Annotated in this window: 104 protein-coding genes, 11 tRNA genes, 2 other RNA genes, 1 pseudogene and 1 riboswitch (1 of these 119 cut by a window edge); of the genes and pseudogenes, 61 read left to right on the top strand and 57 right to left on the bottom strand. The window is 59.0% G+C overall.

Annotated elements, in window-relative coordinates; all coding sequences use genetic code 11:
- From galT to gpmA, 5 genes are all read left to right on the top strand, one after another.
- On the top strand, window positions 1-361 hold the 3' end of the coding sequence (gene galT, locus I6G83_RS13145) for a galactose-1-phosphate uridylyltransferase (RefSeq protein WP_054307078.1). The gene continues 689 nt to the left of window position 1, outside the view; only the last 361 of its 1,050 coding nucleotides appear in the window; its start codon lies off the left edge, out of view; its stop codon occupies window positions 359-361.
- Window positions 361-1,512, top strand: a complete 1,152-nt coding sequence (gene galK, locus I6G83_RS13140) for a galactokinase (RefSeq protein WP_054307079.1) — start codon at window positions 361-363, stop codon at window positions 1,510-1,512. The genes galT and galK overlap by 1 nt, the downstream gene beginning before the upstream one ends.
- Entirely contained in the window at window positions 1,506-2,552 is a 1,047-nt protein-coding gene (galM, locus tag I6G83_RS13135) for a galactose-1-epimerase (protein WP_054307080.1), read from the top strand. Before galK ends, galM begins: the two co-directional genes overlap by 7 nt.
- A 182-nt stretch (window positions 2,553-2,734) precedes the next feature.
- Window positions 2,735-3,079 carry a PsiF family protein gene (locus I6G83_RS13130; protein WP_054307081.1) on the top strand — a complete coding sequence of 115 codons (345 nt, stop codon included), beginning with the start codon at window positions 2,735-2,737 and terminating at the stop codon, window positions 3,077-3,079.
- A gap of 210 nt (window positions 3,080-3,289) precedes the next feature.
- Window positions 3,290-4,042: a 2,3-diphosphoglycerate-dependent phosphoglycerate mutase gene (gene gpmA / locus I6G83_RS13125; RefSeq protein ID WP_015671378.1), complete on the top strand. Its 753-nt coding sequence runs from the start codon at window positions 3,290-3,292 to the stop codon at window positions 4,040-4,042.
- Window positions 4,043-4,110: 68 nt separating this feature from the next.
- Here the strand turns inward: gpmA and aroG are convergent, their stop codons facing one another.
- The gene (gene aroG / locus I6G83_RS13120; protein WP_054307082.1) at window positions 4,111-5,166 is read right to left on the bottom strand and encodes a 3-deoxy-7-phosphoheptulonate synthase AroG; all 1,056 of its coding nucleotides are present in this window, start codon (window positions 5,164-5,166) and stop codon (window positions 4,111-4,113) included.
- A gap of 210 nt (window positions 5,167-5,376) precedes the next feature.
- Here aroG and I6G83_RS13115 point away from each other — a divergent pair, with 210 nt between their 5' ends.
- Genes I6G83_RS13115 through zitB form a run of 3 tightly spaced genes read left to right on the top strand, consistent with a single transcriptional unit; the run spans window position 5,377 to window position 10,129 of the window.
- Entirely contained in the window at window positions 5,377-5,976 is a 600-nt protein-coding gene (locus tag I6G83_RS13115; protein ID WP_054307083.1) for a response regulator transcription factor, read from the top strand.
- Window positions 5,973-9,146, top strand: coding sequence for a DUF4381 family protein (locus tag I6G83_RS13110; RefSeq protein WP_054307084.1), 3,174 nt, complete (start codon window positions 5,973-5,975; stop codon window positions 9,144-9,146). Before I6G83_RS13115 ends, I6G83_RS13110 begins: the two co-directional genes overlap by 4 nt.
- 26 nt (window positions 9,147-9,172) lie before the next feature.
- A complete protein-coding gene (gene zitB / locus I6G83_RS13105) occupies window positions 9,173-10,129 on the top strand; it encodes a CDF family zinc transporter ZitB (RefSeq protein ID WP_054307085.1) in 957 nt (318 codons plus the stop codon).
- 37 nt (window positions 10,130-10,166) lie between these two features.
- Here zitB and pnuC read toward each other — a convergent pair whose 3' ends face one another.
- From pnuC to sdhC, 29 genes are all read right to left on the bottom strand, one after another.
- On the bottom strand, window positions 10,167-10,892 hold the full coding sequence (gene pnuC, locus I6G83_RS13100; RefSeq protein ID WP_054307086.1) for a nicotinamide riboside transporter PnuC: 726 nt from the start codon (window positions 10,890-10,892) through the stop codon (window positions 10,167-10,169).
- Between the two features lie 26 nt (window positions 10,893-10,918).
- Window positions 10,919-11,980 carry a quinolinate synthase NadA gene (gene nadA, locus I6G83_RS13095; RefSeq protein WP_054307087.1) on the bottom strand — a complete coding sequence of 354 codons (1,062 nt, stop codon included), beginning with the start codon at window positions 11,978-11,980 and terminating at the stop codon, window positions 10,919-10,921.
- 233 nt (window positions 11,981-12,213) lie between these two features.
- Window positions 12,214-13,383 (bottom strand): cupin domain-containing protein, encoded by a 1,170-nt coding sequence (locus tag I6G83_RS13090; RefSeq protein ID WP_054307088.1) that lies wholly within the window; start codon window positions 13,381-13,383, stop codon window positions 12,214-12,216.
- Between the two features lie 731 nt (window positions 13,384-14,114).
- Window positions 14,115-14,239: non-coding RNA, RtT sRNA (locus tag I6G83_RS13085), on the bottom strand.
- A 47-nt stretch (window positions 14,240-14,286) separates the two neighbouring features.
- Window positions 14,287-14,362: transfer RNA gene (locus I6G83_RS13080), tRNA-Lys, on the bottom strand.
- Window positions 14,363-14,431: 69 nt separating this feature from the next.
- Window positions 14,432-14,507 (bottom strand) — tRNA-Lys (locus I6G83_RS13075).
- A 69-nt stretch (window positions 14,508-14,576) separates the two neighbouring features.
- Window positions 14,577-14,697, bottom strand: a non-coding RNA gene (locus tag I6G83_RS13070) — RtT sRNA.
- Between the two features lie 17 nt (window positions 14,698-14,714).
- Window positions 14,715-14,790, bottom strand: a tRNA-Lys gene (locus I6G83_RS13065).
- Window positions 14,791-14,794: 4 nt separating this feature from the next.
- Window positions 14,795-14,870 (bottom strand) — tRNA-Val (locus tag I6G83_RS13060).
- Window positions 14,871-14,903: 33 nt separating this feature from the next.
- A tRNA-Lys gene (locus I6G83_RS13055) sits at window positions 14,904-14,979 on the bottom strand.
- A 178-nt stretch (window positions 14,980-15,157) separates the two neighbouring features.
- Window positions 15,158-15,928 (bottom strand): cell division protein CpoB, encoded by a 771-nt coding sequence (cpoB, locus tag I6G83_RS13050; RefSeq protein ID WP_054305989.1) that lies wholly within the window; start codon window positions 15,926-15,928, stop codon window positions 15,158-15,160.
- Between the two features lie 9 nt (window positions 15,929-15,937).
- Entirely contained in the window at window positions 15,938-16,453 is a 516-nt protein-coding gene (pal, locus tag I6G83_RS13045; RefSeq protein WP_015671369.1) for a peptidoglycan-associated lipoprotein Pal, read from the bottom strand.
- A 44-nt stretch (window positions 16,454-16,497) separates the two neighbouring features.
- Complete coding sequence (tolB, locus tag I6G83_RS13040; RefSeq protein WP_015671368.1) at window positions 16,498-17,790, bottom strand: Tol-Pal system beta propeller repeat protein TolB; 1,293 nt, start codon at window positions 17,788-17,790, stop codon at window positions 16,498-16,500.
- A 132-nt stretch (window positions 17,791-17,922) separates the two neighbouring features.
- Window positions 17,923-19,053 (bottom strand): cell envelope integrity protein TolA, encoded by a 1,131-nt coding sequence (tolA, locus tag I6G83_RS13035; RefSeq protein ID WP_015671367.1) that lies wholly within the window; start codon window positions 19,051-19,053, stop codon window positions 17,923-17,925.
- A 78-nt stretch (window positions 19,054-19,131) separates the two neighbouring features.
- A complete protein-coding gene (gene tolR / locus I6G83_RS13030; RefSeq protein WP_015671366.1) occupies window positions 19,132-19,560 on the bottom strand; it encodes a colicin uptake protein TolR in 429 nt (142 codons plus the stop codon).
- Between the two features lie 12 nt (window positions 19,561-19,572).
- Window positions 19,573-20,256: a Tol-Pal system protein TolQ gene (tolQ, locus tag I6G83_RS13025; protein WP_015671365.1), complete on the bottom strand. Its 684-nt coding sequence runs from the start codon at window positions 20,254-20,256 to the stop codon at window positions 19,573-19,575.
- Window positions 20,253-20,657 (bottom strand): tol-pal system-associated acyl-CoA thioesterase, encoded by a 405-nt coding sequence (gene ybgC / locus I6G83_RS13020; RefSeq protein WP_041412013.1) that lies wholly within the window; start codon window positions 20,655-20,657, stop codon window positions 20,253-20,255. The genes tolQ and ybgC overlap by 4 nt, the downstream gene beginning before the upstream one ends.
- A gap of 130 nt (window positions 20,658-20,787) precedes the next feature.
- Window positions 20,788-21,084: a cyd operon protein YbgE gene (ybgE, locus tag I6G83_RS13015; protein WP_099050046.1), complete on the bottom strand. Its 297-nt coding sequence runs from the start codon at window positions 21,082-21,084 to the stop codon at window positions 20,788-20,790.
- Window positions 21,081-21,194 carry a cytochrome bd-I oxidase subunit CydX gene (gene cydX / locus I6G83_RS13010; protein WP_015671362.1) on the bottom strand — a complete coding sequence of 38 codons (114 nt, stop codon included), beginning with the start codon at window positions 21,192-21,194 and terminating at the stop codon, window positions 21,081-21,083. Before cydX ends, ybgE begins: the two co-directional genes overlap by 4 nt.
- A gap of 17 nt (window positions 21,195-21,211) precedes the next feature.
- A complete protein-coding gene (gene cydB / locus I6G83_RS13005; protein ID WP_054305988.1) occupies window positions 21,212-22,351 on the bottom strand; it encodes a cytochrome d ubiquinol oxidase subunit II in 1,140 nt (379 codons plus the stop codon).
- Between the two features lie 14 nt (window positions 22,352-22,365).
- Window positions 22,366-23,934 (bottom strand): cytochrome ubiquinol oxidase subunit I, encoded by a 1,569-nt coding sequence (cydA, locus tag I6G83_RS13000; protein ID WP_015671360.1) that lies wholly within the window; start codon window positions 23,932-23,934, stop codon window positions 22,366-22,368.
- Between the two features lie 670 nt (window positions 23,935-24,604).
- Entirely contained in the window at window positions 24,605-25,477 is an 873-nt protein-coding gene (gene sucD / locus I6G83_RS12995) for a succinate--CoA ligase subunit alpha (RefSeq protein WP_015671359.1), read from the bottom strand.
- Window positions 25,477-26,643, bottom strand: coding sequence for an ADP-forming succinate--CoA ligase subunit beta (gene sucC / locus I6G83_RS12990; protein WP_054305987.1), 1,167 nt, complete (start codon window positions 26,641-26,643; stop codon window positions 25,477-25,479). Before sucC ends, sucD begins: the two co-directional genes overlap by 1 nt.
- Window positions 26,644-26,762: 119 nt before the next feature.
- Window positions 26,763-27,977, bottom strand: coding sequence for a 2-oxoglutarate dehydrogenase complex dihydrolipoyllysine-residue succinyltransferase (gene odhB / locus I6G83_RS12985; RefSeq protein WP_015671357.1), 1,215 nt, complete (start codon window positions 27,975-27,977; stop codon window positions 26,763-26,765).
- 19 nt (window positions 27,978-27,996) lie between these two features.
- Window positions 27,997-30,804, bottom strand: coding sequence for a 2-oxoglutarate dehydrogenase E1 component (sucA, locus tag I6G83_RS12980; RefSeq protein WP_054305986.1), 2,808 nt, complete (start codon window positions 30,802-30,804; stop codon window positions 27,997-27,999).
- Window positions 30,805-31,086: 282 nt separating this feature from the next.
- Entirely contained in the window at window positions 31,087-31,803 is a 717-nt protein-coding gene (locus I6G83_RS12975) for a succinate dehydrogenase iron-sulfur subunit (protein WP_015671355.1), read from the bottom strand.
- A 17-nt stretch (window positions 31,804-31,820) separates the two neighbouring features.
- On the bottom strand, window positions 31,821-33,587 hold the full coding sequence (sdhA, locus tag I6G83_RS12970) for a succinate dehydrogenase flavoprotein subunit (RefSeq protein WP_054305985.1): 1,767 nt from the start codon (window positions 33,585-33,587) through the stop codon (window positions 31,821-31,823).
- A 3-nt stretch (window positions 33,588-33,590) separates the two neighbouring features.
- Window positions 33,591-33,938, bottom strand: coding sequence for a succinate dehydrogenase membrane anchor subunit (gene sdhD, locus I6G83_RS12965; protein ID WP_015671353.1), 348 nt, complete (start codon window positions 33,936-33,938; stop codon window positions 33,591-33,593).
- Window positions 33,932-34,321 (bottom strand): succinate dehydrogenase cytochrome b556 subunit, encoded by a 390-nt coding sequence (sdhC, locus tag I6G83_RS12960; RefSeq protein ID WP_054305984.1) that lies wholly within the window; start codon window positions 34,319-34,321, stop codon window positions 33,932-33,934. The genes sdhD and sdhC overlap by 7 nt, the downstream gene beginning before the upstream one ends.
- Before the next feature lie 693 nt (window positions 34,322-35,014).
- Here sdhC and I6G83_RS12955 point away from each other — a divergent pair.
- Window positions 35,015-36,301 (top strand): citrate synthase, encoded by a 1,287-nt coding sequence (locus I6G83_RS12955; protein WP_054305983.1) that lies wholly within the window; start codon window positions 35,015-35,017, stop codon window positions 36,299-36,301.
- A gap of 67 nt (window positions 36,302-36,368) precedes the next feature.
- Here the strand turns inward: I6G83_RS12955 and nei are convergent, their stop codons facing one another.
- The 11 genes from nei to I6G83_RS12900 all read right to left on the bottom strand — a co-directional run bounded on the left by nei (window position 36,369) and on the right by I6G83_RS12900 (window position 45,925).
- Window positions 36,369-37,160, bottom strand: coding sequence for an endonuclease VIII (gene nei, locus I6G83_RS12950; RefSeq protein WP_054305982.1), 792 nt, complete (start codon window positions 37,158-37,160; stop codon window positions 36,369-36,371).
- A 53-nt stretch (window positions 37,161-37,213) separates the two neighbouring features.
- A complete protein-coding gene (pcp, locus tag I6G83_RS12945) occupies window positions 37,214-37,861 on the bottom strand; it encodes a pyroglutamyl-peptidase I (protein ID WP_054305981.1) in 648 nt (215 codons plus the stop codon).
- Between the two features lie 8 nt (window positions 37,862-37,869).
- Window positions 37,870-38,877: a DUF979 domain-containing protein gene (locus I6G83_RS12940; protein WP_054305980.1), complete on the bottom strand. Its 1,008-nt coding sequence runs from the start codon at window positions 38,875-38,877 to the stop codon at window positions 37,870-37,872.
- On the bottom strand, window positions 38,874-39,605 hold the full coding sequence (locus tag I6G83_RS12935; protein ID WP_015671347.1) for a DUF969 domain-containing protein: 732 nt from the start codon (window positions 39,603-39,605) through the stop codon (window positions 38,874-38,876). The genes I6G83_RS12940 and I6G83_RS12935 overlap by 4 nt, the downstream gene beginning before the upstream one ends.
- Before the next feature lie 86 nt (window positions 39,606-39,691).
- The gene (pxpA, locus tag I6G83_RS12930; RefSeq protein ID WP_054305979.1) at window positions 39,692-40,429 is read right to left on the bottom strand and encodes a 5-oxoprolinase subunit PxpA; all 738 of its coding nucleotides are present in this window, start codon (window positions 40,427-40,429) and stop codon (window positions 39,692-39,694) included.
- Window positions 40,419-41,351: a 5-oxoprolinase subunit PxpC gene (gene pxpC / locus I6G83_RS12925; protein WP_054305978.1), complete on the bottom strand. Its 933-nt coding sequence runs from the start codon at window positions 41,349-41,351 to the stop codon at window positions 40,419-40,421. The genes pxpA and pxpC overlap by 11 nt, the downstream gene beginning before the upstream one ends.
- Window positions 41,345-42,001, bottom strand: coding sequence for a 5-oxoprolinase subunit PxpB (pxpB, locus tag I6G83_RS12920; RefSeq protein WP_171020786.1), 657 nt, complete (start codon window positions 41,999-42,001; stop codon window positions 41,345-41,347). Before pxpB ends, pxpC begins: the two co-directional genes overlap by 7 nt.
- 261 nt (window positions 42,002-42,262) lie before the next feature.
- Complete coding sequence (locus I6G83_RS12915; protein ID WP_054305976.1) at window positions 42,263-43,006, bottom strand: type 2 GTP cyclohydrolase I; 744 nt, start codon at window positions 43,004-43,006, stop codon at window positions 42,263-42,265.
- A 66-nt stretch (window positions 43,007-43,072) separates the two neighbouring features.
- On the bottom strand, window positions 43,073-44,053 hold the full coding sequence (locus I6G83_RS12910) for an MBL fold metallo-hydrolase (RefSeq protein ID WP_062779324.1): 981 nt from the start codon (window positions 44,051-44,053) through the stop codon (window positions 43,073-43,075).
- 23 nt (window positions 44,054-44,076) lie between these two features.
- Complete coding sequence (gene phrB / locus I6G83_RS12905) at window positions 44,077-45,507, bottom strand: deoxyribodipyrimidine photo-lyase (RefSeq protein ID WP_054305326.1); 1,431 nt, start codon at window positions 45,505-45,507, stop codon at window positions 44,077-44,079.
- A 211-nt stretch (window positions 45,508-45,718) separates the two neighbouring features.
- Entirely contained in the window at window positions 45,719-45,925 is a 207-nt protein-coding gene (locus tag I6G83_RS12900) for a YbfA family protein (RefSeq protein ID WP_054305327.1), read from the bottom strand.
- Window positions 45,926-46,329: 404 nt separating this feature from the next.
- Between I6G83_RS12900 and I6G83_RS12895 the strand changes: the two genes are divergently transcribed.
- From I6G83_RS12895 to kdpE, 6 genes are all read left to right on the top strand, one after another.
- Window positions 46,330-46,419, top strand: coding sequence for a K(+)-transporting ATPase subunit F (locus tag I6G83_RS12895; protein WP_041411734.1), 90 nt, complete (start codon window positions 46,330-46,332; stop codon window positions 46,417-46,419).
- On the top strand, window positions 46,419-48,107 hold the full coding sequence (gene kdpA / locus I6G83_RS12890) for a potassium-transporting ATPase subunit KdpA (RefSeq protein WP_054305328.1): 1,689 nt from the start codon (window positions 46,419-46,421) through the stop codon (window positions 48,105-48,107). Before I6G83_RS12895 ends, kdpA begins: the two co-directional genes overlap by 1 nt.
- 23 nt (window positions 48,108-48,130) lie before the next feature.
- Window positions 48,131-50,200 carry a potassium-transporting ATPase subunit KdpB gene (kdpB, locus tag I6G83_RS12885; RefSeq protein ID WP_054305329.1) on the top strand — a complete coding sequence of 690 codons (2,070 nt, stop codon included), beginning with the start codon at window positions 48,131-48,133 and terminating at the stop codon, window positions 50,198-50,200.
- An 18-nt stretch (window positions 50,201-50,218) separates the two neighbouring features.
- Complete coding sequence (gene kdpC, locus I6G83_RS12880; protein WP_054305330.1) at window positions 50,219-50,788, top strand: potassium-transporting ATPase subunit KdpC; 570 nt, start codon at window positions 50,219-50,221, stop codon at window positions 50,786-50,788.
- Between the two features lie 75 nt (window positions 50,789-50,863).
- A complete protein-coding gene (gene kdpD / locus I6G83_RS12875) occupies window positions 50,864-53,557 on the top strand; it encodes a two-component system sensor histidine kinase KdpD (RefSeq protein WP_054305331.1) in 2,694 nt (897 codons plus the stop codon).
- 12 nt (window positions 53,558-53,569) lie between these two features.
- Window positions 53,570-54,259, top strand: a complete 690-nt coding sequence (gene kdpE / locus I6G83_RS12870) for a two-component system response regulator KdpE (protein ID WP_041411733.1) — start codon at window positions 53,570-53,572, stop codon at window positions 54,257-54,259.
- An 11-nt stretch (window positions 54,260-54,270) separates the two neighbouring features.
- Here kdpE and I6G83_RS12865 read toward each other — a convergent pair whose 3' ends face one another.
- The 4 genes from I6G83_RS12865 to seqA form a co-directional block, all read right to left on the bottom strand.
- A complete protein-coding gene (locus I6G83_RS12865) occupies window positions 54,271-54,576 on the bottom strand; it encodes a DUF3861 domain-containing protein (protein ID WP_015671333.1) in 306 nt (101 codons plus the stop codon).
- Window positions 54,576-55,226, bottom strand: a complete 651-nt coding sequence (locus tag I6G83_RS12860; protein ID WP_054305334.1) for a PadR family transcriptional regulator — start codon at window positions 55,224-55,226, stop codon at window positions 54,576-54,578. The genes I6G83_RS12865 and I6G83_RS12860 overlap by 1 nt, the downstream gene beginning before the upstream one ends.
- A gap of 169 nt (window positions 55,227-55,395) precedes the next feature.
- Complete coding sequence (pgm, locus tag I6G83_RS12855; RefSeq protein WP_015671331.1) at window positions 55,396-57,039, bottom strand: phosphoglucomutase (alpha-D-glucose-1,6-bisphosphate-dependent); 1,644 nt, start codon at window positions 57,037-57,039, stop codon at window positions 55,396-55,398.
- Window positions 57,040-57,115: 76 nt separating this feature from the next.
- Window positions 57,116-57,649, bottom strand: a complete 534-nt coding sequence (seqA, locus tag I6G83_RS12850; protein WP_054305332.1) for a replication initiation negative regulator SeqA — start codon at window positions 57,647-57,649, stop codon at window positions 57,116-57,118.
- Between the two features lie 266 nt (window positions 57,650-57,915).
- Between seqA and ybfF the strand changes: the two genes are divergently transcribed.
- From ybfF to fur, 4 genes are all read left to right on the top strand, one after another.
- Window positions 57,916-58,698: an esterase gene (gene ybfF / locus I6G83_RS12845; protein WP_171020785.1), complete on the top strand. Its 783-nt coding sequence runs from the start codon at window positions 57,916-57,918 to the stop codon at window positions 58,696-58,698.
- A gap of 252 nt (window positions 58,699-58,950) precedes the next feature.
- Window positions 58,951-59,238: a LexA regulated protein gene (gene ybfE / locus I6G83_RS12840; protein ID WP_015671328.1), complete on the top strand. Its 288-nt coding sequence runs from the start codon at window positions 58,951-58,953 to the stop codon at window positions 59,236-59,238.
- A gap of 222 nt (window positions 59,239-59,460) precedes the next feature.
- Complete coding sequence (gene fldA / locus I6G83_RS12835) at window positions 59,461-60,000, top strand: flavodoxin FldA (RefSeq protein WP_015671327.1); 540 nt, start codon at window positions 59,461-59,463, stop codon at window positions 59,998-60,000.
- A gap of 314 nt (window positions 60,001-60,314) precedes the next feature.
- Complete coding sequence (gene fur, locus I6G83_RS12830; protein WP_015671326.1) at window positions 60,315-60,761, top strand: ferric iron uptake transcriptional regulator; 447 nt, start codon at window positions 60,315-60,317, stop codon at window positions 60,759-60,761.
- Between the two features lie 115 nt (window positions 60,762-60,876).
- Here fur and I6G83_RS12825 read toward each other — a convergent pair whose 3' ends face one another.
- From I6G83_RS12825 to nagE, 5 genes are all read right to left on the bottom strand, one after another.
- Window positions 60,877-63,540: a beta-N-acetylhexosaminidase gene (locus I6G83_RS12825; protein ID WP_054305333.1), complete on the bottom strand. Its 2,664-nt coding sequence runs from the start codon at window positions 63,538-63,540 to the stop codon at window positions 60,877-60,879.
- A 2-nt stretch (window positions 63,541-63,542) separates the two neighbouring features.
- Window positions 63,543-63,884, bottom strand: a complete 342-nt coding sequence (gene chiQ / locus I6G83_RS12820) for a ChiQ/YbfN family lipoprotein (RefSeq protein WP_407816042.1) — start codon at window positions 63,882-63,884, stop codon at window positions 63,543-63,545.
- A 45-nt stretch (window positions 63,885-63,929) separates the two neighbouring features.
- The gene (chiP, locus tag I6G83_RS12815) at window positions 63,930-65,375 is read right to left on the bottom strand and encodes a chitoporin ChiP (protein ID WP_054307828.1); all 1,446 of its coding nucleotides are present in this window, start codon (window positions 65,373-65,375) and stop codon (window positions 63,930-63,932) included.
- Between the two features lie 762 nt (window positions 65,376-66,137).
- The gene (gene glnS / locus I6G83_RS12810) at window positions 66,138-67,805 is read right to left on the bottom strand and encodes a glutamine--tRNA ligase (protein ID WP_015671322.1); all 1,668 of its coding nucleotides are present in this window, start codon (window positions 67,803-67,805) and stop codon (window positions 66,138-66,140) included.
- A gap of 254 nt (window positions 67,806-68,059) precedes the next feature.
- Window positions 68,060-70,090, bottom strand: a complete 2,031-nt coding sequence (nagE, locus tag I6G83_RS12805; protein ID WP_054307330.1) for an N-acetylglucosamine-specific PTS transporter subunit IIBC — start codon at window positions 70,088-70,090, stop codon at window positions 68,060-68,062.
- Window positions 70,091-70,424: 334 nt separating this feature from the next.
- Here nagE and nagB point away from each other — a divergent pair, with 334 nt between their 5' ends.
- The 12 genes and pseudogenes from nagB to I6G83_RS12745 all read left to right on the top strand — a co-directional run bounded on the left by nagB (window position 70,425) and on the right by I6G83_RS12745 (window position 78,456).
- Entirely contained in the window at window positions 70,425-71,225 is an 801-nt protein-coding gene (nagB, locus tag I6G83_RS12800) for a glucosamine-6-phosphate deaminase (protein WP_015671320.1), read from the top strand.
- Window positions 71,226-71,247: 22 nt separating this feature from the next.
- Window positions 71,248-72,387 carry an N-acetylglucosamine-6-phosphate deacetylase gene (gene nagA, locus I6G83_RS12795; RefSeq protein WP_015671319.1) on the top strand — a complete coding sequence of 380 codons (1,140 nt, stop codon included), beginning with the start codon at window positions 71,248-71,250 and terminating at the stop codon, window positions 72,385-72,387.
- A gap of 23 nt (window positions 72,388-72,410) precedes the next feature.
- Window positions 72,411-73,634 (top strand): DNA-binding transcriptional regulator NagC, encoded by a 1,224-nt coding sequence (nagC, locus tag I6G83_RS12790; RefSeq protein WP_015671318.1) that lies wholly within the window; start codon window positions 72,411-72,413, stop codon window positions 73,632-73,634.
- Window positions 73,635-73,692: 58 nt separating this feature from the next.
- Window positions 73,693-74,445, top strand: a complete 753-nt coding sequence (locus tag I6G83_RS12785; protein ID WP_015671317.1) for an HAD-IIA family hydrolase — start codon at window positions 73,693-73,695, stop codon at window positions 74,443-74,445.
- A 190-nt stretch (window positions 74,446-74,635) separates the two neighbouring features.
- Window positions 74,636-75,622 (top strand): annotated as a pseudogene (locus I6G83_RS12780) (chitinase); the annotation flags it as partial.
- Between the two features lie 343 nt (window positions 75,623-75,965).
- Entirely contained in the window at window positions 75,966-77,630 is a 1,665-nt protein-coding gene (gene asnB, locus I6G83_RS12775; RefSeq protein ID WP_015671315.1) for an asparagine synthase B, read from the top strand.
- 219 nt (window positions 77,631-77,849) lie between these two features.
- Window positions 77,850-77,926 (top strand) — tRNA-Met (locus tag I6G83_RS12770).
- An 8-nt stretch (window positions 77,927-77,934) separates the two neighbouring features.
- Window positions 77,935-78,019: transfer RNA gene (locus I6G83_RS12765), tRNA-Leu, on the top strand.
- A 28-nt stretch (window positions 78,020-78,047) separates the two neighbouring features.
- A tRNA-Gln gene (locus I6G83_RS12760) sits at window positions 78,048-78,122 on the top strand.
- A gap of 47 nt (window positions 78,123-78,169) precedes the next feature.
- A tRNA-Gln gene (locus I6G83_RS12755) sits at window positions 78,170-78,244 on the top strand.
- A 39-nt stretch (window positions 78,245-78,283) separates the two neighbouring features.
- A tRNA-Met gene (locus tag I6G83_RS12750) sits at window positions 78,284-78,360 on the top strand.
- 21 nt (window positions 78,361-78,381) lie between these two features.
- Window positions 78,382-78,456: transfer RNA gene (locus I6G83_RS12745), tRNA-Gln, on the top strand.
- A 121-nt stretch (window positions 78,457-78,577) separates the two neighbouring features.
- Here I6G83_RS12745 and ubiF read toward each other — a convergent pair.
- Window positions 78,578-79,759 carry a 3-demethoxyubiquinol 3-hydroxylase gene (gene ubiF, locus I6G83_RS12740; RefSeq protein ID WP_054307025.1) on the bottom strand — a complete coding sequence of 394 codons (1,182 nt, stop codon included), beginning with the start codon at window positions 79,757-79,759 and terminating at the stop codon, window positions 78,578-78,580.
- Between the two features lie 294 nt (window positions 79,760-80,053).
- Between ubiF and miaB the strand changes: the two genes are divergently transcribed.
- The 12 genes from miaB (at window position 80,054) to I6G83_RS12680 (ending at window position 91,614) form a co-directional block, all read left to right on the top strand.
- Window positions 80,054-81,478, top strand: a complete 1,425-nt coding sequence (gene miaB / locus I6G83_RS12735; RefSeq protein ID WP_054307024.1) for a tRNA (N6-isopentenyl adenosine(37)-C2)-methylthiotransferase MiaB — start codon at window positions 80,054-80,056, stop codon at window positions 81,476-81,478.
- Between the two features lie 328 nt (window positions 81,479-81,806).
- The gene (locus tag I6G83_RS12730) at window positions 81,807-82,862 is read left to right on the top strand and encodes a PhoH family protein (protein WP_015671312.1); all 1,056 of its coding nucleotides are present in this window, start codon (window positions 81,807-81,809) and stop codon (window positions 82,860-82,862) included.
- Complete coding sequence (gene ybeY, locus I6G83_RS12725; protein WP_054307023.1) at window positions 82,859-83,332, top strand: rRNA maturation RNase YbeY; 474 nt, start codon at window positions 82,859-82,861, stop codon at window positions 83,330-83,332. The genes I6G83_RS12730 and ybeY overlap by 4 nt, the downstream gene beginning before the upstream one ends.
- 83 nt (window positions 83,333-83,415) lie before the next feature.
- The gene (corC, locus tag I6G83_RS12720) at window positions 83,416-84,294 is read left to right on the top strand and encodes a CNNM family magnesium/cobalt transport protein CorC (protein ID WP_015671310.1); all 879 of its coding nucleotides are present in this window, start codon (window positions 83,416-83,418) and stop codon (window positions 84,292-84,294) included.
- Between the two features lie 7 nt (window positions 84,295-84,301).
- Window positions 84,302-85,831, top strand: coding sequence for an apolipoprotein N-acyltransferase (gene lnt / locus I6G83_RS12715; protein WP_015671309.1), 1,530 nt, complete (start codon window positions 84,302-84,304; stop codon window positions 85,829-85,831).
- 345 nt (window positions 85,832-86,176) lie between these two features.
- Window positions 86,177-87,073 (top strand): amino acid ABC transporter substrate-binding protein, encoded by an 897-nt coding sequence (locus I6G83_RS12710; protein WP_054307022.1) that lies wholly within the window; start codon window positions 86,177-86,179, stop codon window positions 87,071-87,073.
- A gap of 242 nt (window positions 87,074-87,315) precedes the next feature.
- Entirely contained in the window at window positions 87,316-88,056 is a 741-nt protein-coding gene (locus I6G83_RS12705) for an amino acid ABC transporter permease (protein WP_054307026.1), read from the top strand.
- Window positions 88,056-88,730, top strand: a complete 675-nt coding sequence (gene gltK / locus I6G83_RS12700; protein ID WP_015671306.1) for a glutamate/aspartate ABC transporter permease GltK — start codon at window positions 88,056-88,058, stop codon at window positions 88,728-88,730. The genes I6G83_RS12705 and gltK overlap by 1 nt, the downstream gene beginning before the upstream one ends.
- On the top strand, window positions 88,730-89,455 hold the full coding sequence (locus I6G83_RS12695; RefSeq protein WP_015671305.1) for an amino acid ABC transporter ATP-binding protein: 726 nt from the start codon (window positions 88,730-88,732) through the stop codon (window positions 89,453-89,455). Before gltK ends, I6G83_RS12695 begins: the two co-directional genes overlap by 1 nt.
- 100 nt (window positions 89,456-89,555) lie before the next feature.
- Window positions 89,556-90,512, top strand: a complete 957-nt coding sequence (gene rihA / locus I6G83_RS12690) for a pyrimidine-specific ribonucleoside hydrolase RihA (protein ID WP_054307021.1) — start codon at window positions 89,556-89,558, stop codon at window positions 90,510-90,512.
- A 143-nt stretch (window positions 90,513-90,655) separates the two neighbouring features.
- Window positions 90,656-91,198, top strand: coding sequence for a hypothetical protein (locus I6G83_RS12685; protein ID WP_054307020.1), 543 nt, complete (start codon window positions 90,656-90,658; stop codon window positions 91,196-91,198).
- Between the two features lie 5 nt (window positions 91,199-91,203).
- On the top strand, window positions 91,204-91,614 hold the full coding sequence (locus tag I6G83_RS12680) for a putative T6SS immunity periplasmic lipoprotein (protein ID WP_054307019.1): 411 nt from the start codon (window positions 91,204-91,206) through the stop codon (window positions 91,612-91,614).
- Between the two features lie 102 nt (window positions 91,615-91,716).
- Here I6G83_RS12680 and I6G83_RS12675 read toward each other — a convergent pair whose 3' ends face one another.
- Complete coding sequence (locus I6G83_RS12675; RefSeq protein ID WP_054307018.1) at window positions 91,717-92,433, bottom strand: phosphatase PAP2 family protein; 717 nt, start codon at window positions 92,431-92,433, stop codon at window positions 91,717-91,719.
- 200 nt (window positions 92,434-92,633) lie between these two features.
- Window positions 92,634-93,116: a zinc ribbon-containing protein gene (locus I6G83_RS12670; RefSeq protein ID WP_015671299.1), complete on the bottom strand. Its 483-nt coding sequence runs from the start codon at window positions 93,114-93,116 to the stop codon at window positions 92,634-92,636.
- 277 nt (window positions 93,117-93,393) lie between these two features.
- Here I6G83_RS12670 and leuS point away from each other — a divergent pair, with 277 nt between their 5' ends.
- The 12 genes from leuS (at window position 93,394) to lipB (ending at window position 105,774) form a co-directional block, all read left to right on the top strand.
- A complete protein-coding gene (leuS, locus tag I6G83_RS12665) occupies window positions 93,394-95,976 on the top strand; it encodes a leucine--tRNA ligase (protein ID WP_054307017.1) in 2,583 nt (860 codons plus the stop codon).
- 14 nt (window positions 95,977-95,990) lie between these two features.
- On the top strand, window positions 95,991-96,551 hold the full coding sequence (gene lptE / locus I6G83_RS12660; RefSeq protein ID WP_054307016.1) for an LPS assembly lipoprotein LptE: 561 nt from the start codon (window positions 95,991-95,993) through the stop codon (window positions 96,549-96,551).
- A complete protein-coding gene (gene holA, locus I6G83_RS12655) occupies window positions 96,548-97,582 on the top strand; it encodes a DNA polymerase III subunit delta (protein WP_054307015.1) in 1,035 nt (344 codons plus the stop codon). Before lptE ends, holA begins: the two co-directional genes overlap by 4 nt.
- Entirely contained in the window at window positions 97,572-98,234 is a 663-nt protein-coding gene (nadD, locus tag I6G83_RS12650; protein WP_054307014.1) for a nicotinate-nucleotide adenylyltransferase, read from the top strand. Before holA ends, nadD begins: the two co-directional genes overlap by 11 nt.
- 59 nt (window positions 98,235-98,293) lie before the next feature.
- Window positions 98,294-98,611 carry a ribosome silencing factor gene (gene rsfS, locus I6G83_RS12645; protein ID WP_015671294.1) on the top strand — a complete coding sequence of 106 codons (318 nt, stop codon included), beginning with the start codon at window positions 98,294-98,296 and terminating at the stop codon, window positions 98,609-98,611.
- A 3-nt stretch (window positions 98,612-98,614) separates the two neighbouring features.
- Window positions 98,615-99,085: a 23S rRNA (pseudouridine(1915)-N(3))-methyltransferase RlmH gene (gene rlmH / locus I6G83_RS12640; protein WP_015671293.1), complete on the top strand. Its 471-nt coding sequence runs from the start codon at window positions 98,615-98,617 to the stop codon at window positions 99,083-99,085.
- A gap of 39 nt (window positions 99,086-99,124) precedes the next feature.
- A complete protein-coding gene (gene mrdA / locus I6G83_RS12635; protein ID WP_061324768.1) occupies window positions 99,125-101,020 on the top strand; it encodes a peptidoglycan DD-transpeptidase MrdA in 1,896 nt (631 codons plus the stop codon).
- A 6-nt stretch (window positions 101,021-101,026) separates the two neighbouring features.
- The gene (gene mrdB, locus I6G83_RS12630; RefSeq protein ID WP_054305911.1) at window positions 101,027-102,139 is read left to right on the top strand and encodes a peptidoglycan glycosyltransferase MrdB; all 1,113 of its coding nucleotides are present in this window, start codon (window positions 101,027-101,029) and stop codon (window positions 102,137-102,139) included.
- Window positions 102,140-102,149: 10 nt separating this feature from the next.
- A complete protein-coding gene (gene rlpA / locus I6G83_RS12625) occupies window positions 102,150-103,220 on the top strand; it encodes an endolytic peptidoglycan transglycosylase RlpA (protein WP_054305912.1) in 1,071 nt (356 codons plus the stop codon).
- A gap of 173 nt (window positions 103,221-103,393) precedes the next feature.
- Window positions 103,394-104,605 carry a D-alanyl-D-alanine carboxypeptidase DacA gene (gene dacA, locus I6G83_RS12620; protein ID WP_015671289.1) on the top strand — a complete coding sequence of 404 codons (1,212 nt, stop codon included), beginning with the start codon at window positions 103,394-103,396 and terminating at the stop codon, window positions 104,603-104,605.
- A 102-nt stretch (window positions 104,606-104,707) separates the two neighbouring features.
- Window positions 104,708-104,974 (top strand): DUF493 family protein YbeD, encoded by a 267-nt coding sequence (gene ybeD, locus I6G83_RS12615; RefSeq protein ID WP_015671288.1) that lies wholly within the window; start codon window positions 104,708-104,710, stop codon window positions 104,972-104,974.
- A gap of 134 nt (window positions 104,975-105,108) precedes the next feature.
- Window positions 105,109-105,774, top strand: coding sequence for a lipoyl(octanoyl) transferase LipB (gene lipB, locus I6G83_RS12610; RefSeq protein WP_171020709.1), 666 nt, complete (start codon window positions 105,109-105,111; stop codon window positions 105,772-105,774).
- A 72-nt stretch (window positions 105,775-105,846) separates the two neighbouring features.
- On the opposite strand, the gene I6G83_RS12605 is transcribed toward lipB, so the two are convergent.
- Window positions 105,847-106,452, bottom strand: coding sequence for a putative adhesin (locus I6G83_RS12605; protein ID WP_138111370.1), 606 nt, complete (start codon window positions 106,450-106,452; stop codon window positions 105,847-105,849).
- A 319-nt stretch (window positions 106,453-106,771) separates the two neighbouring features.
- Here I6G83_RS12605 and lipA point away from each other — a divergent pair, with 319 nt between their 5' ends.
- The gene (gene lipA / locus I6G83_RS12600) at window positions 106,772-107,737 is read left to right on the top strand and encodes a lipoyl synthase (protein WP_054305915.1); all 966 of its coding nucleotides are present in this window, start codon (window positions 106,772-106,774) and stop codon (window positions 107,735-107,737) included.
- Window positions 107,738-107,830: 93 nt separating this feature from the next.
- On the opposite strand, the gene tatA is transcribed toward lipA, so the two are convergent.
- A complete protein-coding gene (tatA, locus tag I6G83_RS12595) occupies window positions 107,831-108,040 on the bottom strand; it encodes a Sec-independent protein translocase subunit TatA (protein WP_054305916.1) in 210 nt (69 codons plus the stop codon).
- Between the two features lie 201 nt (window positions 108,041-108,241).
- Window positions 108,242-108,318: riboswitch (Fluoride riboswitch) on the top strand.
- Window positions 108,319-108,394: 76 nt separating this feature from the next.
- Between tatA and crcB the strand changes: the two genes are divergently transcribed.
- From crcB to I6G83_RS12580, 3 genes are all read left to right on the top strand, one after another.
- Entirely contained in the window at window positions 108,395-108,778 is a 384-nt protein-coding gene (gene crcB / locus I6G83_RS12590) for a fluoride efflux transporter CrcB (RefSeq protein ID WP_054305917.1), read from the top strand.
- Window positions 108,779-109,068: 290 nt separating this feature from the next.
- The gene (locus I6G83_RS12585) at window positions 109,069-109,680 is read left to right on the top strand and encodes a TetR/AcrR family transcriptional regulator (protein WP_054305918.1); all 612 of its coding nucleotides are present in this window, start codon (window positions 109,069-109,071) and stop codon (window positions 109,678-109,680) included.
- On the top strand, window positions 109,673-110,863 hold the full coding sequence (locus tag I6G83_RS12580; RefSeq protein ID WP_054305919.1) for a Bcr/CflA family efflux MFS transporter: 1,191 nt from the start codon (window positions 109,673-109,675) through the stop codon (window positions 110,861-110,863). Before I6G83_RS12585 ends, I6G83_RS12580 begins: the two co-directional genes overlap by 8 nt.
- A gap of 62 nt (window positions 110,864-110,925) precedes the next feature.
- Here the strand turns inward: I6G83_RS12580 and cspE are convergent, their stop codons facing one another.
- Window positions 110,926-111,135, bottom strand: coding sequence for a transcription antiterminator/RNA stability regulator CspE (cspE, locus tag I6G83_RS12575; RefSeq protein ID WP_015671279.1), 210 nt, complete (start codon window positions 111,133-111,135; stop codon window positions 110,926-110,928).
- A gap of 299 nt (window positions 111,136-111,434) precedes the next feature.
- On the opposite strand from cspE, the gene I6G83_RS12570 reads away from it, so the two are divergent.
- Window positions 111,435-112,598 (top strand): M20 peptidase aminoacylase family protein, encoded by a 1,164-nt coding sequence (locus I6G83_RS12570; RefSeq protein WP_054305920.1) that lies wholly within the window; start codon window positions 111,435-111,437, stop codon window positions 112,596-112,598.
- 137 nt (window positions 112,599-112,735) lie between these two features.
- Window positions 112,736-113,212 carry a cold-shock protein gene (locus I6G83_RS12565; protein WP_015671277.1) on the top strand — a complete coding sequence of 159 codons (477 nt, stop codon included), beginning with the start codon at window positions 112,736-112,738 and terminating at the stop codon, window positions 113,210-113,212.
- A gap of 42 nt (window positions 113,213-113,254) precedes the next feature.
- Here I6G83_RS12565 and I6G83_RS12560 read toward each other — a convergent pair whose 3' ends face one another.
- On the bottom strand, window positions 113,255-114,703 hold the full coding sequence (locus tag I6G83_RS12560; RefSeq protein ID WP_054305921.1) for a GGDEF domain-containing protein: 1,449 nt from the start codon (window positions 114,701-114,703) through the stop codon (window positions 113,255-113,257).
- Between the last annotated feature and the right edge of the window lie 640 nt (window positions 114,704-115,343).

Below are 115,343 nucleotides of genomic sequence, written 5' to 3'. Positions count from 1 at the left end.
GTTTGAAACCTTGCTGTTGCCGAAAAGCGCGCGACAACGTCTGACCGATCTTGACGCGGCGCAGAGCGCCGACCTGGCCGTGGCGCTGAAAAAGCTGACCAGCCGCTATGACAATCTGTTCCAGTGCTCTTTCCCCTACTCCATGGGCTGGCACGGCGCGCCGTTCAACGGCGCCGACAACGATCACTGGCAGCTGCACGCCCACTTTTACCCGCCGCTGCTGCGCTCCGCCTCGGTGCGCAAATTTATGGTGGGCTACGAAATGCTGGCGGAAACCCAGCGCGATCTGACCGCCGAGCAGGCCGCCGAACGCCTGCGGGCGGTCAGCGATATCCATTACCGTGAAGCCGGAGCCCAATAATGCGTTTGCCACCGCTGACCCAGAACGTTTTTACCCAGCATTTCGGTTACGCGCCGACCCTTACCGTACAGGCGCCGGGGCGCGTCAACCTGATTGGCGAGCACACCGACTATAACGACGGTTTCGTGCTGCCCTGCGCCATCGACTATCAGACCGTGATCGCCATTGCCAAGCGCGACGATCGCCAGATTCGCGTGCTGGCGGCCGATTATGACCATCAGGTAGACCAGTTTGACCTCGACCAGCCGATCGTACCGCATGAACAATTACAGTGGGCCAACTACGTCCGCGGCGTGGTGAAGCACCTGCAGCAGCGCAACGACCAGTTTGGCGGCGCCGATCTGGTGATTAGCGGCAACGTGCCGCAGGGCGCCGGCCTCAGCTCCTCCGCCTCGCTGGAGGTGGCCGTCGGCCAGGCTCTGCAGATGCTGTATCAGCTGCCGCTCGACGGCGTGGCGCTGGCGCTGAACGGCCAGGAGGCCGAAAACCAGTTCGTCGGCTGCAACTGCGGCATTATGGACCAGCTGATTTCCGCGCTCGGTCAGCCGGATCACGCGCTGCTGATCGACTGCCGCTCGCTGGCAACCCGCGCGGTGCCGCTGCCGGACGATGTGGCGGTGGTGATCATCAACTCCAACGTCAAGCGCGGCCTGGTCGACAGTGAATACAACACCCGCCGCCAGCAGTGCGAACAGGCCGCCGCCTTCTTTGGCGTCAAGGCGCTGCGCGACGTCAGCTGGCAACAGTTCAACGAACGTATGCATGAGATGGACCCATTAGTCGCCAAACGCGCTCGCCATATCATCAGTGAAAACGCCCGCACCCAGGCCGCCGCCGATGCGCTGGCCAGCGGCGATTTAACCCGCATGGGTCAACTGATGGCCGAGTCGCACATCTCCATGCGCGATGACTTTGAAATTACCGTGCCGCCGATCGACGCGCTGGTGGAGATCGTAAAAGCGGCGATCGGCGAACACGGCGGCGTGCGCATGACCGGCGGCGGCTTCGGCGGCTGTATCGTCGCACTGATGCCGCAGCGGCTGGTCGAGACGGTGCGCGCCGCGGTGCGGCAGGAATACCCGCAGCGCTCCGGCGGCCTGCAGGAAACCTTCTACGTCTGCACCGCATCCGCAGGAGCCGGCTCATGCTAAACGCCACGGAACAACAGCTCGCGCCGGACGGCCGGCCGTTTACCCTGACGACCCTGCGCAACGCCGGCGGAATGACGGTGACGCTGATGGACTGGGGCGCCACCTGGCTCTCGGCGCGTCTGCCGCTCGGCGACGGTGAAATGCGTGAGGTGCTGCTCGGCTGCGCCACGCCGGCCGACTATCTGCGCCAAAGCGCCTATCTGGGCGCCACGGTGGGCCGCTACGCCAACCGCATCGCCGATGCCAGCCTGCCGCTGGACGACGGTACGCAGGCGCTGCTGGCCAATCAGGGGCCGCACCAGCTGCACGGCGGGCCGGAGGGATTCCACGCCCGCCGCTGGCGCATCGCCCAGCAGGATCGGCAGCAGGTGACCTATCAGCTGCACTCGCCCAACGGCGATCAGGGCTTTCCCGGCAATCTGCAGGTCAGCGCCCGCTTCCGCCTGACGGACGACCACCAGCTGGAGATCGACTATCAGGCGCAGGTTGACCGCCCCTGCCCGGTCAACCTGACCAACCACGCCTACTTCAACCTGGACGGCACCGGGCAGGACGCGCGCCGCCAGACGCTGCAGCTGCGCGCGGATTATTATCTGCCGGTCGATGAACAGGGGATCCCCTGTGCGCCGCTGAACGCGGTCGACGGCAGCGGCATGGACTTCCGCCGGCCGAAAACGCTGGCGCAGGATCTGCTGCGCGACGCCGACCAGCAGCGGGTTAAAGGGTACGATCACGCCTATCTGCTGCAGCGCGACTGCCAGACGCTGGACACGCCGGCGGCGCAGCTGTGGTCTGCGGACGGCCGGCTGGAAATGCGCGTTTTCACCAACGCGCCGGCGCTGCAGCTGTACAGCGGCAATTATCTCGCCGGCACGCCGGCGCGCGACGGCGGCAGCTACGCCGATTACGCCGGCGTGGCGCTGGAAAGCGAATACCTGCCGGACAGCCCGCACCATCCGGAATGGCCGCAGCCCAGCTGCTGGCTGCAGCCGGGGCAACGCTATCACAGCATCACCCGCTATCACTTTTCTCCGCGTTAACCGGCGTCCCCGCGCTGCGGCGCGGGGAGTTTTGTTATAAATGCTTACCCTTTTCCTGCCGCCCGCTTCCTTCCTTTATACCCGGACGCACACTAAAATCAGCCTACGGTGATAAGCACAACCTCCTGTGCCGCGTCACAATTTTCGGCCATTCCGGCCGGTTAATAGCTGAAGGAACACCTATGCGACTGATTACTGCACTTCCGTTACTGGCAGGTTTGCTGCTGAGCGCCAACCTGATGGCCGCAGAAGCCCCGGCCAAAAAAGCCCCGTCTCCGGCGCAGGCCGCCCAGCAAAAACGTATGACCGACTGTAATCAACAGGCTTCTGCCAAATCGCTGAAGGGCGCCGATCGTACCACCTTCATGAGCACCTGCCTGAAAGCCGAAGGCCATCAGGCCGCCGGTAAGGCGCTGACCCCGCAGCAGCAGAAAATGAAAGGCTGTAATGCCGACGCCGCCAAGCAAAGCCTGAAGGGCGACGCGCGTAAAACCTTTATGAGCAGCTGTCTGAAAAAAGCCGCCTAATCGCCGGCCTTTGCCACGGCGCGCCGCATTTTTCCCCGCGCGCGCCGCACTTCCCGCACGCTTGAACGATTCAGCTTTTTCATCCTTTCAGACCTTACTTAACGGCAATAAATTGGCTATGGTTAAGCACTATCGATTGCCGTGCCCCCGGCCGCGGCAATATAATGATTTTCGTTATCATTGAAATGTCAGATTATTAAGGAGTTAAGCATGGCTGTAACTAAGCTGGTTCTGGTGCGCCACGGCGAAAGCCAGTGGAACAACGAAAACCGCTTCACCGGTTGGTACGATGTTGACCTGTCCGATAAAGGCCGCACCGAAGCGAAAGCAGCAGGCAAACTGTTGAAAGATGAAGGTTTCAATTTCGATTTCGCTTACACCTCCGTACTGAAGCGCGCTATCCACACCCTGTGGAACATCCTGGATGAGCTGGATCAGGCCTGGCTGCCGACCGAAAAATCCTGGAAACTGAACGAACGTCACTACGGGGCGCTGCAGGGTCTGAACAAGGCGGAAACCGCTGAGAAATACGGCGACGAGCAGGTGAAACAGTGGCGTCGCGGCTTCGCCGTTACCCCGCCGGAGCTGACCAAAGATGACGAGCGCTACCCTGGTCACGACCCACGCTACGCGTCACTGAGCGAGCAGGAGCTGCCGCTGACCGAAAGCCTGGCGCTGACCATCGACCGCGTTATCCCTTACTGGAACGAAGAGATCCTGCCGCGCGTCAAGAGCGGTGAGCGTGTGATCATCGCCGCCCACGGCAACTCCCTGCGTGCGCTGGTGAAATACCTGGATAACATGAGCGAAGATGAGATCCTCGAACTGAACATCCCGACCGGCGTGCCGCTGGTGTATGAGTTCGACGAAAACATGAAACCGATCAAACACTACTACCTGGGCAACGCGGACGAAATCGCCGCTAAAGCCGCGGCGGTAGCCAACCAGGGCAAAGCGAAGTAATTAGCGCCCTGAGGTAAAAAAGCCCCCGGTTTGCGCCGGGGGCTTTTTTTATGCGTCCGCCTGCGGGATTAACGGCCGCGGCGCGCCTTCACCGCCGCCGCCAGATCGCGCAGCACGGTTTCGGTGTCTTCCCAGCCGATGCAGCCGTCGGTGACGCTCTTGCCGTACACCAGCGGCTCACCGCTTTCCAGGCTCTGGTTGCCTTCCACCAGGTGGCTCTCAATCATCACGCCGATAATCGCCTTTTCGCCGCCGCTAATCTGCCGGCAGACGTCGGCGCTGACGTCCAGCTGCTTCTTGAACTGCTTGCTGCTGTTGGCATGGCTGAAGTCGATCATCACATTGGTCGGCAGGCCGGCTTTGCTCAGCCCCTCTTTCACCGCTTTAACGTGTTCCGCACTGTAGTTCGGCTCTTTACCGCCGCGCAGAATAATGTGGCAGTCGCCGTTGCCGCTGGTGTTCACAATCGCCGAATGGCCCCACTTGGTCACCGACAGGAAGCAGTGCGCCGCGCCGGCGGCGTTAATGGCGTCGATCGCCACCTTGATGGTGCCGTCGGTGCCGTTTTTAAAGCCCACCGGGCAGGAGAGGCCGGAAGCCAGCTCGCGGTGCACCTGCGATTCGGTGGTGCGCGCGCCGATCGCGCCCCAGCTCATCAGATCCGCCAGATACTGCGGCGTGATCATATCCAGGTATTCACCCGCCGCCGGCAGGCCGCTGTCGTTGATATCCAGCAGCAGCTTACGCGCCAGGCGCAGGCCTTCGTTAATCTGGAAGCTGTTGTCCATCAGCGGATCGTTGATCAACCCTTTCCAGCCCACGGTGGTGCGCGGCTTTTCAAAGTACACGCGCATTACCACTTCCAGTTCGCCGTTCAGCTCCTGACGCAGCTGCAGCAGACGCTGCGCGTACTCCTTGGCGGCGCGCGTATCGTGAATAGAGCAAGGGCCGATCACCACCAGCAGGCGGTCGTCGCTGCCTTTGAGAATGTTGTGAATCGCGTTGCGCGCCAATGACACCGTCTCCGCCGCCTGCTCCGTCGCCGGAAACTTCTCCAGCAGTGCCACAGGCGGTAAAAGTTCCTTAATATCTTTAATGCGTAAATCGTCGTTTTGGTAATTCATAACTTTTCCATTCGGTATCAAGAAGGGTATATCGCAATGCGCGGATCCAACCAATCTAGCCTGTGCGACAGGCGCTGTAAATCACTTTGCCCTGCTGACTTTTAACCACCGATTTGGCAGCAGAATGTGCTGTCAGATAACGGCAGCGCAGAAGCTCCTTTTTCGCTATGCTAGTCTCAGACCCCTGATGGACAATGGACGAACATAACGATGCTTTCCCTGCTGCTGGTTGACGATCACCCGTTGGTTCATGTCGCACTGGAAGCGGCGCTGATAAAATCCGGCCATCCCTATTCCCTGACCGCGCTGGCGGACGATGCGCAGGCGCTCGCCTGGCTCGGCCAGCACCGCTGTGAGGTGCTGATTCTGGATATCGGCCTGCCGCAGGTTGACGGCCTGCAGCTGTTGAAGAAGATCCGCCGCCACTATCCGCAGCAGCGTATCGTCATCTACAGCGCGCAAGAGGAGACGCCGTACGCCCGCCTGGCCGAGCAGGCCGGCGCCAACGGGTTTGTCCATAAGGGCGCCTCGCTGGAGCAGCTGGTGCGGTGCATTGAACGGGTGATGCAGGGAGAGCGCGTCTTCCCGGCCGCCGGCGGGCAGGAGGATCATGGCGCCGGCCCGCAGCTGACCGCCAAAGAGCTGCAGGTGCTGGGCCTGTTGAGTAAAGGGCTGTCCAACCTGCAGATTGCCGACATGCTGAATATCAGCAATAAAACCGTCAGCACCCACAAGAAAAACATCCTGCGCAAAACCGGCGCGGCCAATCTGCTGGAGCTGGCGGCGGTGTTTAAAGAGCTGACGCCGTGAGACGCCTGCTGCTGCTGTTCAGCCTGCTGACGCTGTGCGCCTCGGCGCTGGCCGCACAGCCGACGCGCTATCACCTGGTGGGCAACCTGTCGCTGCCGAATGACATGCTGCTGGCGCAGGAGAAAAACCCCTGGCGCGGCAAAACGCTGCGCGTCGGCATTATCAGCGAAAACACCAGCCCCTATAACATTCTGGTCGATGACGATCTGTACGGGCTGAACGCCGACTATCTCGACTATATACAGCAGGTGACCGGCATCCGCTTTGAGGTCCTCGGCTTCGCCGATCTCTCCCGGCTGCAGCAGGCGCTGCGGCGCGGCGAGGTCGATCTGCTGTATGGCATACCGCAGCGCGCGCTCGCGGGCCGTTTTCCGCTGTCGCAACCCTATTACGTCAGCAACCTGCGGGTATTGCGCGACCGCAACAATCAACGGCCGGTGATGCTCAACTCACCGACGGCGCGCGTCGCCGTCACCGCCCTGACCGATATGCAGGCCGGCGCAGCGCTGCGCGGCATCACCTCTCAGGTACAGCGCTATGATAATAACTTCCAGGCGGTCTACGCCCTGCTGAACGGCAGCGATGATTACTTTATTGCCGACGAGGCCAGCGCCAGTTTTATTATCGACCAGCTGCAGCTGGGGCAGCTGTATCAGGTGGAAAGCAGCGTTAACCTGGGCGCGCTGTCGTTCGTCTTTGCCAGCAACGACGCCAGGCTGATCGCTATGCTGAATAACGCCATCGCCGAGACGCCGATGGAACTGATGAACAGCCTGCAGAGCCGCTGGAGCAACAAGATCCCCAGCTATCTGGATACCGGCAACGCCGATCTGACGCCGATGGAGAAAAGCTGGGTCGCCGCGCAGCGCAGCGTGCCCTATGCCGCCGTTGAGAATAACTTCCCCTTTGTCTACCGCGGCGCCGACGGCCAGCCGCGCGGCTATCTGGTTGATATTCTCACCACCATCGGCCAAAACAGCGGCCTGCAGTTCACCCCGGTCTGGGCGCCCAACGCCGAACAGGCCGATGCGTTGGTCAGCAGCGGCCAGGCGCTGATGCGCGCCGCACTGCCGCTCACCGCCGACGCCAAAACCCGCTACAGCGCCAGTATGCCGCTGCACCGCGCGTTATGGGGCGTCTATGTGGGTCGTTACGCCGAAAATGTCTCCGGCTGGGCCGCGCTGCAGGGCAAGCGTATCGGCTTTGTGCAGGGCGATTTGGGCCGCAGCCTGATCCCCGCCGGCGATCGGGCGGTGCCGTTCAGCGATGCCAAAAGCCTGTATGACGCGCTGGCCAACGGCCAGGTCGACGCGTTGGTGGATAACGTGATTTCCGCCAATTTCCTGGCGCTCTCACGCTATGCCGGCGCCATCCGACTGGCCTTTCCCGCTAATAATATCGCCTACCCCATCGCCTTTGGCGTGCGCCCCGATCGGCCGCTGCTGCTCAGCATTCTGGACAAGAACCTGATGCAGATCCCGGCGGAGACGCTGCAGTCGCTGCGTGAAGCGTGGATTGTCGACCGCAGCAGTCTGATCGACGCGGTGAATGACAACCGCATGCCGCCGCAGACCACCTGGCTGCTGACGCTGCTGGCGGTGATTATCCTGCTGCTGTTGCTGTGGATTGTGCGTCGCTACCGGCAACAGCGCCGTGAACAGCGCGAGCGCCGCCAGCTTGAACAGGCGCGGCAACAGGCCGAAGCGGAAAACCGCATGAAGAGTAAATTTTTGGCGACGGTCAGCCATGAACTGCGCACGCCGATGCACGCCATCCTCGGCCTGTTGGAGCTGGAGCTGAAAAAAACGCCGGCGCCGGCGGGGCTGCCGGTGATTTATAGCTCCGCCGCCTCGCTGCTGAATCTGCTGAACGATCTGCAGGACTACGCCAAGCTGGAAAGCGGCTCGCTCACCCTGGCGCCCAAGCCGCTGGCGCTGCGCCCGTGGGGGCAGCATCTGCAGGCGCTGTACCGGCCGCTGCTCGGCAACAAGGCGCTGAGCTTCAGCGTACAGCTCGACGAGAGCTTGCCCGACGCCGTCAATATCGATGGTGAGCGTTTACTTCAGGTGGCCAACAACCTGATTAATAACGCCATTAAATTTACCACCCGCGGCTATGTGGAGGTCGGGCTTGCCTGGCAAGCGCAGGATGGCACGCTGCATCTGAGCGTCGCCGACAGCGGCTGCGGCATCGCCGCCGATGAACTGGATAAGCTGTTCCAGCCCTTTTACCGGGCGCGCGGCGCCCAGCGTATTTCGGTCCAGGGCACCGGGCTGGGGCTGTCAATCTGCAAAGAGATCGTTGAACAGATGGGCGGCGCGATTACCCTGCGCTCGCAGCCGGGCGTGGGCACCCAGGTGGATGTGACGCTGCCGGCGCCAATGGCGCAGCCTGCTCCGCAGTCGCCGCAGGATGCCGCGCCGGCGCTGCGCTTTACGCCGTCGCTGCGCGTCGCGCTGATTGACGACCACCCGACCAATCTGCTGCTGATGGAGCGCCAGCTGCGTCATTTCGGCCTGCAGCCGACGCTGTTTGAACGCGGCTACCCGCTGCTGCTAACCCACCGCCGGCATCCTTTCGATCTGCTGTTTATCGACTACAATATGCCGCGTCCGGACGGCCTGACGCTGGCGCGTCTGATCCGCCGAGATGAACAGCGCCGCGGGCTGCCCGCCAGCCATATCGTGCTGTGTTCCGCCGACGTGCAGGAGTTTACCCGCATCCCCGCCGGACAGCTGAATATTGACCATTTCCTCACCAAGCCGATCGCCCTGACGGCGATCGAACAGGTTTTAGCCAAAAATCCCGGTTTTAGCCAGCCCCAGTTAGCCCTTACTGACCTAAAAAATCAGCTGATAGCGCTCGGCGGCGATAATGTAGCCATGCAACAGCGGCTGGCCGCCACGCTGCGCACTACCCTGCTGGCCGACCGTCAGCGGCTGCAGGAGGCGCAGCAGCGGCAGGACTGGCAGGCGCTGGGCCAGGCGGCGCACCGCATCAAAGGCAGCCTGCTGATGCTGCAGCTCAGCGCAGCGGCGCAGCGCTGCCAGCAGGCCATCGACGCCGCCAGACGCGGAGAATTCGCCGCAGAGGCCTATACTGAGATTGACGCGGCCGTAGCGCAGCTGTTAAGCCAGCTGGACGCCGTCGCGCCGACGGATAATGATTAAGTATCACGTTAAATTAAGGACATAAGATGTCGGAAACCCCACACGTTCACCTGCCGAAAGACAGCAATAGTAAACGCCTGCTAACTGCTTTTTTAGTCACCGCCGGCTTTATGGTGGCCGAAGCCATCGGCGGCCTGCTGTCCGGCTCGCTGGCGCTGCTGGCCGATGCGGGACATATGCTGACCGACGCCGCCGCGCTGCTGGTGGCGCTGATGGCGGTGCACTTTTCACAGCGCAAACCAAACGCCCGCCACACCTTCGGCTATCTGCGGCTGACCACGCTGGCGGCATTCCTCAACGCGGCGGCGCTGCTGGCGATCGTCATCTTTATTCTGTGGGAAGCCATCCGACGCTTCTTCGAGCCGCAGCCGGTAATGGGCACGCCAATGCTGATTATCGCTATCGCCGGCCTGCTGGCGAACCTGTTCGCCTTCTGGCTGCTGCACCGCGGCGGTGGCGAGAAGAATATCAACGTGCGCGCTGCGGCGCTGCACGTGCTGGGGGATTTGCTCGGCTCGGTCGGCGCCATCGCCGCGGCCATTGTGATCCTCACCACCGGCTGGACGCCGATTGACCCCATTTTGTCGGTGCTGGTGTCCTGTCTGGTGGTGCGCAGCGCCTGGCGCCTGCTGAAAGAAAGCTTCCACGAGCTGCTTGAGGGTACGCCGCAGGAGATCGACATCGACAAACTGCAGAAGGATTTGTGCCTGAATATCGCCGAGGTGCGTAATATTCACCACGTACACGTCTGGCAGATCGGCGAACAGAAATTAATGACGCTGCACGCGCAGGTGGTGCCGCCGCATGACCACGACGCCCTGCTGCGCCGCATCGAGGCTTACCTGCTGAAGCATTACCAGATCGGCCACGTGACCATTCAGATGGAGTATCAACACTGCGATACGCCGGATTGCGGCATCAACCGGGCGCCAGAAGCGAGTGAGCACACACATTCACACTCGCATCTGGGCCATCACCACTGACGGGCGTGCTCCCGCGCCATCCGCGGGAGCCACAAGATTAAGAATGAGAAGAGAGCGGCCGTGACCCTTTGTCGGCCGCGCTGCGGATCCACAGCCAGGAGCCGTTCAGCGCAATCAGGGTCAGAATGACGTACTCCAGCGCCATGGCGTATACGCCCTGGTAGGCAAAAATCGCCACGCTGATGACGTCAATCACCACCCAGAGCAGCCAGTTTTCCACATACTTGCGCGTCATCAGAATCATCGCCACGATCGACAGCACCATCATCGTCGAATCCCAGAACGGGAAAGCGTCCGGCTGCAGCGTCGGCGGCTCCACCGGCAGCCCCAGCGCCTGCATCACCGCCACCGCCGCCTGCGTCAGCCAGGCGAAGACGCGGTCGATGTTAAAGGTCATCAGCAGAATGCCCGCAACGCACGCCGCTCCCCAACCCAGCGCCTTCGGCAGCGGCATCCAGCGAATCTGCAGCTCGGCCTGGCGATCCGCCGTCTGGCGGCTCCAGGCATACCAGCCATAGATATTGGCGCCGAAGAAAAACAGCTGCAGCAGTAGGCTGGCGTACAGTTGGATCTGGAAAAAGATCACCGCGAACAGCGTCACGTTGATCAGGCCGAACAGATAGTTGATGATTTTTTCCTGGCTGGCGTACCAGATGCACAACAGGCCGAACAGCGTGCCTATCGCCTCAATCCAGGACAGATCGTAACCCCCCGCCCCCAGCGGGATATGCACCATGATGTTGCTGGTACTCAAAAAATTCATCGGGCCTTCCTTTTTCTCGGGTTAACTTAGGCGTTTCCTTTTACCTGCATCTTCAGCGTGGCGGCAAAATCCAGCATGCGGTTCAACGGCAGCAGCGCTTTTTCCCGCAGCGCGCCGTCGACAACAATTTCGTGCTGCGATCCGCCCTGCTCCAGCCCTTCGGCAATCGCCTTCAGGCCGTTCATCGCCATCCACGGACAGTGCGCGCAGCTGCGGCAGGTCGCCCCTTCGCCGGCGGTCGGCGCCTCAAACAGCTCTTTGTCCGGGCACGCCTGCTGCATCTTATAGAAGATGCCGCGGTCGGTGGCGACGATCAGCTGCCGCTGCGGTAAGTTTTGCGCCGCCTGAATCAGCTGGCTGGTGGAGCCGACCGCGTCGGCCAGATCGACCACCGCCTGCGGCGACTCCGGGTGCACCAGGATCGCCGCCTCAGGGTACAGCGCCTTCATCCGCATCAGCGCCTGGGTTTTAAACTCGTCATGGACGATACAGGCGCCCTGCCAGCACAAAACGTCGGCCCCGGTCTGCTTCTGCACGTAGCTGCCCAGATGGCGGTCCGGCGCCCAGATGATTTTCTCCCCCAGGCTGTCGAGATGTTCAATCAGCTCAACGGCAATGCTGGAGGTGACGACCCAGTCGGCGCGCGCTTTTACCGCCGCTGATGTATTAGCGTAGACCACCACGGTGCGATCCGGATGGCTATCGCAGAAGGCGTTGAACTCCGCCTCCGGACAGCCGAGGTCGAGTGAACATTCGGCATGCAGCGTCGGCATCAGCACCTGTTTTTCCGGGCTGAGTATTTTCGCCGTCTCGCCCATAAAGCGTACGCCGGCCACCAACAGGGTCGAGGCCGGGTGCTGACTGCCAAAACGCGCCATTTCCAAGGAGTCGGCAACGCAGCCGCCGGTCTCTTCCGCCAGCGCCTGTATCTCCGGGTCGGTATAATAGTGCGCAACCATCACCGCATCCCGCTGCTTCAGCAGCGTTTTAATTTTCTCACGGTAGAAGGCCTTTTCCGCCTGGTCGAGCGGTATCGGTTTGGCTGGGAACGGGTAGATTGCCGCATTGGCGTCAAACATTTCACTCATCACTGTCATCTCTGTGCTAGTCTGGAGAACCTGTTGCAGCCGCTGTCTACGGCTGTCCTGCCCCAATGTTTTATATACTAAACAAAATACCTAACCAGAAGACAAAAGTCGCTTTAAATTTGCTCTATAGACGATTTTTGTTTAACCGTTGAAACTTTGAGGGCGAATGAATATGAGTGGGGAACGGAAAAACGCCAGCCTGTCGCCGACGCTTCCCGTTTTTCTTGCCGCCGTTATTTTCTGCGACGCGACATCACCAGCTTGTCCTTCGGCCGCGCCTGCCAGTCCTCAACCTGATTATTAAAGTTGTCCGCCAGCAGGTAAGCCGGCGTTTTCGCCAGCCAGTCAGACAGGGAGATATCCTGATAGATGCCGTTATCCAACACGATCAGCACCTTCAGATCGTCGTCGCCGAGATTCTCAATGTAATGGCCGAAACCCTGCGGCACATAGCCGACGTCGGAAGGCGCATACTCCTCGGTCTGGACATGACCGTGCGAACTGAATACCGTCATGCGCCCCTTGCCGGAGATATAGTATTGCCATTCATTCGCGTTCGGGTGCCAGTGCAGTTCACGAACCGCGCCGGGCTTAACGATCTCGATAATACCGGTCATGGTGGTGGAGATAGGGAATTCTTTTGATGACACCAGATGCACGCTGCCGGCATCATTTTCAAAGAACGGTTTCTGTTTCATTAATTGATAGCGGTGCGTCAACGGGGAATTATTCAGGCCGCCGTCGTTTTTGGCTAACGGTAACGCCGGTGGCACCGCTCCCCCGACAATATAGGCTTCCCCCTGCTTGGCTTTGGAGAATATTGAGGCCGGCATATTAACGCTTTTTTCCAATATTTCTTTCGGCATATGCGCCACCCAGTCGGTAATACTGAATGTTCCGAATTCAGAGAAGTGGCCATTATCAAAAGCCAGAATAAAATGCGCGCCCTCCGCCAGCGCCTGAATGGAATGGCCATAGCCTTTCGGGAAATACCACACGTCACCGGGGCCAAAGTCCGCCACCTCGCATTTCCCTTCCGGATCGATAATGGTAATACGCGCCCGACCTTCCAACATAAAGGCCCACTCGGCGGCGATGGCGTGCCAGTGCAGCTCACGGACGCCGCCAGGCTCCAGCGTCATATCAACCCCGGCTACGCCTTCGGAGATCGGGAACTGTTCGACGGTGGCTTCCCGCGCCCAGCCGCTGGGCAGGCTGCGCTTTTTACTGTCGGTAAATTTGTATTTATACACGCCCCGCGCATCGGCGGGCGGCTGGTAGCTGCTGGGCGGCACAATATTGCGGTGATCATCGGCAACGGCGGACTTCACCATGCCCCCCACCATACCGGCCGCTGCCGCGCTGATGGCGGAGGCTTTCAACATATCACGACGCGATAACATATTATCTTTCTCCAAAGCAATGACGAGCGCCCGCAGAATCTCAGGCGCTGCGGCAATAAGGTCAGAAGTAAAATAAGGCGTGTCACGCAATAGAATTTTCGGCGACCATTAAAGCGTAGTAATGAATGGAGCGCTTACCGTCATTTGCTTTGTTTCTGTTTGTTAATAAGTAAGTGTGATTTTAATTATCTTATGCGCTTTAAAATAATCACTAATGGAAAATTATTTATCCAGCCGAGCAAATTAAATAAATCGTCAACGAAATTGAATTTTATCCGTTAATTATTTTATTTTTATTGCCAGAGAAGAAATTACGTGAATGATGTGACGGATAATAAAAACAGGAGCGCATAGCCGAAAACGCAGTCATGGGATATCCACCGGCGGGTTAACGTTGATGGTTGGGGAAGGTTAAAGGAGCGTCGCTAGCTTGCGCAGGATTGACTCGGCCTCCGACCTCGCCCTGCGGGCAACGCTGCGCGTTGTCGTCTCGCTTCGCTTATTACTCGTCTCATCCATGAGACTCGCCCTGCGGGCCAGCGCAAACGCTGTTCAAAATCGCTCCCGGCGATTTTGTCGAACCTGAACGCAGGTAACTCGTCTCTCCGAGACTCGCCCTTCGGGCCAGCGCAAGCGCTGTTCAAAAGCGTAAACGCTTTTGTCTCACCCGCACGACACGTGCGATCTGAAAAATTAAAGTATTAAATCACTATGGGAGTATTTCTATGAGATGGTGGGTCGTGCAGGATTGACTCGGCCTCCGGCCTCGCCCTACGGGCAACGCTACGCGTTGTCGTCTCGCTTCGCTCGGCTCGAACCTGAACGCAGCTTCTCACCTACACGACTCGTGCGTTATGCAATGACATTGCCGAGATATTTAAGATTAGGAATACTTTCTAGAAATGGTGGGTCGTGCAGGATTCGAACCTGCGACCAATTGATTAAAAGTCAACTGCTCTACCAACTGAGCTAACGACCCACTGATGTGGTGTACTGCTGAACGGCCTGAGATGTGATGCCGGTTTACTGCTTGCCCATTCTTTAAGAATGGTGGGTCGTGCAGGATTCGAACCTGCGACCAATTGATTAAAAGTCAACTGCTCTACCAACTGAGCTAACGACCCACTGACGTGGTGTACTGCTGAACGGCATGAAGCGTGGCGCCGGTTTACTGCTTGCCCATTCGTTAAGAATGGTGGGTCGTGCAGGATTACTCGGCTTACGCCTCGCCCTTCGGGCCATCACTGTGTGATGTTGTCTCACTGTCGTGAGACTCGAACCTTACGGTTCTCATCCTGTCCGATTCCACTTACTGCCAATTCTTTAGGAATTGGTGGGTCGTGCAGGATTCGAACCTGCGACCAATTGATTAAAAGTCAACTGCTCTACCAACTGAGCTAACGACCCGCAGTGGTGGGTGATGACGGGCTCGAACCGCCGACCCCCTCCGTGTAAAGGAGATGCTCTACCAACTGAGCTAATCACCCACTAATGTGGTTACTGCACTACTTCTTGGAAATTGGTGGGTCGTGCAGGATTCGAACCTGCGACCAATTGATTAAAAGTCAACTGCTCTACCAACTGAGCTAACGACCCAATTTCCCTGCTGCTTTAACATCTTGCGAGATGTCTGGGCAACGGCGGCATATATTACTGTTTTATCTCAGCAGCGCAACCTAAATTTTTACGCATCAGGTTCAACTGCTGGTTCTTCATGCGATCAAGCCCAAAAATCGGTCGTATCGACCAACTTCTGGGCTTGTTTTCTGCCAAATTAGCCGGCAATACGCTTTTGCGCCTGTTTGGCTGCGCTGCTGTTCGGGTACTGTTTAACCACCTGCTGGAACACGGCTTTGGCTTTATCAGCCTGCCCTTTTTCCTGCATGATGATACCGACCTTGTACATAGCGTCAGGCGCCTTTGGCGATTTCGGGTAATTTTTCACCACCACCGCAAAATAGTAAGCCGCATCGTCTTTCTTACCCTGGTTGTAGAACAACTGCCCCAGCCAGTAGTTGGCATTAGGCTGGTAGGTAGACTTGGGATACTGTTTTACGAAGCTCTGAAAGGCTGGGATCGCCTGATCGTACTGCTTTTTCTCCAGCGCCAGCGAAACAGCGGTGTTGTAATCGCTGTTTTCATCGCCCTTACTGGCAGGCGCTGCAGAAGAAGCCGCAGCGCTGCCAGCCCCCGCCGCAGCAGTCGCTGCCGGCGCAGAGGCGCTCTGGCCGCCGCCCTGTCCGAGGCTGTCTATCTGTTCATAGATTTGCTTTTGGCGCTCTACGACCTGATTGAGCTGATACTGACTTTCCTGGATTTGACCACGGAGCGAGTCGATATCACGCTGGTTGTCGGAGGCTTGCTGCTGGAGTTGGTTCAAGAGTTGGCTCTGAGCATTGGCAATACGCTCAAGCGTGGTGACACGGTCTTCGACCGAGCCGGAGCCGACATTACTGATTGGCGCTTGGGCAGTAGCGGCCCAAGGGGCCGCTACGCCAACCAGTAACGACAGACCCAACAGATGACGTCTGAAGTTACTGTTCATGCGATTCTCTTAGTAAACCAGAACGGCACGACGGTTTTTAGCGTAAGCCGCTTCGTCATGGCCCAGTACAGCTGGTTTCTCTTTACCGTAAGAAACGATAGAGATCTGGTCATCGGAAACGCCTTTACCCTGCAGGTACATTTTCACGGCGTTAGCACGACGCTCGCCCAGGGCGATGTTGTATTCCGGCGTACCGCGCTCATCCGCATGACCTTCTACGGTCACTTTGTAAGATGGGTTGTTACGCAGGAAAGTCGCGTGCGCATCCAGCATCTGAGCGAACTCAGAAGAGATGTCATACTTGTCCAGACCGAAGTAAACGATGTTGTTCTTCTGCAGTTCTTGCATCTGCAGACGCGCTTGCTCTTCGGAAGACAGGTTGCTGCTGCCGCTTTCCATACCGGTAGTGCCGTTTGCGCCCATACCAGACTGGTCGTTATCGGCGCTTTTGTTAGAACTACAAGCTGCTACAGCCAGAACTGGCAGTGCCAGCAGAAGCCCTTTCAGCACTTTGTTCAGTTGCATTTCTTTGATCCTTTTATAGTTTGCCATACATATTTACACATGCATCACAGATACGGCGACCAGGCAGGCGATTTTACCTGTCCATCAGTGGCCGGAAGACGCGCTTTGAAACGCCCATCGGTCGATACCAGCTGCAATACAGAGCCCATACCTTGCGTGGAGCTATAGATCACCATAGTGCCGTTTGGCGCGATACTTGGCGTTTCATCCAGGAACGTGTCCGTCAATACTTGAACGGCTCCCGATCCGAGATCTTGTTTGGCGATATGCTGCACACCGTTATTGGTGGTCACCATCACCAGGAATTTACCGTCGGCGCTGACTTCAGAATCCTGATTCTGAGCGCCTTCCCACGTCAGACGCTGCGCGGCACCGCCGCTGGCGCTCATTTTATAGATCTGCGGGCGACCGCCCTGGTCAGAGGTAAACGCCAACGACTGACCGTCCGGGAACCAGGCCGGCTCGGTATTGTTGCTGCGGCCGTTGGTCAGTTGGGTCATCTGCCCGGAATTCAGATCCATCACGTACAGGTTCAGGCTGCCGCTCTTCGACAGGGCGAATGCCAGTTTGCTGCCGTCCGGCGAGAACGCCGGCGCGCCGTTGTGGCGTGGGTAGGAGGCAATCTGACGCACCGCGCCGTTAGACAGCGTCTGCACCACCAGCGCGGAACGACCGCTCTCAAAGGTGACGTACGCCAGCTTGCTGCCGTCCGGCGACCAGCTTGGCGACATCAGCGGCTCCGGCGAACGGTGCACCACGAACTGGTTGTAGCCGTCATAGTCGGATACGCGCAGCTCATACGGGAATTTCCCGCCGTTGGTCTGCACCACGTAAGCAATACGCGTACGGAAGGCGCCCTTGATGCCGGTCAGCTTCTCAAACACTTCGTCGCTGGCGGTATGCGCGGAATAGCGCAGCCACTGCTTGGTCACTTTGTACTGGTTCTGCGCCAATACGGTGCCTGGCGCGCCAGAGGTGTCCACCAGCTGATAAGAGATCAGATAGCTGCCGTCCGCACCGGGCTGAACCTGGCCAACCACCACGGCATCAATGCCCAGCGCAGTCCAGGCCGCCGGCGTCACTTCAGACGCGGTGGTCGGCTGCTGCGGCATGCGCGCCGTGTCGATCGGGTTGAATTTACCGCTGTTGCGTAAATCCGCCGCAACCACCTTGCCAATATCTTCCGGCGGCGTGCCCGGCCCCGCCCACTTAAACGGCACCACGCCAATAGGTCGCGCGGAGTCGACCCCTTGGGTGATCTCAATGCGAACTTCCGCGTGCAACACGGAGGCCCACAGAATCAAAAAACCTAGCGCTACTCGAAATGCCTGCTTCATCTCATCTCCCTTATCCAGGCGGAATGCCTGCGATAAATTAGCAGAATTTTAACAAACCAACGCAAACAAAACTACATGATCCCTGTTGGTTACCTTAGTACATCCTTGCAAGATTACGCACGTACTCCACCGTTATTGCGGTTTGAATTCAAGGGTCGAATTCTTAAAGTGCTGGTAAACGGCGTCGCTCGGCGGTTTAGGAATACGCGCCTGGCGCGCTGCCGCAACCGCCGCCTGGCACAGCGCCGGATCGCCGCCGGCCGACTGCACGCTGATCAACAGACCATCGGGCGCCAGTTTGATGCGCAGATCGCAGGTCTTGCCGGCGTATGAGCTGGCGTCATAGAACTTGCTCTGAATCGCCGCCTGGATCTGTCCCATATAACCGCTGATATCCGCACCGCTGGCGCCGGCGGTTTTGGCATTGCCCTTACCGGCAGCCTTGCCTTCGCCCTGCTGCTTGCCGCTGCTCTTCGGCGCATTTTTGCCGTCCGCCAGCCCGCCGAACAGGTCTTCAACCTCAGACGACTGCTTGGCGGCTTCCGCAGCGGCCTTCTTCTTGGCTTCCGCCGCTTTCTTGGCGGCGGCTTTCTCGGCTGCAGCTTTCTCGGCCGCGGCCTTTTTCTGCGCTTCGGCGGCAGCTTTCTTCTCGGCTTCCGCCGCAGCTTTTGCCTCGGCCGCTTTCTTGGCCTCTTCCGCTTTTTTCTTCGCCGCAGCATCGGCAGCAGCCTGCTTCTTGGCTTCCGCTTCGGCTTTCTGCTTCGCGTCCGCCTGCGCCTTGGCTATCTTGTCCGCTTCGGCCTTCGCCTTGGCGGCGGCCTGCTCTGCGACTTTCTGCTGTTCTCTGGCCTTCGCCGCCGCGCTTTCCGCCGCTTTTTTCTGTTCGGCCTGCGCCGCTTTTTCTGCCGCCGCCTTCTCCTGCGCCGCCAGACGTTCCTGCTCCAGCGCCTTCAGGCGCTGCTGCTCCTCAGCCTGCTTCTGCTGCAGCTCTTCGGCCTGTTGCTCCGCCTTCTTCTGCCGCTGTTTCTCCGCACGCTGGGCGTCATTGCTCTGCTGTTGCTGCCGGTTGTACTGTTCCACCACCGCGCCCGGGTCCACCATCACGGCGCCGACCACGGCGCCATCGCCGCCGCCGCCGGCGCTCATTTCGGCGTTTTCGTGCAGCGATCCCCAAATCAACAGGGCAATCAATACAATGTGCAGAACGACCGAAACAATAACGGCGCGGTTCAGCTTATCGTTTTGCTCAGTTGCCTTTACCAAAATAGATTCCCAAAAACGGGCGCCTGGACCAGGCCCCTGTCCCGCAGGACAGAGACCGGGATGTCCATCGCCCTATGCTCAAATTGGCTGGGTCATCAACCCAACGGAAGCGACGCCCGCCTGATGCAGAATATTCAGCGCTTTGATAATCTCATCGTACGGCACGTCCTTCGCCCCACCGATCAAAAAGACGGTTTTCGGGTTGGCGGCCAGCCGCGATTTGGCCTCTGCCGCCACCTGTTCCGGCGGCAACAGCTCCATGCGGTCGTGATCGGCCACGATGGTATATTGCCCGACGCCCGAGACCTCAAGGATCACCGGCGGATTATCATCGCTGGACACCGTTTTGGAATCGGTCGCGTCCGGCAGATCGACCTCGACGCTCTGCGTGATGATCGGCGCCGTCGCCATAAAGATCAGCAACAGCACCAGCAACACGTCCAGCAGCGGAACGATATTGATTTCCGACTTCAGCTCCCGACGGTTACGGCCACGTACTCTCGCCATACAACCTCCTACTTATTTGCTGTCGCTGGAGAAGGCCTGACGATGCAGAATGGCGGTGAACTCTTCCATAAAGTTGTCGTAATTCTGCTCAAGCTTGTTCACGCGCTGGTTAAGCCGGTTGTAAGCCATAACGGCCGGAATGGCGGCAAACAGACCGATGGCGGTGGCGATCAGCGCTTCGGCGATCCCCGGCGCAACCATCTGCAAGGTTGCCTGCTTCACCGCACCCAACGCGATAAAGGCGTGCATAATCCCCCACACGGTGCCGAATAGGCCGATATATGGGCTGATGGAGCCGACGGTGCCGAGGAACGGGATATGGGTTTCCAGCGTTTCCAGTTCGCGGTTCATTGAAATGCGCATCGCACGCGACGCGCCGTCAATCACGGCTTCCGGCGCATGGTTATTGGCACGGTGCAGACGGGCGAACTCTTTAAAACCGGAGTAGAAAATTTGCTCCGAACCGGCCAGGCTGTCGCGGCGCGCCTGGCTTTCCTGGTACAGGCGGGACAGCTCAATGCCCGACCAGAATTTGTCTTCGAAGGCTTCGGCATCGCGCGTCGCCGCATTCAGGATGCGGGTGCGCTGGATGATGATTGCCCAAGAGGCCACTGAAAAGCATATCAGAATCAACATGATAAGCTTAACCAGCAGGCTCGCCTTCAAGAATAGATCAAGGATGTTCATGTCAGTCACTGCTTAAACTCCGCGACAATAGACTTAGGAAGCGCTCGTGGCTTCATTTGGTGTGGATCAATGCATGCAATCAACACATCGGCCTGACTCAGCAGCGCGCCGTCTGAATTGACTATGCGTTGGGCAAAGGTAAGAGAAGCCCCGCGCAGCTGGGTGATTTCACTCTGCACTTCCAGCTGCTCATCGAGCCGCGCCGGCAACAGGTAATCCACCGTCATACGCCGGACCACAAAAGCGACATGTTCGCTGAGCAGCTGCTGTTGATGAAAGTCATGTTGACGCAGCATTTCGGTGCGCGCTCTTTCAAAAAAAGCGACATAGCGGGCATGGTAAACCACGCCACTGGCGTCGGTATCCTCGTAGTAAACGCGTACCGGCCATCGAAATAACGTATTACTCACTCTACTTCCCAGCATGGCAATTTAACGCTGTTACTATACGCAAGTGAGATCGGGTTGGGAATGGGTTGCAAGGAGGGAACGAAAATAATTATGGGCCGCAAAGGCCCATAATCAAAGGAGTGACGGCAGTTTATAAAGAAACGTAAAGTAATCCTGCCACCAGGATAATCAGCGCCGGCAACGGCGCAAAAAACGCCCGCCAGCGCATGCGCTGAGGCCGGAAACCGACGCCGTGAACCATGCCGGCGCAGACGGCCCAAATCAGCAACAGCCCCTGCCAGATCTCCAGTGAACTGGTGCGCGCGGCAAAGCGCGTCGGGTCCCAGAACACGCAGCCGGCCAGCGCCAGCGCCAACACCAGGGAAAGGGCCCGCAGCGGGCCCTTGTCAGCGATGGCATACAGCTTATCGGTTAACGAACTCATTATTCACCGTTTTGCTGCGCTTTCGTTTTTTCGCTCTGCTCAAGCGCCAGCGCCGTAATGATGCCAAAAGCGCAGGCAAGAAGCGTGCCGAGAATCCAGGCAAAATACCACATGAGTTAGCTCCTTATCCTTAGTACAGCGAATGCTTGTTGTTTTCGATAAAGTTCTTATCGAGGCGACCGAACATTTTGTAGTACGACCAGCTGGTGTACGCCAGAACGATAGGCACGAAGATAATCGCCACTACGGTCATCACTTTCAGCGTCAGCAGGCTGGAGGTGGCATCCCACATGGTCAGACTCATGCTCGGGTTAGTGCTGGACGGCATCACAAACGGGAACATGGTCACGCCGGCGGTCAGGATCACGCAGGCAATGGTCAGCGATGAAGCGACAAACGCCAGCGCGCCCTTTTCCATCCGTGAGAACAGGATGGTAAACAGCGGCAGCACCACGCCCAGCGCCGGCAACGCCCACAGCAGCGGATAGTTGTTGAAGTTAATCAACCATGCGCCGGCCTGATGCGCCACTTCTTTACGCAGCGGGTTGGATTCCGCGGCGGTATTCAGCGCCGAGGTGATCACGTAGCCGTCGATGCCTTTCACCAGCCAGATGCCTGCCAACAGGAAGCACACCGCCATCACCAGCGCGGAGATCTGCGCCGCCGTGCGGGAGCGCAGATGAATTTCACCGGTAGTGCGCATCTGCAGGTAGGTAGCGCCCTGGGCAATCAGCATCGTCAGGCTGACCACGCCCGCCAACAGGCCGAACGGGTTCAACAGCTGGAAGAAGTTGCCGGTGTAGAACAGACGCAGGTACTCATCGATGTGGAACGGCACGCCCTGCAGCAGGTTGCCGAACGCCACGCCGAACACCAGCGCAGGCACAAAGGAGCCGACAAAGATGCCCCAGTCCCACATGTTGCGCCAGCGCGTGCTTTCCAGCTTGGAGCGGTAGTCGAAACCGACCGGGCGGAAGAACAACGCCGCCAGCACCAGGATCATCGCCACGTAGAAACCGGAAAACGCTGCGGCGTACACCATCGGCCAGGCGGCAAACAGCGCGCCGCCGGCGGTGATCAGCCACACCTGGTTGCCGTCCCAGTGCGGGGCGATGGAGTTGATCATCACGCGGCGTTCGGTATCGGTTTTCCCGATCAAACGCACCAGGATGCCGACGCCCATATCGAAGCCATCGGTGACGGCGAAACCGATCAGCAGTACGCCAACCAGCACCCACCAGATAAATCGCAGTACTTCATACTCAAACATACGTGGACTCCTGTTTAGCGCGCCTGCTGCACGGAGGCAGTCGGTTGTTCAAAGTGGTAGCGGCCGGTTTTCAGGCTGCTTGGCCCCAGACGTGCAAACTTGAACATCAGGTACATTTCAGCCACCAGGAACAGGGTGTACAAGCCGCAGATCAGCCCCATGGAGAACAGCAGGTCGCCGACGGTCAGGGAAGAGTTCGCCACCGCGGTCGGCAGCACTTCACCGATAGCCCACGGCTGACGGCCGTACTCCGCCACAAACCAGCCCGCCTCTACCGCAATCCATGGCAGAGGAATGCCGTACAGCGCCGCACGCAGCAGCCATTTTTTCTGGCCGATGCGGCCACGCACCACGCTCAGGAAAGACAGGCCGATGATAGCCAACATCAACACGCCGCAGGCCACCATAATGCGGAACGCAAAGTACAGCGGCGCAACGCGCGGAATAGAGTCTTTGGTCGCCTGCGCGATCTGCGCTTCCGTTGCGTCGGAGACGTTCGGGGTATAACGCTTCAGCAGCAGACCGTAGCCCAGATCCTGCTTGGTTTTGTTAAATTCGGCGCGGACGCCCGGGTCGGTATTGCCGGCGCGCAGCTCTTCCAGCAGCTGGTAGGCTTTCATCCCGTTGCGGATACGCACTTCATGCTGCGCCATCAGATCTTTCAGGCCGGTGACCTGGGTATCGACGGAACGCGTGGCAATCAGGCCCAGTGCATACGGGATCTGGATGGAGAAGGCGTTTTCCTGCTTGTCCTGATTCGGAATGCCGAACAGCGTAAAGGCGGCCGGCGCAGGCTGCGTTTCCCACTCGGCTTCGATGGCGGCCAGCTTGGTTTTCTGCACGTCGCCCATCTCATAGCCGGACTCATCGCCCAGTACGATAACGGACAGCACCGCCGCCATACCGAAGCTGGCGGCGATGGCGAAGGAACGCTTGGCGAACGCCACGTCACGCCCTTTCAGCAGATAGTAGGCGCTGATGCCCAGCACAAACATGGCGCCGGTGGTGTAGCCGGCGGCAACGGTGTGGACGAACTTCACCTGCGCAACCGGGTTCAGCACCAGCTCCGAGAAGCTGACCATCTCCATACGCATGGTTTCGAAGTTGAAGTCCGAAGCGATAGGGTTCTGCATCCAGCCGTTGGCGACCAGGATCCACAGCGCGGACAGGTTGGAGCCCAGAGCGACGAACCAGGTGACCGCCATGTGCTGCACCTTGCCCAGCCGATCCCAGCCGAAGAAGAACAGGCCGACCAGCGTGGATTCAAGGAAGAACGCCATCAGACCTTCGATAGCCAGAGGGGCCCCGAAGATATCGCCGACGTAGTGGGAGAAATATGACCAGTTGGTCCCGAACTGGAACTCCATGGTCAAACCGGTGGCCACCCCCAGGGCAAAGTTAATTGCGAATAACTTGCCCCAGAATTTGGTCATATCTTTATAGATTTGTTTGCCAGACAGGACATATACCGTTTCCATAATTGCCAGCAGAAACGCCATGCCAAGCGTTAATGGGACAAATAGGAAGTGGTACATCGCCGTTAAAGCAAACTGTAAGCGCGACAGTTCGACAATATCAAACATCTTGACTCCTTGCTCCTCGCAGGAAGACTCCGAATTGCGGCTATTGCTATTACGCCCGATGACGCAGCAGACAATAACGCCCCGCAGTGAATGCCATAAAAAACAACAATTTCGATCCCATGGTTGCGCTTTCAACCGCATGCTGAAAACCGACGATGGGGAACAAATACAACAAGATCAAAGATTCATGGTGACAGTATGATGATACTCGCCCAAACCCACACAATAAATAGGTTTTTGCGTGATGTGGGTTGGACTTTTGGCCACAGGTCAAAAGCTAGCCAAAATGAGTACGCCCCTTTAATTTGATCTGGAACAATTTAAGCCTATCTGAGCTTTATTTCCAGATTCATCACACGATTTCGCATATTTTTCTTGGGGGTATGTTACGCAATGGTTTAATTGTTTTTTATTGATATTTTTGTGTTAAATAAATGTAACCCCAAAAGAGGGTTATTGTATTTTTGGCTATTATATTGCGATTTATATTAACCTTTTATTTCCATTAAAAGTGTAGCAGTGCGTTCCACTCTCCATTGCCCTTTGGCTAATTAATCATAGACTAAATTGAGACATTGATCGCAGATTCTGCGCTTTTTCCGCTTTGCCAATAAAAAAGGCCGCCCAGAAGGCGGCCAAACATGTCGAGATCTTATAATGCGGTGGCAGATTAGCGATTCAGAACCGCTTTCACTGCGTCGCCGATGTCCGCCAGGCTGCGCACGGTTTTCACACCGGCAGCTTCCAGCGCGGCAAATTTCTCGTCCGCGGTGCCTTTACCACCGGCGATGATCGCGCCGGCGTGGCCCATACGCTTGCCTTTTGGCGCGGTAACGCCGGCAATGTAGCCCACCACAGGCTTGGTCACATGATCCTTGATGTACGCGGCCGCTTCTTCTTCCGCGCTGCCGCCGATTTCGCCGATCATCACGATCGCTTCAGTCTGCGGATCTTCCTGGAACATTTTCAGGATGTCGATAAAGTTGGAGCCTGGAATCGGGTCGCCGCCGATACCTACGCAGGTAGACTGGCCCAGACCGGCATCGGTAGTCTGTTTTACCGCTTCATAGGTCAGGGTGCCGGAGCGGGAAACGATGCCCACTTTGCCTGGCAGGTGGATATGGCCCGGCATGATGCCGATTTTGCATTCGCCTGGGGTGATCACGCCCGGGCAGTTCGGCCCGATCATGCGCACGCCGGCTTCGTCCAGCTTCACTTTCACCGTCAGCATATCCAGCGTCGGGATGCCTTCGGTGATAGTGATGATCAGCTTGATGCCCGCGTCGATCGCTTCCAGGATGGAATCTTTACAGAACGGCGCCGGTACGTAGATGACGGACGCGGTCGCGCCGGTGGTTTCTACCGCTTCGCGCACGGTGTTGAACACCGGCAGGCCCAGATGCGTGGTGCCGCCCTTGCCCGGGGTTACGCCGCCAACCATGTTGGTGCCGTAAGCGATAGCCTGTTCAGAGTGGAAGGTCCCCTGGCTACCGGTGAAGCCCTGGCAGATTACTTTGGTGTTTTTATCGATTAAAATGGACATTATTTACCCTCCACTGCCGCAACAACTTGCTGAGCCGCATCAGTCAGGCTGGTCGCAGCAATGATATTCAGACCGCTGTCCGCCAGTTTCTTGGCGCCCAGTTCGGCATTGTTACCTTCCAGACGCACAACCACCGGGACGCTAACGCCCACTTCGGCCACTGCGCCAATGATACCGTCGGCGATCAGGTCGCAACGCACGATACCACCGAAAATGTTCACCAGAACCGCTTTCACCTTGTCGTCGGACAGGATGATTTTAAACGCTTCGGTCACGCGCTCTTTGGTTGCGCCGCCGCCCACGTCCAGGAAGTTGGCCGGTTCGCCGCCGTGCAGTTTGACGATGTCCATGGTGCCCATCGCCAGGCCTGCGCCGTTAACCATGCAGCCGATGTTGCCATCCAGCGCGACGTAGTTCAGTTCCCACTGCGCCGCACGTGATTCGCGCTCATCTTCCTGAGACAGATCCTGCATTTCACGCAGTTCCGGCTGACGGAACAGGGCATTGCCGTCGGCGCCCAGTTTGCCGTCCAGACACACCAGGTCGCCCTGCTTGGTGATTACCAGCGGGTTGATCTCAACCATCGCCAGGTCGCGTTCCAGGAACAGCGTTGCCAGACCCATGAAGATTTTGGCGAACTGGCTGACCTGCTTGCCGCTCAGGCCCAGTTTGAACGCCAGCTCACGGCCCTGGTAAGGCTGCGGGCCCGCCAGCGGATCGATGGTGGTTTTGTGGATCAGTTCCGGCGTTTCTTCCGCCACTTTCTCGATTTCCACGCCGCCTTCGGTAGACGCCATGAACACGATGCGACGGGTGCCGCGGTCAACCACCGCGCCCAGGTACAGCTCTTTATCGATATCGGTAGCGGCTTCAACCAGGATCTGGTGAACCGGCTGGCCCTGCGCGTCAGTTTGGTAGGTCACCAGACGCTTGCCCAGCCAGGCTTCAGCGAAAGCGCGGATATCTTCTTTGCTGTTTACCACTTTAACGCCGCCGGCTTTGCCGCGGCCGCCAGCATGAACCTGACATTTAACTACCCACGGACCGGCGCCGATTTTGGACGCGGCTTCTTCTGCTTCACGCGGTGTAGTACAGGCGTAACCGGTTGGTGCCGGCATACCATACCGAGCAAACAACTGTTTTGCCTGATATTCGTGTAAATTCATGATGTTCTATCCATTCAAGTCTGAAATTTCAGCCGGGTCACGGACGCAAAAGCGCGCGTGACGGAACGGCCACATAGCACAGAATGTGGGCGCGGCGTACCGCGCCCAAGCAGGGTTTACTACACGTCCAGCAGCAGACGAGCCGGATCTTCCAGCATCTCTTTCACCGTCACCAGGTAACCGACAGACTCTTTGCCGTCGATCAGGCGGTGGTCATAAGAAAGCGCCAGATACATCATTGGCTGAATCACAACCTGGCCGTTGACCGCCATCGGACGATCCTTGATGGCGTGCATGCCCAGAATGGCGCTCTGCGGCGGGTTGATGATCGGCGTAGACATCAGAGAACCGAAGACGCCGCCGTTGGTGATGGTGAAGTTACCGCCGGTCAGCTCTTCCACTTTCAATTTGCCGTCACGGCCTTTGACCGCCAGCTCTTTGATTTTCTTCTCGATTTCAGCCATAGACATGGTGTCTACGTCGCGCAGAACCGGGGTCACCAGGCCACGAGGCGTGGATACCGCGATGCTGACGTCGAAGTAGTTGTGGTACACCACATCGTCGCCGTCGATTGACGCATTCACTTCCGGGTAACGCTTCAGCGCTTCTACTACCGCTTTGATGTAGAAGGACATGAAGCCCAGACGCACGCCGTGACGTTTTTCGAACGCTTCGCCGTACTGCTTGCGCAGGTCCATAATCGGCTGCATGTTGATTTCGTTGAAGGTCGTCAACATGGCGGTGCTATTCTTCGCTTCCAGCAGACGCTCGGCCACGCGCTTGCGCAGACGGGTCATCGGCACGCGTTTTTCAGAACGTGCGCTCAGCGCCGGCTGAGGTGCGGCTTCTGCAGCCGGAGCCGCTTTCTTGCCACCGTTCGCCAGGTGGGCTTCCACGTCTTCACGCGTGATACGGCCGCCGACGCCGCTGCCTTTAATGGCGCTGGCGTCCAGGTCGTGCTCGGCAATCAGGCGACGAATCGCCGGGCTGAGCGCATCGTTGCTTTCTTCTGCCGCAGCGGCAGGCGCCGCCTGTGCTGCCGGCGCAGCTTCCGCTGCTTTAGCAGGTTCCGCAGCCGGCTTGTCGCCGCTGGCGCCCGGGCGGATACGGCCCAGGATCTGGCGAGAAAGCACGGTGGCGCCTTCATCTTCCACGATGGCGTCAAGCACGCCCGCTTCACTGGCCGGAACTTCCAGCACCACCTTATCGGTTTCGATTTCCACCAGAACTTCGTCACGCTCAACGCTGTCGCCCGGTTTTTTATGCCAGGTCGCTACCGTCGCATCGGCAACCGATTCAGGAAGGTCAGGAACCAGAATATCTACGCTACTCATTTAGCTTTCCCTTAAATTTTTAATCAATATTCAGCGCATCATTAACCAGAGCCTGCTGCTGCTTCTGGTGTACGGACATATAACCCACTGCCGGAGAAGCAGAGGCCGGACGTCCGGCGTAACGTAAAGAGGCTCCGAACGGAATCACTTCACGGAAATTGTGTTGGCTGCAGTACCAGGCGCCCTGGTTCAGCGGCTCTTCCTGACACCAGACGAAGTCATGGACGTGCGCATACTGCTCCAGCACCGCCTGCACCGCCTGGTGCGGGAACGGATACAGCTGCTCGATACGTACAATGGCGACGTCTTTCTGGTCGTTTTTGCGACGCTGTTCCAGCAGGTCGTAGTACACCTTGCCGGAGCACAGCACCACGCGTTTCACCGCCTTCGGATCCAGCTCGTCGATCTCGCCGATCGCCGGCTGGAAGCTGCCGTTCGCCAGTTCGTCCAGCGAAGAGACCGCCAGCGGGTGACGCAGCAGAGACTTCGGCGACATCACCACCAGCGGACGGCGCATACCGCGCAGCGCCTGACGACGCAGCATGTGGTAAACCTGAGCCGGCGTGGACGGGATGCAGACCTGCATATTCTGTTCTGCGCACAGCTGCAGATAACGCTCCAGACGCGCGGAGGAGTGCTCTGGGCCCTGGCCTTCATAGCCGTGCGGCAGCAGCATCACCAGGCCGCACATACGGCCCCATTTCTGCTCGCCGGAGCTGATGAACTGGTCAATCACCACCTGAGCGCCGTTGGCGAAGTCGCCGAACTGCGCTTCCCAGATGGTCAGGGTGCGCGGTTCCGCCGTGGCGTAGCCGTATTCGAACGCCAGCACCGCCTCTTCAGACAGTACGGAGTCCCAGACCTTGAACTCGCCCTGCCCGGCGTGCACGTTAGCCAGCGGCACGTAGGAAGTACCGTCTTTCTGGTTGTGCACCACCGCGTGGCGGTGGAAGAAGGTGCCGCGGCCGGCATCTTCGCCGGACAGACGGATTGGAATACCTTCGTCAACCATCGTCGCGTAGGCCAGCGTTTCCGCCGCGCCCCAGTCAAACGGCTTGTTGCCCGCCGCCATCTCGGCGCGGTCGGCGTAGATTTTCGCCACGCGTGACTGCATCTCAACCGACTCCGGCGCGCTGCTGATGCGCTTGGCCAGATCCTGCAGACGCTTGGTTTCCACCTTGTTTGGGTACTCTTCATCCCACTCGTGGTTCAGGTACGGCGACCAGGTGAAGGAGTGCAGGTTCATCGGACGCCACTCTTCCACCACGCACTCGCCGCGGTCCAGCGCATCGCGATACAGATTGACCATTTCCGTGGCATCTTCCAGCGTCGCGACTTTCTCTTCGGTCAGCACATCGGCGTAGATTTTACGCGGCGTCGGGTGCTTCTTGATCTTCTGATACATCAGCGGCTGGGTTGCGCTTGGCTCATCGGCTTCGTTGTGCCCATGACGACGATAGCAAACCAGATCGATCATGACGTCGCGTTTAAAGGTGTTACGGAAATCCAACGCCAGACGGGTAACAAACGCCACCGCTTCCGGATCGTCAGCATTAACGTGGAAAATCGGCGACTGCACCATCTTGGCGATATCGGTACAGTATTGGGTGGAACGCGCATCCAGCGGATTGGAGGTGGTGAAACCAATCTGGTTGTTGATGACGATGCGCACCGTGCCGCCCACTTCGTAGCCGCGCGCCTGAGACATGTTCAGGGTTTCCTGCACCACGCCCTGGCCGGTAATGGCGGCGTCGCCGTGGATGGTGATCGGCAGCACCATGTTGCTGCGCGCTTCATCCAGACGGTCGCGACGGGCGCGTACGGAGCCCATAACCACCGGGCTGACGATCTCCAGGTGCGACGGGTTAAACGCCAGCGCCAGGTGAACCATGCCGCCTTCGGTTTCCACGTCGGACGAGAAGCCCTGGTGGTATTTCACGTCGCCGGTGCCGAGGTGTTCTTTATGTTTGCCGGCAAACTCGTCGAACAGGTCGGCAGGCTTTTTACCCAGCACGTTGATCAGCACGTTCAGGCGGCCGCGGTGGGCCATGCCCAGCACGACTTCGCGCGTGCCGTTCTTGCCTGCGTGACGCACCATCTCTTTGAGCATCGGCACCAGCGCGTCCCCGCCTTCAAGGGAGAAGCGCTTCGCCCCCGGGAACTTGGCGCCCAGGTAACGCTCCAGGCCTTCTGCCGCGGTCAGCTCGTTCAGGAAGCGACGTTTCTCATCGCTGCTGAAGCTGGCATGGCCAACCACCGATTCGATACGCTGCTGAATCCAGCGTTTTTCTTCGGTATTGGTGATATGCATGTATTCTGCGCCGATAGAGCCGCAGTAGGTCTGCTTCAGCGCTTCATACAGGTCCGCCAGCTTCATGGTGTCTTTGCCAATGGCGAAAGAACCCACGTTGAAGGTTTCCTGGAAGTCGGCTTCGGTCAGGTTGTGATAAGCAGGATCGAGGTCAGGTACTGCGTCCTGCTTCCACAGGCCAAGCGGGTCAAGGTTGGCATGCTGATGCCCGCGGAAGCGGAAGGCGTTGATCAGCTGCAGGACCTTCACCTGTTTGGCATCGGTGTCCGGATCGTTGATGCTGCCGTTGTAACGCGCAGAATCCTTCGCCAGACGGCGGAAGTATTCACGAGTTTGGGAGTGAAGTTGATCGGGTTTAACACCCGCGGTGGGGAGCTGTTGGAAAATGGAACGCCAGCTATCTTCGACAGAGCCCGGATCGGTTAGGTAGTCTTCATAGAGCTGCTCTATGTAAGACTGGTTCGCGCCCGCCAGATAGGAGGAATCCAGCCAGGCCTTCATTGCGCCGTTCTGCATTATGATCCCTTAAGCTTTAAAGCTTCAGTTTTCGCCGTGGTTAACATAATTACCGTGATTAAAACGGTTTGCCGTAAAACGGTTCACTCGACGTATCTCCCTTCGCCATACCGCAGCGAGGGGGTATTTACGTTCTGTTTGGACCTTGCGGTCCCTTACAAGGAACCTCTAAAAACCGGCGGGAGGAACCTGACTGCATGCTGCCGCAGTCACGGGTCAGTTTTTAGAGGCTTCCTGCCAATATGCGCCGGGCCAACGGCTCCGGCGCGATATCACAAGCTGTTACGCGCTGCGTTGCAGCAGCATCGACTTGATATGCCCGATAGCGCGGGTCGGGTTCAAGCCTTTAGGGCATACACTGACACAATTCATGATGCTATGGCAGCGGAAAACACTGAAAGCGTCGTCCAGATCGTCTAAACGTTCTGCCGTTTCGGTGTCGCGGCTGTCGATCAGGAAACGATATGCCGCCAGCAGGCCGGCCGGGCCGATGAATTTGTCCGGGTTCCACCAGAACGACGGGCAAGAGGTCGAGCAGCAGGCGCACAGAATGCACTCGTACAGACCGTCCAGCTTGGCGCGTTCGTCCGGCGACTGCAGGTGCTCGCGCGCCGGCGGATTTTTACCGTCGTTAAGCAGATAAGGCCGGATCTTTTCATACTGGGTATAGAACTGCCCCATGTCCACCACCAGATCGCGCACCACCGGCAGGCCCGGCAGCGGACGAATGACGATTTTGCCGTTGCCTTTGCGCAGCGACGAAATCGGGGTGATGCAGGCCAGGCCGTTTTTACCGTTCATGTTCAGACCGTCGGAACCGCACACGCCTTCACGGCATGAGCGACGGAACGACAGCGTCGGATCCTTCTCTTTCAGTTGGATCAACGCGTCCAGCAACATCATATCGCGACCTTCTTCCGCTTCAAGCGTGTAGTCCTGCATGTGCGGAGCGTCGTCGACATCCGGGTTATAGCGATATATTGAGAATTCGAGTTTCATCCATCGATCTCCGCGAATTAGTAAGAACGCACTTTCGGCGGGAATGCCGGGCGCAGTTTCGGTTGCATGTTCACTTCACGACGCGCCATGCTTTCCGATTGCGGCAGATACAGCGAGTGGCACAGCCAGTTGGCGTCATCACGTTCCGGGTAGTCGAAGCGGCTGTGTGCGCCACGGCTCTCGGTACGGAAGTTGGCCGACACGGCGGTGGAATACGCGGTCTCCATCAGGTTGTCCAGTTCCAGGCATTCGATGCGCTGGGTGTTGAACTCGCGGGAGGTATCGTCCAGGCGTGCGTTCTTCAAACGTTCACGAATAACTTTCAGCTCTTCCAGGCCCTTCGCCATCGCATCACCTTCGCGGAACACCGAGAAGTTGTGTTGCATACAGGCTTGCAGCGCCTTGCGAATTTCTACCGGATCTTCGCCGGAGCGGGTGTTGTTCCAGCGGTTCAGGCGATCCAGCGACGCTTCCACGTCGGATTCGCTGGCGTCGCGGCTTGCGCCCTGCTCTGCCAGAGACTCCTGCAGATGCAGGCCGGCGGAACGGCCGAACACCACCAGGTCAAGCAGCGAGTTGCCGCCCAGGCGGTTGGCGCCGTGCACCGATACGCAGGCGATTTCTCCGACGGCGAACAGGCCCGGAATCACGACGTCTTCGCCTTTCTCGTTGACGGTCAGCGCCTGACCGCTCACTTTGGTCGGAATGCCGCCCATCATATAGTGACAGGTCGGGATAACCGGGATCGGCTCTTTCACCGGATCGACGTGCGCAAAGGTGCGCGACAATTCCAGAATGCCCGGCAGGCGGGATTCCAGCACGTCTTTGCCCAGGTGGTCCAGCTTCAGCTTGGCGTGCGGGCCCCATGGACCGTCGCAGCCGCGGCCTTCGCGGATTTCAATCATGATCGAGCGCGCAACCACGTCGCGGCCCGCCAGATCTTTGGCGTTCGGCGCATAACGCTCCATAAAGCGCTCGCCGTGTTTATTCAGCAGGTAACCGCCTTCGCCGCGGCAGCCTTCGGTCACCAGAACCCCGGCGCCGGCGATGCCGGTCGGGTGGAACTGCCACATTTCCATATCCTGCACCGGTACGCCGGCGCGAATCGCCATGCCGACGCCGTCACCGGTATTAATGTGGGCGTTGGTGGTGGACTGGTAAATACGGCCTGCGCCGCCGGTGGCCAGAATGGTCGCCTTGGCTTTGAAGTACACCACTTCGCCGGTTTCGATGCAGATGGCGGTGGTGCCGACCACGGCGCCGTCCTGGTTCTTCACCAGATCCAGCGCGTACCACTCGGAGAAGATGGTGGTGTGGTTTCTCAGGTTCTGCTGGTACAGCGTGTGCAGCAGGGCATGGCCGGTACGGTCAGCCGCCGCCGCGGTGCGCGCCGCCTGCTCGCCGCCGAACTCTTTCGACTGGCCGCCGAACGGACGCTGATAAATGCGGCCGTCGTCCAGACGTGAGAACGGCAGGCCCATGTGCTCCAGCTCCAGAATCGCTTCCGGGCCGGTTTTACACATATACTCGATAGCGTCCTGGTCGCCGATATAGTCGGAACCCTTGACGGTATCGTACATATGCCATTCCCAGTTATCTTCGTGGCTGTTGCCCAGCGCGACGGTGATGCCGCCCTGTGCGGACACGGTATGGGAACGGGTCGGGAATACTTTGGACAGCAGGGCGCAGGTTGAGCCCGACTGGGAAATTTGCAGCGCCGCGCGCATACCTGCGCCGCCCGCACCGATAACAACTGCATCAAACTCTCTGACTGGCAGTTTCATTTTTTACGCACCCCACACTACGATTGTTCCGTACAGTAAATAGACCAGCAACAGGACGACCACCGCCAGTTGCAGCACCAGGCGTAACGCCAACGGCTTGATATAATCCGTCAGCACCTGCCACAGACCGATCCAGGCGTGCGCCAGAATCGACAGCAAGGTCAACACGGTGAAGACTTTCGTAATTGAGGTGGCGAAGAAGCCGCGCCAGATTTCATAGGTGATGTCCGGAGCCGTGACGACAAAGCCCAGGATATAGAGGACATACAGGGTGATGACGATAGCGGAAGCACGCAGTAACAACCAGTCGTGTACGCCGCTGCGCCCTAATGCGGAAGCATTGTTTACCATACGAGGACTCCAGCCAGAATTGACAGCACAACGGTCAGAACGAACGCCACCTGGGCAGAACGCTGACCAGCCGCTAAACTCTCTTCGATATAGCCAAAATCCATTAACAAGTGACGAATGCCACCGCAAATGTGATAGGCCAGCGCAGTGAGGATCCCCCAGAATATGAACTTGACGAAGAAGCTATTCATGATGGCGGCAGCCTGCAGGAATCCCTCTTGGGAAGAGAGAGACGTGCCCAGCAGCCAGAGGAGAATACCCACGGCAACGAAGGTAATTACGCCAGAGACTCGGTGTAAGATGGACGCTATCGCAGTTACAGGGAACCGGATCGTTTGCAGATCCAGGTTGACAGGTCTTTGTTTTTTCACGGTTTTGCCCACACAGCTCTTATTATTTTCCTTCCTCCGGGCCTGGGTGGGGATCAGACAGCGTTAAGAGCCAAAAACCCTTACACGTCACGCGCTCAAACATCGACATCCTCTGTGCTTAAACGGCGCATTGTTATAACGCTGGGTGCTCCTACTTCAGGGTAATCCGGAGACCTGGCGGCAGTATAGGAGGATCACATTCTGATTACAATTCCCATACAATCCCTTTGGGGACATTTCCCCCGAACAGTGATTTAGATCACGATTTTCACATTTAGTACAAAATTAATTATCTGATTTGACAAGAGATCAACATTTCCATTACATATAGGGGCACAAAAGGCCCTATGATGCGCTATAGGTCGCCGGATACACTTCCCCCCACGTAGAAGTTATGCAACAGTGTATTCGGTTAAAAAACCCCGAACACGTCGTAGGTAATGATCAACAGAAAATAACGAATTCAATAAATCGTTAACAACCGGCCACCCGTCTCGTTCGCCTGGTCAGCCCAGCAACTTCTGTTTGCCGCCTATTATGCCGCAAAACGGAGGCGCCGGGGTCATCGCTCTGTACCCTAACCGCATTATTGCGCAGTTGCTCACAGAGTTTATGTCCGCATACCCTTTTTGCGGGCAACATGCGGAGAATTAAGGTATTTCGGTTGTTAGTGATTATTAAAATAAGGCGCTAAGGAGACAGTAAATGACTGATAAGAAAGCGACGCTAACCGTACCAAACGGTGACGCTCCCATTGAGCTCGGCGTACTAAGCCCAACCCTGGGCCCTGATGTCCTTGATGTTCGCACCCTCGGTTCCAAAGGTTATTTCACATTCGATCCCGGCTTCACCTCCACGGCTTCCTGCGAATCTAAAATCACGTTTATCGATGGCGACAAAGGCGTGCTGCTGCACCGCGGCTTCCCTATCGAGCAACTGGCGAAAGAGTCCTCTTATCTGGAAGTGTGCTACATCCTGCTGTACGGCGAAACGCCGACGCCGGAAGAGTTTGAAACCTTCAAAACCACCGTTACCCGCCACACCATGATCCACGACCAGATCACCCATCTGTTCCGTGGCTTCCGTCGCGACTCGCACCCGATGGCGGTGCTGTGCGGCGTGACCGGCGCGCTGGCGGCCTTCTACCACGATGCGCTGGACGTCAACAACGAGCGTCACCGTGAAATCACCGCCTACCGTCTGCTGTCCAAAATGCCGACCGTGGCGGCGATGTGTTACAAATACTCGCTGGGCCAGCCGTTCGTTTACCCGCGCAACGACCTGTCCTACGCCGGCAACTTCCTGCATATGATGTTCGCTACGCCGTGTGAAGAGTACGTGGTGAACCCGGTGCTGGAACGCGCGATGGACCGTATCCTGATCCTGCATGCCGACCACGAGCAGAACGCCTCTACCTCTACCGTACGTACCGCTGGCTCTTCCGGCGCCAACCCGTTTGCCTGCATCGCGGCCGGTATCGCCTCCCTGTGGGGGCCTGCGCACGGCGGCGCCAACGAAGCGGCGCTGAAAATGCTGGAAGAGATCAACACCGTTGAGCACATTCCGGAATTCATCAAGCGCGCCAAGGACAAAAACGACTCCTTCCGCCTGATGGGCTTCGGCCACCGCGTGTACAAGAACTACGACCCGCGCGCCACCGTGATGCGTGAAACCTGTCACGAAGTGCTGAAAGAGCTGAACAAGAAAGACGATAACCTGCTGCAGGTAGCGATGGAGCTGGAACACATCGCGCTGAACGACCCGTACTTCATCGAGAAGAAACTGTACCCGAACGTCGACTTCTACTCAGGCATCATCCTGAAGGCGATGGGCATTCCGTCTTCCATGTTCACCGTTATCTTCGCCATCGCGCGGACTATCGGCTGGATCGCTCACTGGAACGAAATGCACGACGAGGGCATCAAAATCGCCCGTCCGCGTCAGCTGTACACCGGCTACACCGAGCGTGATTTCAAATCCCAGCTCAAATAATGCCGCTTTACCCTACATAAAGCAGCACGGCGCCGCCCTTTCGGGCGGCGCTTTTTTTTGTGCTGCGCTAACGCTGACAGACCGGACAGAAGTAGAACGGCCGCGACGACAGCGTGGTTTTTTCAATCATCGCGCCGCAGCGCGGGCACGGCTCGCCGCTGCGGTGAAACACCTTGAAGCTGAACAGCGCGCCGTGGTGACGGTCGTCGTCCGCCTGTCCGCGCGTATGGTAGGAGAGACGCGGCACCGCCAGCAGCGCCTGCGCCAGCCGCTGCAGCGCCTCCGGGGTTAACTCCTGCGGCCGGTGCTGCGGCGCCAGCTGCGCCTGCCAGAGAATTTCCGCCCGCAGATAGTTGCCCAGCCCGGCCAGAAAAGCCTGGTCCAGCAGCATGCCCCCCAGCTGACGCCGGCGGAACGGCGGCGACAGCAGCCGTTCGGCGACCTGCTGCGGCATCAGACGCTCGTCCAGCACGTCAGGCCCGATACGCTGCAAAAAGGGATGCTGCTCAATTTCGCCGCGCGGCCCCAGGGTGATGTCCGAGGCGCTGTACAGCAAAATTGCCTGCTGCGCCGTCTCCAGACGCACGCGTAGTTCACGTTTGGTGGCCGGGCTTTCCCCCGCCGCCGCCACTTTCCACACGCCGTACAGCTGGTTATGGCTGTACATCGTCAGCCCGTTGGAAAAGTGGGTCAGCAACGCTTTGCCGCGCGGTTCGATGGCAATCACCCGCTCGCCGATCAGTTCGCGCTGGTAGTGTTGCAGCCGGGGAAAGGCAAACCAGACATCGCACAGCGGCTGGTTGAGGATCGCCGCCGCCAATTGGTCCGCCGCCCGGCGTATTTCCGGTCCTTCAGGCATATACTGCTCCTTGGTTTAGCATACCGGCGCCGCTGAGGACGCCTTAACGCGGCTTAGTGCGTGGCGCCGCCCACCACCTTCAGATCGTGTTCCACCTGCAGGGCAACCGAGATCGCCAGCTCCAGCGCGAACAGCACGGTGCCGGCCGCCATGCTCGGCTGGCCCGGATGCGCCGCCGCCTGCTCCGGCAGATAGGGAATATGAATAAATCCTCCCTTGATCGCCGGCTGGTCGCGCAGCCGGTGCAGCAGGCCGTACATCACGTGGTTGCACACATAGGTGCCGGCGGTTTGCGATACCGAGGCCGGAATACCGGCCTCGCGCATACTGTCAACCACCGCCTTGATCGGCAGCGTACTGAAATACGCCGCCGGACCGTCGGCCACGATCGGCTCATCAATCGGCTGCTGCCCCTGATTATCCGGAATGCGTGCATCATCAATATTGATCGCCACCCGCTCCAGCGAAATATCGCTGCGGCCGCCGGCCTGACCGACCGCCAGCACCATCTGCGGCGCCAGTTCATCAATCGCCGCGTTCAGCGCCGTCAGCGAGGCGCCGAATACGCAGGGCAGCTGGCGCGCCACGATGCGCACGCCGCTCAGTTCCATGTCGTTAAGCTGCTTCACCACTTCCCAGGAAGGATTGACGCGCTCACCGTCAAACGGCTCAAAGCCGGTAATCAATACTGTGTGTTGCATGCGTTCTCCTACAGGAACATCAGGAAATAGAGCAGAAAGACGTTTACCGTCAGCAGCAGGACGCCGGTCGGCACCTGAACCTTAATCACCGCGTTGCGGTCCGGCAGTTCCAGCAGCGCCGCCGGTACGATATTAAAGTTAGCCGCCATCGGCGTCATCAGCGTGCCGCAGTAGCCGGAAAACATGCCGATGGCCGCCATGACCGCCGGGTTGCCGCCATGCTGCAGCACCAGAATCGGAATGCCGACGCCGGCGGTGATAATCGGGAATGCCGCAAAGGCGTTGCCCATCACCATGGTCAGCAGCGCCATGCCGACCGCATACACCGCCACGGCGATAAAGCGGTTATCCACCGCCAGATACTCCTGCGTCAGGTGCGCCACCGCCGTGCCGACCCCGGCGCTGGTGAACAGCAGCCCCAGCATGGCGAGGATCTGCGGCAAAATAAACGCCCAGCCGATGGAATCCAGCAGCCGGCGCGCCTCCTGCAGCGGCTGCGCCACGCGTTCGTGGGTCATTTTCACCGCAATTACGCCGCCGAGGATCACTCCCAGCGCCATCGAGAACAGGGTAATCAGCGTCGAGTGGTTGCCCGGGCCGAACACCGCGTTCTGCAACGCCGGAATGTTGTTGAACAGCAGCACCCCGATCACCGTCACCACCGGGATCGCCAGCGCCGGCACAAACAGCCGGTTGCCGAGCCGCTTGGCGCTCTCTTCGCGCTGCTGCTGCGTACGCTGATGGTAACTGCCCAGCCGCACGCCGCCGAGGCCGGCAACCAGCGCCATCAGCACCACCAGCGCGCCGATGACCATATGCAGCAGGCGTCTGGCTTCCTCGCCGGCGCCGAACAGGTCATAGGTCCAGTCGCCGACCATAAACACCAGGCCATACAGCCCCCAGAATAAACCGGTGGTAAAACGACGCGGGTTGGTGCGGTCGCGCAGCGACATCACGGCAACAATCAGCAGGATAACCCCGGCCAGCCAGTAGAGATATTGCAGCTGAAAGTTCATTGCGCGTCTCCTTTGGCCTGCAACGCCGCCTGATTAAGCTGCGCCAGCTCGGCGCTGAGCCGCTTGTCCATGCGGTACAGGCGGAAGGCGTGGATCAGGAAGGCGAAAATCGCCGTCGGAATGCCCCACAGCGCGATATGCAGCGGTTCGGTCTGAATACCGCCGGACTCCAGCATAAAGTTGTGCATAAAAATAATCGCGCCGAAGGCGACGAAGATATCTTCGCCGAAGAACAGCCCGACATTATCGGTCGCCGCCGACATGGCGCGCAGGCGGTAGCGCACGCGCTCCGGCAGTTCGCCATAGCGGTTCTCCGTCGCCCCTTCGGCCATCGGCGCCAACAGCGGACGCACCATCTGCGGATGGCCGCCCAGGCTGGTCAGCCCCATCGCCGCGGTGATTTCCCGCACAAACAGGTAGACGATCAGCAGACGCCCGGCGGTGGCGCTTTTGATCCTGGCGATCCAGGCCTGCGCCCGCTCCTTCAGGCCATGGCGCTCCAGCGTACCGATCACCGCCAGCGGCAGCAGCAGGATCAGCGACAGGTTGCGGGTGTTCAGAAACCCTTCGCCCATCCTCTCCAGGATTTCCGTCAGCGGCATCATCGCCGCCAGTCCGGTGGCCAGACCGGCGACGATCACCACCAGCACCGGATTAAAACGCAGAAGAAAACCGACCACGATCACGGCAATGCCGATCAGCGGCCAGTAATTGACAACCTGTTCCATTGTGTATTCCCCTTGATGCCCCGCCCGCAGCCGCAAGCTGCGGGTCGAAGGCCTGTGCCTGTTATGTTGTATTGGTTTTTTTATTGTTATTCTGCGCTGACGCTGATGCCCTGTTCGGCAAAGCTGGCGCGCAGTTTGCGGGCATACGCCAGCGCATGCTCGCCGTCGCCGTGCAGGCAGACGGTTTCCGCCTGCACTGCGGCCCATTTGCCGTCAATGCTGCGCACCCGATGATGGCGCACCATTTCCAGCGTTTGTTGCAGCGCCTGCTGGTCATCTTCGATCAGCGCTCCGCTTTGCCCGCGCGGCACCAGCGTGCCGTCGGCCAGATAGCCGCGGTCGGCAAACGCTTCCTGCCGGGTCGCCAGCCCCAACCGCTCTCCGGCGCGGATCAGCTCGCTGCCCGCCAGCCCCACCAGCCGCAGCGCCGGATCGACGTCCTTGACCGCCCGGGCGATGGCGTCCGCCAGCGCCGGCTCCACCGCCGCCTGGTTGTACAGCATGCCGTGCGGCTTCACGTGCGTCATCGCGCCGCCCTCCGCCCTGGCGATGGCCGCCAGCGCCCCCAGTTGATACACCACCTGCGCGTAGACGGTTTCCGCCGGCAGCTGCATGCGCGTACGGCCAAAGTTTTCCCGGTCGGGGAAGCTGGGGTGCGCGCCAATCGCCACGCCATACTGCAGCGCCCAGCGCACCGACTGGCGCATGGTCTGCGCGTCGCCGGCGTGAAAACCACAGGCGATATTGGCCGAACTGACCAGCTGCAGCAGCGCCTGGTCGTTAACGCACCCTTCCCCCAGATCGGCATTTAAATCAACGATCATGTAGCCCCCAGGCAATTTGTTGGATAAACAGATCCTGCTCCTTTTTGGCGCGCTGCGCGTCTTCCAGAGAACAGGGAATAAAGTGCACCGGCTCTCCCAGACGCAGCTGCGCCAGATGGTAGAGATCGGCTTCGATCACGCAGGCAATGCGCGGGTAGCCGCCGGTCGTCTGCGCATCCGCCATCAGGACGATCGGCTGGCCGTTATGCGGCACCTGCACCACGCCCGGCTGCAGGCCGTGCGACAGCATTTCCCGCGCGGTGGTGCGCGTTAACTCCGCGCTGCCCTGCAGCCGGTAGCCCATGCGGTTGCTCTGCGGACTCAGTTGCCACGGCGTGCGCCAGAAGGTCTCCCGCGCGGCGGTGCTGAACTCCTGGTACTCCGGCCCCGGCAGCGCGCGGATACGGTTGTTAAACAGCAGCTGTTTGACGCCGAACGGCTTGCCCGGCGGGTTGACGCTCTCTCCCAGCGGCAGCTGGTCGCCGTCCTGCAGCTTCCGTCCCTCCAGCCCGCCAAAGCCGGTTCGCAGATCGGTGCTGCGCGAACCCAACACCTCCGGCACCGCAATGCCGCCGGCAATCGCCAGATAGCTGCGCATGCCGTGTTTCGGCTTCTGCAGCACCAGCTGCTGGCCCGCTTTCACCGGATAACGCCAGCCGGTCCACAGCGGTTTACCGTCCAGCAGCGCGTCGCAGCCGGCGCCGGTCAGCGCAATCCAGCTCGGCCGGGTAAATTCAGCGCTGAACTGCCCGAGCGTAATCTCCAGCCCGGCGCTGTCCGCGCGGTTGCCCACCAGCAGGTTGGCGATTTTCAGCGCCGGCGCATCCAATGCGCCGCCCTGACTGATGCCGAGGCTGCGGAAGCCGTTTCGCCCCAGATCCTGCACCGTGGTATAGATGCCGGCACGCAGAATTTTCAACATACGCCCTCCTGCTGCGGTACAAAACGCACGTTGTCGCCCGGACGCAGCAGCGTCGGCGGGGTATCCTGCGGGTTAAACAGCGCCAGCGGCGTACGGCCGATCAGCTGCCAGCCGCCCGGCGCGGCCTGTGGGTAGATGCCCGTCTGGCTGCCGCCGATGCCGACCGAGCCGGCGGGCACACTCAGGCGTGGTTCCGCGCGACGCGGCATCGTCAGCCGTTCCGGCATGCCGCCGAGATAAGGGAAGCCCGGCTGAAAGCCGAGGAAGTACACTACATAAGCAGCCGCGGCGTGGCACTCCACCACCTGCTGCGGCGTCATGCCGGTATGGCGCGCCACCTCATCCAGATCCGGCCCCATCTCGCCGCCGTAAATCACCGGAATCGCCACCTCGCGCGCCGGCGGCACCAGCGTTTCACTGCTCTCCCAGCCCTCGCGCAGCTGCTCCAGCAGCGCGGCGATATCCGCCTGCGGCGTCTGCAGCAACAGCGTCAGGTTATTCATCCCCGGCACCACTTCCTGTACATGTGGATGGTGGTTAAATTTTTCCGCCAACGCCCAGATCCGCTGCTGGCTGGGCAGCGTCACCGGCGGTGCCAATTCAAGCACGATCGCCCTTTCACCCAATAGGTAATATTGTGCTCGTTGCACCATTACTCTCCTTATTATTGTTTGCAAAACGTATCAGTTATGCGCGAGCGCAGGCCGGCTGTCAATACAACAACCCCTGTAAAAATAAGGATATATAACCATCATACCGTAAGCTGCGGATGCATTTTCGGCGCTCGGTCCCCCGCATCACTGACCTGAGTCAGCGCATCGGAGTCCCTGCACCTGCCGCCTTCCCGCAGCTCAAATTATTTAAGGTATAGAAAACGAAAGGGTTCAGCATGCTGAACCCTCGGGGGAAAATCAGGCGGGATTCGGGATATCGATAAAGGTCACATCCAGGCCATGGTGCTCGGCCAGCCATTCGCCCAGCGCCTTGACGCCGCCGCGTTCGGTGGCGTGATGACCGGCGGCGAAAAAGTGAATGCCCATTTCACGCGCGCTGTGGATGGTCTGTTCGGACACCTCACCGCTGATAAAGGCATCCACGCCGAAACGCGCCGCACTGTCGATAAAGCCCTGGCCGCCGCCGGTGCACCAGGCAACCCGACGGATCTGCGCCGGCGCATTATCGCCGCAGTGCAGTACCGCACGGCCCAGACGCGTTTCAAGACGCTGCTGCAGCTCTGCGCCGCTGAGCGGCTGTTCAAACTCGCCGTGCGGCACCAGCGGCTCAACCTCGCCCAGCACGCGGATATCCAGCAGCTGCGCCAGCTGGGCGTTATTGCCCAGCAGCGGATGCGCATCCAGCGGCAGGTGGTAGCCGTACAGGTTGATATCGTTCCCCAACAGCGTTTTCAGGCGGTTGCGCTTCATACCGCGCACCACCGGCGCCTCGTTTTTCCAGAAATAGCCGTGGTGCACCACAATGGCGTCGGCCTGGTGCTCCACCGCCGCGTCCAGCAGCGCCTGGCAGGCGGTTACGCCGGTGACGATGCGCTGTACGTTTTCCCGTCCTTCGACCTGCAGGCCATTTGGCGCGTAGTCCTGAAACGCGGCGCTGTTAAGTACATTGTTAATCAAGCTTTCCAGATCGAGGTTATTCATACTCATCTCTCTTCAACATAGTGCGTGGCTCCCGGCGCCCGCTTTCCCGGGCGACGGGGAGCGAAGTTAAAACTGCTGACGTTCGCCCTGCGCCATAAAAATAAATTTAACACCCAAATCGTTGCCCTGCTCCAGCTGCTGTTGAATCACGGCGCGCCGATCGTCTCCCTGCCTCAGGCTCGGTTTGATATGGCTGATGACGATCGGCAGCCCGGTGAGCGAACCGTCGCCGCCGCTGTATTTTTGCAGATTCTTCAGCTCCTTCAGCAGCCAGGCCGGAGTAAGGTGGCCATAGAGTTTGCTGTCTGACACCTCATTGGGGTAAGAGGTTTCAATAATCATGCCCTTTAGTTTTTTATCGGCAATCAGCGGCCCCAACGCCCGCCAGACGCTGTCCAGCTGGCGCGACTTCTCCAGCGCGTCCGGCCCGGTGTCGCCAAAATAGGCGAAAGCGTCCGTACGGTCGGACAGCAACACCATCGAAGAGTGGTAACCCGCATGGCTGAGCGGATACATCACCCCGCTCAGCCCGGTGGTGCCGAAGGTAAAGCGCTGCTGCTCGCGCACCGGCTGCAGCCGGTAGGTGCCAAGGCGCTGACCGTTGCCGGAATCGCTGAAGTTTGGCCAGCTCTTCCAGTTAAAATAGTGGTTGCGCAGCGTCAATACCGTGTCGTTCGAGGCATATACCGTCTTTTTCGCGTCTTCCGGCGAGGCGATAATCAGGCCGGCCAGATGGTCGAGATGCGCATGGCTGATAAAATAGGCGCCGATCAGCCGGCGGAAAATATGGCCCTGCGGCGTATACGGCGCCGCCGCTTCCGGCGTTACCTGCGGGAAGCTGCCCTGCTCCAGCCCTTTGCCGATACCGGGCAGCAGCGAGCCGGCGTCCAGCGCCACATACTGCGTCTGACCGTCGCTGCGGATAAGATAAGAGGTCAGATTGCCGTCGCTGACCCCGCCGTCGACGCCGAGCGCCACCACGTCAAACCCGGCCAGCGCCAGCGCCGAATAGCCGCTCAGACAGACGGCCAGTATTGTCTTCAACATAAGTTTGCTCCTTGCGGTGACCGTTACTCTCCCCCGCGTTTCGCCGCCTCAAACGCCGCCAGCGTCGTCAGCCGCGCCTGGCGGTGGTCGACGATCGGCGGCGGATACGCCAGCGCCACGCCCTGTTGTTCCGCCCAGCGATGGGGATGATGAAGCTCATTGTCCGGTACATCCGCCAGTTCGGGCAACCATTTACGGATAAAAGCGCCTTGCGGATCAAAACGTTCGCCCTGCGTTGTCGGGTTGAAGATGCGGAAGTAAGGCGCCGCATCGGTGCCGGTCGACGCCGCCCACTGCCAGCCGCCGTTGTTGGCGGCAAAGTCGCCATCCAGCAGCTGGCGCATAAAGTAGCGCTCGCCGGCGCGCCAGTCGATCAGGAGATCCTTCACCAGAAAACTGGCGACGATCATCCGCAGGCGGTTATGCATCCATCCAGTGTGGTTCAGCTGCCGCATGGCCGCATCAACAATCGGGTAGCCGGTTCGCCCCTGCTGCCAGGCCTGCAGCGCCTCGGCGTCCGGGTTCCAGCGGACGGCGTCCGTCCAACCGATAAACGGGCGGTGACGGCACAACGCCGGATGAGCCACCAGCAGATGGCGGTAAAACTCACGCCAGATTAACTCATTCAGCCAGGTAAATGCGCCGCTCTCCGGCTGCGTCAGCAAGTCAGGGCAGGTGAGCCGCAGCCGGTTGAAGCACTGACGCGGTGATAACACCCCCAGGGCCAGATACGGCGACAGGCCGCTGGTGGCGTCCAGCGCCGGAAAATCGCGCCGCTGCCGGTAATCCTCGACCTGCTCGCGGCAGAAGGCGCGCAGCCGGCGCAGGGCGTGCTCCTCACCCGGCGGAAATGCCGCATCCCATTCGGCATCGGGGTACGCAAACGGCTCCGGCGCCGCCGGCTCGGCAATCGCGCCGCCCGCCCGCACCGACGGCGCCGGCAGGGAGCGCACATCCGCACTGAGCAGACGCTGTAAAAACGCCTTACGAAACGGCGTAAAGACCTGATACATCTCGCCGCTGCCGGTCTGCACGCTGCCGGGCGGCAGCAGCAACGCGTCATCAAACGCGTGGCAGGTCAGCGTCTCCGCCAGTGCGCTTTCAACCTGCCGGTCACGCCGCCGCTCATTCAGTTCATACTGCCGGTTGTAAAACAGCGCGTCGACGCCGGTGGCGCGGCAATAATCGACCAGCCAGCGCGCCGCGGCGGCAAAGTCATCACACTGCTGCACCCGCAGCGGAATACCGCGCTGCGCCAGCTGCGACCGCAGCTGCAGCAGGTTGGCGTAGATAAACGCCGCCTGACGCGGCGCCATCTCATGCCGTCGCCACTGCTGCGGCGTGGCGATAAACAGCGCCACCACCTGCGCCTGCGGATCGCGGCAGGCGGCGTGCAGCGCCTTATTGTCCGTAATGCGCAGATCGTTGCGCAGCCAGACCAGATGGGTGGTCATAACCTTCCTTCCATCAATCCCCGCCGCGCTGACGGAGAACACCAAAAATCACGCGCGACGCCGGGCGGCGCGACAACCGGGAGATTGACCGCCGCAGCGTTGAACAATACTAAAAGTATAGAAGAATTCGACGGTTAAGACGACGCCGCCCGCCGGCGACGGGCATAAAAAAACCCCCGCCGAAGCGAGGGTTGCAGGGGATAGGCGCGGCTTAGTAAAAATCGCCGGAGGCCAGTTCCGCCTGTTGCAGCCAGACCGGCTTATCGCTGGTTTTTGACCAGACGCGGTGCAGATAGCTGTAAAAACGCGCGCGATCGGAGCGGAACAGCATCACCGGCAGGGCCAGAACGCCGGCCAGGATCACTGCGCCGCGGCGCAGGAGAATCCGATGCAATGGATAAGCTTGATAGGTAGACATGCGAACCTCCTTAAAAGCACGCCGGCTGCATGGCTGTCAGGCGCAGCGACGGCGTAAAAACAGATAAACGGATGAATTTGGTAACTGCGCAAAATTTTAGCGCAACTGATGAAATTTTACTACTCATCCGACCACTAAAATCAGTAAAAAAAGCGCATTTTGCTCTTTATACTGAAAGTTTGTTACAGGATGGTTAATTATTAACTAAACATTGGTTACCTTATGGTTATCCTGCTCAAAAGTTACTCACGGTGACCTTTCCACCGCGCCGCTGCCGGCAAAAATGTCGATGATTCAGGCGTTTTTATACTTTTTTTACAGCCTGCGACGCGATTTTTTCATCTTCTTTCCACCCGCCTTCCTACACTCCCGCTATCAAAAACCGTCACCTGTGGAGGTGCCCCGTGAGTATCAGCGTTATCGCTGGCGCGCTGTTGGTCCTGCTGCTGTTGGGCTATCTGGTTTACGCCCTGTTCAACGCGGAGGATTTCTGATGGCTGCATCAGCCTTTCTGTTTATCGCCAGCTTCCTGCTGGTTCTGCTGCTTCTGTCACGCCCGCTGGGCTATTTTCTGGCGCGCCTGATTGAAGGCGAGCCCCTGCCCGTGCTGCGTCACAGCGAACGCTTTATCCGCAGCTGCAGCGGCAGCCGCGGGGAAGAGATGAACTGGCGTCAGTATGCGCTGGCGATCCTGCTCTTCAACCTGCTTGGCATCATCCTGCTGATGGCGCTGTTAATGGGCCAGGGCGCGCTGCCGCTCAACCCGCAGGGCTTCCCGGGCATGTCCTGGCATCTGGCGCTGAACACCGCCGTCAGCTTCGTCACCAATACCAACTGGCAGGCTTACAGCGGTGAAAGCACCCTCAGCTACCTCAGCCAGATGGCCGGTCTGACGGTGCAGAACTTCCTCTCCGCCGCCAGCGGCATCGCCGTCGCCTTTGCGCTGATCCGCGCGTTCAGCCGCCGCTCCAGCGCCACCATCGGCAACGCCTGGCTGGATATCTGGCGTATCACGCTGTACGTCCTGCTGCCGCTGTCACTGCTTATCGCGCTGTTTTTCGTCAGCCAGGGCGTGCTGCAGAACCTGTCGCCTTACCTGCATCTGACCACGCTGGAAGGCGGCCAACAGGTGCTGCCGATGGGGCCGGTGGCCTCTCAGGAAGCGATCAAGATGCTCGGCACCAACGGCGGCGGCTTCTTTGGCGCCAACTCGTCGCATCCGTTTGAAAACCCCACCGCGCTGAGCAATATGGTGCAGATGCTGGCGATCTTCCTGATCCCCAGCGCGCTGTGCTTCGCCTTCGGCCAGGCCGCCGGTGAAAACCGTCAGGGTCATACGCTGCTCTGGGCGATGTCGCTGATCTTCGTCGTCGCCGTGGTGGTGGTGATGTACGCCGAACAGGCGGGCAACCCGCACCTGAGCGCAGCCGGCGCCGACAGCATGATCAATATGGAAGGCAAAGAGTCGCGCTTCGGCATCCTTGCCAGCAGCCTGTTCTCCGTGGTCACCACCGCCGCCTCCTGCGGCGCGGTCAACGCCATGCATGACTCCTTCACCGCGCTGGGGGGCATGGTGCCGATGTGGCTGATGCAGATCGGCGAAGTGGTGTTCGGCGGCGTCGGCTCCGGGCTGTACGGCATGCTGCTGTTCGTCCTGCTGACGGTGTTTATCGCCGGGCTGATGATTGGCCGCACGCCGGAGTATCTGGGGAAAAAAATCGACGTCGATGAGATGAAAATGACCGCGCTGGCGATCCTGGTGACGCCGACGCTGGTGCTGCTGGGCAGCGCGCTGGCGCTGGCAACCGACGCCGGACGCAGCGGTATCCTCAACCCCGGCGCCCACGGGCTGAGCGAAGTGCTGTACGCCTTCTCCTCCGCCGCCAACAACAACGGCAGCGCCTTCGCCGGGCTGAGCGTCAACACGCCGTTCTACAACCTGCTGCTGGCCTTCGCCATGCTGGTTGGCCGCTTCGGCGTGATCCTGCCGGTGCTGGCGATCGCCGGTTCACTCTGCGCCAAAAATCGTCAGCCGGCGGGGAACGGCACCCTGCCGACCTACGGGCCGCTGTTTGTCGGCCTGCTGATCGGCACCGTACTGCTGGTTGGCGCCCTGACCTTTATTCCTGCTCTGGCGCTGGGCCCGGTGGCCGAGCATTTACAGATTTGGCTGGCCCGTTAACGGCTTCTTAGAGAGAAATAGTTATGACTCGCAAACAACGCGCGCTATTTGAACCGGCGCTGGTGCGTAACGCGCTGCTGGACGCCGTGAAAAAGCTGGATCCGCGCACCCAGTGGCGCAACCCGGTGATGTTCGTGGTGTATCTCGGCAGCCTGCTCACCACCCTGATCTGGCTCGGCATGCTGACCGCTCATGGCCGCGGCGACGCCGCCTTTACCGGCAGCGTGGCGCTGTGGCTGTGGTTCACCGTACTGTTCGCCAACTTCGCCGAAGCGCTGGCGGAAGGCCGCAGCAAGGCACAGGCGGAAAGCCTGAAGGGCAGCAAACAGACCAGCTGGGCCAAAAAACTGGCGCAGCCGCAGCGCGACGCGGCCCAGGAAAAAGTGGCGTCGCAGAGCCTGCGTAAAGGCGACGTAGTGCTGGTGGAAGCCGGCGACACCATTCCCTGCGACGGCGAAGTGCTGGAGGGCGGCGCCTCGGTGGATGAAAGCGCCATCACCGGCGAATCCGCGCCGGTGATCCGCGAATCCGGCGGCGATTTCTCCTCGGTCACCGGCGGCACCCGCGTGCTGTCCGACTGGCTGATCGTCCAGTGCAGCGTCAACCCGGGGGAAACCTTCCTCGACCGGATGATCGCCATGGTCGAAGGCGCCAAACGGCGCAAGACGCCGAACGAAGTGGCGCTGACCATCCTGCTGGTGGCGCTGACCATCGTCTTCGTGCTGGCGACCGCCACCCTGCTGCCATTCTCGCACTACAGCGTCGCCGCCGCCGGCAGCGGCGCGGTGGTCACCATCACCGTGCTGGTGGCATTGCTGGTGTGCCTGATCCCCACCACCATCGGCGGTCTGCTGTCGGCGATCGGCGTGGCAGGCATGAGCCGCATGCTCGGCGCCAATGTGATCGCCACCAGCGGCCGGGCGGTGGAAGCCGCCGGCGACGTGGACGTGCTGCTGCTGGACAAAACCGGCACCATCACCCTCGGTAACCGCCAGGCGTCTGAATTCCTGCCCGCTCCCGGCGTTGACGAGCAGCAGCTGGCGGACGCCGCGCAGCTGTCATCGCTGGCGGATGAAACGCCGGAAGGCCGCAGCATCGTGGTGCTGGCCAAACAGCGCTTCAACCTGCGCGAGCGTGATTTACAGACGCTCAACGCCACCTTTGTGCCCTTCTCGGCGCAAACCCGCATGAGCGGCGTCAACGTGCAGCAGCGCGTGATCCGCAAAGGCGCGGTGGACGCCATTCGCCGCCACGTGGAATCCAACAGTGGCCACTTCCCGCCGGAGATCGATGCGCTGGTGGAAGGCGTGGCGCACACCGGCGGCACCCCGCTGGTGGTGGCCGAAGGCGCTAAAGTGCTGGGCGTGGTGGCGCTGAAGGACATCGTTAAAGGCGGCATCAAGGAACGCTTTGCCGAGCTGCGCCGCATGGGGATTAAAACGGTGATGATCACCGGCGACAACCGGCTGACCGCCGCCGCCATCGCCGCCGAGGCCGGGGTGGACGATTTCCTGGCCGAAGCGACGCCGGAAGCCAAACTGGCGCTGATCCGCCAGTATCAGGCGGAAGGCCGGCTGGTGGCGATGACCGGCGACGGCACCAACGATGCGCCGGCGCTGGCGCAGGCCGACGTTGCGGTGGCGATGAACTCCGGCACCCAAGCGGCGAAAGAGGCCGGCAATATGGTCGATCTGGACTCCAACCCGACCAAGCTGATCGAGGTGGTGCATATCGGCAAGCAGATGCTGATGACGCGCGGTTCACTGACCACCTTCAGCATCGCCAACGACGTAGCGAAGTACTTCGCCATTATTCCGGCCGCCTTTGCCGCGACCTACCCGCAGCTGAATGCGCTGAATATCATGCATCTGCATTCGCCGTCGTCGGCCATTATGTCGGCGGTGATTTTCAATGCGCTGGTGATCGTATTCCTGATCCCGCTGGCGCTCAAAGGCGTCAGTTACAAAGCCATGAGCGCGGCGGCGCTGCTGCGCCGCAACCTGTGGCTGTACGGGCTGGGCGGCCTGCTGGTGCCGTTCGTCGGTATCAAGCTGATCGACCTGCTGCTGACGCTGCTGCACATCGCCGGTTAACCGTTAAGGAGAAACACCATGTCTTATTTACGTCCTGCGCTGGTGATGCTGATTTTGCTGACGCTGCTCACCGGCATCGCCTACCCGCTGCTGACCACCGGCCTGGCGCAGCTGCTGTTTTCCCAGCAGGCCAACGGTTCGCTGCTGTATCACAGCGACAAACTGGCCGGCTCGGCGTTGATCGGCCAGAATTTTACCCAGCCGCGCTATTTCTGGGGCCGCCCTTCCGCCACCGCCGATTCGGCCTATAATGCCGAAGCGTCAGGCGGCAGCAATCTGGCGGCGTCGAACCCGGAACTGGATAAAGCCTTCGCCGAACGGGCCGCCCTGCTGCGCCAGGCCAACCCGACCATGCACGGCCCGATCCCGGTCGACCTGCTGACCGCCTCCGGCAGCGGCCTCGACCCGCAGATCTCCGTCGCCGCGGCGCAGTATCAGCTGGCCCGCGTGGCCGCCGCCCGCCAGCTGCCGCCGGCGCAGGTGGCGCGCTTAATCGCCGAATACAGCGAGCGGCCGGTGCCGAGCTTTATCGGTACGACCACGGTCAATGTGCTGCAGCTGAACCAGGCGCTGGACGCGCTGCAATAAGCGTGACGGGGATGTCCATTTTTCTACGGGTTCGCCGCGGCGAACCCCTTTTTCGTTGCCAGACAAGGAGTTTCCATGGTTGATGATGAACAGCAGCGCCCCGACCCGGACAGCCTGCTGGCGGTCGCCAACGAAAAACCGCGCGGCCGCCTGAAGGTGTTTTTCGGCGCCTGCGCCGGCGTCGGCAAAACCTACGCCATGCTGCAAGAGGCCCAGAGGCAACGCGCTCTGGGCCTTGACGTTCTGGTCGGGGTGGTGGAAACCCACGGCCGCAATGAAACCGCCGCGCTGCTGGACGGGCTGAGCGTACTGCCGCAAAAACGGATCCAGCACCGCGGCCGCGTGGTGCGCGAATTCGATCTGGACGCCGCGCTGGCGCGTCACCCGGCGCTGATCCTGATGGATGAACTGGCCCACAGCAACGCCCACGGCTCGCGCCACCCCAAGCGCTGGCAGGATGTGGAGGAGCTGCTGGATGCCGGCATCGACGTGCTGACCACCGTCAACGTACAGCACCTGGAGAGCCTGAACGACGTGGTCGGCGGCATTACCGGCATACGCGTGCGCGAAACCGTCCCCGATCACGTCTTCGATCAGGCCACTGAGGTGGTGCTGGTCGACCTGCCGCCGGACGATCTGCAGCGGCGATTGAATGAAGGCAAGGTGTATCTGCCCGGCCACGCCGAACGCGCCATTGAGCACTTCTTCCGTAAGGGCAATCTGATCGCCCTGCGCGAGCTGGCGCTGCGCCGCACCGCCGACCGGGTGGACGACCAGATGCGCGCCTTCCGCGATACCCAGGGGCGGGAGAAAGTCTGGCATACCCGCGACAGCATTTTGCTGTGCGTCGGCCACAACAGCGGCAGCGAAAAGCTGGTGCGGATCGCCGCCCGCCTGGCGGCGCGGCTCGGCTGCCACTGGCACGCGGTCTATGTGGAAACCCCCAAACTGCACCGGCTGCCGGAAACCCGCCGCCGCGCCATTCTGCGCGCGCTGCGTCTGGCGCAGGAGCTGGGCGCAGAAACCGCCACGCTGGCCGCGCCGTCGGAAGAGCGCGCGGTGCTGCGCTACGCCCGCGAACATAACCTGGGCAAAATCATTATCGGCCGGCGCGGCGAGCAACGCTGGAAGTTCCGCAGCAGCTTCGCCGACCGCCTCGGCCAGCTGGGGCCGGATCTCGATCTGGTGATCGTGGCGCTGGAGGATGAACGTCCGCCGAGCGTACTGAAGGACCCCGACAACCGCAGCTTCAGCGAGAAGTGGCGCATGCAGCTGCGCGGCTGCGCGGTGGCGTTCGCGCTGTGCGCGCTGATCACCCTGCTCTCCCAATGGCTGCTGCCGGGGTTCGATCAGGCCAACCTGGTGATGGTGTACCTGCTCGGCGTGGTGATTGTCGCGCTGTTCTTCGGCCGCTGGCCGTCGGTGCTGGCCGCGGTGATCAACGTCGCCAGCTTCGATCTGTTCTTTGTCCAGCCGCACTGGTCATTCGCCGTCAGCGATGTGCAGTATCTGCTGACCTTTGCGGTGATGCTGACCGTCGGCATCACCATCGGTAACCTTACCGCCGGCGTGCGCTATCAGGCGCGGGTGGCGCGCTACCGCGAACAGCGGGCACGTCACCTGTACGAAATGTCGCACGGCCTGAGCCAGGCGCTGACCGCCGAGGACGTCGCCGACACCAGCCGCCATTTCCTCTCCAGCAGTTTCCACGCCAAAACCGTGCTGATGCTGCCGCAGGAAGACGGCCAGCTGCGGCAGATGACCGGTCAGGACGGCGGCATGCTGTCGGTGGATGAGGCCATCGCCCGCTGGAGCTATGACAAGGGGCAGCCTGCCGGCGCGGGCACCGATACGCTGCCCGGCGTGCCTTACCAACTGCTGCCGCTGAAAACCTCGCAGCACACCTTCGGCCTGCTGGCCATCGAACCGACCAACCTGCGCCAGCTGATGGTGCCGGAACAGCAGCGGCTGCTGCAAACCTTCAGCGTGCTGATCGCCAGCGCGCTGGAACGTCAGCAGCTGGCGCGCAGCGCCGCGCAGGCGCGGCTGGATACCGAACGCGAACAGCTGCGCAATTCGCTGCTGGCGGCGCTGTCGCACGATCTGCGCACCCCGCTGACGGTGCTGTTCGGGCAGGCGGAGATTCTGACGCTGGACCTGGCGGCGGAAGGCTCCAAGCACGCCCCGCAGGCCAGCCAGATCCGTCAGCAGGTGCTGAGCACCACCCGGCTGGTGAATAATCTGCTGGATATGGCGCGCATTCAGTCCGGCGGGTTTATCCTGCGTAAAGAGTGGCAGTCGCTGGAGGAGATCGTCGGCGCATCGCTGCATATGTTGGAGCCGATCTTTAACCAGCATGAGATCAAGGTGGAACTGCCCGACGAAATGGTGCTGATCAACTGCGACGGCAGTTTATTGGAGCGTGTCTTCACCAACCTGTTGGAAAATGCCGATAAATATGCCGGGCAGGATGCTATTATCGGTATTCGCGCCCGCACGTTGCCGGAGTGGCTGGAGGTGGAAATCTGGGATAACGGCCCCGGCATTGCCGCCGAGCAAAGGCTGCATATCTTCGACAAATTCTCCCGCGGCGATAAAGAATCCGCCATTCCCGGCGTCGGTCTGGGGCTGGCGATCTGCCGCGCGATTATCGAGCTGCACGGCGGGCGGATCTGGGCGGATAGCAGCAGCCACGGCGGCGCCAGCTTTAAGTTTCTGCTGCCGCTGGAAAGCATGCCGGAAATGGACGGCGCAGACTTCGATTTATAAGCGAGGACAAGGTTGAGCATGACCCCGATTAACGTTCTGATCGTGGAAGATGAGAAAGAGATCCGGCGCTTTGTCCGCAGCGCGCTGGAAACGGAAGGACTGCGGGTGTTTGAAAGCGATACGCTGCAGCGGGGTCTGATTGAAGCCGGTACGCGCAAGCCGGATCTGATTATTCTCGATCTGGGGCTGCCCGACGGCGACGGGCTGAGTTTTATCCGCGATCTGCGCCAGTGGAGCAGCATCCCGATCATCGTGCTGTCCGCCCGCCTGGCGGAAGAGGACAAGATCGCCGCGCTGGACGCCGGCGCCGACGACTACCTCAGCAAGCCCTTCGGCATCGGCGAACTGCTGGCGCGGGTGCGCGTGGCGCTGCGCCGCCATGCCGCCAGTCAGCAGGAGAGCCCGCAGGTCAGCTTTGCCGACGTCAGCGTCGATCTGCTTAACCGCCAGGTCACGCGCGGCGGCGAAGAGCTGCACCTGACGCCGATTGAGTTCCGCCTGCTGGCGGAACTGCTGGCCAACGCCGGCAAGGTGCTGACCCAGCGCCAGCTGCTCAGCCACGTCTGGGGGCCGAACTACGTCGAACACAGCCATTACTTGCGTATTTATATGGGGCATCTGCGGCAGAAGCTGGAAGCCGATCCGGCACGGCCTAAACATCTGCTGACCGAAACCGGCGTCGGCTACCGCTTTATGCCCTGAAGCGGCGCAGGCTACTCGCCGGCCTGCGGCCCCTTCTTCAGGCCGACCATAAACGCTTTGAACGCGTCGCGCAGCGGCGCAAACACCGGATGTTTGCGGTTTTCGATCATCACTTCGGAAAACAGCTTTAGCCCGACGGCAAACGCGGCGCTTTTTTCCTGACCAAAGGCCAAATCTTCCCGCCCCTGAATGCGTTCGACAATATCCAGAATGTCGTCATGATTTTCTACTTCAAACACCAGCGGCGTCTTTTCTACCGGCGCGCCTTTGCGGTCGCTCAGCGCCTCGACGGTAATACGAAAACGGTGTCCCGGCATCAGGCCTTCTCCTCTGCGTTGTCATCTGCGGCCACTTCGGCCTCGATACGGCCGACTGCGTCCAGCAGCGCCTGGTTAATACGTTCAACCTGCTGCTGAGTCAGATCGGCGCGCATCATATTGCCGCGCAGTACGCGTTTCAGCCGCTGCATGGTATCGGCAATGCCTTCGGCCAGGTTGCCCTCGCGGCGGCGGCCGGCATCGGCCAGGCGGGCGAAGATCACGTCCACCGCGGTCTGATGCTGCGCCAGCTCCGCTTTACCGGCCTCGGTAATCTGGTAGCTCTTGCGCCCCTTGCCCGAGGTTTCCGCCTCCAGAAAATCCTGCTCTTCCAGCAGCGTCAGCGTCGGATAGATCACGCCGGGGCTGGGCACGTACAGGCCGGAGGAGGCCTCTTCAATCGCCTTGATTAACTCATAGCCGTGGCTCGGTTTGCGCTCTACCAGCGCCAGCAGCACCATACGCAGATCGCCGTGTTCAAACAGGCGGTGCAGTTTACTGCCGCGCCCGCGGCCGTGCCCTTCGCCGTGACCTTCGCCGTGACCGTGGCCGCCCATCGCGTGGCGCCCGGCGCGGTGGTGATGGCAGCGGCGTTCGCGCGCTTCGCCGTGACGATCGCCGAAGCGATCTGAACGAAATCGATGGAACATCATACTTACCTCTCAGGTGGTTTTAGATATATCGAATCAGATTCGATATATCTAATCTAGATCGATATATCTAAATCAGCAAGCGAAATATTGATATTAGATATATCTAAATGACAGGCATAAAAAAAGCGCTGTAAAAACAGCGCTCTTTACGATTATTGAGGAGAGATTATTTTGCGGAGGCCAGCACTTCGCTGACGATTTCCACCGCTTCCTGCTCGATTTTCTGGCGGTGTTCCGCGCCGAGGAAGCTCTCGCAGTAGATTTTGTAAGCCTCTTCCGTACCGGACGGACGCGCGGCAAACCAGCCGTTGTCAGTCATTACCTTCAGGCCGCCGATCGATGCGCCGTTGCCCGGCGCCGCCGTCAGGCGGGCGGTGATGGCATCGCCGCCCAGCGTGTCGGCCTGCACCATTTCCGGCGACAGCTTGGACAGCGCCGCTTTCTGCGCGTGGCTGGCCGGCGCCTGCAGACGGTTGTAGCTTGGCGCGCCGAAACGAGCCGCCAGCAGATCGTAGTGACGCTGCGGGTTCTCGCCGCTCACCGCGGTGATCTCCGCCGCCAGCAGGCACATGATGATGCCGTCTTTGTCGGTGGACCACGGCTTGCCGTCGAAGCGCAGGAAGGAGGCGCCGGCGCTCTCTTCACCGCCGAAGCCGAAGCTGCCGTCGTACAGGCCGTCAACGAACCATTTGAAACCGACCGGCACTTCCACCAGTTTGCGGCCCAGATCGGCCACCACGCGGTCAATCATCGCGCTGGATACCAGCGTTTTACCGACGGCGACGTCAGCGCCCCACTGCGGGCGATGCTGGAACAGGTAGTTGATCGCCACCGCCAGATAATGGTTCGGGTTCATCAGGCCGGCCGGCGTCACGATGCCGTGACGGTCGTAGTCCGGATCGTTGGCGAACGCCAGGTCGAACTTGTCGCGCAGCGCCAGCAGACCCGCCATCGCCGATTCGGAGGAGCAGTCCATACGAATCACGCCGTCGTGGTCCAGACGCATAAAGCGGAAGGTCTGATCGACGGCGTCGTTCACCAGCGTCAGATCCAGTTTGTAATGTTCGGCAATACGCTGCCAGTAGGCGATGCCGGAGCCGCCGAGCGGATCGACGCCCAGCTTCAGGCCGGCATTCTGAATAGCCGGCATATCCACCACGTCCACCAGCCCTTCAACATACGGCTGCACCAGATCCTGCGCATGCAAATGGCCGCTGTTCCAGGCCTTGTCCAGCGACTGACGCTGCACGCCCTGCAGCTTGGCGCTCAGCAGTTCGTTGGCGCGTTTTTCAATCACCGAGGTTAGGTTGGTGTCGGCCGGGCCGCCGTTAGGCGGGTTGTATTTGATGCCGCCATCTTCCGGCGGGTTGTGGGAAGGCGTGATGACGATGCCGTCCGCCTGTGCGCCGCCTTTGCTGTTGTAGCTCAGGATGGCGTTGGAAATCGCCGGCGTTGGCGTATAGCCGTTGTTTTCCTGCACGATCACATCCACGCCGTTGGCGGTCAGAACTTCCAGCACCGAGATAAATGCCGGTTCAGACAGCGCGTGCGTATCCTTACCCACGTAGCACGGGCCGGTCACGCCCTGCTGGCGACGCACTTCGGCAATCGCCTGGGCAATGGCCAGAATGTGCGCTTCATTAAAACTGTGACGCTCGGCGCTGCCGCGGTGGCCGGACGTGCCGAATTTCACCGCATGGGCGGCATTGCCGGCTTCCGGCTGCAGCACATAGTACTGCGACGTCAGCTGCGCCACGTTGATCAGATCGCTTTGCTGAGCCGGTTGCCCGGCACGTGGATGGTTCGCCATCAACATCTCTCCCTTTCCCTTCTCAAACGGCCGGACGCAATGCGGCAACGGCCGACGAGACGAGCAGTTCGCTAAATCAAATAGTCCCGCAAACCTTTTCAGTCAGCTCCGTCGGGAACTGCATGCCCAGCATAATGTGTTCCACCATGCTGCGTTTACGGCCGGTATTGGTATTGGTGATCACCCAGTAAGGCGTGCCCGGAACGTGTTTCGGTTTGGTGTGCGTTCCATTTGCCAGCAGCGTTTGCTGATCGCCGGCAAAATAGGTGCGGGTACGGCCATGCAATGCCTCGGTCGCCATGGCGAAGCCGGCAGCATCCAGGGTATACAGCGTAGAAAGTACCAGCATAAAGCGATTTACGGCTTTGTTCTGCTCGGCGTATTCATCCGACAGCAGCAGTTCGCGCATGGCGCGGACGCGATCGCGCGGGCGTGACGGCGCCGCTTTTTCCGGCTCCTGATTCTGGGCCACAACGCTTGCGCTACGCACAGGTTGCCCTGCGGAAAACTTCAACATACGCCGTAAAATATCGGACGCACTTTCCCCGATATGTTGCGTGTGGCTGGCAATATAACGGTAAAGTTCTTCGTCGACTTCAATAGTTTTCATCTTTATCCAGTACTGTGTTTTCTACTTAAAGCCCGAAGCCAGGTTCTGGTTTCAGGCCGAGGGATTATAAAGTTAAAAGCGCGGGGGCAGACACAACAAAGTGCCGTTCGCGGGCAAAAGCAGACTATTACCTATATCCCCGTCATTTTTTATCCTGCCGGCACGGGCGGGCGGGAACGACGGTGGATCACGGGGTGCGTCAGCACTGCCAATCCATCACCTTTGCAGATAATGAGTATGATACCCTATCAGAACCTCTCAAGATCATGAACTTCGCGATGAAATTACATTATCAATTGCTGGCCGCACAGGCGGAGAACACCGATACCCTGCCTATCCTGCTGATCCACGGCCTGTTCGGCAATCTCGACAACCTCGGGGTGCTGGCGCGCGATCTGAATCAGCAGCACAGCGTGATTAAAGTCGATCTGCGTAACCACGGCCTGTCGCCGCGTTCCGATGAGATGAGCTATGCCGCGATGGCGCAAGACCTGCTGACGCTGCTGGACGACCTCCAGATCGCCCGCGCCATCGTGATCGGCCATTCGATGGGCGGCAAGGCCGCCATGGCGCTGACCGCGCTGGCGCCCGACCGCATTGCACGGCTGGTGGTGATCGATATCGCCCCGGTGGCCTACCCGAGCCGCCACCATGACGACATCTTCGCCGCCCTGACGGCGGTCAGCGACGCCGGCCTTACCCAGCGCCAGCAGGCGGCGCAGCTGATGCGCGACTATCTGGATGAAGAAGGGGTCATTCAGTTCCTGCTGAAATCCTTTCACCAGGGAGAGTGGCGCTTCAACCTGCCGGTGCTGATCGCCAACTACGCGGCGATTATCGGCTGGCGCGAAGTGCCCGCCTGGCCCCACCCAACGCTGTTTATCCGCGGCGGGCTGTCAGAGTACGTGCAAAACAGCTATCGCGACGCCATCGCGCGCCAGTTTCCGCAGGCGCGCGCCTACGAGGTGGCCGGCACCGGACACTGGGTGCATGCGGAAAAACCGCAGGCGGTGCTGCGCGCCATTCACCGCTTTTTGGGCCAGCCCTGAACGCAGGTGGCGAAAAAACGCGCTAAAGATAACGGCTTAGCGCGTTTGCGCCTCAGTTAGGCATTGTCGTTGCGACGCCTGCTGGGGTAAGATGGCGCGCTATAATTTTTGCCGCCATCCCCAGCGTGCTGTCCGGCGCCAGATTGGGGGCAAAGTTGGCTTAGGTTGTAACGACCTGAACGGTATTAACCACAGCGTCCGGAAAGCAGACCATCGCTTTTTGATGCTAATTCCCTTGCAGTACCGCTACCTATGGCAAAAGAACAAACGGATCGCACGACGCTGGATCTGTTCGCAGATGAACGCCGTCCGGGGCGCCCGAAAACCAACCCGTTATCCCGTGATGAACAGCTTAGAATCAATAAGCGTAATCAGTTACGGCGCGATAAAGTCCGCGGGTTACGGCGTGTGGAACTGAAAATCAACGCGGAAGCGGTGGAAGCGCTGAACAGGCTGGCCGAACAGCGCAACATCAGCCGCAGCGAACTGATCGAGCAAATGCTGCTGGCGCAGCTGGCGGACGAACAGCCGTCGCAATAATAACGTGCGGCAGCCGCACACGGCGTAAGGCGATGCCCGCTTAACGCCGCCTTACTTTCCGGCATCGCATGAACGCGATAAAACCCCGGAGCAAATTTCTGGCATGATAGGCGTTTACCGGTGGGACCCAGGTCTTTACCAAGACGCTACTTTACAACGATACCGATGCGATCAGCAGGCGAAACGTATTGTAATTTATTGAATTAAAAGGTTATACGCAATATGGCTAACGTAGGCATTTTCTTTGGCAGCGACACGGGCAATACCGAAAACATTGCCAAGATGATTCAAAAGCTCCTTCGCAAAGACTTCGGCGATGATGTTGCTGAGATTCACGACATCGCCAAAAGCAGCAAAGAAGATCTGGACGCATTCGACATTTTGCTGCTGGGCATCCCGACCTGGTACTACGGTGAAGCACAATGTGACTGGGACGACTTTTTCCCGACGCTGGAAGAAATAGACTTCAACGGTAAGCTGGTTGCGCTGTTCGGCTGCGGCGATCAGGAAGACTATGCCGAGTACTTCTGCGACGCGATGGGCACCATCCGCGATATTATCGAACCGCGCGGCGCCGCTATCGTCGGCCACTGGCCAACCAAAGGCTACCATTTCGAAGCCTCCAAGGGTCTGGCGGACGACGACAACTTTATCGGTTTGGCCATTGATGAAGACCGCCAGCCGGAACTGACCAACGAACGCGTAGAAGCCTGGGTCAAACAGATCGTCGCAGAGCTGAGCCTGGCCGATATCATCGGCTGATATTATGCTCCGCAATGCTGCGAGACGGCTCCCGCTGACCGGCGGGGCCGTTATCGGCATCACGGATTGAAGCAATAGAAGCTACATATTAGTAACTTCCCTCCCCGTCACGGTAGACTCTGGCCCCGGTTTATCCCATTCATCAAGATGTTGCACGCGCAACATGTAACGGCGCAATAGACTTTTGTTAACAACCGGCGGTTTCCATTTAGGTCAACCGGTTCTATAATGAGTCGCTATTAACGCTTTGTGCCGACCGATGCCACAGGCAACAATGCCTCAACTGATTAGCATAGTAACAGGACTGAATCCGCATGACTGACAACAACACCGCATTGAAGAAGGCCGGCTTAAAAGTCACGCTTCCGCGACTCAAAATCCTGGAAGTGCTGCAAGATCCGGCTTGCCATCATGTCAGTGCGGAAGATTTGTATAAGAAACTGATCGACATGGGCGAAGAGATTGGTCTGGCGACGGTTTACCGCGTACTGAACCAGTTTGACGACGCCGGTATCGTTACCCGTCACAACTTCGAAGGCGGCAAGTCCGTATTTGAGCTGACCCAACAGCATCACCACGATCACCTGATCTGCCTGGACTGCGGCAAAGTGATCGAGTTCAGCGATGAGTCCATCGAAGCGCGTCAGCGTGATATCGCCAAACAGCACGGCATCAAGCTCACCAACCACAGCCTGTACCTGTATGGCCACTGCACCAGCGGTGACTGCCGTGAAAACGATACGCTGCATAACAAGAAATAAAGCTGGCCTGCCAGCGTAAATCAGGAACCGCCGCACGGCGGTTTTTTTATGCCTGTCGATCGAGGAGCCGCTGCGGCGCCCGCCGTTATAGCGATGGGCGCCGCAGACGTTTGGCTTAGGCCGTTACCGGCTCCGCGCGGCTGAAGCGCTTGCCGTCCGGGCTTGCCGAACGCACCTGCACCTCGCCCTGCACCGCCGGTCTGGCGGCGTCATCATAGCGCTGCCAGCTCTGACCGCCGTCGGTCGAATACTCGATGGTCAGGCCCGGCAGTGCAATATTGGCCTCCAGCCTGCCGCCGTCAATGCGTGCGCCCGGCACCGGCAGGCGATAGCGGATACCGCCCGCATCCAGCTTGGCCAGTTCACGCTGCCCCAGGATATTGGCAAAAACCTGCCACTCCTGCGCCAGCTTTTTGCCGTCGACAAAGCGGGTTTCCCCACCCTTGTACTCGCGGCCCGCCTGATAGTCCAGCTCCCAGTCGGCGCGGTGCCAGGCGCGCTCGGCCACCGACAGCGCACGTGGGAAGATCATATACTCCATCTGCGGATCGGTTCGCACCACCTCGCTCCACAGCTGGGCGGACAGACCGTGCGCCCCCGGCCACGGCTTGTCGCTCTTGGCGCTGAACGCGTTGCCGTCACGGTCGACCGAGGTTTCGGCATTCTGCGGCATATTGTCCGGAGCAAAGCTGAAAATCTTGCGCTCGTCGCTGAAGCGGGTGCCCCAGTAATAGCCGCTGTCGTTCGGGTTCACTTCATACGGGAAGTCCAGATAGACATAGTCCGGGTTGGAGACCACCACTTCATAACCCTTGTTGGCCCAGTCGTTCACCGAGTCAAAACCGCCCCAGTACAGGGTATCCCAGAAGTTGACGCCCACACGCGAAGTGGCGAACGCTTTGGCGTCCTTGGCGTCTTTCAGGCCATCCTGCCAGGCCTGCATCCGATCGATACCGTGCGCCTTCACCAGCTTGCTGACCTCCTGGCCGAAGTAGCTCGGCAGATGTTCCATATCCGCCACTTTACCGCTGTCGATCAGCCGCTGGCAGGCCTGCGACTTCGCCCATGGCTTATCTTCCTTGCTCAGATCGAGCATCCCCTTGCCCGCCTCCGGTTTCTTCACGTCGGTGTAGCCGGCCCCCAGACGGATGTTTTTCGCCTCATCGCCACCAAAGTGCCAGGTGCCGATCGGCTGCCCCGCCTCCTGATGCATTTTGACCAGTTCCCCCATCACTTTGTCGACAAAGCGGGTGGAGGAGTCCAGGCACGGGTTCAGGTAGCTCTGACGGTTAAAGAACTGTACCGAGGTGGTGTTCGAGGTATCGGTCGGGTCGACCAGCCGGTACGCCTCCGCCTCCTGCTGCTTGCCCTGCGCCATCAGTTTCTGGTAGCGCGCCTCCATGGAAACCACCGCCGCGCGGGCGTGCGCCGGCATGTCGATTTCCGGGATCACCTCAATATGTCGCGCCTGCGCATACTTGAGAATGTCGATGTAATCCTGACGCGAGAAGAAACCGCCGTAGACATCCGGCCCCTGACCGTACTGCGGCAGCAGACAGGTGGTTTCGCTCAGGTCATGGCAGCGCTGCGCACCGACGTCCGTCAACTCCGGCAGGCCGGGGATTTCAATACGCCAGCCCTCATCATCGGTCAGGTGGAAATGGAATTTATTCAGCTTATAGGCCGCCATCTGATCCAGCAGGCGCAGCACGGCGTCCTTATGGTGGAAATTGCGCGCCACGTCGAGGAACAGCCCGCGGTAGGCAAAGCGCGGCGCGTCGCTCGCCTCCAGCGCGGCAATCTTCTTCTCGCCATTCAGCGGAATCAGCGACAAAATGGACTGCAGACCGTAGAACACCCCGCTCTGGTCAAAGCCGGTAATCCGCGCTTCCTTCTCGCCCAGCGTCAATTTATAGGCGCCGGATTGCGCCATCTCGCCGCTAAACGATGCCGGTCTGATCTCGGTGACGATCGGGTAGCCCGTCGCCGCACTCGCGACGCCAAGCTGCTTAAAGCGCTCGCGCACCACCTCCGCTGACGCCTGATCCAGCGCGTCGAGGTTCAGCGCCACGCCGTTGCCAAGATCGATATCCTGCGCATGGATCTGTACCGACATCGGCGTCGGGATAATCTGGCCGCGCAGTGAAGCGGCCGGCAACGTCTGCACATCCGCGTTGCGCGTAAAGCGCGAGGCCGGCGTCATCAGCACGTTGTTATCGTCTTTGGTGCGCTTCCACTGGTCGTCGCCAAACGGCGCCACAAACCGATCCAGATCTTCGCTATCGGTATTGACCAGCACCTGCGGTTTGGCATCACCGGCGGTGGCATACCAGCGCGGCAGGAAATCGGTCTTAAACAGCTGCCAGTACTCCGCCACAATGGGAATTTCCACCGCCTGGTTGGCCGGGAAGCCCCGGAACGCTGCGGTCGGCTCCAGCTTATACAGATCGCCGGTCAGGTGAGTGATGCGGAACTGCTTATTGCCCACTTCCAGCGTCTGACGCGGGCTGTGGAAATAGATGGCCCAGTCTTTGGCGGTAATCGCCTGGCCGTCGTTGGCCAGCGTGATCAGCACCTTGTTGCAGGCCGCCCAGTCGGCGCCCAGTCTGGCGCAGTCCACGCCGCTGTCGGCGGCGCGGTTATCCAACATTTTGATATTCAGCTTCAGCTGGCTGAGGCGCTCCACCAGCGGCTGATCCGCCATGGCGCTGCCGGCCGCGCCGAACATGCCGGCGGTCGCCGCCAGTACGGCCAGGGCACTCAGTTTAAATTTGTTCATCTTCAGCCTCCTTGGTAATCGTGGTTATTCGCCCGAATTTCTTGCCACAGCCGGCCGCAGCGCGCCTGATACGCCTGGCCGTCGCCGCTGTGCAGCGCCTGAATACATTTTTGATAATCCATCACGCGCACCGTTTCCTGTGCGGCAAACGTCTGGTGCCGCCGCTCTTGCCGCAAGACCTCCAGCACCGCCTGACAGGACTGCAATTTTTCCGGCGATCCTTCCGCGGTATTGATGCAGGCGGCGTAAGCCTGCCGTAACCGGCCATCCTCCGGCGCCGCCTGCGGCTGTACGCAGCCGGTCAGCCCCGCCGCGATCGCGGCCGCCAACAACATTGTTCTCATCATGCAACTGCCCCCTGTCACCCTGCCCCGACGCCGGGGCAGCGATTAAAAGATGGTGAACGGTGCGATAACCATAAATTTGACGTCGCGCTCATCCTGGAAGATGTTGCCGTAGCCGCCGCCCCAGCTCGGAATATCGGAGTGGTTGTCATACTGCGTGAAGTGCAGCTTGAACAGCGTGCCCTTGGCGCGCCCTTCCTGCACGGTGTACATGGCGTCCAGGCTGTAGGCGCTCTCTTTCAGGCGCTGGCTCTGGTCATAGATCGGGTTGGTGCTCGGTTTGGCGTCCCAGGCGTAGACGTAAGAGCCGCCGACCGCCCAGCCCGGCAGGTTCCACTTGCTCAGGTCGTACATCACCCCGGCGTAGAGCGCTTTCTCGCCGTTGGCGTTAAAGTCGGAGCGGTTGTCCCACCACACATCCAGGCGGCCGTTTGAAGAGGCATAGGTCGGCGTCATGCGCTGCAGGAAGTAACCCTGATTGCCCTCGGCCTTGACCATGGTGCCCTCCAGACGCCAGGTAAACTGACCGGTGGTGTAGCCGAAGGTCAGCGCCTGCAGCCAGGCCAGACCGTCATAGATGCTGTTGGGATCGTGCCGGTCGCTGATGCGGTCTTCAGCGCCGTAGAATTGATAGCTGGTGGTGAGCGGATTGCCGAACAGCTCAAACTGATAGGCGGCTTTGGCGAAATACTGGTTCACGTAGCCCTGCGCCTGCCCAAACGCCGCTTCCAGCACCAGATCGTTTTTGAAATCATATTTGGCGCCGACGGAGTGCAGATAGGATACCGAGGTTTTCCGGTCATTCTGGCGGAAGTCGTCCATCACGGTATGCCATGGCGCTTTATATTTATCGGCCCACATATAAGAGAAACTCAGCGCGCCGGCATCGCCGTAGTCAAAGTTGGCGCCGCCCTCCGCGCCGCGATAGGTGCCCGGTAAAAAGCTCCAGTGCGGCGCCAGCAGCGTTTGCCCGCTGGGCTGAATATAGCCGGCGCGCGCCCAGACCGGGCCATATTTGAATTTGGCGGCGGCCTTGTACAGGCTGACCCCGCCCTTATCGCCCTGATAGGTTTCATCATAGGTGCGGTTGCTGCTGGAAAAAGCGATTTCGTTCGGGTGGCCGCTGTCTTTGCTTTCCGCAATTTCAATTGCGCTGAAGGCGGCAACGTCCAGGCCCAGCATGTCCCAGGCGTAGCCGGAGCTGAAATCCAGGCTCAGGTTGGCGGTCGCATGGGACAAATTGGTGGTGTAGCTGTTGTAGTCGGGATTATTTACCGTGACGCTGCTGCCGTCCGGCCTGGTCATCTCTTTGGTTTTATTTAAATCTTTACGATCGCGTTCGCGCTGCCAGTAATACAGGCCGCCGCTGAGCGTGGAATCCTCGATAAACCCTGCTGCCTGCGCCGCCGGGGGCATCGCCAGCCCCGTCCCCAACAGCGCGCCCGCGACAGCAAGCGTCAGCGTATTACGCCGAACACCGTGCGTAGCCATAATAAAATTCCTCTTTGACATAAAAGTACGGCCGCCGCTGCCCATCACCGCCTCGAACGGCCGCTAATAAAAAACCCTGAAACGGGTAAAAAGTGTTGCCGTCGGAAAAACCCCACAGCATTTATTGCTAATTACAGACTATTTTTCGCGATGCGAATTATCAAATGAAAAATGCAATAAGTTTGTCAAAGTATGACAAGGAGCACATATTGATGAGGATTTGTTACGCGTCAAAAAAATAGCGAGGGTTAATATAAAAGTTAAGTTAAATCAAAAAGAAATATACTAACAATATCGATTTAGCCTGAGTTGAATGGTTTCAGCTCAACGTTCGGGGAAAAATAGCAAGAAACAGAGAGCGCTCTCTTATCTCCATTATTTTCCGTCACGAATATATAAGTTTATATTAATAAATGGCGACATGCTGATGGCGTCCAGCGCGCGATGTAATAAAAACCGCCTGATTATCCCGGTAATATCGGATAATGAGGTTTAATCGTGCGGCAACCGCCCGGGGATTAACTGTAAAAATATTGAAGTATCGGACAGAGAGATAAAAAAAAGCGCAACCTTGGTTGCGCTCAGACTGCTGATAAAGCCTGTTATTAGGGAGAGCGTGGCGATGGGGTCGTAGCGGCGTAAGCCGCCGGAGTGCCCCTCGTTACGCTAGGCCCGAGTATCTCGGACTCTCAGGCCACTTTGTCATCAACCTCAGCGCAACCTTGGTTGCGCTTTGATCGGCGGAATGGCCGTAAGCCGGGCTTATGCGCCCACTTTCGCCCAGGTGTCGCGCAGGCCCACGGTGCGGTTAAACACCAGATGCTCGGCCGAAGAGTCGCGGCTGTCGGCACAGAAATAGCCTTCACGCTCAAACTGGTAGGCGTGCTCAGGCTGCGCCTGCGCCAGGCTTGGCTCAACAAAGCCCTGCTTGACCACCAGCGATTCCGGGTTAATGGTGGCGAGGAAGTCCTCTGCCGCGCCCGGGTTCGCCACGCTGAACAGACGATCGTACAGGCGGATTTCCGCCGGCACCGCATGCGCTGCCGACACCCAGTGAATCACGCCCTTCACCTTGCGGCCGTCGGCCGGATCTTTGCTCAACGTCTCAGCATCATAGCTGCAGAAGATAGTGGTGATTTCACCGGCGTCGTCTTTCTCAACGCGCTCCGCCTTGATCACGTAGGCATTACGCAGACGCACTTCCTTGCCCAGCACCAGACGCTTGTACTGCTTGTTGGCTTCTTCACGGAAGTCAGCGCGGTCGATATACACTTCGCGGCTGAACGGCACTTCGCGGCTGCCCATTTCCGGCTTGTTCGGATGGTTAGGCATGGTCACCGTTTCCACCCGATCTGCCGGCAGGTTCTCGATCACCACTTTGACCGGATCCAGCACCGCCATGGCGCGCGGCGCGTTCTCGTTCAGATCGTCGCGGATGCATGACTCCAGCGCCATCATTTCGACGTTGTTGTCCTGCTTGGTGACGCCGATACGCTGACAGAATTCGCGGATCGAGGCGGCGGTATAGCCGCGACGACGCAGACCGGACACGGTCGGCATACGCGGATCGTCCCAGCCTTCCACGATCTTCTCGGTCACCAGCTGGTTCAGCTTGCGCTTCGACATGATGGCGTACTCAAGGTTGAGACGCGAGAATTCGTACTGACGCGGGTGGCAAGGAATGGTGATGTTATCCAGCACCCAGTCATACAGACGGCGGTTGTCCTGGAACTCCAGCGTACACAACGAATGGGTAATGCCTTCCAGCGCATCGGAAATGCAGTGGGTGAAGTCGTACATCGGGTAGATGCACCACTTGTTGCCCGTCTGGTGGTGTTCGGCAAATTTGATCCGATACAGCACCGGGTCGCGCATTACGATAAACGGCGACGCCATATCGATTTTGGCGCGCAGGCAGGCGGTGCCTTCGGCAAACTCGCCGTTACGCATTTTTTCGAACAGCGCCAGGTTCTCTTCCACCGTGCGATCGCGGTACGGGCTGTTTTTGCCCGGCGCGGTCAGGGTGCCGCGGTATTCGCGGATTTGCTCCGGCGTCAGTTCATCAACATAGGCCAGGCCTTTGCCGATCAGCTCAACGGCATAGTGGTGCAGCTGGTCGAAATAGTCAGAGGAGTAACGAACGTTGCCGCTCCATTGGAAACCCAGCCACTCAACGTCATGCTTGATGGAATCAACGAACTCGATATCTTCTTTCACCGGGTTGGTATCATCAAAACGCAGGTTGCACTGCCCCTGGTAATCCTTGGCAATGCCAAAGTTCAGGCAGATGGATTTCGCATGGCCGATGTGCAGATAGCCATTAGGTTCAGGCGGGAAGCGGGTATGAACCGTCGTATGCTTCCCTGACGCCAGATCTTCATCGATGATCTGACGGATAAAATTGGTTGGGCGGGCTTCTGCCTCACTCATTTCACTATTCCTCAAATGCAAAGTGCTTCACATAACCGCCTATGATCCAACAAGCCACGTTTGGAAACAACCGTTAGTTTCAGCAAAAAAATATTATCTCCGCCCCATCATGCGCCATTGCACCGGAAAAGTGCAACCTGTCCCCGAGCGCCCAATAAAAAAGCGGGAAGAGATTGCTCTCTTCCCGCCAAACGTCGGGTGCGTCCCGTCATGACTCGTTGGCACCCAATATGGTACTACTCAGGTAAAAATCGTTATTTCTTGATCACGTACAGTCGGGTCTGGCCGGCAACCACGTTGCCGCTCGCCAGTTCGCCCAGGCCGGCGTAATCATCCACGTTGCTGACCACCACCGGGCTGATCATCGAACGTGCGTTAGCGTTCAGGTAGGCCAGATCCATCTCCAGCACCGGTTCACCGGCTTTCACCTCGGCGCCCTCTTCCACCAGGCGCTTGAAGCCCTGGCCGTTGAGCGCCACGGTATCGATGCCCATATGCACCACCAGCTCAACGCCCTTGTCGGTTTCCAGGCAGAAGGCATGGTTGGTGTTGAAGATTTTCACTACCGTGCCGTCGGCCGGCGCAACCACGATGCTGTCGGTCGGGCGGATCGCCACGCCGTCGCCCACCGCTTTGCTGGCAAAGGCCTCGTCCGGCACCTGATCCAGCGCCACGACTTCGCCGCTGACCGGCGCGACCAACGCTTCCAGCTCCACGGCCTGCGGCGCGTTAGGCACCGCCTGCGGCTTCGCTTCGGCCTGCGGCGTCGTCGGCACGCTGGCGGCGGCGACCGGACCGGCGGCCACTACGCCGCGCATCGCGCTGGCGATCAGCTCGGCCTGCGTGCCGACAATCACCTGCACGCTCTGCTTGTTCAGACGGATCACGCCGGAGGCGCCCAGACGTTTCGCCAGCGCATCGTTCACCAGCGCGGAATCTTTCACATTCAGACGCAGGCGGGTGATGCAGGCGTCAATCCCGGTCAGGTTATCGGAACCGCCAATCGCGCTCACATAGCGGCGAGCCAGCGTGGTGGTGGCGTTTTCATCTTTGCCGGCGGCGGCGTCGACATCGTAACCGTCGGTTTCATCACCGGCGACCGCCAGTTCACGACCCGGGGTCATCAGGTTGAATTTGGTGATGGTGAAACGGAACACCAGATAGTAGATGACGAAGAACACCAGCCCCTGCGGGATCAGCATGTACCAGTGGGTCGCCAGCGGGTTGCGGGAGGCCAGCGCCATATCCACCAGGCCGGCGCTGAAGCCGAAGCCGGCAATCCAGTGCATGCTGGCGGCGATAAAGACGGAGATACCGGTCAGGACCGCGTGGATCACGTACAGCACCGGCGCCACGAACATAAAGGAGAACTCCAGCGGCTCGGTGATGCCGGTGAAGAAGGCGGCAAACGCCGCGGCCATCATGATGCCCGCCACTTTAGCCTTGTTCTCCGGACGCGCGCAGTGGTAAATCGCCAGCGCCGCACCCGGCAGGCCGAACATCATGATAGGGAAGAAGCCCGCCTGATAACGACCGGTGATGCCCACCACCGCCTTGCCGGCTTCAATAGACTGCTGGCCGCCGAGGAAGTTAGGGATATCGTTAATGCCGGCCACGTCGAACCAGAACACCGAGTTCAGCGCGTGGTGCAGGCCGACCGGGATCAGCAGGCGGTTGAAGAAGGCGTACAGACCGGCGCCGACCGAGCCCATTTTCTGGATATATTCACCGAAGTTCACCAGACCGTTAAAGATCAGCGGCCAGACGTACATCAGGATAAAGGCGACCAGAATCATCAGGAAGGAGATCAGGATCGGCACCAGGCGGCGGCCGCTGAAGAACGACAGCGCCTTCGGCAGCTCGACGCTGCTGAAGCGGTTGTAGATTTCGGCGGAGATAATCCCCACCAGGATCCCCACGAACTGGTTTTCAATTTTACCAAACGCGGCGGGCACCTGATCCAGCGGGATTTTCTGAATCATCGACACCGCGGCCGGCGAACAGAGGGTGGTCAACACCAGGAAGCCGACGAAGCCGGTCAGCGCCGCTGCGCCGTCCTTGTCCTTCGACATGCCGTAGGCGACGCCAATGGCGAACAGCACCGACATATTGTCGATAATGGCCGAGCCGGACTTAATAAAGAACGCGGCAACCGCGTTGTCGCCGCCCCAACCTACCGGGTCAATCCAGTAGCCGACGCCCATTAATATCGCGGCGGCCGGCAGCGTGGCGACCGGCACCATCAAGGCACGCCCCACTTTTTGTAAGTAACTAAGAATGTTCACCTTTTCCCCCTATTCATCCGCGGACGGATCCTATTGGTAGTTTATTGAGAAATCTCACTACCTTTTTAAAAATAACGCATGGCACACATTACTCATGCGGAGTGTAAAAAAATTAATTCGTATCGCAAATTAAAACCTCCCTTTTTGTGATTTGAATCACCAAAAAGGTCAGTTTAACGGTGACATTGCTAGCCATCGCACAAAACTTATTTTATCATTAAAAAAATCGATACTGAGGCACCCCAACGCAGAAACGATAAAGCTGGATTAGGCTTAAGCCTTCTGTCAGGGCTCGATCAGTATAGCCATAGTTTACTTACCCAAGAGGTGTATGATGAGACTTATCCCACTGAAAGATACCGCACAAGTAGGCAAATGGGCCGCCCGCCATATCGTACAACGCATCAATGCCTTCAACCCGACGGCGGAACGTCCGTTCGTGCTGGGCCTGCCGACCGGCGGCACGCCGCTGGAAGCCTACAAACATCTGATTGCGATGCACAAAGCAGGTGAAGTAAGCTTTAAGCACGTTGTGACGTTCAATATGGATGAATATGTTGGCCTGCCGCAGGAGCACCCGGAAAGCTATCATACCTTCATGTACCGTAATTTCTTTGATCACGTTGATATCCCGCGTGAAAATATCAATCTGTTGAACGGTAACGCACCAGACGTCGACGCCGAATGCCGCCGCTATGAAGAGAAAATCAAAGCCTACGGCAAAATTAACCTGTTTATGGGCGGCGTGGGAATTGACGGCCATATCGCCTTTAATGAGCCGGCCTCTTCGCTGGCGTCCCGCACCCGTATCAAAACGCTGACCGAAGATACCCGCATCGCCAACTCGCGCTTCTTCGGCGGCGACGTCAGCCAGGTGCCGAAATACGCCCTGACCGTCGGCGTCGGTACGCTGCTGGATGCGGAAGAAGTGATGATTCTGGTGACCGGCCACGCCAAGGCGCAGGCGCTGGAGGCGGCGGTAGAAGGCAACGTCAACCATATGTGGACCATCAGCTGTCTGCAGCTGCACGCCAAAGCCATCGTGGTATGCGACGAGCCGTCCACCATGGAGCTGAAGGTTAAAACCGTTAAGTACTTCCGTGAACTGGAAGCGGAAAGCGTGAAGAATCTTTAATTTTTTGTTTGTAGGGGGCTACATGTTCGCTTTAATCCACGGCCGTATTTACACCGGCCACGACGTGCTTGATGACCATGCGGTAGTGATCGCCGACGGCCTGATTGAACGCGTTTGCCCGCTGGCCGAACTGCCGGCCGGCATCGAAACGCGCGACCTGGGCGGCGCCCTGTTGGCCCCCGGTTTTATTGATGTTCAGCTGAACGGCTGCGGCGGCGTCCAGTTTAACGACGCGCTGGAGGCCATCTCCGAGGAGACGCTGGAGATCATGCAGCACGCCAATGAAAAATCGGGCTGCACCAGCTACCTGCCGACGCTGATCACCAGCAGCGACGAATTTATGAAGCACAGCGTCGAGGTGATGCGCGCTTATCTGAAAAAACGGCGCAATCAGGCGCTTGGCCTGCACCTGGAAGGGCCTTACCTCAGCCCGCAGAAAAAAGGCACCCATAACCCGGCCTTTATCCGCCGCGCGGACAAAGAGATGGTGGACTATATGTGCGCCAACGCCGATGTCATCACCAAGGTGACGCTGGCGCCGGAAATGGTGGAGCCGCACTTTATCACCCAGCTGCGCGACGCCGGCATCATCGTTTCCGCCGGCCACTCCAACGCCACCTATGAGCAGGCGCGCACCGGCTTTGCCGCCGGCATCAGCTTCGCCACCCACCTGTACAACGCCATGCCGTACATCACCGGCCGCGAGCCGGGGCTGATGGGCGCGATCTTCGATACGCCGGAAGTGTATACCGGGATTATCGCCGACGGTCATCACGTCGCCTGGGCGAGTATCCGTAACGCTAAACGCCTGAAAGGTGATAAGTTGGTGCTGGTCACCGACGCCACCGCACCGGCGGGCGCCGATATTGATCAATTTATTTTCGCCGGTAAAACCATATACTATCGGGACGGGCTGTGTGTCGATGAGAACGGCACGCTGAGCGGTTCTGCGCTGACCATGATCGAAGCGGTGCGGAACAGCGTGGAACATGTCGGCATCGCCCTGGATGAAGCCCTGCGTATGGCCACGCTCTATCCGGCGCGCGCCATCGGCGTAGACCAGCGTCTGGGCAGTATCGAAGCCGGTAAAGTGGCGAACCTGACCGCCTTTACCCGCGACTTCACCATTACCAAAACGCTCGTTAACGGTAACGAGGTTTAATCAGACAGCGAGTAACTTTATTGATGAGCACTGGCGGACAGGCACAGATCGGCAACGTAGATTTAGTCAAACAACTTAACGGCGCGGCGGTATACCGCCTGATTGACCAGCAAGGGCCAATCTCGCGCATCCAAATCGCCGAACTTAGCCAACTAGCCCCCGCCAGCGTGACTAAAATTACCCGCCAGCTGCTGGAGCGCGGGCTGATCAAAGAGGTCGATCAGCAAGCCTCCACCGGCGGCCGCCGCGCTATCTCCATCGTCAGCGAAACCCGTCAGTTTCACACCGTCGCCGTGCGCCTTGGCCGTCACGACGCCACCATCACCCTGTATGACATGAGCGGTAAATCGCTCGGCGAAGAGCACTACCCGCTGCCGGAACGCACGCAGGAAACGCTGGAAAACGCCCTGTTCAACGCTATCGAACAGTTTATCGCCAGCTACCAGCGCAAGCTGCGCGAGCTGATCGCCATCTCGGTGATCTTGCCCGGGCTGGTCGATCCTTCCCACGGCATCGTGCGCTATATGCCGCATATCGGCGTCGATAACTGGCCGCTGGTCGAGCACCTGCAGCAGCGCTTCAACGTCACCAGCTTCGTCGGCCATGATATCCGCAGCCTGGCGCTGGCGGAGCACTACTTCGGCGCCACGCGCGACTGCGAAGACTCCATTCTGGTGCGGCTGCACCGCGGCACCGGCGCCGGCATTATCGTTAACGGCCAGATCTTCCTCGGCAATAACGGCAACGTCGGCGAAATCGGCCATATTCAAATCGACCCGCTCGGCGAACGCTGCCACTGCGGCAATTTCGGCTGTCTGGAAACCGTTGCCGCCAACGCCGCCATCGAACAGCGGGTGCGCCAGCTGCTGGCGCAGGGCTACCCCAGCAAGCTGCTGTCGCCGGACGACTGCGGCATCAACGCCATTTGCAAGGCCGCCAACCGCGGCGACCTGCTGGCCGGCGAAGTGATCGACCACGTCGGCCGCTACCTGGGCAAAGCGGTGGCGATCGCCATCAACCTGTTTAACCCGCAAAAAGTGGTGATCGCCGGCGAGATCACCGAAGCGCATAAAGTCCTGTTGCCGGCGATACAAAGCTGCATCAATAATCAGGTACTGAAAGATTTCCGTAAAAACCTGCCGGTCGTCACGTCGGAACTTGACCATCGTTCGGCGATCGGCGCGTTTGCCCTGGCCAAGCGCGCCATGCTCAACGGCGTGCTGCTGCAGCGCCTGCTGGAAAACTGACCCTATTTTCAGGCGGAGGGCAGCACGCTCTCCGCCGTCTTGATGAGATCCCCCCACCATGACGATTAAAAACGTAATCTGTGATATCGACGGCGTACTGATGCATGACAATACCGCCGTTCCCGGCGCCGACCGCTTTCTGGCGCGCATTCAGGAACAGGGCATGCCGCTGGTGGTGCTGACCAACTACCCGTCGCAGACCGCGCAGGATCTGGCCAACCGCTTTGCCGCCGCCGGTCTGGACGTGCCGGAAAGCGCGTTCTATACCTCGGCGATGGCCACCGCCGATTTCCTGCGCCGTCAGGAAGGTAAAAAAGCCTATGTGGTGGGCGAAGGCGCGTTAATTCACGAACTGTATAAAGCCGGCTTCACCATTACCGACATCAACCCCGATTTTGTGATCGTCGGCGAGACCCGCTCTTACAACTGGGAGATGATCCACAAGGCCGCCTACTTCGTCAGTAACGGCGCGCGCTTTATCGCCACCAACCCGGATACCCACGGCCACGGCTTTGTGCCGGCCTGCGGCGCGCTGTGCGCCCCGATCGAAAAGATCACCGGCCGTAAACCGTTTTACGTCGGTAAGCCCAGCCCGTGGATCATTCGCGCCGCGCTGAACAAGATGCAGGCCCACTCGGAAGAGACGGTGATCGTCGGCGATAACCTGCGCACCGACATTCTGGCCGGCTTCCAGGCCGGCCTGGAAACGATTCTGGTGCTGTCCGGCGTCTCTACGCCGAACGATATTGAAAGCATGCCTTTCCGTCCGACCTATATCTTCCCGTCGGTCGCCGATATCGACCTGTTCTGATCGCTGCGGCGGCGGGTTCCCGTCGCCGTATCCCTTCCCGCTCTTCCCCGCCATCATCTTGAATTTTATTTATTTGTCGCGGATAAAACTTTCATTCTGCCGCCGGTGAAACCACGCATTATTTCATTACGCGCAGGCCGGCCATCGCCGCCGCGCGCCACGTAATCCTTCCCTAAAATATGACGAGGTTATGATGAGTGAGATAAATGCAACCATGGTTAACAATGCCATGCCGGATATCAGCGGTAAAAAAATCCTGATGGGTTTCTGGCATAACTGGCAGGCGGGCGCCAGCGACGGCTATCAGCAGGGGCAATTCGCCAATATGAACCTGACCGATATTCCCGAGGCCTATAACGTTATCGCCGTCGCCTTTATGAAGGGCCAGGGCATTCCGACGTTCAAACCGTATAACCTGACGGACGAAGCGTTCCGCAGCCAGGTCGAAACGCTCAACGGCCAGGGACGTGCGGTGCTGATCTCCCTCGGCGGCGCCGACGCGCATATTGAGCTGAAGACCGGCGACGAAGAGAAACTGAAAGATGAGATTATCCGCCTGGTGGAAACCTACGGTTTTGACGGGCTGGATATCGATCTGGAACAGGCCGCGATTGGCGCCGCCAATAATAAAACCGTGCTGCCCGCCGCGTTGAAAAGCGTTAAGGCGCATTACGCCGCGCAGGGGAAAAACTTCATCATCAGCATGGCGCCGGAATTCCCCTATTTACGCACCGGCGGCAGCTACCTGGACTATATTAACGCGCTCGACGGCGTGTATGACTTTATTGCGCCGCAATACTATAACCAGGGCGGCGACGGCCTGTGGGTTGACGAGGCCAACGGCGGCGCCGGCGCCTGGATCACGCAAAACAACGACGCGATGAAAGAGGACTTTCTGTTTTACCTGACCGAAAGCCTGGTAACGGGCACCCGCGGCTTTGCGCGTATCCCCGCAGACAAGTTCGCCATCGGCCTGCCCAGCAACGTCGACGCCGCCGCAACCGGCTATGTGGTCGACCCGCAGGCGGTCTACAACGCCTTCCGGCGTCTGGATGATAAAGCGCTGTCAATCAAAGGGCTGATGACCTGGTCCATCAACTGGGACAACGGTAAAAGCAAAAGCGGCGTGCCCTACGCCTGGGAATTCAGCACGCGCTATCGCGCCTTGATTCACGGCAACGGTTAACCCGCCCGGCATTTCCCCGCCCGGGTTACCGGCTGGCGAACATCGCCGCGCCGGTAACCTGTCTGATGCTTAATCTTTCCCGCCGCCGAGCGCCCAAAAAACCACCGACAGCGCGCTTCATTTAACGATTCATCAAAAAATAAGCCTTAAATATGAATATTCGTTAAAAGTTGGCACCCCGCCAATAACTATTTTTCCCCTGAATATGAAAACGCTTGCGCCCGACGTCGCTTTTGGCGCATTTTCATAAACAGCCCGCAGCCATGCTTCCGGCTGCGTATAACAGCAAAAAACAACATCACAGTCCCAGAAAAAGTCGTTTAGGAGAGTTTGTATGTGTTCTATTTTCGGTGTGCTCGATCTGAAGTCCGATCCCGCTGAGCTGCGTAAAAAAGCGCTCGAGCTGTCTCGTTTGATGCGCCACCGCGGCCCGGACTGGTCCGGCATTTACGCCAGCGATAAAGCTATTCTGGCGCATGAGCGCCTGTCGATCGTCGATGTCAATAATGGCGCGCAGCCGCTGTATAACGCGGCACATACTCACGTTCTGGCGGTAAACGGCGAAATCTACAACCACCAGACGCTGCGCGACGCCTTGAGCGACCGCTATCAGTTCCAGACCGGCTCCGACTGTGAAGTGATCCTGGCGCTGTATCAGGAGAAGGGCCCGGCGTTCCTCGACGATCTGCAGGGGATGTTCGCCTTCGCGCTGTATGACGCGGAAAAAGACGCCTACCTGATCGGCCGCGACCATATCGGCATCATTCCGCTGTATATGGGCTTTGATGAGCACGGCAACCTGTTCGTCGCCTCGGAAATGAAGGCGCTGGTGCCGGTCTGCCGCACCATTAAAGAGTTCCCCGCCGGCAGCTACCTGTGGAGCCAGGACGGCGAGATCCGCCAATATTACCAGCGCGACTGGTTTGACTATGACAGCGTCAAAGACAGCGTCACCGACGCCAATGCGCTGCGCAACGCGCTGGAAGAGTCGGTAAAAAGCCACCTGATGTCCGACGTGCCTTACGGCGTGCTGCTGTCCGGCGGCCTGGACTCGTCGGTGATTTCCGCCATCACCAAAAAATACGCCGCGCGCCGCGTGGAAGATCAGGAGCGCAGCGAAGCCTGGTGGCCGCAGCTGCACTCGTTCGCCGTCGGCCTGCAAGGTTCGCCGGATCTGCGCGCCGCGCAGGAGGTGGCCAACCACCTCGGCACCGTGCACCATGAAATTCACTTCACCGTGCAGGAAGGTCTGGACGCCATCCGCGACGTGATTTACCACATTGAAACCTACGACGTCACCACCATCCGCGCCTCGACGCCGATGTATCTGATGTCGCGCAAGATCAAGGCGATGGGCATCAAGATGGTGCTGTCCGGCGAAGGGGCCGACGAAGTGTTCGGCGGCTACCTTTACTTCCATAAGGCGCCGGACGCGCGCGAGTTCCACGACGAGACGGTGCGTAAACTGCTGGCGCTGCATATGTTCGACTGCGCGCGCGCCAACAAGGCGATGTCCGCCTGGGGCGTTGAGGCGCGCGTACCGTTCCTCGACAAGAAATTCCTCGACGTGGCGATGCGCATCAACCCGCAGGATAAAATGTGCGGCAACGGCAAAATGGAAAAACACATTATCCGCGAGTGTTTCGAATCCTATCTGCCGGCCAGCGTGGCCTGGCGCCAGAAAGAGCAGTTCTCCGACGGCGTGGGCTACAGCTGGATTGACACCTTAAAAGAGGTGGCTGCGCAGCAAATCAGCGACCAACAGCTCGAAACCGCACGTTTCCGCTTCCCGTACAACACGCCGACCTCGAAAGAAGGCTACCTGTACCGTGAGATTTTTGAAGAGCTGTTCCCGCTGCCAAGCGCCGCCGAGTGCGTGCCGGGCGGCCCGTCGGTGGCCTGTTCATCAGCCAAGGCGATTGAGTGGGATGAATCATTCAAAAAAATGGACGATCCGTCCGGCCGCGCCGTCGGCGTGCACCAGTCCGCCTATCAGTAAACCGCTATAGATCAATACGACGGCGAACCTGCGGGTTCGCCTTTTTGTTGATGTTTTAAACCATAAATTGAATGAATTGCCGATTTTATCGCCATACTGTTCACAACCCAGACAAACGGCAGCCTGCAACGCTTTTTCGGCAAAAAACTTGTTGACGCAAATCGGTCATATACGCATAATGCGCCCCGCAACGCCGATGAAGGTAGCGCGAAAAAAGATGGCTACGTAGCTCAGCTGGTTAGAGCACATCACTCATAATGATGGGGTCACAGGTTCGAATCCCGTCGTAGCCACCATCTTTTTTGCGGGAGTGGCGAAATTGGTAGACGCACCAGATTTAGGTTCTGGCGCCGCAAGGTGTGCGAGTTCAAGTCTCGCCTCCCGCACCACTCTCTTCATCGTCGTCGGCTCTGCTGATGGGGTATCGCCAAGCGGTAAGGCACCGGTTTTTGATACCGGCATTCCCTGGTTCGAATCCAGGTACCCCAGCCATCTTCTCTCTGAGAAGGCGGTAAGCAGGAAAGATTTGTAACGGTTGTTGGGGTATCGCCAAGCGGTAAGGCACCGGTTTTTGATACCGGCATTCCCTGGTTCGAATCCAGGTACCCCAGCCATACAAACAACCTGCAAGTCGATAAAGCAATATTTAGCGCGGCTACGTAGCTCAGCTGGTTAGAGCACATCACTCATAATGATGGGGTCACAGGTTCAAATCCCGTCGTAGCCACCATTGCTAAATTGCTTTCACAATTGGGGTATCGCCAAGCGGTAAGGCACTGGATTCTGATTCCAGCATTCCGAGGTTCGAATCCTCGTACCCCAGCCACATTTAGAAAAGCCCACTTCGTTGGGCTTTTTGCTTTTCTGCTCTTCCACACGCAAACAAAGAAAAAGGCCGGGCGTCCCGACCTTCTGTTGCTCACGCTGCGCGGCGACTGCCCGGCAGCTTATAACCCCAGCGCATACTTCAGCGCCTTCTGTTTCAACCCACCGGCGCGTTCGGCGGCCATCAGCGCCAGGTTGCGCGCCACGCCGAGCGGCGCCAGGCGGTTGCTGAAGGCGGTATAGAACAGATCCATCCCGCTCTGCATCAGCAGGTTGTCGGCGCGGCGCCGGCGCTGATAGCGCTGCAGCACCGCCTCGCTTGCCCACTCCTCTCCTTGATCACGCGCCTCCAGCAGGACATTCAGCAACGCGTCAACGTCGCGGTAGCCCAGGTTAACCCCCTGCCCGGCCAGCGGGTTGATGGTGTGCGCCGCATCGCCGACCAGCGCCAGCCCCGGCAGGACGTAACGCTGGGCATGGCGGCGCACCAGCGGGAAGGAGCCGGCGGCATGCGCCTTCACGGCACCGAGCCGCGCCGGAAACGCCGCGGTAATCTCCTGCTCCAGCTGCGCCATCGGCATACTTTGCAGCTGGCGGATGCGCTGCGGGCTGTCGTACCACACCAGCGAGGCCCAGTCGTCATACAGCGGCAGGAAGGCGCGCGGGCCGGAAGGGAAAAACTGCTGCCAGGTGGCGTCCTGCTGCGGCGCGCCGGTCTGCACGGTGATCAGCATGCAGGACTGACGATACTGCCAGCCGCTGACGCCGATATCCGCCAGCTTGCGCACCTGCGAGTGCGCGCCGTCGGCGCCGACCACCAGCCGCGCCGTCAGCGTTTCACCGTCGTCCAGCGCCAGCCGCCACGCCTCATCCTCACGCCGCAGCGCCTGCAGCCTGGCCGGACAGTGCAGCGTCAGCGTGTCGCAGTGCTGCAGCTGCTGCCACAGCGCCAGCTGCAGCAGACGGTTCTCCACCATAAACCCAAGCTCGGGCAGGCCCAGCTCGGCGGCGTCGAACGCCACCCGCGCCGACTCCCACTCCCAGGTTTCCAGCCGGCGGTACGGCGCCGAACGCATCTGCGCCAGCGCCGGCCAGGCGCCCAGCTGTTTCAACAGAGCCACCGAGGCGCAGCCAATGGCGGAAATCCGCAGATCCGGCGCGCTGTGCGGTTCAAACGCCGCCGGCGCCTGATGCTCCAGCAGCGCCACGCGAAAACCGGCCTGCGCCAGCCCGAGCGCGGCGGCCGCGCCGACCATGCCGCCGCCGACTACGGCGACGTCGTACCCTGTTTGAGAAGTCTTCATGTTGGTTATGCTTGTTGGTTGGTGAGCGCCGCCCTATCCTGCGCGGCGTATTGCCCCTTAGTGTACCGGATTTTTCATCCGGCTTCAGGTCACAGGAGATTTTCCCCGCGCTGGTCACCGCCGCGGCAAGTGTTTACAATGCCCCTTCTGCAATGTCGCTATTCCCGTCGTAAGCAAGGCGCAGGCTCACGGCAGCCGCGCGCGGGACGCTCGCTGCGTTGCCGTCTCCCTGCAGCCTGAGTGATTCGGGTATAATGCAGCTTAATTTCGCTTCGCACTGATAATGGCTATTCGATGACCAAGAAACTACATATCAAAACCTGGGGCTGTCAGATGAATGAATACGATTCATCCAAAATGGCAGACTTACTGGGAAGCACGCACGGTTACCAATGGACCGAAAACGCCGAAGAGGCGGACGTGCTGCTGCTGAATACCTGCTCAATCCGCGAGAAAGCGCAGGAAAAAGTTTTCGCTATGTTGGGCCGCTGGAAGCAGTTAAAAGAGAAGAATCCCGATCTGATTATCGGCGTCGGCGGCTGCGTCGCCTCGCAGGAAGGCGACCACATTCGCCAGCGCGCGCCCTGCGTCGACGTTATTTTCGGGCCGCAGACGCTGCACCGCCTGCCGGAGATGATTAACCACGTGCAGGGCACCCGCAGCCCGATCGTCGATATCAGCTTCCCGGAAATCGAGAAGTTCGACCGCCTGCCGGAGCCGCGCGCCGAAGGCCCGACCGCCTTTGTCTCCATCATGGAAGGCTGCAACAAATACTGCACCTTCTGCGTGGTGCCGTACACCCGCGGCGAAGAAGTCAGCCGCCCGAGCGACGATATCCTGTTCGAAGTCGCGCAGCTGGCGGCGCAAGGGGTGCGCGAGGTCAACCTGCTGGGCCAGAACGTCAACGCCTACCGCGGCGCCACCTACGACGGCGATATCTGCACCTTCGCCGAACTGCTGCGCCTGGTGGCGGCCATCGACGGCATTGACCGCATCCGTTTCACCACCAGCCATCCGATCGAGTTCACCGACGACATCATCGCGGTGTATGAAGACACGCCGGAGCTGGTCAGCCATCTGCACCTGCCGGTACAGAGCGGTTCCGACCGCGTTCTGACCATGATGAAGCGCGCGCATACCGCGCTGGAATATAAGGCGATTATCCGCAAGCTGCGCAAGGTGCGGCCCAATATCCAGCTCAGCTCCGACTTTATCATCGGCTTCCCGGGCGAATCGCAGGCCGACTTCGAGCAGACCATGAACCTGATTGCCGAGGTCAACTTCGACACCAGCTTCAGCTTTATCTACTCATCGCGCCCCGGCACGCCGGCCGCCGATATGGTGGACGACGTCAGCGAAGAAGAGAAAAAACAGCGCCTGTATATTCTGCAGGATCGCCTCAGCCAGCAGGCGCGTCAGTTCAGCCGCCGCATGCTGGGCACCGTACAACGCATCCTGGTTGAAGGCACCTCGCGCAAGAACGTGATGGAGCTGGCGGGCCGCACCGAGTGCAACCGGGTGGTCAACTTCGAAGGCACGCCGGATATGGTCGGCCAGTTTGTCGACGTAGAGATTACCGAGGTGCTGGCCAACTCGCTGCGCGGCGTCGTGGTGCGCACCGAACAGCAGATGGATCTGCGCGTGCACGAATCTCCGCAGTCGGTGATCGCCCGCACCCGTAAAGAAGATGAGTTGGGCGTCGGCAGCTACCAGCCTTAATACTCGTCAGCGCGATCACCTGCAATGAGCGTAACCTGGCCGGGCGTTTGCCCGGCTGTTTTATTTTGCGGCCACCCGCTTACGCGGCGAAGTGGGTCGCATTTTTCATGATTTCCCCTTGAATTCCTGCGCTGGCGCACAGATAGATCAGGGGTAAACTTGCGCGCTCGCCGCGCACCATGAATAATTCATCGTATATCCGTCTGACTTCGGCAGCGCTGCCGGAAGTATGATGCCGGATAGAGATGACTCAGGTTTTGCCCTGAACGCGCGCGTCCCGTACGCGCAACGTGACATCAACAGGCCCGATGTGACCTAGAGGAATAGTTTGAACGTCGCAACACAAGAAATTCTGTTAGAGCCCGCAGACAATCAGCGTTTGCTCAGCCTGTGCGGCCCGTTTGATGACAATATCAAACAGCTCGAACGCCGGCTGGGGATTGAAATCAGCCGCCGTGACAACCGGTTTAAACTGGTCGGTAAAAACCCCTGCGTGGTGGCCGCCGCCGATATTCTGCGTCACCTGTACGTGGACACGGCGCCGATCCGCGGCGTGATCCCCGATATCGACCCGGAACAGATCCATCTGGCGATCAAAGAGAGCCGCGTACTGGAACAGGTTGCCGACAGCGTGCCGGACTACGGCAAAGCGGTGAACATCAAAACCAAACGCGGCATGGTGAAACCACGCACGCCGAACCAGGCGCAGTACATCGCCAATATTCTCGACCACGACATCACCTTCGGCATCGGCCCGGCCGGTACCGGTAAAACCTATCTGGCGGTGGCCGCCGCGGTCGATGCGCTGGAGCGGCAGGAAGTGCGCCGCATTCTGCTGACCCGTCCGGCGGTAGAAGCGGGTGAAAAGCTCGGCTTCCTGCCCGGAGATCTCAGCCAGAAGGTCGACCCTTACCTGCGTCCGCTGTACGACGCCCTGTTTGAAATGCTGGGCTTTGAACGCGTCGAGAAGCTGATCGAACGCAACGTGATTGAGGTCGCGCCGCTGGCCTATATGCGCGGCCGCACCCTGAACGACGCCTTTATCATTCTCGATGAGAGCCAGAACACCACCATCGAACAGATGAAGATGTTCCTGACGCGCATCGGCTTCAACTCCAAAGCGGTGATTACCGGCGACGTGACGCAGATCGACCTGCCGCGTAACCAGAAATCCGGCCTGCGCCACGCGGTGGAAGTGCTGTCCGCGGTGGAAGAGATCAGCTTTAACTTCTTCCACAGCGAAGACGTAGTGCGTCACCCGGTGGTGGCGCGCGTGGTCATCGCCTATGAAGCCTGGGAAGCCGAAGAGCAGAAGCGCAAAGAGGCGCTCGCGGAACAGCGCAAGCGCGAGGCGCAGCTGGCCTCCGAGCAGGAGACGCCATGAGCCAGGTCATTCTCGATTTGCAAATTGCCTGTGAAAACACCGCCGGCCTGCCTGACGAAGCCGCGTTCCAGCGTTGGCTGGACAGCGTGCTGCCGCAGTTTCAGCCCGAGTCGGAGGTCACTATCCGTCTGGTGGACGAGGCGGAAAGCCATGAGTTGAACCTGACCTACCGCGGCAAGGATAAACCGACCAACGTGCTCTCCTTCCCGTTTGAAGCGCCGCCGGGCATTGAACTGCCGCTGCTGGGCGATTTGATCATCTGCCGGCAGGTGGTTGAGCAGGAAGCCAGCGAACAGGGCAAGGCGCTGGAGGCCCACTGGGCGCATATGGTTGTTCACGGCTGCCTTCATCTGCTAGGGTATGACCACATCGACGATGATGAAGCCGAAGAAATGGAATCTTTGGAAACCGACATCATGCAGGGGCTGGGCTATCCCGACCCCTATCTGGCGGAAAAAGATCCCACTTGACGTTAGCTGATTACCCCACAGCCCCGCCCGCGGGGCTGTCGCTAACCCCTTACTCTGACATGAGTGATATTAACTAAAACGCCATGAGCGACGACAATTCTCAAAGCAACGACAGCCCCAGTAGCAAGAAGGGGTTCTTTACCCTGCTCCTTAACCAGTTATTCCACGGTGAACCAAAAAACCGTGACGATCTGGTTGAACTGATCCGCGACTCCGAACAGAACGATCTGATCGACCCCGATACCCGCGATATGCTGGAAGGGGTGATGGATATCGCCGAACAGCGGGTGCGCGATATCATGATCCCCCGCTCCCAGATGATTACGCTCAAACGTAATCAGTCGCTGGAAGAGTGCCTGGATGTGATCATCGACTCCGCCCACTCGCGCTTCCCGGTGATCAGCGAAGACAAAGACCATATTGAAGGCATCCTGATGGCCAAGGACCTGCTGCCATTTATGCGCGCGGAGTCCGAGCCGTTCAGCATCGATCGGGTACTGCGCCCGGCGGTGGTGGTGCCGGAAAGCAAGCGGGTCGACCGCATGCTGAAGGAGTTCCGCTCCCAGCGTTACCATATGGCGATCGTCATCGACGAGTTCGGCGGCGTTTCCGGTCTGGTGACCATTGAAGACATTCTGGAACTGATTGTCGGTGAAATCGAAGACGAATATGACGATGAGGAAGATCGTGATATCCGCCAGCTCAGCCGCCATATGTACACCGTGCGCGCGCTGACCGCGATTGAAGACTTCAACGAGGCCTTCGATACCCACTTCAGCGATGATGAGGTCGATACCATCGGCGGCCTGATCATGCAGGCCTTCGGCCATCTGCCAACCCGCGGGGAAACCATTGAAATCGAAGGTTACCTGTTTAAAGTTGCCATGGCCGACAGTCGACGTATCATCCAGGTTCATGTAAAAATTCCGGACAACGCTCCGCAACCGAAACTGGAAGACTAAATTTCACATGGCCAACGCCTCTTTATTCGATCGCCAGCGGGTTCGCGCCCTGCTGGCGCTGTTGACCGGCGCCTGCGGCACGCTGGCGTTCTCCCCTTATGATATCTGGCCGGCGGCCATCGTTTCCCTGTGCGGGCTGCTGGCGGTCACGCTTGACCGCAGCGTGCGCCAATCGGCGCTGCTCGGCTTTCTGTGGGGAATGGGGCTGTTTGGCAGCGGCGTCAACTGGGTCTACGTCAGCATCGCCGACTTCGGCGGAATGCCGTTCGCCGTCAATATCTTCCTGGTGGTGCTGCTTGCCGCCTACCTGTCGCTGTACACCGGGCTGTTTGCCGGCCTGCTGACGCGCCTCTGGCCGCGCACCCACTGGCTGCGGCTGGCGATCGCCGCCCCGGCGCTGTGGCAGGTTACCGAATTCCTGCGCGGCTGGGTGCTGACCGGCTTCCCCTGGCTGCAGTTCGGCTACAGCCAGATCGACGGTCCGCTGAAGGGGCTGGCGCCGCTGCTGGGCGTCGACAGCATCACGTTGGTGCTGATGTCGCTCAGCGGCCTGCTGGTGTACGCCGTCGCGCGCCGCCGCATCCTGCCGGCGGTTATCGCCGTCGCCATGCTGCTGCTGCCGTGGCCGCTGCGTCAGCTGCACTGGTTTACCCCGCAGCCCGATAAGGCGGTTAACGTCGCCATGGTGCAGGGCAATATCGCCCAGTCGCTGAAGTGGGACCCGCAGGCGCTGGTCAGCACGCTGCAGGCCTATCTGGACGCCACCCGCCCTTATGTGGGCAAGGCGCCGATCATTATCTGGCCGGAGTCGGCCATTCCTGACGTGGAAAGCAACCAGAACGGTTTCCTGACCATGATGGACGATCTGGTGCGCGCCAAACACAGCAGCCTGATTACCGGCATCGTGGACGCCCGCGCCACCCGGCAGGGGACGGAATACTTCAACAGCGTCATCGTGCTGGGTGAACAGGCGCCGTACCGCTACCCGGCCGCCGACCGTTACAACAAGCATCACCTGGTGCCGTTCGGCGAGTTTGTACCGCTGGAAACGCTGCTGCGGCCGCTGGCGCCGTTCTTCGATCTGCCGATGTCCTCTTTCAGCCGCGGCGATTACGTCCAGTCGCCGATCAAGGTGCAGGGCTACGATCTGACGGCGGCGATTTGCTATGAAATCGTGCTCGGCCAACAGGTGCGCGACAACTTCCGCCCGGATACCAACTTCCTGCTGACCATCTCCAACGATGCCTGGTTCGGCCACTCCATCGGTCCGTGGCAGCACTTCCAGATGGCGCGCATGCGCGCCCTGGAGCTGGGGCGGCCGCTGCTGCGCAGCACCAATAACGGCGTCACCGCCGCGGTTGGGCCAACCGGCGACGTCATTGCCGAGATCCCGCAGTTTACCCGTCAGGTGCTGGAGGTGAAGGTAACGCCAACCACCGGCATCACGCCGTACGCCCGCTTCGGCGCGCTGCCGCTGTGGGTGATTACCGCGCTGCTGGGCGGCCTGGCGCTGCTGTTCGGCCTGCGCCGCCGCTAATCTGCTTTACGGGGACGCCGCCGCGCGTCCCCTTTTTCTTCCGCTCCGCCTCCCCCTCCTGGCATGCTCCTTGCTTTATTTCTCCTGCCCTGCGCGGCAGCATTAGCTGAGATCACGCGGCCTGGTAAATCCGCCGCACCATAACGGTGCCGCCGGGTTTTATTGCCTCTATTTGGTGCGCGTGATGTCTCAAATTACGAAACATATTGGTTTCATTTTGTTCACAATCGGCTATTTTCTAACGGTAATCTGTTCTAAGACTATCTTTATAATGTGAGCAATAAATAACCATTTTCACTCTGACGCGCTTTCGTCAGAACCACCACAACAGCAAGGAGTTGGACCATGCACATGCGTAAACTGGCGTTATCGTTACTGCTGATTGGGATGGCAGGCAGCGTAGCCCACGCGGAAGAATTAACCGGCACGCTGAAGAAAATCAAAGACAACGGCGTGATCGTTGTCGGTCACCGTGAATCTTCAGTTCCTTTCTCCTATTACGACAACCAGCAGAAAGTGGTGGGCTATTCTCAGACCTACTCAGACCAAATCGTCGAGGCCATCAAGAAAAAACTTAACGCCCCCGATCTTAAAGTGAAACTGCTGCCTATTACCTCGCAGAACCGTATTCCGCTGCTGCAGAACGGCACCTATGACTTCGAATGCGGCTCCACCACCAATAACCTCGAACGCCAGAAACAGGCCGCCTTCTCCGATACCATCTTTATCGTCGGCACCCGTCTGCTGGCGAAAAAAGGCTCCGAAGTGAAAGACTTCAAGGACCTGGCCGGCAAACCGGTGGTGGTCACCTCCGGCACCACCTCCGAAGTGCTGCTGAACAAGCTGAACGACAAGGACAAAATGAAAATGCGCATCATCAGCGCCAAAGACCACGGCGACTCTTTCCGCACGCTGGAAAGCGGCCGCGCGGTGGCGTTTATGATGGATGACGCGCTGCTGGCCGGCGAACGCGCCAAAGCCAAAAAGCCGGACCAGTGGGAAATCATCGGCACGCCGCAGTCAAAAGAAGCCTACGGCTGCATGATGCGTAAAGACGACGCCGACTTCAAAAAACTGGTTGATGACACCATTGCTCAGGCGCAAACCTCCGGCGAAGCCGCCAAATGGTTTGATAAGTGGTTTAAACAGCCTATCCCGCCAAAAAATCTGAATATGAACTTTGAGCTGTCCGACGATATGAAGCAGCTGTTCAAAGCGCCTAACGATAAGGTTCTGAACTAATAACAACAAAGCGGGAACGGCGGCAACGCCGGCCCCGCCCCGTTGACGGCGGGACAGACAGGTATCCGGCAGGCCGTTCCCCTGCCGGATTTTTCTCCGACGCCGGCGCGCACCGATGAGCCAGCCTAACTGGCCGCCGCGCCCGGCGTCAGACAGCCGTCAATGTTTCATCCCCTGCCGGACGCGCGCCCTTACCCGGCGGCGTGAGCGGCGGCGGACAGATCTGCTTATCGGAGTTTTTTATGTCAATAGATTGGAACTGGGGAATCTTCCTGCAGCAGGCGCCGTTCGGCAATACCACCTACCTGGGTTGGATCTGGTCCGGCTTTCAGGTAACGGTCGCCCTCTCCGTCTGCGCATGGATCATCGCTTTCTTCGTCGGTTCGCTGTTCGGTATTCTGCGCACCGTGCCCAACCGTTTCCTGTCCGGCATCGGCACCGTCTACGTTGAGCTGTTTCGCAACGTACCGCTGATCGTACAGTTCTTTACCTGGTATCTGGTGGTGCCGGAACTGCTGCCGCCCGATATCGGCATGTGGTTTAAAACCGAGCTCGACCCGAACGTACAGTTTTTTGTCTCCTCCATGCTGTGCCTGGGGCTGTTTACCGCCGCCCGCGTCTGCGAGCAGGTGCGCGCCGCGATCCAATCCCTGCCGCGCGGGCAACAGGCCGCCGGGCTGGCGATGGGGCTGACGCTGCCGCAAACCTACCGCTACGTGCTGCTGCCGAACGCCTACCGGGTGATCGTTCCGCCGATGACCTCGGAAATGCTGAACCTGGTGAAAAACTCGGCGATCGCCTCCACCATTGGCCTGGTGGATATGGCCGCTCAGGCCGGCAAACTGTTGGACTACTCCGCACACGCCTATGAATCATTCACTGCAATTACGTTGGCCTATATCGGCATCAACGCGGTCATTATGCTGATCATGCGCATGGTGGAACGTAAAGTGCAGTTGCCCGGCAATATGGGGAGCAAATAATGTACGAATTTGACTGGGCATCGATTGTGCCAAGCTTCCCCTACCTGCTGCAAGGCATGGTAGTCACCCTGAAAATCACCGTCACGGCGATTATTTTCGGCATCATCTGGGGTACGCTGCTGGCGGTAATGCGCCTGTCCCCTTTTAAGCCAATCAGCTGGTTCGCCACGCTCTACGTCAACCTGTTCCGCTCGGTGCCGCTGGTGATGGTGCTGCTGTGGTTCTATCTGGTGGTGCCTAGCTTATTACAAAAGGTTCTTGGGCTGTCGCCGCAAACCGATATTCGTCTGATCTCGGCTATGGTAGCCTTTTCGCTGTTCGAGGCCGCCTACTACTCGGAGATTATCCGCGCGGGGATCCAGAGCGTATCGCGCGGCCAGTCCTCCGCGGCGCTGGCGCTGGGCATGAGCCACTGGCAGTCGATGCAGCTGGTGATTTTGCCGCAGGCGTTCCGCGCCATGGTGCCGCTGCTGCTGACGCAGGGTATCGTACTGTTCCAGGATACGTCGCTGGTTTACGTACTGAGCCTGGCTGACTTCTTCCGTACTGCTTCGACCATCGGCGAACGTGACGGTACGCAGGTGGAAATGATCCTGTTCGCCGGCTTTGTCTACTTTGTCATCAGCATTGCCGCCTCGGCGCTGGTAAGCTATTTGAAGAAAAGGACTGTTTGATGATTTCCCTGAAAAATGTTTCCAAGTGGTACGGTCACTTCCAAGTGCTGACCGACTGCTCCACAGAAGTAAAAAAAGGCGAGGTAGTCGTGGTCTGCGGTCCTTCAGGCTCAGGCAAGTCGACCTTGATCAAAACCGTTAACGGGCTGGAGCCGATCCAACAGGGAGAAATCCGCGTCAACGACACCCAGGTCAACCTGAAATCCACCAATCTGGCGCAGCTGCGCGCCAAAGTCGGCATGGTGTTTCAGCATTTTGAACTGTTCCCGCACCTGTCGATCATCGAAAACCTGATCCTGGCGCAGGTCAAAGTGCTCAAGCGCGACAAGGCGGCGGCGCGTGAAAAGGGTCAGGCGCTGCTTAAACGCGTCGGGCTGACCGCCCACGCGGACAAATATCCGGCGCAGCTTTCCGGCGGCCAGCAGCAGCGCGTGGCGATCGCCCGTGCGCTGTGTATGGATCCGATCGCCATGCTGTTTGATGAACCCACCTCGGCGCTGGATCCGGAGATGATCAACGAGGTGCTGGACGTGATGGTCGAGCTGGCGCAGGAAGGCATGACCATGATGGTGGTCACCCACGAAATGGGCTTCGCCCGCAAGGTGGCCAACCGGGTTATCTTTATGGATGAAGGTAAAATCGTTGAAGACCGTGATAAGGATGAGTTCTTTAACAACCCGCAGTCCGAGCGCGCCAAAGACTTCCTGGCAAAAATCCTGCACTGATCCGCCCCATGCGCCCCGACCGGGGCGCATGAAAAGTCCTTGTTTCCCGACCGCTTTGATCCGATGCTCGAGGTAAATCCACAAGAGCAGAGAGAACACGATGCCACGCCCTATTATTATCGATTGCGACCCCGGACTTGATGACGCCATTGCGCTGGCGATGGCGCTACGCGCGCCGCAGCTGGACGTCAAGGCCATCACCACCTCCGCCGGCAACCAGACGCCGGAGAAAACCCTGCATAACGCCCTCGGCCTGCTGACGCTGATGCAGCGGGAAGATATACCGGTGGCCGCCGGCGCCGCCAAACCGCTGCTGCGCGAGCTGGTGATTGCAGAGCACGTACACGGCAGCACCGGCATGGGCCACACCCGCCTGCCGACGCCGGGTATCGAGCCGGCGCCGCACAGCGCGGTTGAACTGATCGCCGGCCTGCTGCGCACCAGCCCGGAGCCGATCACGCTGGTGGTCACCGGGCCGATGACCAATATCGCCCTGCTGCTGGCGCAGCATCCCGAACTCAAACCGCGCATCGAGCGCATCGTCTTTATGGGCGGCGCGCTGCATGGCGGCAACGCCACGCCGGTGGCCGAGTTTAATATCTACGTCGATCCGGAAGCGGCGCAAATGGTCCTGCAGTCCGGCGTGCCGCTGACCATGGCGGGACTCAACGTGACCCATCAGGCGTTTGTGCTGCCGCAGGAGGCGGAACGCATCCGCGCCATCGCCAACCCGGTAGCGCAGGCGGTGGCCGAAATGCTCGACTTCTACCTGCCGATGTACCTCAACCACCCGCGCGGACTGCCGGGCGCCGCGATGCATGATCCGTGCACCATCGCCTGGCTGCTGGCGCCGCAGCTGTTTGACAGCCGCGAACGCTGGGTCGGCGTGGAAACCAAGGGCGAATATACCCTGGGGCAAACCGTGATGGACGATCTGCAGCAAAGCGGTAATGCGCCCAACGTGCAGGTGCTGACCGATATTGACCGGGACGGTTTTATCGCGCTATTGCTTGACTGCCTGACGCGTTATTCCTGCCGCCAGAACGGCGAAAAATAAATAGCCGTCTTTAACCGGGCCGATAATGCGGCCCGGCTTGCTATTTGCGTCGCAAAATCAAAAACAGCTAACGCGTTCCGCTATTGACGCCACGGAAGATAAATAGTTTTATCCGCTTTTATTCTGGACAGGGAGTCCCAGGAATGGAGCAAACAACAGAGATACAGGAAGGTATTACCCGTCCGCTGACGCTTGGCGAAGTAATATTAGCCCGTTCAATATTTGGCAACTCAATTATTTATAATACCGTAAGGGTTCACTGCGACAGCTACCTGCCCTTTGGCCTGCAGGCCAGCCATACCGCGATGGCGCCAAATGGTGAATTATGGTTTAGAAAAGAACTTTATAAACCAGATTTTTCAATGGCAGACTTAGGTGACCAACTCACCTTTATTCACGAGATGGCTCATGTCTGGCAATATCAAACGGGCATGTGGGTAAGAATGCGTGGTTTATTTAGTTGGGCTGCAGATTACAAATATAGGCTGAATGAAAAAAAAACGTTAAAAGATTATTCAATGGAACAACAAGCATCTATTATTGCCGATTATTGGTTACTAAAGAGGTATGGGCACCGAACGTGGCTAGAGTTCACACATAGGGGCGTTAACTTTCAAGGCATAAGTGATAGGTTTATCATTATGAAATATGAACTCGTGCTCAATCAGTTTCTGAAAAAAAGGTAAGCATAATGAAAAGGATTTTGGTCATCGCTATACCACTACTGTTACTTACCGGCTGTATGCACCTCAACGATCCAAGGCCAAAGCACTATAAAGCGCCGGTCACTACCGTGGCAAACAAGGTGTGCGTTATTGTTCAGCCCGAAGCGGATGAACAGATCGTAACGATACGTATTAATGAAATCGGCAACGATAACAATACGTTAGAAAAATACGGACTGGCGGTGATCGCGTCAGCAGAACGATGCGTTACTGATTTCGGTTATGCATTTGCAGCGGGAAAAGCCTATAACTTTATGGTTATCCTGGAATCACCCGAGAAAAAGAAACGGGGCGTTCAACCCTCTGCCCGGATATACGGCGCGAGTTTTTCGCTATGGCGCCTCAACGGCAAGCTGCAAGCCACGCCTCTTTATTAAAGGTGCTGCCAGAACGGCCCAAAATTTGTGGGCCGTTGATAATGTCAGCGCCTCCAAAACTGACAGCCAAACAGCGGCATCTTCCGGCACTCACAGCAGCGCTTAAATCCGCACATCAACAATCTCATCCCTTGCCTTGCCCCTTTGCCGGAGATAATCCGCCTTGGTCTGGAGCACGCCGAACAGAAAAGAAGCCACCAGATAGCCCACCTGAATATCGCTGTACCAATGCGCCTGGCAAATCACTCTGCCGGCGCCGAACTCCAGCGAACGTTGGTAAATGCCGGTCGCCTTCTCCGGCAGGATAGACGAGAGGGTCAATGCCCATAGCATACTGGTCACCGCATGGCCGGAAGGATAGGAGTCTCGCTCTTTGCCGTCGGCCCGCGGCCGACGGCGGGCAAAGCGCTTCTTGAGCGGATACACGGCAACGGCGGCATCGGTCAGCAACCGGTTCAATAGCAAATGCAGGCACGGGGTATTTTCACGGGAAATCGCTATCTCCAAGGCCTCGGCGTACTGTCTGCCAAGATTTTCCCACGACAAATCCTGATCCGTCTGCGAACGCTCAAGGTGGCGCCGGCAGCTGCCATACTTCACGCGCTGGTAATTATGCAGATCCAATAATATGGCCTGAGGATCGTCCGCCGGTGGCGGAGGGATAAGCTGGGTAAAATCAGGAAAGTCGGCCGCATTCAGGTAGCCATTGATCCACCCCGGCAACAGCGTCGAAAACGTGATATCGGTCTCACCGGTTTCAGGGTAATCAATACGCCAGGTTTCCGTCGGATCGCTATGAATACCATTATCAGCCAGCATCTCAGATTCCTCAGTTTCGACAGTGAAATTCTCAGGCACGGAGCCAATAAACTATGGCCGTCGCCATTTCATCTGTCAAAACCGCCCCCGCGGAACAAGCGGGTCAGACGCGTATCGAGGTCATGCGTCCCCCAGCAGCAACTGCCAACGGGGCGGCATAGTAAATCCGCCCTACGCCGCCGTTGAGAGCGACCGCGCGATCAAGGCTCAAACGGCCGGCGCTGAAACTGGTCGTGTCCACACTTCGGGCAGCGCGGCAGCACTTCCGGCGTATAAAACGCCAGGTGATGGTGACACTTCTCACACACCAGATTGCCCAGGCCGACCACCTCGCCGCTGTGATACACACCGTGGTGGCTGACGTCTTTAAACACTTCGCGCCACTCCAGCTGGGTTTTGTCGGTAATGTCCGCCAGCTCCTGCCACAGGCTCTCCTTGATCACCCGCATAAACACGCTGTCGCTGAACTCCTCGCGGCTCTCCTGATAGCTACGGGCAAACTCTTCCAGATCGCGCCGCACCGCCTGCTTCAGCTGCGCCACTTCATCGCGCGTCAGCTCGCCGGCCTCATCCAGCCGTTTTTCAGCGCTGGCAACCAGCTGGTCAATGTCTCGTTCCCCGTTTTTCAGACGTTCGGTCAGCGACGCCAACAGTTCGCGGTAGTACTGAGCAACCTTGTTCATAGCTTCTCCTCAATGAACCCGTGAAATGACCCCAGTGACGGGATTTCCCCTTAAGCCATCTTCCCTTATTTTAGCCGTAAATGGCTGATGTCTCTTGGCTAACGGCGGGATTTTCGCGACCGGTGTCGACATACCGGCGTCTTTTTACGAAATACGCGCCAACGGCGGCGCTTGGAGTTGTTGCCAACAGGTCTTATCAGCTATGCTATGCGGATCTAAATACTAAACAATTTATGCTACGGACGTAGCTGTTTTCTTAACAGGACCACCAGCCGCCATGCAAGAGCAATACCGCCCCGAAGAGATAGAATCGAACGTACAGAGCCATTGGCAAGAAAAACAGACGTTTAAGGTGACCGAAGACGCCAGCAAGGAGAAATATTACTGCCTCTCCATGCTGCCTTACCCTTCCGGTCGTCTACACATGGGTCATGTGCGTAACTACACCATCGGCGACGTGATCTCCCGTTACCAGCGCATGCTGGGTAAAAACGTGTTGCAGCCTATCGGCTGGGACGCCTTCGGCCTGCCGGCGGAAGGCGCCGCGGTAAAAAACAACACCGCGCCGGCGCCGTGGACCTACGACAACATCGAATATATGAAGAACCAGCTGAAACTGCTGGGCTTCGGCTACGACTGGGACCGCGAAATCGCCACCTGCAAACCTGACTACTACCGTTGGGAGCAGTGGTTCTTCACCAAACTGTATGAAAAAGGCCTGGTTTACAAGAAAACCTCGGCGGTGAACTGGTGCCCGCACGATATGACGGTGCTGGCCAACGAACAGGTGATCGACGGCTGCTGCTGGCGCTGCGACACCAAGGTCGAGCGTAAAGAGATCCCGCAGTGGTTTATCAAAATCACCGATTACGCCGATCAGCTGCTCAATGACCTGGACAAGCTCGAAGACTGGCCTGAACAGGTCAAAACCATGCAGCGCAACTGGATTGGCCGCTCCGAAGGGGTGGAAATCACCTTCGACGTCGACGGCAGCGACGAAAACGTCACCGTCTACACCACCCGTCCGGACACCTTTATGGGCGCCACCTACGTCGCGGTCGCCGCCGGCCACCCGCTGGCGCAGCAGGGTGCGGTCAATAACCCGGCGCTGGGCGACTTTATCGAAGAATGCCGCAACACCAAAGTGGCGGAAGCCGATATGGCGACCATGGAGAAAAAAGGCATGGCCACCGGCCTGTACGCCATCCATCCGCTGAGCGGCGAAAAGCTGCCGATCTGGGTCGCCAACTTCGTGCTGATGGAATACGGCACCGGCGCGGTGATGGCGGTGCCGGCGCACGACCAGCGTGACTGGGAGTTCGCCACCAAATACAACCTGCCGATCAAAGCGGTGATCCTGAACCTCGACGGCAGCCAGCCGGACATCAGCGGCGAAGCGATGACGGAAAAAGGCGCGCTGTTCAACTCCAGCGAGTTTGACGGCCTGGATCACGACGCCGGCTTTAACGCCATCGCCGATAAGCTGGTGGAAAAAGGCGTCGGCCAGCGCAAGGTTAACTACCGCCTGCGCGACTGGGGCGTATCCCGTCAGCGCTACTGGGGCGCGCCAATCCCGATGGTGACGCTGGAAGACGGCACCGTGATGCCAACGCCGGAAGATCAGCTGCCGGTGCTGCTGCCGGAAGACGTCGTGATGGACGGCATCACCAGCCCAATCAAAGCCGACGCGGAGTGGGCGAAAACCACCGTCAACGGCCAGCCGGCGCTGCGTGAGACCGACACCTTCGATACCTTTATGGAATCGTCCTGGTACTACGCGCGCTATACCTGCCCGCAGTACGATCAGGGCATGCTGGATCCGGCCGCAGCCAACTACTGGCTGCCGGTCGATCAGTATATCGGCGGCATTGAGCACGCCATCATGCACCTGATGTACTTCCGTTTCTTCCACAAGCTGATGCGCGACGCAGGCCTGGTGGACTCCGACGAGCCGGCAAAACGCCTGCTGTGTCAGGGCATGGTGCTGGCGGACGCCTTCTACTACACCGGCAACAACGGCGAGCGCGTCTGGGTTTCCCCGGTCGACGCCACCATTGAGCGCGATGAAAAAGGCCGCATTACCAAAGCGACCGATCCGCAAGGCCGTGAACTGGTCTATGCTGGCATGAGCAAAATGTCGAAGTCGAAGAACAACGGCATCGACCCGCAGGAAATGGTGGAAAAATACGGCGCCGACACCGTGCGTCTGTTTATGATGTTCGCCTCGCCGGCGGAAATGACGCTGGAGTGGCAGGAATCAGGCGTGGAAGGTGCGAACCGCTTCCTGAAGCGCGTGTGGAAACTGGCGTATGACCACGTGGAAAAAGGCGCGGTGCAGCCGCTCGACGTGGCATCCCTGAACGACGCGCAGAAAGCGCTGCGTCGCGACCTCCACAAGACCATTGCCAAAGTCACCGACGATATCGGCCGTCGTCAGACCTTCAACACTGCGATCGCCGCCGTGATGGAGCTGATGAACAAACTGGGCCGTGCGCCGCAGGAAACTGAACAGGATCGCGCACTGCTGCAGGAAGCCCTGCTGGCGGTGGTTCGCATGCTGTATCCGTTCACCCCGCACGTCTGCTTCAGCCTGTGGCAGGCGCTGGGCGGCGCCGGCGACATCGACGTCGCGCCATGGCCGGTTGCCGATGACGCCGCGATGGTGGAAGATTCAAAACTGGTGGTGGTGCAGGTTAACGGCAAAGTGCGCGCTAAAATTACCGTACCGGCCGATGCCAGCGAAGAACAAGTGCGTGAACGCGCCGCCGAAGAGCATCTGGTGGCTAAATATCTGGACGGCGTCACGATTCGTAAAGTGATCTACGTTCCGGGCAAATTGCTTAACCTGGTTGTGGGTTAACACAAGGAGGGGTTGTGCGACTTCGTATTACAACGTTGTTGCTGGGGCTGGCGGTGCTGATCACCGCCGGCTGCGGTTTTCACCTGCGTGGCACCACGCAGGTACCATCAGAAATGAAAACGCTGATGCTGGACAGCTATGACCCGTACGGTCCGCTGACCCGCGCGGTGCGCGCGCAGCTGCGCGCCAACGGCGTGACCATTGTGAAAGACGCGACGCGTAAAGATGTGCCGTCGCTGCGCATCGCCGGCTCCTCACAGAGCCAGGATACCGTCTCTATCTTCCAGGACGGTAAAACCGCCGAGTACCAGATGGTGATGACGGTGGATGCGCAGGTGCTGATTCCGGGCCACGATATTTACCCGATCAACGCCAAGGTCTTCCGCTCGTTCTTCGATAACCCGCTGACCGCGCTGGCGAAAGACTCCGAACAGGAGATCATCCTGCAGGAAATGCGCGAGCAGGCGGCGCAGCAGCTAGTGCGTAAACTGCTGACGGTGCATGCTGCGGAAGAAGAAGCCCAGCAGCAGGCCGCAGCGGCCGATAAAGCCGCGGAAAGCCGCCCAGCGCAATGACCCGTCTCTATCCTGAACAACTTGCCGCGCAGCTCCGAGAGGGGCTGCGCGCTTGTTATCTGCTGTGCGGTAATGAACCGCTGCTGCTGCAGGAAAGCCAGGACCTGATTCGTCAGGCGGCCACGGCGCAGCAGTTCAGCGAACATTACAGCATTTCCCTTGACGCCCATACCGACTGGGACGCCATCTTCAGCATTTGTCAGTCGATGAGCCTGTTCGCCAGCCGACAGACGCTGCTGCTGATCCTGCCGGAAAACGGCCCAACCGCCCCGATTGGCGAACAGCTGGTCAAACTGGCGGCGTTGCTGCATGAGGATATCATTCTGCTGCTGCGCGGCCCGCGGCTGACCAAAGCGCAGGAAAACAGCGCCTGGTTCAAGGCGCTGGGCGCCAACGGCGTCTACGTCACCTGCCAGACGCCGGAACAGGCGCAGCTGCCGCGCTGGGTCGCCAAGCGCGCCAAAGCGATGCAGCTGACGCTGGACGAGCCGGCCAATCAGCTGCTGTGCTACTGCTACGAAGGCAACCTGCTGGCGCTGGCGCAGGCGCTGGAGCGTCTGGCGCTGCTGCATCCGGACGGCAAGCTGACGCTGCCGCGCGTCGAGCAGGCGGTGAATGACGCCGCGCACTTTTCCCCGTATCACTGGCTCGACGCCCTGCTGGCCGGCAAAAGTAAACGCGCCTGGCATATCCTGCAGCAGCTGCGTCAGGAAGATGTTGAACCGGTGATCCTGCTGCGTACGCTGCAGCGCGAGCTGATGCAGTTGCTCACCCTGCAGCGCCAGATGGCGACAGCGCCGCTGCGCACGCTGTTCGATCAGCACAAGGTCTGGCAAAACCGCCGCAGCCTGGTGACCCAGGCGCTGCAGCGCCTGTCGGCCGCTCAGCTGCAGCAGGCGGTGCGGCTGCTGGCGCAGATAGAGCTCACCCTCAAGCAGGATTACGGCCAGTCGGTCTGGCCGGAACTAGAATCCCTGTCGATGTTGATCTGCGGTAAACCGCTGGCTACGAGTTTTTCCGATGTCTACTAACACCACAGCAGCCGCCGGGCTGCACGCGCTGTTCGGCGGTACGTTCGATCCCATCCATTACGGCCACCTGCGGCCGGTCGAGGCGCTGGCGCAGGAAGTGGGCCTCAATCAGGTCACCCTGCTGCCGAACCACGTTCCGCCGCACCGCCCGCAGCCGGAAGCCAATGCGCAGCAGCGGCTGAAAATGGTTGAACTGGCCATCGCCGGCAATCCGCTGTTCGCCGTTGACGACCGCGAGCTGCACCGCACCACGCCGTCGTATACCGTCGAAACGCTGGAGGCGATTCGCCAGGAACGCGGCCCGCAGCAGCCGCTGGCGTTTATCATCGGCCAGGATTCGCTGCTGAGCCTGCACAAATGGCAACGCTGGCAGGATCTGCTCAGCCTGTGCCATCTGCTGGTGCTGGCCCGCCCGGGTTATGACGACCACATGGAAACGCCGGCGCTACAGCGCTGGCTGGATACCCACCGCGTCAGCGACCCGGCAGCGCTGCGCAGCCGGCCGCACGGTTCACTGTACCTGGCGGATACGCCGCTGCTGGAAATTTCCGCCACCGAAATTCGTGAACGCCGCCATCAGGGTGCCAGCTGCGACGATCTGCTGCCGCGTCCGGTGCAACGTTATATCGAATTACAGGGTTTATATCGTTAGCGATAGGCGCGTGATATACTGCGCCGCTATTTTTCAGCTCACCATCCCAGGGGGAACCTTTGCAAGGTAAAGCGCTCCAAGATTTCGTTATCGACAAGATTGACGATCTTAAAGGCCAGGATATTATCGCTCTGAACGTTCAGGGTAAATCCAGCATCACCGACTGTATGATCATCTGCACCGGCACGTCCACGCGTCACGTGATGTCGATCGCCGACCACGTGGTGCAAGAGTCCCGCGCCGCAGGTATGGATCTGCACGGCATGAAAGGCCAGGAGGCCTCCGACTGGATCGTTGTCGATCTGGGCGAAGTTATCGTGCACGTCATGCAGGAAGAAAGCCGCCGGCTGTACGAACTGGAAAAACTCTGGAGCTAAGCGGTGAAATTGCAACTGGTTGCAGTTGGCACCAAAATGCCGGACTGGGTGCAGACCGGCTTTATGGATTATCTGCACCGCTTTCCAAAAGATATGCCGTTTGAACTGACCGAAGTCCCGGCGGGCAAACGCGGCAAAAATGCCGATATCAAACGCATATTGGAAAAGGAAGGCGAACAAATGCTGGCGGCCGTCGGCAAAGGTAATAGAATTGTTACGCTGGATATCCCCGGCAAACCGTGGGATACGCCGCAGCTGGCGCAGCAGCTGGAACGCTGGAAGCAGGACGGCCGCAACGTCAGCCTGCTGATTGGCGGACCTGAAGGGCTGGCCCCGGCATGCAAAGCCGCAGCGGAGCAGAGCTGGTCGCTCTCGCCGCTGACGCTGCCGCATCCGTTAGTGCGCGTTCTGGTGGCGGAAAGCCTGTACCGCGCCTGGAGCATTACCACCAATCATCCTTACCACCGGGAGTAAACCTGTGGCGATCGTGACAGAGTGAAATAAAGCAGCGGGATGAAAATCGAACGTAACCCTTTTCGCGACTATTCGGCTGAATCAGCCCTGTTTGTACGCCGCGCCCTGGTGGCGTTTTTGGTCATTCTGGTGCTGACCTGCATCCTGATTGCCAATATGTATAATTTGCAAATTGTCCGCTTCGAGGATTACCGCACCCGCTCTAACGAAAACCGCATCAAGCTGGTGCCGATCCCGCCCAGCCGCGGCATTATTTACGATCGCAACGGCACGCCGCTGGCGCTCAACCGCACCATCTATCAGCTCGAGCTGATGCCGGAAAAAGTCGATAACCTGAAAGCCACGCTGCAGGCGCTGCGTCCGGTGGTCGATCTGACCGATGACGACATCACCAATTTTGAAAAAGAGCGTAAACGCTCGCGTCGCTTCGTCTCTATTCCGGTGAAGACCGCTCTGACCGAAGTCCAGGTCGCGCGCTTTGCCGTAAATCAGTTCCGCTTCCCCGGCGTTGAGGTCAAAGGCTATCAGCGCCGCTACTACCCGTACGGCTCCGCCCTGACCCACGTGATCGGCTACGTGTCGAAAATCAACGACCGCGACGTCGCACGCCTGAACAAAGAAGAGAAGCTGGCCAACTACGCCGCCACCCATGATATCGGCAAGCTGGGCATTGAACGCTATTACGAAGATACGCTGCACGGCAAAACCGGCTATGAAGAGGTCGAAGTCAACAACCGCGGCCGGGTGATCCGCCAGCTGCACGAGCAGCAGCCCTCCGCCGGCCAGGATGTTTACCTGACGCTGGATCTCAACCTGCAGCGCTATATCGAGCAGCTGCTGGTCGGCAGCCGCGCCGCCGTGGTGGTCAGCGATCCGCGCACCGGCGGGATCCTGGCGATGGTCTCCAACCCCAGCTACGACCCGAACATGTTTGTCGACGGGATTTCCAACAAGGAATATCAGGGCCTGCTGAACGACCCGAACCGGCCGCTGATCAACCGCGCCACCCAGGGCGTCTATCCGCCGGCGTCCACGGTGAAACCCTATATCGCCGTCTCCGCGCTGAGCGCCGGCGTGGTCACCAAAAACACCATCGTGTTTGACCCGGGCTGGTGGCAGCTGCCGGGGTCGGAAAAACGCTACCGCGACTGGAAAAAGTGGGGCCATGGCCGCCTGAACGTCACTAAGGCGCTGGAAGAATCCGCCGATACCTATTTCTATCAGGTCGCTTACGATATGGGCATTGACCGCCTGTCCAGCTGGCTGACAAAATTCGGCTACGGCCAATATACCGGCGTCGACCTGTCCGAAGAGCGCTCCGGCCTAATGCCGACCCGCGAATGGAAGCTCAAACGCTATAAGAAGCCGTGGTATCAGGGCGACACCATCCCGGTGGGCATCGGCCAGGGTTACTGGACCGCGACGCCGCTGCAGATGGCGAAGGCGCTGAATATTCTGATCAACGACGGCGTGGTGAAAACCCCGCATCTGCTGCACAGTAAAAAAATAAATGGTTCACTGGTGCCGTTCCGCCAGGAAGAACAGACACAAATCGGAGATATTCACTCCGGCTTCTGGGAAATTGCCAAAGACGGTATGTACGGGGTCGCCAACCGCGCCAACGGCACGGCGCACAAGTTCTTTGCCAGCGCTCCGTATAAAATCGCGGCGAAATCGGGTACCGCGCAGGTATTCGGTTACGAAACCTATAACGCCCACAAGCTTGCGGAGCACCTGCGCGACCACAAGCTGATGACCGCATTCGCCCCTTATGACAACCCGACGGTGTCGGTGGCGATCATTTTGGAGAACGGCGGCGCCGGCCCGGCGGTCGGCACCATTACCCGCCAGATCCTCGATCATATCCTGTTGGGCGACAACAATACGCAATTACCGGACGCGCCGCCGGCGGCGCCCGGCTCAGAAGGTGACTAACAGACCATGACCGAAAGCCAAAAGAAGGGCTCGATCTGGACCAAGATCCACATAGACCCAACGTTCCTGCTGCTTATTCTCGCCCTGCTGGTATACAGCGCCTTCGTGATGTGGAGCGCCAGCGGCCAGGATCTCGGCATGATGGAGCGCAAGATCGGCCAAATCGTGATGGGGCTGATCGTGATGGCCGTAATGGCGCAAATCCCGCCGCGCGTCTATGAAAGCTGGGCGCCCTATCTGTATATTTTCTGCGTGATCCTGCTGATACTGGTCGACGCCTTCGGCCAGATCAGTAAAGGCGCTCAGCGCTGGCTCGACCTGGGCATCGTACGCTTTCAGCCGTCGGAAATTGCCAAGATCGCCGTGCCGCTGATGGTGGCCCGCTTTATGAACCGCGACGTCTGCCCGCCGTCGCTGAAAAATACCGGCATCGCGCTGGTGCTGATCTTCCTGCCGACCCTGCTGGTGGCCGCGCAGCCCGATCTGGGCACCTCCATCCTGATCGCCGCATCCGGCCTGTTCGTACTGTTCCTCTCCGGCATGAGCTGGAAGCTGATCGCCGTCGCCGCGGTGCTGCTGGCGGCGTTTATCCCGATTTTATGGTTCTTCCTGATGCACGGCTATCAGCGCGACCGCGTGATGATGCTGCTCGACCCGGAAAGCGATCCGCTGGGCGCGGGCTACCATATTATTCAGTCGAAAATCGCCATCGGCTCCGGCGGCCTGTCCGGCAAGGGCTGGCTGCACGGCACCCAGTCGCAGCTAGAGTTCCTGCCGGAGCGCCACACCGACTTTATCTTTGCGGTGCTGGCCGAGGAGCTGGGGCTGGTCGGCGTGCTGGTGCTGCTGGCGCTGTATCTGCTGGTGATTATCCGCGGCCTGATGATCGCCGCCAAAGCCCAGACCACTTTCGGCCGGGTGATGGTCGGCGGCCTGATGCTGATTCTGTTCGTTTATGTATTTGTTAACATTGGCATGGTGAGTGGAATTTTACCGGTGGTTGGCGTACCTTTGCCTCTGGTCAGTTACGGCGGATCGGCGCTGATCGTACTTATGGCTGGGTTCGGCATCATCATGTCGATTCACACGCATCGGAAAATGCTGTCTAAGAGTTTATAAGAGGTGAGTAATGCGTAAGGAATGGCTTTGGATCGGCGCGGCGGCGGTATTGCTTTCCGCCTGTGCCACCACTGATGAGCAGCAGGCGCCGCCCGCCGTGCCGTATAATGGCCCGGTGGTCGAGATCAGCGGTGTGGAACCCCATTATGAACCTTATAACCCGGGTACGCTGCAGGATTATAAAGTGAACGGCGACAGCTACCGCATCGTCAAAAATCCGCAGAACTTCTCACAGACCGGGCTGGCAAGCTGGTACGGTGAAGAATCCAGCGGCAACCGCACCGCCATCGGTGAAACCTTCGATCCTTATGCCCTGAGCGCGGCGCACCCGACGCTGCCGATCCCAAGCTACGTACGCGTCACCAACCTGGCCAACGGCCGTCAATTGGTGGTGCGCGTCAACGATCGCGGCCCTTATGTGAAAGGGCGCATTATCGACCTGTCGAAAGCCGCCGCCGACCGCCTCAATCTGTCAAACAATACGCGGGTGAAAGTTGATTTTATCAACGTCGCGCCGGACGGCACGCTGAGCGGGCCGGGCACCGTCGGCACCACCGTCGCCAAGCAGAGCTACGCCCTGCCCGCACGCCCCAACCTGAGCAGCGGCGCCATGGGCACCCCGGTGCAGCAGGATGCGCCGGCGCTCAATAACAATGACGTCCACGCTATCGATAACAGCACTCTGACCAGCGGTGAAACCCGCGCTGCGGCAAACGGTAACGGCGGCCTGCTCGCCACGACGCCTGGCGGCACGCAAAGCGCCAACGCCGCCGCGCCATCATCAGCACCGCTAGCCGCTGCGGCCACCGTCACCGCGGCCGGTGCAGCAACAACCGCCGCCGCGACAGCGCCGAGCGCAGGCTATGTCGTTCAGGTCGGTGCGCTGAGCAATGCCGAGCGCGCGCAGGCCTGGCAGCAGCAGCTCAGCCAGCAGTTCGGCGTGCCGGGCAGCGTCTCCACCAACGGTACCGTGCACCGCGTACAGCTTGGCCCGTTCAGCGATCGCCAGCAGGCGCTGGTGCTGCAGCAGCGCCTGGCCGCGGAAGCCAAACAACAATCATTTGTCACCGCCGCACACTAAGCATGGCGTCCGGCAGGCTCACGCCGATCGGCAGTTTTAGCTGAAACATTTTCTTGCAGCTAAAAATGTAAAAACCGTGATCGGTCAGAGGATTGGCTAATGCCTGCCGGGATCCCATCTGCTATAGTGAGGCACGTTTTTAACTTACTTTCACGGATGTTGTAGTCCAGATCATGAAACATGTAACTTCTTTTCGCTTAATCAAGGGCATCGCGCTCAGCACCGTTATCGCTATGGGCGCTGCCAGCAGCGCGCAGGCCGAAGACGCCAACCTTAAAACCATGATCCCGGGTGTTCCGCAAATTGACGCGGAATCTTACATCCTGATTGATTACAACTCCGGTAAGGTTCTGGCGGAATCCAATGCGGATGCGCGTCGCGACCCGGCCAGCCTGACCAAAATGATGACCAGCTACGTCATCGGCCAGGCGCTGAAAGCCGGTAAAATCGGCCAGGACGATCTGGTCACCGTCGGCCAGGACGCCTGGGCGACCGGCAACCCGGTGTTCAAAGGCTCTTCGCTGATGTTCCTGAAGCCGGGCGATCGCGTACCGGTTTCCAAACTGACGCGCGGCATCAACCTGCAGTCCGGCAATGACGCCTGCGTGGCGATGGCCGACTACGTGGCGGGCAGCCAGGATTCATTCGTCAATCTGATGAACAACTACGTTCAGCAGCTGGGCCTGAAAAATACCCACTTCAAGACCGTGCACGGTCTGGACGCCGACGGACAGTTCAGCTCCGCGCGCGATATGGCGCTGATCGGCCAGGCGCTGATCCGCGACGTGCCGGACGAGTACGCCATCTATAAAGAAAAAGAGTTCACCTTTAACAATATCCGTCAGGTAAACCGCAACGGTCTGCTGTGGGATAAGAGCCTGAACGTCGACGGCATCAAAACCGGTCACACCAACGCCGCAGGTTACAACCTGGTGGCTTCCGCCACCGAAGGTCAGATGCGTCTGATCTCCGCCGTGCTGGGCGGCCATACCTATAAAGGCCGTGAAACCGAAAGTAAAAAGCTGCTGACCTGGGGCTTCCGCTTCTTTGAAACCGTCGCGCCGCTGAAGGCAGGCAAAGAGTTCGCCTCTGAGCCGGTATGGTTCGGCGATGCCGACCGCGTTGAGCTGGGCGTCGATAAAGACGTTTACCTGACCATCCCGCGCGGCCGGATGAAAGATCTGAAAGCCAGCTACGTGCTCAACACGCCGGAAATCCACGCGCCGCTGACCAAAAATCAGGTTGTCGGCAGCATCAATTTCCAACTGGACGGTAAAACCATCGACCAGCGTCCGCTGGTGGTGCTGAATGAAGTGAAAGAAGGCGGCATCTTCGGTCGTCTGGTGGATTACATCAAGCTGATGTTCCATCACTGGTTCGGCTAACGCTTGAAAGCGGCGAAAACGCCCCCATATGGTAAATAACACTAACTCCCGCTCCGGCGGGAGTTATAATTTAGAGAAGATGTCACGCTGGAGCGCCCGCACATGCAAAAAACGAAACTGAACGAACTGCTCGAATTCCCTTGCTCATTTACTTACAAGGTGATGGGGCTGGCACAGCCTGAGCTGGTTGACCAGGTAGTTGAAGTGGTGCAGCGCCATGCGCCCGGTGATTATAATCCGCAGATTAAGCCGAGCAGCAAAGGTAACTACCACTCCGTTTCCATTACCATCAACGCCACCCATATCGACCAGGTGGAGAAGCTGTATGAAGAGCTGGGCAACATTGAAATTGTCCGTATGGTGCTGTAATCACCGCCTGAACGACGACTGAACAACCCGGGTCCGACGCCAGTCCGCCCGGGTTGCGCATTTTTGGGCCGCTAAACGCTGGTCGCCAGCCGGGGCGCCCGATATAATGGCCGCACCACTTCCGTAACCTGACGATGCCCGTGCAACACGATAAGATCATAGTACGTCAGCTGGGGCTGCAGCCCTATGAGCCAGTCTCCCAGGCCATGCACAACTTCACCGATCGCCGCAGCGCCGACACCACCGATGAACTGTGGCTGGTGCAGCATGCGCCGGTATTTACCCAAGGCCAGGCCGGTAAAGCGGAACACCTGCTGATGCCCGGCGATATCCCGGTGATTCAAAGCGATCGCGGCGGCCAGGTCACCTACCATGGTCCCGGCCAGCAGGTGATGTACGTGATGGTCGATCTCAAGCGCAATAAAGTTGGCGTACGCCAGTTGGTCAGCGCGATTGAAGACACCGTGGTTCAGACCCTCGGCCACTTCCAGATCGATTCACGCGCGCGCCCCGACGCGCCCGGCGTCTACGTCGGCGAGCAGAAAATCTGCTCGCTGGGGCTGCGTATCCGCAAAGGCAGCTCCTTCCACGGCCTGGCGCTCAATGTGGCGATGGATCTGGCTCCGTTCCAGCGTATTAATCCCTGCGGTTACGCCGGCATGCAGATGACCCAGGTCAGCGCGCTGGCGCCCGGCGCGTCAATTGAGGATGTGGCGCCGGTTCTGGTGCAGGAGTTTGTCCGCCAGCTTGGCTACCGTCAGGTTGAAACCGGTGACTGGGTATTGGACGACTACCTGTAGTTGCCGGCTTGTCATATGCATAAAAAACCACCTGTCGGTGGTTTTTTATTGCTGCGCCAGGGTGTCCGCCATTCAACGGCAGAACGCACAGTGGATTCTCTGATATTTGTAGCCATAACGCCGCAGTTCCCTGATCACTTCAGACAGTGTCAGAGAATTAAAACTGCGGTGGATACGATTACGCAGGGTGATCACATCATACTGCGTAATGTTCTTATACTGCGCCGCATCACGCTCAAGATTGTCCGCATGAGTGACCATGCCGGCACTTCTGAACCTCGCCGCGTTATCGCGCAGCTCCTGCGGTTTCGCATCCGCGGTGTTGTACAGATTCCTGACGCTGTGATAGCTTTCGTTTGCCTCGTTATGCCGTTTGCCTCCGTTCACCTGGCTGTTGGTGTACTTACCCAGATCATAGTCATGGGATGCGTTCGCCTTCATACTTTCATACTGCGGTACGGCGCCAATGATCATCTGCAACAGTGAAGGATCCGACAGAGTTTCACCGTGGCGAGTATAATAAACCAGCTCCACATCCTTCAGCTCGGATGACATACCGCTCTTGGAAGTGCGCGACGCACCATGTGCGGTAATAATGCACTCATTAGCGCTGGGGGCAGCCCGTTTGTGCGACCACACATACAGGTTGCTCCCAACGGTATTCTGGTAAAGATCCATAGCTCATCTCCATATAAACGCATATGGAAAATCAGTGTAGACAAAATCTCTGTTTTTTCCCGTGCACTGCCGAAAAATCTCCGGATCGTCAGCGGGCCTTTTCCCCGACCGCACAGAATGCGCCCGGTGCGCTACGGCAAACGGCCAAGAGCGGGTATAATGACGCAGGCTCCCATCGCGATACAGGGGCTGAATGGATCGCGGTAAAAGTGGTATAGTATCGCCAAGTTTTTACCTACTTCTTACTACGGCTTTTTAATTTATTGATGTTAAAAGATAAAAACAAAAGTCGAGTTTCGTAACTGGAACCTGCACGACTATGAGTAAACCAATTCAGATGGAACGCGGCGTCAAATACCGCGATGCAGACAAAATGGCGCTGATCCCGGTCAAAACGGTGGTCACCGAACGGCAGGAGCTGTTACGTAAACCCGAGTGGATGAAAATCAAACTGCCCGCCGACTCAACGCGGATCCAGGGCATCAAAGCCGCAATGCGTAAGAATGGTCTGCATTCGGTCTGTGAAGAAGCCTCCTGCCCTAACCTGTCTGAATGTTTTAACCACGGTACCGCCACCTTTATGATCCTTGGCGCGATCTGCACCCGCCGCTGCCCATTCTGCGACGTGGCTCATGGTCGTCCCGTTGCCCCCGATGCCAACGAGCCGGAAAAACTGGCGCAAACCATCGCCGATATGGCGCTGCGCTATGTGGTGATCACCTCCGTTGACCGCGACGATCTGCGCGACGGCGGCGCTCAGCACTTTGCCGACTGCATCAGCGCCATCCGCGCTAAAAACCCGAACATCAAAATCGAAACCCTGGTGCCGGACTTCCGCGGCCGTATGGATCGCGCGCTGGAGATCCTGACGGCTACGCCGCCGGACGTCTTCAACCACAACCTGGAAAACGTGCCGCGTATTTACCGCCAGGTGCGTCCGGGCGCCAACTACGAGTGGTCGCTGAAGTTGCTGGAGCGCTTTAAAGAAGCGCACCCGGATATCCCGACCAAGTCTGGCCTGATGGTCGGGCTGGGGGAAACCAACGAAGAAATCATTGAAGTGATGCGCGATTTACGCCGTCACGGCGTCACCATGCTGACGCTGGGCCAATACCTGCAGCCAAGCCGCCATCACCTGCCGGTACAGCGCTACGTCAGCCCGGCGGAGTTTGAAGAGATGAAAGAAGAAGCGCTGGCGATGGGCTTTACCCACGCAGCATGCGGCCCGTTTGTCCGCTCTTCTTATCACGCCGATCTGCAGGCGAAAGGCATGGAAGTCAAATAATGCCGCAGCGGAGGGGTAACGTTTTGTTACGCTTTCGCTGACTGACCGCGCAAAAAAACGGATGCCGTCGGGCATCCGTTTTTTTATGCGGCTTCAGGCGTCTTTCTTTTCGACGCTCTGCGGGTTCGCGGCGTTATCTTCTGCAGTCTTCTGCGCCGGCGGGGTATCGTCGCCCACCGCTTTTTTAAAGCCCTTCAGCGCCGCGCCCAGATCGGCGCCCAGCGTGCGCAGTTTGCTGGTACCGAACAATAAGACGATCAATACCGCAATCACCAACAGTTTGGTAATACTGATACCTTCCATATTCACCTTCTTTAATACCCAGTGCTGCAGGACGCAGCGAAAGAAATAAATCTTGCCTGCGCCTAGTTATCCGCTTTCTGGCAAATAAAACAACGGTAACCTGTAACAGAGTAAGATCGCCGAACGTCGGGGTAATTTACCGCCGGGACTACAAAACCGCCGGCGCAACGTGTAACATCGTGTCATCGATAGTTGCTGCTTATCGACCACGGAGATGACATTCCTCCCGCCCCGATAAGGGATAAACCGCCTGACCGGCTGATGATGTCTGCGTAACCTCAGAATGAGGTGCGTAGCGTTGCGCCCGTACCCCTTCTGAGCATCTTACTCTTCTGTTTGAAAGGGCTTCTGACCATGTTGAATTCTTTACTGGCCGTATTTATCGGCGGCGGCTTAGGCAGCGTACTGCGCTGGAGCATCAGCCTGCGGCTCAATCCGCTGCATTCCGCCATTCCGATCGGCACCCTGACCGTCAACCTGCTGGGGGGCTTTATCATTGGCCTGGCCATGGCGCTGATGACCCGCGCCGCCTCCATCGACCCCACCTGGCGGCTGCTGCTGACTACCGGTTTCTGCGGCGGCCTGACCACCTTTTCCACCTTCTCACTGGAAGTCGTCTCCCTGCTGCAGGACGGGCGTTTTCTGTGGGCGCTCACCAACGCCATGCTGAACCTGGCCGGCTCGCTGCTGATGACGATGCTGGCATACCTGCTGGTTGCCTGGTTCACCGGGCAGTAATCCACGCTTAATGTTTTCTTAATGTTGCATACGGATAATCCTCATCCAGGGTCATAAAAACCGGATGAGGATCGCTATGTGGAGTATGCCGAAAACCGCCGCTGAGTTTGCCGCCGCCGCGCTGTGCGTTGCCACGGTCGCCGCGTTTATTCACCTTTACCTGTTCAGCTAAGCGGGCCGTCAGCGGTCCGCGCAAAGATTTTCACAAATCATCACGCCTGCGCTACAATTGAGAATGAACGTTCGCACTCAAACTGCGTTTCTTCCTTTGTCAGCGATAGGACCGGGACATGTCATCCCCAGCAGCAAGCAGGCAGGCGAAAGCCGAACTGCGCCGTAACCAAATCGTCGCAGCGGCTAAAGCCTGTTTTCGTCAGTATGGCTTTCATGCCGCCAGCATGGCGGAAATCGCCCAGCGTTCGGCCCTGAGCGTCGGGCAGATTTACCGTTACTTCGTTAATAAAGACGCCATTATCGCCGAGATCGTCAACCGCATTATCAACGAGAAAATGCGCCGCCTTGAGGATCTCAGCGATCACATCAACCTGATTGCCGGCACGCTCGCCACGCGGACGCTGTATCAATTACCGGGGCAAAGCGAGGACGATCACCTGCTGATGCTGGAAGTGACCGCTGAAGCGACGCGCAACCCGGCGGTGGCCGCCATGCTGAGCGACGCCGAAGCGCGCCTGTTCCGCCACGTTTGCCGCAATCTGCAACAGCTCTACCCGTCGTTCAGCGACGAAGAGATCGCCGCGCGCGTCGAGTTTATCGCCGTGCTCAGCGAAGGCACCGGTTACCGCCTGCTTACTACGCAAAAAGCCGATCCCAAACTGCTGGAAGCGTTATACCAGCAGGCTATCTCCCATCTGTTCCGCGAGTCCGCTACACCTAATGAGTAAACAACACGCCCGTCAACGATTAGTCTATGCCGCCGTCCTGGGCCTGCTGGCCGCACTGGGGCCATTATGCATCGACCTTTACCTGCCGGCGCTGCCGGAAATGACCGCCGAGCTGGGCACCTCAACCGCCACCGCGCAGCTGAGCCTGACCGCCGGCCTGCTGGGGCTGGGCCTCGGCCAGCTGATCTTCGGCCCCTACAGCGACAAACTGGGACGTATCCGTCCCCTGCTGCTGTCGCTGCTGATTTTATTGGCCGCCTCGCTGTGGTGCGCCATGGCCACCAGCATCGACCAACTGCTGATCGCCCGCCTGCTGCAAGGGCTGGCCGGTTCCGGCGGCGCCGTGATCTCACGCGCCATTGCGCGCGATATGTATTCTGGCCATGAGTTAACGCGCTTCTTCGCGCTGCTGATGCTGGTGAACGGACTGGCGCCGATCGTCGCGCCGGTGCTGGGCGGCGCGCTGCTGAAATTTATGGACTGGCGCGGCATTTTTGATGCGCTGGCGTTGATCGCCCTGCTGCTTTTCACCCTGTCGCTGCTGAAACTCAGCGAATCGTTGCCGCCGGAGCGGCGCAGCCAGGGCGGCATGCTGTCGATGCTGCGTTCGCTGGGCGGGCTGCTGCGCCAACGGCAGTTTATGGGGCTGTGCCTGACGCAGGGATTCGTCATGGCCGGGATGTTTGCCTATATCGGCGCTTCGCCTTTCGTCCTACAGCAGATCTACGGCCTCAGCCCGCAGATGTTCAGCCTGTGCTTTGCGATGAACGGCATCGGGCTGGTGATTTCCGCCCAGACGGCAGCGCGCCTGAGCCGAAGCTTCGGCGAAATGCGGGTGCTAAAATGCGGCCTGACGCTGGCGGCCACCGCCTCGCTGCTGTTGCTGCTGGCCGGCTGGCTGCATGCGCCGCTGCCGCTGCTGCTGGCGACGCTGTTCTTCGCCATTGCCGCCGTCGGCAGCATCGGCCCGACCGCGTCGTCGCTGGCCATGCAAAGCCAGGGAGACAAAGCCGGCAGCGCGTCCGCCCTGATTGGCGTCTGCATGTTCGCGCTCGGCGCCTGCAGCGTGCCGCTCACCGGGTTGGGCGGCACCTCCAGCGTATCGATGGCGCTGACGATTTTCGGCTGCTATTTCATCGCCATCATGCTGTTTACCCTGCTGGTGCCCAAAGCGCCGCGCTGAACGATGGCAATAAAAAACCCGCTCATCGGAGCGGGTTTTCAGCAAAGCGGCTAGTGCGTCGCTTAAATCGCGGTAACGTTAGCTGCAGATGGGCCTTTAGCGCCATTGGTGATTTCAAATTCTACCTGCTGGCCTTCAGCGAGCGTTTTGAAACCATTGCTAACGATGGCAGAAAAGTGAACGAAAACGTCCTTGCTACCATCTTCCGGAGTAATGAAACCGAAACCTTTAGATTCATTAAACCACTTAACGCTACCTTTAATCTTAGACATCAAACTTACCTTTAACGTGAATGTAAGACACAAATCGTGTGTCAGATACAGTACAGCAACTGGCCGGCTTTTTGTCCACTGTCCAGATCACATAACGCGGATAAAAAGTGCAATAACCGGCATCTGCCGCCGTAAAGCGCCCGTTCCGCCCATAAAACACGCACTTTCCAGGATTATCCGCTCAGATCCACGCCGCCGCCGGCAAACCGAATGGCTATGAAATATAACCAGATAATCTTTTTGCTTCCGTCGCCGCTGGACTAGGGTTAAGCATAACCTCAGCTAACCGAGAGAAGCCTATGCCCTGTCAACTGGCCGACCAAGTCATCGCCTACCGCCGTGAACTGCATCAGCATCCCGAACTGTCCAATCAGGAGTTCGCCACTACCGAGCGTATTACCCGCTGGCTGCAGCAGGCCGATATCCGCATCCTGCCGCTGGCGCTAACCACCGGCGTCGTAGCCGAAATCGGCCGCGGCGACGGGCCGCTGATCGCCCTGCGCGGCGATATTGACGCCCTGCCGATTGCGGAACTCGCCGACGTGCCTTTCGCCTCGCGCCATCCCGGGGTGATGCACGCCTGCGGACATGATTTCCACACTGCGGTCATGCTCGGCGCCGCCCGCCTGCTTAAAGCGCGCGAATCTTCATTGCCGGGACGGGTGCGTATCTTTTTCCAGCCGGCGGAAGAAACCTGCGACGGCGCCCAGCAGCTGATTGACGCCGGCGCGCTGGACGGCGTCGCGGCCGTGTTCGGCCTGCACAATGCGCCGGAATTGCCCACCGGCACCTTCGCCACCCGCGCCGGCCCCTTCTATGCCAACGTCGACCGCTTTCAGATCCGGATCACCGGCAAAGGCGCGCACGCCGCCAAACCGGAACAGGGTATTGATACCATCGTCACCGCCAGCCATATCGTGAGCGCGCTGCAAACCTTGCCGAGCCGCAGTTTCAGCTCGCTGGAGGCGGTGGTGGTCAGCGTTACGCGCATTGAGGGCGGCAATACCTGGAATGTACTGCCGCAGACGGTGGAACTGGAAGGTACGGTGCGCACCCATAACGGCGACGTGCGTCGTCAGGTGCCGGATAAAATTCGCCAGGTGATCGACGGCGTAGCCGCCTCGCTGGGCGCACAGGCCGAACTGAGCTGGCACCCCGGGCCGCCGGCGCTGATTAACCACGCCCGCTGGGCGGCCTTCAGCCAAGCAGTGGCGAAGGAGTTCGGCTATCGGGTCGAGGAAGCCGAGCTGCAGATGGGCGGCGAGGATTTTGCCATTTATCTGCATCATGTGCCCGGCGTGTTTGTCAGCATCGGTTCGGCCAGCGAATTCGGCCTGCATCACCCGCGCTTTACGCCTGATGAACAGGCCATTTTCCCGGCGTCGCAATATTTTGAACGCCTGGCGGAACGCGCCCTGCAGCAGCTGGCCGACGTTCCACAACGGGCCGTCAGCCACGCCTGATCCCCGCCGCTCCCCTTCCGCCGCGGCAGCGCGGCGGAAAGCCTGACATCATCATCGCGCAACGCCGCTGCCCCTGTTGCTGCACGGCATTACGCGCTATCATAAGCGTTGTATTGAACGAATTAATGAGAATGATGATGAACGGCAAGATAACGACTTTTTTTGCAGATAAAGGCTTTGGCTTTATTACCGATGAAAATGGGGAAAATCGCTATTTTCACGTGGTGAAAGTACAAAACCCCGATCTGATTAAGAAAAACGCTGCGGTAACGTTTGAGCCGACCAACAATGCCAAAGGCCCCTCCGCCTACGCGGTGAAAGTGCTGGCCCCGAGCAAATACATCATCATTGCCAATGAACGTATTAAAATCAGCAGCATCAAATCCTTCCACACCTTCACCAAAGAGGTGCCGGTACAGAACCAGGTGGACAAAGAGAACACCGTGTTATCGGTTGGCCTGCTGATGAACCGTATTCGCCCGCAGACGGAGAGCGCCCCGGAGATGCAGACGCTGCGCATGCTGTCGGTGGTCACCTTCCAGAACGTCACCCACACCTTCTCCGAATATGAGATCGATCTGGACGAGACGCTGCAGGCGCTGCAAGGCCTGTAAGCACAATGATGCGGGTGAGCCTTTCCTCAGGCTCACCCGCCGTTACTCTTTAAACCAGATATGATCGACGCTGCTGCCGCTCACCGCATTAAAAGACTCCACCCGATTACGTCCCAGCGATTTGGCGCGATACAGCGCGATATCGGCCATATTCATCAACTGTTCCCAGGATTTAACTTCCTTCATCGCCAGGCTGGCTACGCCGACGCTGATAGTGATCTTGAGTGGCTTATGCCCAATGTTCACCTCGCTCTTTTCCACCTGCTGACGCAGAAATTCGCCTAACGCCACCGCCTGCGCCGCCAGTGCGCGCGGCAATACGGCAGCGAACTCTTCCCCGCCCAGGCGACCGAGAGGTTGGTCGCGGCGCAATTCACGCCGCAATACGTGAGTCACATGCGTCAATACCCGGTCGCCGACGATATGCCCATGGGTGTCATTAATCAGTTTGAAATGGTCAATATCAATCAGCAGCAGCGATACCGCCTCTTTAGAACGCCGTTTGTGTTCCAGCAGCTCTCTGGCCTTACGCGTCAGCGCGCTGCGCGTCAGCGTACCGGTCAGAAAATCATGGTTGCCGCTATGCTCCAGGCGGCGTACCAGCTTGCGGTTGGCCACCATCGAACTGGAGAGGATCAGCGGCCCCATCACCAGCATGGCGATCCCCAGACGCGCCGACATCAGGGTATCCAGCAACGCGCCGCGTGAGGCCGGCGTTTCGTACAGCATCACGTTAGCGGAGATCGCGCATATCTCCACCACCCCGGTCAGCAACGCCAGCAGCGTCACGGTAAACAGCTGGTAGCGCACCGCGCACCACAGCAGCGCCGGGATCGGAAACGCGATAGCGCCGGGACCGCCGATATAGATGCTAAACAGCAATGACCCCAGCAGCGCCAACAGCGGCAGGCTGTCGCGCAAATTCCAGTGATACTGCATACGCAGCAGCGTTTTTAACCGCGGCGCCGCCAGCAGTACCGGTAAAATCAGCAAAGTAGTGGAAAATTGTTCGCTGAACCACGCCAGCCAGGCGGTCAGCACCGTATTGTTATACAGGCTGTCGTTACGCAGTACCGACAGGGTCGATGCCACCACCGCGCCGGCCAGGCTGGCGGCAAACAGATACAAAATGGCCTGCGGGTTACCCATGCGCCGCTGCGACTGCGGCAACAGCCGCATCACGCCGTACCCTGTCGCCACCAGCGACATATTGCACAGGTTCAGCCACAGCGCCAGCATCCATCCTTCACCGGTGGTCAAATCCGCGCCGATCATGGCGATATAGGTTACCAGCCAGCCTGACGGCCCGGCATAGGCCGGTTTACGCAGCAGCACGCCCAGCAGGATGGCATTGACCGGCCAAAATAAGGACAGGGAATCAAGAGGACGGGAAAAAATGCCGACTAAAGAGAGAAAAAAAACCAGCAAAAAAAGATTAATCAGCCGCACTGCGCCAGGCAACCCATGCTTAGAAATCATTCTGGCGTTCATCGCCTGAACCACGCAAACATCATAACCAGAACAGTTGTATGCATATCATTCCATGCCCCAGCAAAATAAGGAGAATATATAAACCAGATTGCGACGGGAAAAACCAGACGGTTCAAAGATAAAAAGGTATTAACCTTTATTTAACAGAATCTTCCTATATCTGTCTGCGCATAGGCCTGTTTCCCGCAGAAGCGCCTCTTGGGTTAATAGCATAGCGCAACCTACTGTATTGCGGAACAAACATAAGACCACAATAATAGTGCAAGATAATTTCGCCTCACTATTTGCGAAATGTCCTTATCACTATTTTAGCGCAGGGAGAATAATGCGCCGTTCTCGCTCCTCCCGGTAAAGCGCCCGGCCCGGACACCGTCGTCAGGCGACTTTACATGCAGTCCCCCTGCTTCAGGGGCGCAAATAAAAAAAATCCCGCACAAGGCGGGATAAACTCAATGGGGATGGGTAATACACTACAGGAAAGGAATAACACACAACATCATCGGGTGAGTTAACACTATCAACTTGAGTGTATAGATTTGTCATCCCTTGGTAAGTTTGCTCAGGCAGATGTAACGCTGGATGGAAAACAGCCATCATATGCTGACGATACTGTTGCTCCCGCCATGCCAGCGGGCAGCCC

Origin of the sequence: Serratia rubidaea (assembly GCF_016026735.1) — a bacterium.
Taxonomy (GTDB): domain Bacteria; phylum Pseudomonadota; class Gammaproteobacteria; order Enterobacterales; family Enterobacteriaceae; genus Serratia_B; species Serratia_B rubidaea.
Note: the sequence above shows the minus strand (reverse complement) of the source record. Positions and strands in the feature narration are given on the sequence as shown.

Coding starts and splice junctions, on each gene's coding strand:
- chiQ (WP_407816042.1), bottom strand. CDS start 63,884: ATGAGAACAATGTTGTTGGCGGCCGCGATCGCGGCGGGGCTGACCGGC.
- ybeY (WP_054307023.1), top strand. CDS start 82,859: ATGAGCCAGGTCATTCTCGATTTGCAAATTGCCTGTGAAAACACCGCC.
- mrdA (WP_061324768.1), top strand. CDS start 99,125: ATGAAAATCGAACGTAACCCTTTTCGCGACTATTCGGCTGAATCAGCC.
- kdpD (WP_054305331.1), top strand. CDS start 50,864: ATGGTTGATGATGAACAGCAGCGCCCCGACCCGGACAGCCTGCTGGCG.
- lnt (WP_015671309.1), top strand. CDS start 84,302: ATGGCCAACGCCTCTTTATTCGATCGCCAGCGGGTTCGCGCCCTGCTG.
- I6G83_RS12935 (WP_015671347.1), bottom strand. CDS start 39,605: ATGGAACAGGTTGTCAATTACTGGCCGCTGATCGGCATTGCCGTGATC.
- tolB (WP_015671368.1), bottom strand. CDS start 17,790: ATGAAGCAGGCATTTCGAGTAGCGCTAGGTTTTTTGATTCTGTGGGCC.
- phrB (WP_054305326.1), bottom strand. CDS start 45,507: ATGACCACCCATCTGGTCTGGCTGCGCAACGATCTGCGCATTACGGAC.
- I6G83_RS12955 (WP_054305983.1), top strand. CDS start 35,015: ATGACTGATAAGAAAGCGACGCTAACCGTACCAAACGGTGACGCTCCC.
- gltK (WP_015671306.1), top strand. CDS start 88,056: ATGTACGAATTTGACTGGGCATCGATTGTGCCAAGCTTCCCCTACCTG.
- galK (WP_054307079.1), top strand. CDS start 361: ATGCGTTTGCCACCGCTGACCCAGAACGTTTTTACCCAGCATTTCGGT.
- I6G83_RS12705 (WP_054307026.1), top strand. CDS start 87,316: ATGTCAATAGATTGGAACTGGGGAATCTTCCTGCAGCAGGCGCCGTTC.
- chiP (WP_054307828.1), bottom strand. CDS start 65,375: ATGGCTACGCACGGTGTTCGGCGTAATACGCTGACGCTTGCTGTCGCG.
- ybeD (WP_015671288.1), top strand. CDS start 104,708: ATGCAAAAAACGAAACTGAACGAACTGCTCGAATTCCCTTGCTCATTT.
- I6G83_RS12915 (WP_054305976.1), bottom strand. CDS start 43,006: ATGAATAACCTCGATCTGGAAAGCTTGATTAACAATGTACTTAACAGC.
- sucC (WP_054305987.1), bottom strand. CDS start 26,643: ATGAATTTACACGAATATCAGGCAAAACAGTTGTTTGCTCGGTATGGT.
- nagC (WP_015671318.1), top strand. CDS start 72,411: ATGAGCACTGGCGGACAGGCACAGATCGGCAACGTAGATTTAGTCAAA.
- sucA (WP_054305986.1), bottom strand. CDS start 30,804: ATGCAGAACGGCGCAATGAAGGCCTGGCTGGATTCCTCCTATCTGGCG.
- pxpA (WP_054305979.1), bottom strand. CDS start 40,429: ATGATCGTTGATTTAAATGCCGATCTGGGGGAAGGGTGCGTTAACGAC.
- cydA (WP_015671360.1), bottom strand. CDS start 23,934: ATGTTTGATATTGTCGAACTGTCGCGCTTACAGTTTGCTTTAACGGCG.
- I6G83_RS12560 (WP_054305921.1), bottom strand. CDS start 114,703: ATGAACGCCAGAATGATTTCTAAGCATGGGTTGCCTGGCGCAGTGCGG.
- I6G83_RS13130 (WP_054307081.1), top strand. CDS start 2,735: ATGCGACTGATTACTGCACTTCCGTTACTGGCAGGTTTGCTGCTGAGC.
- I6G83_RS12865 (WP_015671333.1), bottom strand. CDS start 54,576: ATGCCGGGACACCGTTTTCGTATTACCGTCGAGGCGCTGAGCGACCGC.
- dacA (WP_015671289.1), top strand. CDS start 103,394: ATGAAACATGTAACTTCTTTTCGCTTAATCAAGGGCATCGCGCTCAGC.
- holA (WP_054307015.1), top strand. CDS start 96,548: ATGACCCGTCTCTATCCTGAACAACTTGCCGCGCAGCTCCGAGAGGGG.
- cydX (WP_015671362.1), bottom strand. CDS start 21,194: ATGTGGTATTTTGCCTGGATTCTCGGCACGCTTCTTGCCTGCGCTTTT.
- I6G83_RS13115 (WP_054307083.1), top strand. CDS start 5,377: ATGCTTTCCCTGCTGCTGGTTGACGATCACCCGTTGGTTCATGTCGCA.
- I6G83_RS12605 (WP_138111370.1), bottom strand. CDS start 106,452: ATGGATCTTTACCAGAATACCGTTGGGAGCAACCTGTATGTGTGGTCG.
- odhB (WP_015671357.1), bottom strand. CDS start 27,977: ATGAGTAGCGTAGATATTCTGGTTCCTGACCTTCCTGAATCGGTTGCC.
- I6G83_RS12860 (WP_054305334.1), bottom strand. CDS start 55,226: ATGTTCCATCGATTTCGTTCAGATCGCTTCGGCGATCGTCACGGCGAA.
- aroG (WP_054307082.1), bottom strand. CDS start 5,166: ATGAATTACCAAAACGACGATTTACGCATTAAAGATATTAAGGAACTT.
- I6G83_RS12940 (WP_054305980.1), bottom strand. CDS start 38,877: ATGAACTTTCAGCTGCAATATCTCTACTGGCTGGCCGGGGTTATCCTG.
- gpmA (WP_015671378.1), top strand. CDS start 3,290: ATGGCTGTAACTAAGCTGGTTCTGGTGCGCCACGGCGAAAGCCAGTGG.
- ybfF (WP_171020785.1), top strand. CDS start 57,916: ATGAACTTCGCGATGAAATTACATTATCAATTGCTGGCCGCACAGGCG.
- I6G83_RS12675 (WP_054307018.1), bottom strand. CDS start 92,433: ATGCTGGCTGATAATGGTATTCATAGCGATCCGACGGAAACCTGGCGT.
- I6G83_RS12975 (WP_015671355.1), bottom strand. CDS start 31,803: ATGAAACTCGAATTCTCAATATATCGCTATAACCCGGATGTCGACGAC.
- sucD (WP_015671359.1), bottom strand. CDS start 25,477: ATGTCCATTTTAATCGATAAAAACACCAAAGTAATCTGCCAGGGCTTC.
- rlpA (WP_054305912.1), top strand. CDS start 102,150: ATGCGTAAGGAATGGCTTTGGATCGGCGCGGCGGCGGTATTGCTTTCC.
- kdpA (WP_054305328.1), top strand. CDS start 46,419: ATGGCTGCATCAGCCTTTCTGTTTATCGCCAGCTTCCTGCTGGTTCTG.
- pcp (WP_054305981.1), bottom strand. CDS start 37,861: ATGCAACACACAGTATTGATTACCGGCTTTGAGCCGTTTGACGGTGAG.
- cspE (WP_015671279.1), bottom strand. CDS start 111,135: ATGTCTAAGATTAAAGGTAGCGTTAAGTGGTTTAATGAATCTAAAGGT.
- cpoB (WP_054305989.1), bottom strand. CDS start 15,928: ATGAACAGTAACTTCAGACGTCATCTGTTGGGTCTGTCGTTACTGGTT.
- galM (WP_054307080.1), top strand. CDS start 1,506: ATGCTAAACGCCACGGAACAACAGCTCGCGCCGGACGGCCGGCCGTTT.
- lipB (WP_171020709.1), top strand. CDS start 105,109: ATGCCCGTGCAACACGATAAGATCATAGTACGTCAGCTGGGGCTGCAG.
- rihA (WP_054307021.1), top strand. CDS start 89,556: ATGCCACGCCCTATTATTATCGATTGCGACCCCGGACTTGATGACGCC.
- I6G83_RS12785 (WP_015671317.1), top strand. CDS start 73,693: ATGACGATTAAAAACGTAATCTGTGATATCGACGGCGTACTGATGCAT.
- nei (WP_054305982.1), bottom strand. CDS start 37,160: ATGCCTGAAGGACCGGAAATACGCCGGGCGGCGGACCAATTGGCGGCG.
- leuS (WP_054307017.1), top strand. CDS start 93,394: ATGCAAGAGCAATACCGCCCCGAAGAGATAGAATCGAACGTACAGAGC.
- crcB (WP_054305917.1), top strand. CDS start 108,395: ATGTTGAATTCTTTACTGGCCGTATTTATCGGCGGCGGCTTAGGCAGC.
- I6G83_RS12570 (WP_054305920.1), top strand. CDS start 111,435: ATGCCCTGTCAACTGGCCGACCAAGTCATCGCCTACCGCCGTGAACTG.
- nagA (WP_015671319.1), top strand. CDS start 71,248: ATGTTCGCTTTAATCCACGGCCGTATTTACACCGGCCACGACGTGCTT.
- I6G83_RS12825 (WP_054305333.1), bottom strand. CDS start 63,540: ATGAACAAATTTAAACTGAGTGCCCTGGCCGTACTGGCGGCGACCGCC.
- sdhA (WP_054305985.1), bottom strand. CDS start 33,587: ATGAAACTGCCAGTCAGAGAGTTTGATGCAGTTGTTATCGGTGCGGGC.
- pxpC (WP_054305978.1), bottom strand. CDS start 41,351: ATGTTGAAAATTCTGCGTGCCGGCATCTATACCACGGTGCAGGATCTG.
- zitB (WP_054307085.1), top strand. CDS start 9,173: ATGTCGGAAACCCCACACGTTCACCTGCCGAAAGACAGCAATAGTAAA.
- glnS (WP_015671322.1), bottom strand. CDS start 67,805: ATGAGTGAGGCAGAAGCCCGCCCAACCAATTTTATCCGTCAGATCATC.
- tolR (WP_015671366.1), bottom strand. CDS start 19,560: ATGGCGAGAGTACGTGGCCGTAACCGTCGGGAGCTGAAGTCGGAAATC.
- mrdB (WP_054305911.1), top strand. CDS start 101,027: ATGACCGAAAGCCAAAAGAAGGGCTCGATCTGGACCAAGATCCACATA.
- pnuC (WP_054307086.1), bottom strand. CDS start 10,892: ATGAATTTTTTGAGTACCAGCAACATCATGGTGCATATCCCGCTGGGG.
- miaB (WP_054307024.1), top strand. CDS start 80,054: ATGACCAAGAAACTACATATCAAAACCTGGGGCTGTCAGATGAATGAA.
- ybfE (WP_015671328.1), top strand. CDS start 58,951: ATGGCAAAAGAACAAACGGATCGCACGACGCTGGATCTGTTCGCAGAT.
- I6G83_RS12680 (WP_054307019.1), top strand. CDS start 91,204: ATGAAAAGGATTTTGGTCATCGCTATACCACTACTGTTACTTACCGGC.
- I6G83_RS13090 (WP_054307088.1), bottom strand. CDS start 13,383: ATGTTATCGCGTCGTGATATGTTGAAAGCCTCCGCCATCAGCGCGGCA.
- seqA (WP_054305332.1), bottom strand. CDS start 57,649: ATGAAAACTATTGAAGTCGACGAAGAACTTTACCGTTATATTGCCAGC.
- kdpB (WP_054305329.1), top strand. CDS start 48,131: ATGACTCGCAAACAACGCGCGCTATTTGAACCGGCGCTGGTGCGTAAC.
- I6G83_RS12695 (WP_015671305.1), top strand. CDS start 88,730: ATGATTTCCCTGAAAAATGTTTCCAAGTGGTACGGTCACTTCCAAGTG.
- fur (WP_015671326.1), top strand. CDS start 60,315: ATGACTGACAACAACACCGCATTGAAGAAGGCCGGCTTAAAAGTCACG.
- fldA (WP_015671327.1), top strand. CDS start 59,461: ATGGCTAACGTAGGCATTTTCTTTGGCAGCGACACGGGCAATACCGAA.
- pgm (WP_015671331.1), bottom strand. CDS start 57,039: ATGGCGAACCATCCACGTGCCGGGCAACCGGCTCAGCAAAGCGATCTG.
- I6G83_RS12710 (WP_054307022.1), top strand. CDS start 86,177: ATGCACATGCGTAAACTGGCGTTATCGTTACTGCTGATTGGGATGGCA.
- nadD (WP_054307014.1), top strand. CDS start 97,572: ATGTCTACTAACACCACAGCAGCCGCCGGGCTGCACGCGCTGTTCGGC.
- corC (WP_015671310.1), top strand. CDS start 83,416: ATGAGCGACGACAATTCTCAAAGCAACGACAGCCCCAGTAGCAAGAAG.
- I6G83_RS12565 (WP_015671277.1), top strand. CDS start 112,736: ATGAACGGCAAGATAACGACTTTTTTTGCAGATAAAGGCTTTGGCTTT.
- I6G83_RS12910 (WP_062779324.1), bottom strand. CDS start 44,053: ATGTTGAAGACAATACTGGCCGTCTGTCTGAGCGGCTATTCGGCGCTG.
- pal (WP_015671369.1), bottom strand. CDS start 16,453: ATGCAACTGAACAAAGTGCTGAAAGGGCTTCTGCTGGCACTGCCAGTT.
- kdpC (WP_054305330.1), top strand. CDS start 50,219: ATGTCTTATTTACGTCCTGCGCTGGTGATGCTGATTTTGCTGACGCTG.
- tatA (WP_054305916.1), bottom strand. CDS start 108,040: ATGGAAGGTATCAGTATTACCAAACTGTTGGTGATTGCGGTATTGATC.
- I6G83_RS12670 (WP_015671299.1), bottom strand. CDS start 93,116: ATGAACAAGGTTGCTCAGTACTACCGCGAACTGTTGGCGTCGCTGACC.
- lipA (WP_054305915.1), top strand. CDS start 106,772: ATGAGTAAACCAATTCAGATGGAACGCGGCGTCAAATACCGCGATGCA.
- asnB (WP_015671315.1), top strand. CDS start 75,966: ATGTGTTCTATTTTCGGTGTGCTCGATCTGAAGTCCGATCCCGCTGAG.
- sdhD (WP_015671353.1), bottom strand. CDS start 33,938: ATGGTAAACAATGCTTCCGCATTAGGGCGCAGCGGCGTACACGACTGG.
- I6G83_RS12585 (WP_054305918.1), top strand. CDS start 109,069: ATGTCATCCCCAGCAGCAAGCAGGCAGGCGAAAGCCGAACTGCGCCGT.
- I6G83_RS12685 (WP_054307020.1), top strand. CDS start 90,656: ATGGAGCAAACAACAGAGATACAGGAAGGTATTACCCGTCCGCTGACG.
- nadA (WP_054307087.1), bottom strand. CDS start 11,980: ATGAGTGAAATGTTTGACGCCAATGCGGCAATCTACCCGTTCCCAGCC.
- cydB (WP_054305988.1), bottom strand. CDS start 22,351: ATGTTTGAGTATGAAGTACTGCGATTTATCTGGTGGGTGCTGGTTGGC.
- I6G83_RS12900 (WP_054305327.1), bottom strand. CDS start 45,925: ATGTCTACCTATCAAGCTTATCCATTGCATCGGATTCTCCTGCGCCGC.
- ubiF (WP_054307025.1), bottom strand. CDS start 79,759: ATGAAGACTTCTCAAACAGGGTACGACGTCGCCGTAGTCGGCGGCGGC.
- I6G83_RS12580 (WP_054305919.1), top strand. CDS start 109,673: ATGAGTAAACAACACGCCCGTCAACGATTAGTCTATGCCGCCGTCCTG.
- nagB (WP_015671320.1), top strand. CDS start 70,425: ATGAGACTTATCCCACTGAAAGATACCGCACAAGTAGGCAAATGGGCC.